97 protein-coding genes and 1 pseudogene (1 of these 98 running past the window's edge) are annotated in these 115,343 nt (G+C 72.0%); 41 read left to right on the plus strand and 57 right to left on the minus strand.

The annotated features are described in order from the left end of the window. The 3 genes from AQJ66_RS37935 to AQJ66_RS31980 all read right to left on the minus strand — a co-directional run. A partial coding sequence (locus AQJ66_RS37935; RefSeq protein ID WP_244163003.1) for an S-adenosylmethionine synthetase N-terminal domain-containing protein occupies positions 1-127 on the minus strand: 127 nt, incomplete at its 3' end. A gap of 89 nt (positions 128-216) precedes the next feature. Further along, positions 217-1,476: an MFS transporter gene (locus AQJ66_RS31975; protein WP_061928936.1), complete on the minus strand. Its 1,260-nt coding sequence runs from the start codon at positions 1,474-1,476 to the stop codon at positions 217-219. Continuing rightward, the gene (locus AQJ66_RS31980; protein WP_061928938.1) at positions 1,473-1,679 is read right to left on the minus strand and encodes a tautomerase family protein; all 207 of its coding nucleotides are present in this window, start codon (positions 1,677-1,679) and stop codon (positions 1,473-1,475) included. Before AQJ66_RS31980 ends, AQJ66_RS31975 begins: the two co-directional genes overlap by 4 nt. Before the next feature lie 307 nt (positions 1,680-1,986). Between AQJ66_RS31980 and AQJ66_RS31985 the strand changes: the two genes are divergently transcribed. The 13 genes from AQJ66_RS31985 (at position 1,987) to AQJ66_RS32045 (ending at position 16,113) form a co-directional block, all read left to right on the plus strand. Then, positions 1,987-2,847: a TauD/TfdA dioxygenase family protein gene (locus tag AQJ66_RS31985; protein WP_061929114.1), complete on the plus strand. Its 861-nt coding sequence runs from the start codon at positions 1,987-1,989 to the stop codon at positions 2,845-2,847. Between the two features lie 2 nt (positions 2,848-2,849). Further along, positions 2,850-3,641 carry an HpcH/HpaI aldolase family protein gene (locus tag AQJ66_RS31990; RefSeq protein ID WP_061928940.1) on the plus strand — a complete coding sequence of 264 codons (792 nt, stop codon included), beginning with the start codon at positions 2,850-2,852 and terminating at the stop codon, positions 3,639-3,641. A gap of 23 nt (positions 3,642-3,664) precedes the next feature. Next, positions 3,665-4,606 carry a PLP-dependent cysteine synthase family protein gene (locus tag AQJ66_RS31995; RefSeq protein ID WP_061928942.1) on the plus strand — a complete coding sequence of 314 codons (942 nt, stop codon included), beginning with the start codon at positions 3,665-3,667 and terminating at the stop codon, positions 4,604-4,606. Between the two features lie 30 nt (positions 4,607-4,636). Further along, on the plus strand, positions 4,637-6,484 hold the full coding sequence (asnB, locus tag AQJ66_RS32000; protein WP_061928944.1) for an asparagine synthase (glutamine-hydrolyzing): 1,848 nt from the start codon (positions 4,637-4,639) through the stop codon (positions 6,482-6,484). Further along, a complete protein-coding gene (locus AQJ66_RS32005; protein ID WP_061928946.1) occupies positions 6,481-7,542 on the plus strand; it encodes a PrpF domain-containing protein in 1,062 nt (353 codons plus the stop codon). Before asnB ends, AQJ66_RS32005 begins: the two co-directional genes overlap by 4 nt. Then, entirely contained in the window at positions 7,539-8,639 is a 1,101-nt protein-coding gene (locus AQJ66_RS32010; protein ID WP_061928948.1) for an acyl-CoA dehydrogenase family protein, read from the plus strand. The genes AQJ66_RS32005 and AQJ66_RS32010 overlap by 4 nt, the downstream gene beginning before the upstream one ends. Continuing rightward, positions 8,627-10,045 (plus strand): dihydroorotase, encoded by a 1,419-nt coding sequence (locus tag AQJ66_RS32015; protein WP_061928950.1) that lies wholly within the window; start codon positions 8,627-8,629, stop codon positions 10,043-10,045. Before AQJ66_RS32010 ends, AQJ66_RS32015 begins: the two co-directional genes overlap by 13 nt. Further along, entirely contained in the window at positions 10,042-11,868 is a 1,827-nt protein-coding gene (locus AQJ66_RS32020) for an NAD(P)H-dependent oxidoreductase (protein WP_079060544.1), read from the plus strand. Before AQJ66_RS32015 ends, AQJ66_RS32020 begins: the two co-directional genes overlap by 4 nt. A 66-nt stretch (positions 11,869-11,934) precedes the next feature. Next, the gene (locus AQJ66_RS32025; RefSeq protein WP_061928954.1) at positions 11,935-12,267 is read left to right on the plus strand and encodes an SH3 domain-containing protein; all 333 of its coding nucleotides are present in this window, start codon (positions 11,935-11,937) and stop codon (positions 12,265-12,267) included. Positions 12,268-12,386: 119 nt separating this feature from the next. Beyond that, on the plus strand, positions 12,387-12,572 hold the full coding sequence (locus tag AQJ66_RS32030; RefSeq protein WP_061928956.1) for a hypothetical protein: 186 nt from the start codon (positions 12,387-12,389) through the stop codon (positions 12,570-12,572). Positions 12,573-12,704: 132 nt separating this feature from the next. Then, entirely contained in the window at positions 12,705-13,682 is a 978-nt protein-coding gene (locus AQJ66_RS32035; protein WP_061928957.1) for a ribonucleotide-diphosphate reductase subunit beta, read from the plus strand. A 5-nt stretch (positions 13,683-13,687) separates the two neighbouring features. Beyond that, entirely contained in the window at positions 13,688-15,100 is a 1,413-nt protein-coding gene (locus AQJ66_RS32040) for an MFS transporter (RefSeq protein ID WP_061928959.1), read from the plus strand. After that, positions 15,097-16,113: a hypothetical protein gene (locus AQJ66_RS32045; RefSeq protein WP_061928961.1), complete on the plus strand. Its 1,017-nt coding sequence runs from the start codon at positions 15,097-15,099 to the stop codon at positions 16,111-16,113. Before AQJ66_RS32040 ends, AQJ66_RS32045 begins: the two co-directional genes overlap by 4 nt. 11 nt (positions 16,114-16,124) lie before the next feature. On the opposite strand, the gene AQJ66_RS32050 is transcribed toward AQJ66_RS32045, so the two are convergent. From AQJ66_RS32050 to AQJ66_RS32075, 6 genes are all read right to left on the minus strand, one after another. Then, on the minus strand, positions 16,125-16,907 hold the full coding sequence (locus AQJ66_RS32050) for a glycosyltransferase family 2 protein (RefSeq protein ID WP_061928963.1): 783 nt from the start codon (positions 16,905-16,907) through the stop codon (positions 16,125-16,127). A gap of 25 nt (positions 16,908-16,932) precedes the next feature. Beyond that, positions 16,933-18,069 (minus strand): beta-ketoacyl synthase N-terminal-like domain-containing protein, encoded by a 1,137-nt coding sequence (locus AQJ66_RS32055; protein ID WP_061928964.1) that lies wholly within the window; start codon positions 18,067-18,069, stop codon positions 16,933-16,935. 82 nt (positions 18,070-18,151) lie between these two features. Continuing rightward, positions 18,152-19,522, minus strand: a complete 1,371-nt coding sequence (locus AQJ66_RS32060) for a class I adenylate-forming enzyme family protein (protein WP_061928966.1) — start codon at positions 19,520-19,522, stop codon at positions 18,152-18,154. Beyond that, positions 19,519-21,222, minus strand: coding sequence for a thiamine pyrophosphate-binding protein (locus AQJ66_RS32065; protein ID WP_061928968.1), 1,704 nt, complete (start codon positions 21,220-21,222; stop codon positions 19,519-19,521). The genes AQJ66_RS32060 and AQJ66_RS32065 overlap by 4 nt, the downstream gene beginning before the upstream one ends. Then, the gene (locus tag AQJ66_RS32070; RefSeq protein ID WP_061928970.1) at positions 21,219-21,914 is read right to left on the minus strand and encodes a hypothetical protein; all 696 of its coding nucleotides are present in this window, start codon (positions 21,912-21,914) and stop codon (positions 21,219-21,221) included. The genes AQJ66_RS32065 and AQJ66_RS32070 overlap by 4 nt, the downstream gene beginning before the upstream one ends. Further along, positions 21,911-23,086, minus strand: coding sequence for an aldehyde dehydrogenase family protein (locus tag AQJ66_RS32075; protein ID WP_061928971.1), 1,176 nt, complete (start codon positions 23,084-23,086; stop codon positions 21,911-21,913). Before AQJ66_RS32075 ends, AQJ66_RS32070 begins: the two co-directional genes overlap by 4 nt. Before the next feature lie 418 nt (positions 23,087-23,504). Between AQJ66_RS32075 and AQJ66_RS32080 the strand changes: the two genes are divergently transcribed. From AQJ66_RS32080 to AQJ66_RS32115, 8 genes are all read left to right on the plus strand, one after another. Continuing rightward, positions 23,505-25,592: an HAD-IIIC family phosphatase gene (locus AQJ66_RS32080; protein ID WP_159052675.1), complete on the plus strand. Its 2,088-nt coding sequence runs from the start codon at positions 23,505-23,507 to the stop codon at positions 25,590-25,592. A gap of 29 nt (positions 25,593-25,621) precedes the next feature. Continuing rightward, complete coding sequence (locus AQJ66_RS32085; RefSeq protein ID WP_167359204.1) at positions 25,622-26,773, plus strand: UDP-glucuronic acid decarboxylase family protein; 1,152 nt, start codon at positions 25,622-25,624, stop codon at positions 26,771-26,773. Beyond that, positions 26,721-27,644, plus strand: a complete 924-nt coding sequence (locus AQJ66_RS32090; RefSeq protein ID WP_061928974.1) for a GNAT family N-acetyltransferase — start codon at positions 26,721-26,723, stop codon at positions 27,642-27,644. Before AQJ66_RS32085 ends, AQJ66_RS32090 begins: the two co-directional genes overlap by 53 nt. A 203-nt stretch (positions 27,645-27,847) precedes the next feature. Beyond that, a complete protein-coding gene (locus AQJ66_RS32095) occupies positions 27,848-29,098 on the plus strand; it encodes an ATP-grasp domain-containing protein (RefSeq protein WP_061928976.1) in 1,251 nt (416 codons plus the stop codon). Further along, positions 29,095-30,363, plus strand: a complete 1,269-nt coding sequence (locus AQJ66_RS32100; RefSeq protein WP_061928978.1) for an ATP-grasp domain-containing protein — start codon at positions 29,095-29,097, stop codon at positions 30,361-30,363. The genes AQJ66_RS32095 and AQJ66_RS32100 overlap by 4 nt, the downstream gene beginning before the upstream one ends. 32 nt (positions 30,364-30,395) lie before the next feature. Beyond that, the gene (gene epsC, locus AQJ66_RS32105) at positions 30,396-31,055 is read left to right on the plus strand and encodes a serine O-acetyltransferase EpsC (protein WP_061928979.1); all 660 of its coding nucleotides are present in this window, start codon (positions 30,396-30,398) and stop codon (positions 31,053-31,055) included. 42 nt (positions 31,056-31,097) lie between these two features. After that, the gene (locus AQJ66_RS32110; RefSeq protein WP_061928981.1) at positions 31,098-32,060 is read left to right on the plus strand and encodes a PLP-dependent cysteine synthase family protein; all 963 of its coding nucleotides are present in this window, start codon (positions 31,098-31,100) and stop codon (positions 32,058-32,060) included. Next, complete coding sequence (locus AQJ66_RS32115; RefSeq protein ID WP_061928983.1) at positions 32,057-33,289, plus strand: ATP-grasp domain-containing protein; 1,233 nt, start codon at positions 32,057-32,059, stop codon at positions 33,287-33,289. Before AQJ66_RS32110 ends, AQJ66_RS32115 begins: the two co-directional genes overlap by 4 nt. Before the next feature lie 27 nt (positions 33,290-33,316). Here AQJ66_RS32115 and AQJ66_RS32120 read toward each other — a convergent pair whose 3' ends face one another. Beyond that, the gene (locus AQJ66_RS32120; protein WP_061928985.1) at positions 33,317-34,795 is read right to left on the minus strand and encodes an MFS transporter; all 1,479 of its coding nucleotides are present in this window, start codon (positions 34,793-34,795) and stop codon (positions 33,317-33,319) included. Positions 34,796-34,982: 187 nt separating this feature from the next. On the opposite strand from AQJ66_RS32120, the gene AQJ66_RS32125 reads away from it, so the two are divergent. From AQJ66_RS32125 to cmdF, 4 genes are all read left to right on the plus strand, one after another. Next, positions 34,983-36,272 (plus strand): cytochrome P450, encoded by a 1,290-nt coding sequence (locus AQJ66_RS32125; RefSeq protein ID WP_079060547.1) that lies wholly within the window; start codon positions 34,983-34,985, stop codon positions 36,270-36,272. Next, on the plus strand, positions 36,269-37,300 hold the full coding sequence (locus AQJ66_RS32130) for an FkbO/Hyg5 family chorismatase (protein ID WP_061928987.1): 1,032 nt from the start codon (positions 36,269-36,271) through the stop codon (positions 37,298-37,300). The genes AQJ66_RS32125 and AQJ66_RS32130 overlap by 4 nt, the downstream gene beginning before the upstream one ends. Next, the gene (locus AQJ66_RS32135; RefSeq protein ID WP_061928989.1) at positions 37,297-38,781 is read left to right on the plus strand and encodes a class I adenylate-forming enzyme family protein; all 1,485 of its coding nucleotides are present in this window, start codon (positions 37,297-37,299) and stop codon (positions 38,779-38,781) included. The genes AQJ66_RS32130 and AQJ66_RS32135 overlap by 4 nt, the downstream gene beginning before the upstream one ends. 68 nt (positions 38,782-38,849) lie before the next feature. Continuing rightward, entirely contained in the window at positions 38,850-40,463 is a 1,614-nt protein-coding gene (cmdF, locus tag AQJ66_RS32140; RefSeq protein WP_061928991.1) for a tyrosine 2,3-aminomutase, read from the plus strand. Positions 40,464-40,543: 80 nt separating this feature from the next. On the opposite strand, the gene AQJ66_RS32145 is transcribed toward cmdF, so the two are convergent. Then, complete coding sequence (locus tag AQJ66_RS32145) at positions 40,544-42,124, minus strand: MFS transporter (RefSeq protein WP_061928993.1); 1,581 nt, start codon at positions 42,122-42,124, stop codon at positions 40,544-40,546. Between the two features lie 282 nt (positions 42,125-42,406). On the opposite strand from AQJ66_RS32145, the gene AQJ66_RS32150 reads away from it, so the two are divergent. Beyond that, positions 42,407-42,847 (plus strand): enediyne antibiotic chromoprotein, encoded by a 441-nt coding sequence (locus tag AQJ66_RS32150; protein ID WP_061928994.1) that lies wholly within the window; start codon positions 42,407-42,409, stop codon positions 42,845-42,847. 231 nt (positions 42,848-43,078) lie between these two features. Here the strand turns inward: AQJ66_RS32150 and AQJ66_RS32155 are convergent, their stop codons facing one another. Then, positions 43,079-44,464: an FAD-binding oxidoreductase gene (locus AQJ66_RS32155; protein WP_061928997.1), complete on the minus strand. Its 1,386-nt coding sequence runs from the start codon at positions 44,462-44,464 to the stop codon at positions 43,079-43,081. A gap of 50 nt (positions 44,465-44,514) precedes the next feature. Continuing rightward, complete coding sequence (locus tag AQJ66_RS32160; protein ID WP_061928999.1) at positions 44,515-46,053, minus strand: class I SAM-dependent methyltransferase; 1,539 nt, start codon at positions 46,051-46,053, stop codon at positions 44,515-44,517. A gap of 284 nt (positions 46,054-46,337) precedes the next feature. Here AQJ66_RS32160 and AQJ66_RS32165 point away from each other — a divergent pair, with 284 nt between their 5' ends. From AQJ66_RS32165 to AQJ66_RS40735, 3 genes are all read left to right on the plus strand, one after another. Next, on the plus strand, positions 46,338-47,507 hold the full coding sequence (locus tag AQJ66_RS32165) for an epoxide hydrolase family protein (protein WP_061929001.1): 1,170 nt from the start codon (positions 46,338-46,340) through the stop codon (positions 47,505-47,507). A 58-nt stretch (positions 47,508-47,565) separates the two neighbouring features. After that, complete coding sequence (locus tag AQJ66_RS32170; RefSeq protein WP_061929003.1) at positions 47,566-48,972, plus strand: extracellular solute-binding protein; 1,407 nt, start codon at positions 47,566-47,568, stop codon at positions 48,970-48,972. A 210-nt stretch (positions 48,973-49,182) separates the two neighbouring features. After that, positions 49,183-49,311, plus strand: coding sequence for a hypothetical protein (locus AQJ66_RS40735; protein ID WP_279617347.1), 129 nt, complete (start codon positions 49,183-49,185; stop codon positions 49,309-49,311). 220 nt (positions 49,312-49,531) lie between these two features. Here AQJ66_RS40735 and AQJ66_RS32175 read toward each other — a convergent pair whose 3' ends face one another. The 11 genes from AQJ66_RS32175 to AQJ66_RS32225 all read right to left on the minus strand — a co-directional run bounded on the left by AQJ66_RS32175 (position 49,532) and on the right by AQJ66_RS32225 (position 62,593). Continuing rightward, positions 49,532-49,765 carry a DUF6052 family protein gene (locus tag AQJ66_RS32175; RefSeq protein ID WP_061929005.1) on the minus strand — a complete coding sequence of 78 codons (234 nt, stop codon included), beginning with the start codon at positions 49,763-49,765 and terminating at the stop codon, positions 49,532-49,534. Then, a complete protein-coding gene (locus AQJ66_RS32180) occupies positions 49,737-51,044 on the minus strand; it encodes a phenylacetate--CoA ligase family protein (protein ID WP_061929007.1) in 1,308 nt (435 codons plus the stop codon). Before AQJ66_RS32180 ends, AQJ66_RS32175 begins: the two co-directional genes overlap by 29 nt. 95 nt (positions 51,045-51,139) lie before the next feature. After that, complete coding sequence (locus AQJ66_RS32185; protein WP_244162996.1) at positions 51,140-51,793, minus strand: anthranilate synthase component II; 654 nt, start codon at positions 51,791-51,793, stop codon at positions 51,140-51,142. Next, complete coding sequence (locus AQJ66_RS32190; protein ID WP_061929009.1) at positions 51,790-53,268, minus strand: anthranilate synthase component I family protein; 1,479 nt, start codon at positions 53,266-53,268, stop codon at positions 51,790-51,792. The genes AQJ66_RS32185 and AQJ66_RS32190 overlap by 4 nt, the downstream gene beginning before the upstream one ends. Positions 53,269-53,285: 17 nt before the next feature. Beyond that, entirely contained in the window at positions 53,286-54,728 is a 1,443-nt protein-coding gene (locus AQJ66_RS32195) for a phenylacetate--CoA ligase family protein (protein WP_061929011.1), read from the minus strand. Continuing rightward, positions 54,725-55,396, minus strand: a complete 672-nt coding sequence (locus tag AQJ66_RS32200) for a flavodoxin family protein (RefSeq protein ID WP_061929013.1) — start codon at positions 55,394-55,396, stop codon at positions 54,725-54,727. The genes AQJ66_RS32195 and AQJ66_RS32200 overlap by 4 nt, the downstream gene beginning before the upstream one ends. A gap of 240 nt (positions 55,397-55,636) precedes the next feature. Continuing rightward, positions 55,637-56,878, minus strand: a complete 1,242-nt coding sequence (locus AQJ66_RS32205; protein ID WP_061929015.1) for a cytochrome P450 — start codon at positions 56,876-56,878, stop codon at positions 55,637-55,639. Beyond that, entirely contained in the window at positions 56,875-57,879 is a 1,005-nt protein-coding gene (locus AQJ66_RS32210; protein ID WP_244163004.1) for a methyltransferase, read from the minus strand. Before AQJ66_RS32210 ends, AQJ66_RS32205 begins: the two co-directional genes overlap by 4 nt. Positions 57,880-58,013: 134 nt before the next feature. Further along, a complete protein-coding gene (locus AQJ66_RS32215) occupies positions 58,014-60,119 on the minus strand; it encodes an MMPL family transporter (protein WP_061929017.1) in 2,106 nt (701 codons plus the stop codon). A gap of 208 nt (positions 60,120-60,327) precedes the next feature. Continuing rightward, a complete protein-coding gene (locus AQJ66_RS32220) occupies positions 60,328-61,116 on the minus strand; it encodes an alpha/beta fold hydrolase (RefSeq protein WP_061929019.1) in 789 nt (262 codons plus the stop codon). 181 nt (positions 61,117-61,297) lie between these two features. Further along, positions 61,298-62,593, minus strand: a complete 1,296-nt coding sequence (locus tag AQJ66_RS32225; RefSeq protein ID WP_061929021.1) for an acyltransferase family protein — start codon at positions 62,591-62,593, stop codon at positions 61,298-61,300. Between the two features lie 236 nt (positions 62,594-62,829). On the opposite strand from AQJ66_RS32225, the gene AQJ66_RS32230 reads away from it, so the two are divergent. The 5 genes from AQJ66_RS32230 (at position 62,830) to AQJ66_RS32250 (ending at position 68,849) form a co-directional block, all read left to right on the plus strand. Then, a complete protein-coding gene (locus AQJ66_RS32230; RefSeq protein WP_244162997.1) occupies positions 62,830-64,611 on the plus strand; it encodes a non-ribosomal peptide synthetase in 1,782 nt (593 codons plus the stop codon). Next, positions 64,608-64,817, plus strand: a complete 210-nt coding sequence (locus AQJ66_RS32235) for an MbtH family NRPS accessory protein (protein WP_061929023.1) — start codon at positions 64,608-64,610, stop codon at positions 64,815-64,817. Before AQJ66_RS32230 ends, AQJ66_RS32235 begins: the two co-directional genes overlap by 4 nt. Before the next feature lie 58 nt (positions 64,818-64,875). After that, positions 64,876-66,246, plus strand: a complete 1,371-nt coding sequence (locus AQJ66_RS32240; RefSeq protein ID WP_061929025.1) for a condensation domain-containing protein — start codon at positions 64,876-64,878, stop codon at positions 66,244-66,246. 48 nt (positions 66,247-66,294) lie between these two features. After that, complete coding sequence (locus tag AQJ66_RS32245) at positions 66,295-67,527, plus strand: acyl-CoA dehydrogenase family protein (protein ID WP_061929027.1); 1,233 nt, start codon at positions 66,295-66,297, stop codon at positions 67,525-67,527. A gap of 71 nt (positions 67,528-67,598) precedes the next feature. Further along, a complete protein-coding gene (locus AQJ66_RS32250) occupies positions 67,599-68,849 on the plus strand; it encodes a cytochrome P450 family protein (RefSeq protein WP_061929029.1) in 1,251 nt (416 codons plus the stop codon). 161 nt (positions 68,850-69,010) lie between these two features. On the opposite strand, the gene AQJ66_RS32255 is transcribed toward AQJ66_RS32250, so the two are convergent. The 3 genes from AQJ66_RS32255 to AQJ66_RS32265 all read right to left on the minus strand — a co-directional run bounded on the left by AQJ66_RS32255 (position 69,011) and on the right by AQJ66_RS32265 (position 72,058). Next, positions 69,011-70,357 (minus strand): FAD-dependent oxidoreductase, encoded by a 1,347-nt coding sequence (locus AQJ66_RS32255; RefSeq protein ID WP_061929031.1) that lies wholly within the window; start codon positions 70,355-70,357, stop codon positions 69,011-69,013. 31 nt (positions 70,358-70,388) lie between these two features. Next, the gene (locus tag AQJ66_RS32260; RefSeq protein WP_061929033.1) at positions 70,389-70,814 is read right to left on the minus strand and encodes an SgcJ/EcaC family oxidoreductase; all 426 of its coding nucleotides are present in this window, start codon (positions 70,812-70,814) and stop codon (positions 70,389-70,391) included. Positions 70,815-70,876: 62 nt separating this feature from the next. Beyond that, a complete protein-coding gene (locus AQJ66_RS32265; protein WP_061929035.1) occupies positions 70,877-72,058 on the minus strand; it encodes an acyl-CoA dehydrogenase family protein in 1,182 nt (393 codons plus the stop codon). A 212-nt stretch (positions 72,059-72,270) separates the two neighbouring features. On the opposite strand from AQJ66_RS32265, the gene AQJ66_RS32270 reads away from it, so the two are divergent. After that, complete coding sequence (locus AQJ66_RS32270) at positions 72,271-73,851, plus strand: 4-hydroxyphenylacetate 3-hydroxylase family protein (RefSeq protein ID WP_061929037.1); 1,581 nt, start codon at positions 72,271-72,273, stop codon at positions 73,849-73,851. A gap of 6 nt (positions 73,852-73,857) precedes the next feature. Here AQJ66_RS32270 and AQJ66_RS32275 read toward each other — a convergent pair whose 3' ends face one another. The 8 genes from AQJ66_RS32275 to AQJ66_RS32310 form a co-directional block, all read right to left on the minus strand. Continuing rightward, the gene (locus tag AQJ66_RS32275) at positions 73,858-75,507 is read right to left on the minus strand and encodes a thiamine pyrophosphate-binding protein (RefSeq protein WP_061929039.1); all 1,650 of its coding nucleotides are present in this window, start codon (positions 75,505-75,507) and stop codon (positions 73,858-73,860) included. A 127-nt stretch (positions 75,508-75,634) separates the two neighbouring features. Continuing rightward, positions 75,635-76,633 carry a class I SAM-dependent methyltransferase gene (locus AQJ66_RS32280; RefSeq protein ID WP_061929041.1) on the minus strand — a complete coding sequence of 333 codons (999 nt, stop codon included), beginning with the start codon at positions 76,631-76,633 and terminating at the stop codon, positions 75,635-75,637. Positions 76,634-76,739: 106 nt separating this feature from the next. Continuing rightward, positions 76,740-77,030, minus strand: a complete 291-nt coding sequence (locus AQJ66_RS32285) for a DUF6059 family protein (RefSeq protein WP_061929043.1) — start codon at positions 77,028-77,030, stop codon at positions 76,740-76,742. 10 nt (positions 77,031-77,040) lie between these two features. Continuing rightward, a complete protein-coding gene (locus AQJ66_RS32290; RefSeq protein ID WP_061929045.1) occupies positions 77,041-77,937 on the minus strand; it encodes a prephenate dehydrogenase/arogenate dehydrogenase family protein in 897 nt (298 codons plus the stop codon). Between the two features lie 119 nt (positions 77,938-78,056). Continuing rightward, positions 78,057-78,866: a TIGR03084 family metal-binding protein gene (locus AQJ66_RS32295; protein WP_061929047.1), complete on the minus strand. Its 810-nt coding sequence runs from the start codon at positions 78,864-78,866 to the stop codon at positions 78,057-78,059. A 58-nt stretch (positions 78,867-78,924) separates the two neighbouring features. After that, positions 78,925-79,965, minus strand: a complete 1,041-nt coding sequence (locus AQJ66_RS32300) for a carboxymuconolactone decarboxylase family protein (protein ID WP_061929049.1) — start codon at positions 79,963-79,965, stop codon at positions 78,925-78,927. Between the two features lie 106 nt (positions 79,966-80,071). Continuing rightward, the gene (locus AQJ66_RS32305) at positions 80,072-81,739 is read right to left on the minus strand and encodes an FAD-dependent oxidoreductase (RefSeq protein WP_061929051.1); all 1,668 of its coding nucleotides are present in this window, start codon (positions 81,737-81,739) and stop codon (positions 80,072-80,074) included. Next, positions 81,736-82,314 (minus strand): DUF5987 family protein, encoded by a 579-nt coding sequence (locus tag AQJ66_RS32310; RefSeq protein WP_061929053.1) that lies wholly within the window; start codon positions 82,312-82,314, stop codon positions 81,736-81,738. Before AQJ66_RS32310 ends, AQJ66_RS32305 begins: the two co-directional genes overlap by 4 nt. Positions 82,315-82,632: 318 nt before the next feature. Between AQJ66_RS32310 and AQJ66_RS32315 the strand changes: the two genes are divergently transcribed. Further along, the gene (locus AQJ66_RS32315) at positions 82,633-83,682 is read left to right on the plus strand and encodes a ParB/RepB/Spo0J family partition protein (protein ID WP_061929124.1); all 1,050 of its coding nucleotides are present in this window, start codon (positions 82,633-82,635) and stop codon (positions 83,680-83,682) included. A gap of 20 nt (positions 83,683-83,702) precedes the next feature. Then, complete coding sequence (locus AQJ66_RS32320; RefSeq protein WP_061929122.1) at positions 83,703-84,479, plus strand: helix-turn-helix domain-containing protein; 777 nt, start codon at positions 83,703-83,705, stop codon at positions 84,477-84,479. A gap of 79 nt (positions 84,480-84,558) precedes the next feature. On the opposite strand, the gene AQJ66_RS32325 is transcribed toward AQJ66_RS32320, so the two are convergent. The 10 genes from AQJ66_RS32325 to AQJ66_RS32370 all read right to left on the minus strand — a co-directional run bounded on the left by AQJ66_RS32325 (position 84,559) and on the right by AQJ66_RS32370 (position 99,720). Next, positions 84,559-85,908 (minus strand): cytochrome P450, encoded by a 1,350-nt coding sequence (locus AQJ66_RS32325; protein WP_061929054.1) that lies wholly within the window; start codon positions 85,906-85,908, stop codon positions 84,559-84,561. Then, entirely contained in the window at positions 85,905-86,450 is a 546-nt protein-coding gene (locus AQJ66_RS32330) for a flavin reductase family protein (protein ID WP_061929056.1), read from the minus strand. The genes AQJ66_RS32325 and AQJ66_RS32330 overlap by 4 nt, the downstream gene beginning before the upstream one ends. After that, the gene (locus AQJ66_RS32335) at positions 86,447-86,905 is read right to left on the minus strand and encodes an acyl-CoA thioesterase (RefSeq protein ID WP_061929058.1); all 459 of its coding nucleotides are present in this window, start codon (positions 86,903-86,905) and stop codon (positions 86,447-86,449) included. The genes AQJ66_RS32330 and AQJ66_RS32335 overlap by 4 nt, the downstream gene beginning before the upstream one ends. 3 nt (positions 86,906-86,908) lie before the next feature. Further along, positions 86,909-92,788, minus strand: coding sequence for a type I polyketide synthase (locus AQJ66_RS32340; RefSeq protein WP_061929060.1), 5,880 nt, complete (start codon positions 92,786-92,788; stop codon positions 86,909-86,911). Next, complete coding sequence (locus tag AQJ66_RS32345) at positions 92,785-93,903, minus strand: enediyne biosynthesis protein (protein WP_061929062.1); 1,119 nt, start codon at positions 93,901-93,903, stop codon at positions 92,785-92,787. The genes AQJ66_RS32340 and AQJ66_RS32345 overlap by 4 nt, the downstream gene beginning before the upstream one ends. A gap of 2 nt (positions 93,904-93,905) precedes the next feature. Beyond that, positions 93,906-95,756 carry a CRTAC1 family protein gene (locus AQJ66_RS32350; protein ID WP_061929064.1) on the minus strand — a complete coding sequence of 617 codons (1,851 nt, stop codon included), beginning with the start codon at positions 95,754-95,756 and terminating at the stop codon, positions 93,906-93,908. Positions 95,757-95,812: 56 nt separating this feature from the next. Continuing rightward, positions 95,813-96,802 carry a DUF1702 family protein gene (locus AQJ66_RS32355; RefSeq protein WP_079060549.1) on the minus strand — a complete coding sequence of 330 codons (990 nt, stop codon included), beginning with the start codon at positions 96,800-96,802 and terminating at the stop codon, positions 95,813-95,815. Positions 96,803-96,914: 112 nt separating this feature from the next. Beyond that, a complete protein-coding gene (locus tag AQJ66_RS32360; protein WP_061929066.1) occupies positions 96,915-97,892 on the minus strand; it encodes a DUF1702 family protein in 978 nt (325 codons plus the stop codon). Positions 97,893-97,995: 103 nt separating this feature from the next. Continuing rightward, the gene (locus AQJ66_RS32365) at positions 97,996-98,439 is read right to left on the minus strand and encodes a winged helix-turn-helix transcriptional regulator (RefSeq protein WP_061929068.1); all 444 of its coding nucleotides are present in this window, start codon (positions 98,437-98,439) and stop codon (positions 97,996-97,998) included. Positions 98,440-98,514: 75 nt separating this feature from the next. Then, positions 98,515-99,720: an IS701 family transposase gene (locus tag AQJ66_RS32370; protein WP_061929069.1), complete on the minus strand. Its 1,206-nt coding sequence runs from the start codon at positions 99,718-99,720 to the stop codon at positions 98,515-98,517. 433 nt (positions 99,721-100,153) lie between these two features. Here AQJ66_RS32370 and AQJ66_RS32375 point away from each other — a divergent pair, with 433 nt between their 5' ends. Continuing rightward, positions 100,154-100,759: a TetR family transcriptional regulator gene (locus AQJ66_RS32375; RefSeq protein ID WP_425264322.1), complete on the plus strand. Its 606-nt coding sequence runs from the start codon at positions 100,154-100,156 to the stop codon at positions 100,757-100,759. A gap of 89 nt (positions 100,760-100,848) precedes the next feature. Here AQJ66_RS32375 and AQJ66_RS32380 read toward each other — a convergent pair whose 3' ends face one another. The 3 genes from AQJ66_RS32380 to AQJ66_RS32390 all read right to left on the minus strand — a co-directional run bounded on the left by AQJ66_RS32380 (position 100,849) and on the right by AQJ66_RS32390 (position 103,113). Then, positions 100,849-101,685 (minus strand): SDR family NAD(P)-dependent oxidoreductase, encoded by an 837-nt coding sequence (locus tag AQJ66_RS32380; RefSeq protein WP_079060550.1) that lies wholly within the window; start codon positions 101,683-101,685, stop codon positions 100,849-100,851. Between the two features lie 7 nt (positions 101,686-101,692). After that, positions 101,693-102,418: an HAD family hydrolase gene (locus AQJ66_RS32385; protein WP_061929071.1), complete on the minus strand. Its 726-nt coding sequence runs from the start codon at positions 102,416-102,418 to the stop codon at positions 101,693-101,695. A 77-nt stretch (positions 102,419-102,495) separates the two neighbouring features. Further along, positions 102,496-103,113, minus strand: a complete 618-nt coding sequence (locus AQJ66_RS32390; RefSeq protein ID WP_061929073.1) for a ScbR family autoregulator-binding transcription factor — start codon at positions 103,111-103,113, stop codon at positions 102,496-102,498. A 110-nt stretch (positions 103,114-103,223) separates the two neighbouring features. On the opposite strand from AQJ66_RS32390, the gene AQJ66_RS32395 reads away from it, so the two are divergent. Next, positions 103,224-104,177 carry a ScbA/BarX family gamma-butyrolactone biosynthesis protein gene (locus AQJ66_RS32395; RefSeq protein WP_244162999.1) on the plus strand — a complete coding sequence of 318 codons (954 nt, stop codon included), beginning with the start codon at positions 103,224-103,226 and terminating at the stop codon, positions 104,175-104,177. Positions 104,178-106,143: 1,966 nt separating this feature from the next. Here the strand turns inward: AQJ66_RS32395 and AQJ66_RS32405 are convergent. From AQJ66_RS32405 to AQJ66_RS32440, 9 genes and pseudogenes are all read right to left on the minus strand, one after another. Beyond that, positions 106,144-106,968, minus strand: a complete 825-nt coding sequence (locus AQJ66_RS32405; RefSeq protein ID WP_061929079.1) for a DUF6008 family protein — start codon at positions 106,966-106,968, stop codon at positions 106,144-106,146. A gap of 791 nt (positions 106,969-107,759) precedes the next feature. Beyond that, a complete protein-coding gene (locus tag AQJ66_RS32410) occupies positions 107,760-108,071 on the minus strand; it encodes a hypothetical protein (RefSeq protein WP_061929131.1) in 312 nt (103 codons plus the stop codon). Further along, positions 108,071-108,523, minus strand: a complete 453-nt coding sequence (locus tag AQJ66_RS32415) for a helix-turn-helix domain-containing protein (RefSeq protein WP_061929082.1) — start codon at positions 108,521-108,523, stop codon at positions 108,071-108,073. The genes AQJ66_RS32410 and AQJ66_RS32415 overlap by 1 nt, the downstream gene beginning before the upstream one ends. Positions 108,524-109,473: 950 nt before the next feature. Further along, a complete protein-coding gene (tpg, locus tag AQJ66_RS32420; protein WP_061929084.1) occupies positions 109,474-110,031 on the minus strand; it encodes a telomere-protecting terminal protein Tpg in 558 nt (185 codons plus the stop codon). 10 nt (positions 110,032-110,041) lie between these two features. Further along, complete coding sequence (tap, locus tag AQJ66_RS32425) at positions 110,042-112,285, minus strand: telomere-associated protein Tap (RefSeq protein ID WP_061929086.1); 2,244 nt, start codon at positions 112,283-112,285, stop codon at positions 110,042-110,044. A 115-nt stretch (positions 112,286-112,400) separates the two neighbouring features. Then, positions 112,401-112,570, minus strand: a pseudogene (locus AQJ66_RS41080) (GNAT family N-acetyltransferase); the annotation flags it as partial. Positions 112,571-112,678: 108 nt separating this feature from the next. Then, positions 112,679-113,053 (minus strand): PIN domain-containing protein, encoded by a 375-nt coding sequence (locus AQJ66_RS32430; protein ID WP_061929088.1) that lies wholly within the window; start codon positions 113,051-113,053, stop codon positions 112,679-112,681. Next, complete coding sequence (locus AQJ66_RS32435; protein ID WP_061929090.1) at positions 113,050-113,304, minus strand: hypothetical protein; 255 nt, start codon at positions 113,302-113,304, stop codon at positions 113,050-113,052. The genes AQJ66_RS32430 and AQJ66_RS32435 overlap by 4 nt, the downstream gene beginning before the upstream one ends. Before the next feature lie 173 nt (positions 113,305-113,477). Beyond that, positions 113,478-114,326, minus strand: coding sequence for a helix-turn-helix transcriptional regulator (locus AQJ66_RS32440; protein WP_061929091.1), 849 nt, complete (start codon positions 114,324-114,326; stop codon positions 113,478-113,480). Between the two features lie 137 nt (positions 114,327-114,463). Here AQJ66_RS32440 and AQJ66_RS40435 point away from each other — a divergent pair, with 137 nt between their 5' ends. Both AQJ66_RS40435 and AQJ66_RS32450 read left to right on the plus strand, forming a co-directional pair. Further along, entirely contained in the window at positions 114,464-115,294 is an 831-nt protein-coding gene (locus AQJ66_RS40435; RefSeq protein ID WP_244163000.1) for an NAD-dependent epimerase/dehydratase family protein, read from the plus strand. Between the two features lie 16 nt (positions 115,295-115,310). After that, positions 115,311-115,343, plus strand: the beginning of a protein-coding gene (locus AQJ66_RS32450; RefSeq protein WP_061929093.1) for a hypothetical protein. Its footprint extends 387 nt past the window's final position; 33 of the gene's 420 nt are visible here — the first part of the coding sequence; it begins with the start codon at positions 115,311-115,313; its stop codon lies off the right edge, out of view.

The raw sequence follows: 115,343 nt of genomic DNA on the forward strand, positions 1-115,343 counted from the left end.
CCACGGCGACCCGGGCGGACGGGTCCTGGGCGAGCAGCGCGTCGAGCACGGTGTCGCTGATCTGGTCGGCGATCTTGTCGGGATGGCCCTCGGTGACCGACTCCGAGGTGAACAGCCGTTTCGTCATGCCCGCATCAGACCGGTGAGCGGTACCGGCCGGCAACCGGACCTGCCCGAGTCACCGGCGGACCGCGGACGAGGAGACGCTTCGGCATGTCAGGCCGCGGCCGGGACCTTCTCATCGGACTCACGGGAGTCACGCACCGCGACGATCGACCGGTACAGCAGCATCGCGGCGCAGCCGGCCGTCCCGTACAGCAGGCTCATGCCGAGGGCGGGGACGAACGCGCCGAGGGTGACACACAGGGCGGCGACGAGGAGCCCGATCCGGGCGTTGAGCGCGTAGGCCGCCATGTACTTGGTGCGGGCCTCGGGGTCGATGAGGTCGGCCAGGAGCGCCTGGCGCACCGGGACGCTGGCGATCTCCCCGAACGTGAGAAGGACAGCCGCGGCGATGAGCACCCAGCCGGCGTCGCTGACGGCCCACACCATGTAGCCGGCGGTGAAGAGGGCGATGCCGCCGTAGAGCCGGATACGTTCGGGGACCCGTGCCAGCATCGTCTTGGCGAACAGGACGAGGGCGACGACCAAGGCGGCGTTGACGGCCCGCAGGATGCCGAGGACGGCGACGCCGTCGATGTCCAGACGCCGGCCGGCGATCGCGAGGAGGGTCTGGCGGGGGAACTCGCGGGAGAGACGTACGGCGATGTAGTAGCCGATCTGCATCTCGACGGCGGCGATCAGGGCGGCCGCGGCCAGCTGGCGCAGGAAGATCCGGTCGCGGGCCACGGCGAGGTAGCCGCGCAGCATGGCGGCCGGTCCCGCCGCCGCCCGGCCGGTCCGCGGGGCGGTCTCGCTGATCCACCGCCACATCACCGACGTGGTCAGCAGGCACAGCGCGGCGGCACCGGTCAGCAGTTGCAGGAAGTGGCCGTCGTAGAGGAAGCCGCCGAGCAGGGCGCCCACGGTGAACGCCAGGTTGATCGACCAGTAGTTGATCGTGTAGACGAGCTGGCGGTTGTCGGGGGTGGAGACGTCGACCATCATCGCGTCGGCCGCCGGAGTGGCCAGTTGCGAGCAGCACGTGTTGAGCAGGAACAGGCCGAACGTGGCGGAACCGGAGCTCCACCAGGGCGAGTTGGCGAGGGCGAGCAGGCCGAAGGTGAGGGTGGCGCCGAGTTCGCCGGCCACCATCACGGGGCGCCGGCCGTGGACGTCGGCGAGGTGGCCGCCCAGGAAGTTCGCCGCGATGCCCGCCCCCGCCACGCAGACGGTGAGGACGCCGGCGACGGCGGGGCCGTAGAGGTCCGCCAGGTGGATGACGAGCAGCGGCATCAGCATGACCGACAGCAGTCGCTGGACGAAGCCGACCGCCATCCGCAGCCGGATGTTCGGGTGCAGGGAGCCGAGGGTCATCGCCGGCCTCCCCGCGGCCGCAGTTCGTCGGCGAGGTGACCGCCCTTGCCCCAGTGGTCGGGGGCCACGTCCCGCACGATGACGGTGACGGCGTCGTCCGGGCAGCCGGACACGCGCGTGACGACGTCGGTGATGCCCGCCACCAACTCCCTTCGCGCTTGCCGGTTGTTGCCCTGCCACCAGTTGACGGTGATCACTGGCATGTCAGCAGTCCTTTGCTCCGGAGGACGATTGAAGGGCGCGGCGGCTAGAGAATCGCCGCGCCGGCCCGGCGCTGACAAGCCAAGGCCGCGGACGCAATGCGACTTGAACAAGTCGGCGTATCCCCTGGAATTCTCGGGCCTTCCGGAGTGCGAGTTGGTGAAGTCGTCGTTCGTTTTCGGCGTCGGTTGCCGCCGGATTGAGCCACGTGTTGTGATTCGAACACCGGGAGGGACATGGGGCGCCGCGTCCCTGCTCCCCCGGCCGGCACGGCCGCGCGAGTCCCTGACATATTCGGAGGGAATGCTGGTGTCCCTGTTCGACATACGCCGGATCGGCGGAAAGATCGGCGCGGAGGTCACAGGCGTCGACCTGTCCACCGAGCTGTCGGATTCCGTTTTCCGCCAGATCCACGAGGCATTCCTGCGGTACAAGGTCCTCTTCTTCCGGGACCAGGACATCTCCGACGAGCACCAGCTGGCCTTCGCCGGCCGTTTCGGGCCGCTCACCCAGCCGCACCCGATGATGCGCACCGTCGAGGGCACCCCGCAGGTGATTCCCGTCGACGGTGAGGACCAGCGGGCCGACCACTGGCACACCGACATCAGCTTCACCACCGCGCCGTCGCTGGGTACGACCCTGCGCAGCGTGGTGCTGCCCCCGTACGGCGGGGACACGCTGGTCGCGAACGCGGCCGCCGGGTACCGGGACTTGCCGGCCGAACTGCGCGCGGTGGCCGATCGGCTCTGGGCGGTGCACACGAACCACGCCGAGCAGCCGAGGCTGGGCACGGAGCGCGGTGAGAAGGTCCGCGCGGCGTTCCTGGCCCGCCGGTTCGAGACCGCACACCCGGTGGTGCGGGTGCACCCGGAGTCCGGTGAGCCGAGCCTGTTCCTCGGCGGTTTCGCCCAGTGGCTGCTCGGTGTGACACCCCGTGAGTCCCGGCCGATCCTCGACGTGCTTCAGGGATATGTGCGACGGCCGGAGAACACGGCGCGCTGGCGCTGGCGCCCCGGCGACGTACTGATCTTCGACAACCGCAGCACGCAGCACTTCGCGGTCAACGACTACGGGGGCCACCAGCGAGTGCTGCACCGGGTGTCCATCAACGGCGACGTGCCCTACGGCCTCGACGGCAAGCAGAGCTACGCACTGAAAGAAGGGGAATGACCATGACGTCCGTCTCCCACCCGGATCCGGGGTTCGCGGCACGGTTGCGCCGCCGGGAGCCCCTGGTGGGCTACTGGATCTCCCTCGACAGCCCGGTCGCGACGGAGCGGATCGCCGGGCTCGGCTACGACTACATCGGTGTTGACGGCCAGCACGGGGTGACGCACCAGCCCGGATGGCAGGCGGCGATGCTGGCCGTGGATGCCCGGGGCCGTTCCGCCGGGCTGATCCGGGTGCCGTCGGCGGACCCGGTGGCCATCGGTGTCGCGCTCGACAGCGGGGCGCGGGGCGTCATCGTCCCGATGGTCGAGAACGCCGAGCAGGCGCGCACCTCGGTGCGAGCCTGCCGGCACCATCCGGCGGGGACCCGCAGTCTGGGCGGTCCGGTCCGTGCGGAGCTGCGGCTGGGGTCCGTGCCGGCGGAGATCGACGACCGTGTCGCATGCATCGTGATGATCGAGACCGCGACCGCGCTGGACGATCTGGACGCCATCTGCGCCACGGAGGGTCTCGACGCGGTGTACGTGGGGCCCGCCGATCTGTCGGCCGCGCTCGGCGCACGCTGGTTCGGCGACCCGGCTGCCGCCGACACGCTGGAGGCCGCGCTGCGGCGGATCACGGAGACCGCCCGGCGGCACGGCATCGCGTGCGGCATCCATGTACCGGACGGTGAGAGCGCCGCGAAACGACTGGCCGAGGGTTTCACGTTCGCCACGGTCTCCAGCGACATCACCCATCTGCAGCAGGCAGCCACCGCGCACCTGCGCGCGGCGCGCGGCCTCGCCGACGCCTGACACCGCTGGACCCGGGGGGGACCGTGACGACGGACATACGAAACACGGCGGCCGGCCCGGCCCGGTCCGTGGAGGAACTGGTCGGGCGCACACCCCTGCTGGAGGTTCCACTGCCGGGGCTGCCCGGCTCGGCGCGGCTGCTGGCGAAGCTGGAGATGGCCAATCCGCTGGCCAGTGTGAAGGACCGGGCGGCACTGTTCATGATGCGGGCCGCCGAGGAGGCCGGGCTGCTGCCGGCGAGCGGGGGCACCGTCGTGGAGTGCTCGTCCGGCAGTACCGGCATCTCGCTGGCCGCGCTGTGCGCACGCCGCGGTCACCGGTGCGTCATCGTGATGCCGGACAACGCCTCCGAGGAGCGCCGCCTGATCCTGCGGCGGCTGGGCGCCGACGTGCATCTCGTGCCGCATCAGGACGGGCTGCCGGCCGCCTGGGCCTACGCCGAGGAGCTGCAGCGCGGCATGCCCGGCTCGTGGATGCCGCGCCAGGACCGCAACCCCGCCAACGTGCGGGCGCACTACGAGACCACGGGCCCGGAGATCTGGGAGGCCACCGGGGGCCGGATCGACGTGCTGGTGTGCGGGGTCGGCACCGGCGGAACGCTGACGGGCACCGCCCGCTATCTGAAGGAGCGCACGGCGCTGCACGTGGTCGCGGTGGAACCGGCCCGCAGCGCCGTGCTGTCGGGGGGCGAGGCCGGTCCGCACGGCATCCCCGGCATCGGCGCCGGTTACGTCTCCCCCATCACCGACCTGACCCTGGTCGACGAGGTGGTGGCCGTCCCCGACGCGGCGGCCTCGGCAACCGCCGAGGAGGTGACGCGTGCGACCGGCCTGCCGGTCGGCATCTCCTCGGGGGCCGCCGCCTGGGCGAGCCGTGCCGTGGCAGTCCAGCCGGGCTGGGCGCGCGCCACGGTGGTCACCGTGTTCCCCGACAGCGGGGAGCGCTATCTGTCGACGGCCCGCTGATCCGCCGTCCTCACGGAAAGACAGACACGCATGTGCCGGATCTTCGGTTACTTCAACGCGGCGGTGACACCGCACGCGATGCGGACCGTCGCTGCCCTGCAGCGGCACGGCGGTCCGGACGCGACGGGTGTCGCGCGGGGGGCCGGTTGGGGCCTGGGCAACAACCGGCTGGCCGTCGTGGGCCTGGACGGCGGACAGCAGCCCTACGGGCGGGGCGGGCCGGTGCAGGTGGTGTTCAACGGGGAGATCTACAACCACGAGGAGCTGCGCCGCCGCCTGGAGGCGCTCGGCCACGTGGTCCCCGACCGCTGCGACGGATCGGTGCTGCCCGCGCTGTACCTGGAGTACGGCGACGACTTCACCGAACACCTCGACGGGATGTACGCGCTGGCGCTGCTGGACACGCGCGGCGCGGTGCCGCGGCTGCTGCTGGCCACCGACCACATCGGGATGAAGCCGCTGTACTGCCGGTGGCACGCGGCGGACCGGTCGCTGCACTTCTCCTCGGAGCTGCCCGCGCTGCTGGGGTTCGGCGCGGCGGGCGGCCGGGTGCGGGAGTCGGCGCTCGACGCCTTCCTCGCGACCCGTACGCCGTTCGGCACGCGGACGATGTACGAGGACGTGGAGGTGCTGGAGCCCGGCACCACCTGGGTGTGCGAACTGGGCGGCCTTCCTCGGGTGCGACGGCGCGAGCCGCAGGTGCCCGTGGTGCAGGAGGGACCTGCCGGTGACGGGTTCACGGTGGCCCGGCAGGTGCGGCGCACCCTGCGTCACGAGGTGGGCCGGCTGCTCGAGGCGGACGTGCCCGTCGCCGTGATCACCTCCGGCGGCCTGGACTCCTCTCTGGTCACGGCGCTGGCGGCCGAGTACGGCCTGCAGCACACGTTCACACTCGCCTACCGGGGCAGTTGGCCCTGCGACGAACGGCACTTCGCCCGCGAGGTGAGCGACCGGGCCCGTACGGTCCACCACGAGGTGGAGATCGACCCGGCCGGTTTTCCCGCGCTGCTGGAGGAGACCGTCTGGCACCTGGGCCAGCCCAACGCCGACCCGATCGCGCTGAGCACGTACGCGCTGTTCCGGGCGATCCGGGAGGCCGGGTTCACCGTGGCGCTCACCGGTGACGGCGCCGACGAGGTGTTCGGCGGGTACGAGCGGATGCGGCGGGCGGCGGAGCGGGCGGCGGCGGGCGCCGCCTGGGCGCCCGGCTACCTCGACGCGTTGTCCGCGGTTCCGGCCGCACTGAGGGCCCGCCTGTACACCGACGCATACCGGGCCCATGTCGCCACCGACCCTGCGCTGCCCGCGGCGGCTTCGGAGGACCTGCTGCACGGCCCCGGCACCGTCCTGGACCGGATCACCCGGTTCGAGCTGGAGCAGCGGCTGCCCGCCTACCATCTGCGCCGGGTCGACCATCTCAGCATGGCCTCCGCGGTGGAGGCGCGGCTGCCGTTCTGCCAGCGGTCGGTCCTGTCCCTCGGCCGGCCGCTTCCCGACCACCGGCGTATCCAGGGCGGGCAGGTCAAGCGGACCCTGTACGCGGCGGCGGCCGGTCTGCTGCCCGATGGGGTGCTGTCCCGGCCGAAGCAGCCGTTCACGCTGCCGGTGACGGCGATGCTGCGGCCGGGCACCGCGCTGTGGGAGTACGCGCGGGACCTGCTCGCGCCGGGCCGGACGGCCGCGGCGGGGCGGCTGGACGGCCGGGCCGTCGACGCCCTGTTCGCCGCGCAGGCCGAACGCCCCGACGACACGGCCTCGCTCGCACTGTGGGCGCTGCTGGTGCACGAGGTGTGGGACGACCAGTTCCGGCGCTCCCCGCGCGGCTCCGGCGCGGCCGGAACGGTGCCGGGTACGGCACCGCTGGCGGTGGCGGCGTGATCGGGCATCTGGCCTACGCGGCGGACGCTCCTTGCCCCACCTTCGTCCTGGACGCGGGGCGGCTGCCGCGCGAGGACGAGCCTCTGCTGGCTCGTCTTGCGCAGGCCCGCGAGTATCTGGCGTCGGCGGGCGGCGCGCACGTGCTGAAGATCGCCCTCATCGAACCGTCCGCGCACCCGATGTTCGACCTGGACTACCGCTTCGTGCAGGCGCTGCCCAGCGGCCCGGACCGGTTCGACCTGCGCGGTTCGTGCGGGCACTCGGTGCTGGCCGCGGTGCTGGCCGCGTCCCGTTCGGGGATGCTGCCGCGGCTGGTGCCCGGCGCCCGGGTCCGGGTCCGGGTGCGCAACAACGGCGACAGCGTGGTGTGCGAGGCCGGACAGGTCGAGCGGGACAGTGCCGGGTTCACGGTCACCTTCGTCCAGCCGTCGCCGGTGCCCTTCGCGGATCTGCTGCCGGCCGGCCGGCCGCGCACCGTGCTGGCGACCGGCGGGGAGTGCGTGGAGGTGTCGCTCGTCGCCAGCGCCAACACCTATGCGTTCGTCGACGCCCGCACGCTCGGTGTGCCGGACCAGGCGGCTCTGTTCCACGCCGGTGGGGAGTTGCTGGAGCGGCTGGAGTCGATCCGGGGCGCGGCGGCCGACCTGCTCGGCTGGCCGCGTGGCGGAGCCTTCCCCAAGATCGCGGCGGTGCTGCCGGGCGTGGACGGCGGCATCGCGGCCCGGGCCGTGACGGTCCCTGGCTGGCATCCGTCGATCGCGCTGACCGGGGCCGTCTGTCTGGGGTCGGCGGTGCGGATCCCCGGCACGGTGCCGTGGCGGATCGCCCGCGAGCACGGTACGGCCGACGGCCTGGTGGACATCACGACCGCGGGCGGACGCACGGCGGTTTCGGCGGTCACCACAGCTGCCGGGGCGCCCGGCGACGAGGGCGCCCTGCTGTGGGCGACCGTCGCGCACAAACACGTCACCTTCCAGGGCTCGTTCGCCCTGCCACCCCTGGGTCATCTGCAGTTCGAGGAGGTCGCCCAATGCCTGGCGCTGTCCGGGGCGGCGTGAGACCGCCGCTGAGTGCCGAGCTGCGTGCCCGGCTGTCGAAGTCCGCCGCGCGCGGCGGTCCGGCCGGTGCGCCGGACCGCGAGACGCTGGAGGCGCTGCGTGCCGGCGGGCTACTGGGCACGGCCGTCGCGGTGCGGTTCGGTGGCACGGGCGGGGACGCCGCCGCCGTCAACGACGTCGTGGAGGAGATCGCCGCCGTCAACCCGTCGCTGGCCATCATCGCGTTCCAGCACTTCGCCGTGTCCGCCCGGATCGCCGAGTGGGGCACGCTGGAGCAGCAGCGGCGATGGCTGCCGCGGCTGGCCGACGGCACCTGGCTGGCCGCCTCGGCGTGGAGCGAGACGGGCGCCGGGGCCGCGAAGCGGAACCTGGCCAGCCGCGGTGAGCGGCTCGCGGACGGCCGCTGGCGTCTGGAGGGCGCGAAGACGTTCACGACCGGCGCCGGCGTCGCCGACCTGTACCTGGTCCTGACGCAGACCGGCCGGCCGTCCGCCGCCACGCAGGGGTACGGCTCGGACGGTCAGACGTTCTTCCTGGTCGAGGCCGGCACCCCCGGGCTGGTCCCGGATCTCGGCCTGGACCTGGCCGGGATGAGGGACTCGGCGACCGGGCTGCTCGCCCTGGACGGATGCGTCGTGCCGGATGCCGACAGGCTCGGTCCGGTCGGCGGGGCCGCGTCGGTCATCGCGGGTGTGCGCGAGTCGGGGGCGAGCCTGGGTGCGGTGTCCGTCGGTATCGCGCGGGCCGCGCTGGAGCTGGCGGTCCGCCATGCGGAAGGCCACGGGCTGCTGGAGCTGCCGACGGTGCGTCACCGGTTGGTGGATCTGGCGACCCGGTTGGAGGCGGCGCGCGCCGTGGTGGCCCGGGCCGGTGCCCGGACCTCGGTGGATCCCGGAGTGACCACGCTGCACAGCAAGCTGTACGCGTCCGCGGCCGCCGAGGACATCTGCCTCGACGTGGCCCGGATGCTGGGCTCGGCCGGATACCGGGAGGGTTCGGCGATCGGCAGGCTGCTCGCCGACGCGCGCGGTGTCGCCTTCATGGGGCCGACGAACGACCTGTGCCGTGACCTGGTGGCGGCGGCGTGGACCGGCTGACCCCCTTGCCCGACCTCGTGGTCAGCGGCCGCCGGCTGGTGACCCCGGACGGCGTGCGGCCGGGGCACGTACTGATCAACGACGGCCGGATCATCGCCGTCACCGGCCCGGGGAGGGTGCCCGCGGCGGCCGGGCACCTCGACGCCGGCGCCCACTACGTGCTGCCCGGGCTCATCGACTCCCATGTGCACTTCCGCACGCCCGGTCTGACGTACAAGGAGGACTGGGAGCACGGCAGCCGGGCGGCGGTCCGCGGTGGGGTGACCACGGTGATGGACATGCCGAACACGGTGCCGCCCACACTGGATCCGCAGGCTCTGTCCGACAAGGCCCGGATGGTACGGGGCCGTTCGCTGGTGGACATGCGCTTCCACATCGGGGTCGACCCGGCGCGCCCCTGGCTGCTGGCGGACCTCGATCCGTCGGTGGCGACCAGCGCGAAGGTGTTCATGGCGGGCCATCACACCGCCCCGACGGTGGTCCGCGACCCGGCGGTGCTGGAGCAGGCGTTCACCGCGGCGGCCGAGGCGGGAGTGCAGCTCGTCCTGCACGCCGAGGACGACGGGCTGTTCGCGCTGCTCGACGGGTGGTGGGGGGAGCCGGACGGCTACCGGGACTACGAGCGGCGCAGGCCGCGCACCGGGGGCATCGTCGCCGTCGCCAAGGTCGTCGAGCTGGTACGCCGGCACGGCACCCGGGCGCACATCCTGCACCTGTCGAGCGCCGAGGAGGCCGACCTGGTGTGCGCGGCGCAGGCCGCCGGGTATCCGGTCACCTTCGAGGTCACCGGCCACCATCTGTCGTTCACGGACGAGGACACCCGCCGGCTGGGCGCGCGCACGCGGCTGTCGCCGTCGATCCGCTCCCAGGCGGACCAGGACCGGCTGTGGCGGGCGCTGGCGCACGGTCAGCTCGCCACGCTGGGCAGTGACCACGCCCCGCACACCGTGGCGGAGAAGACCCGCTCGGCGGCGGCCTCACCGCCGGGGCTGCCCGGGGTGCAGGAGCTGGCCGTCGCCGTGTGGACGGGGATGCGCCGCAGGTGGCCCGAGGAGGACCCGGACGTCGCCGTGTCGCGGCTGGTCCGGCATCTGGCGCAGACGCCCGCCGAGTTGTTCCGGCTGCCCGGCAAGGGGCGGATCGCGCCGGGCGCCGACGCGGACCTGGTCTTCTTCGCGCCGGACACGCCCTGGATGTACTCGGCGCACGACGTGGAGAGCAAGTGCGGCTGGTCGGCGTACGAGGGATGGACGTTCACCGGGCGCGTCGAGCGCACCCTGCGGGCAGGCCGCACCGTCTGGGACGCCTCCTCGGGCACCTTCGGCACGTACGACGGCCGCCTGCTGGCGGCGGCCGGGGACGGACCGCGGCCGGCGGCGCTCGCCGCCAGGGAGGGGATGACATGAGCAGGAAACGGTCGGTGGTGGTGGCGGGTGGCGGTATCGGCGGGCTCGCGGCGGCCGCCGGTATGGCCGCGCGTGGCCTGGACGTGACCGTCCTGGAGCGGGGGGATCGGATCGGGACCGGCGGCTCCGGGCTGGTGCTCTACCCCAACGGGCTGCGGGCCGCCGACGCCCTGGGCACGCGGATCGGCGCCCGGGTCAGGGCAACCGGCCGTGTCACCCGGTCGGATGAGGTGCGGGTCCTGATGGACGCCCGGGGCACGGTGCTGGCCGAGGAGCCCGTCGGCGCCGTCGGTGCGTTCGCGGCTCCGCAGATGCCGGTGCTGCGTTCGGCGCTGCACCGGGCCCTGCTGGACGAGGCGCTCACCGCAGGCGCGGCCGTCGTCCTGGCGACCGGCGTCACCGACTACACCGAACGGGGCGGGCAGGTCGCCGTACAGCTGTCGGACGGCACCGTGACCGCCTGCGACGCGCTCGTCGGCGCCGACGGCATCCACTCGGCGGTGCGTGCACGCATGCTCGGCGACGGCCCGCCGCAGTACCGGGGGTACACCTCGGTGCGCGGCCGGACGACCGGCTCGGCGCTCGGGCAGCGTGGCCACGTCGTCAACGGCCGCGGCATCCAGCTGTTCGTCGCCCCGGTCAGTGACGACACCCTGTACTGGACAGCGAAGATCACCGCACCTGCCGGGGTGTGGCCCGCGCTGGGCCCGGCGGGGGCCCGGCTGGCCCTGCTGGAGGCCATGGAGGGCTGGTACGGCCCTGTCGTCGACCTGGTGCGCGCCGCGGACCCCGAGGACGTCGTCGTCACCGACATCCACGATCGCGACCCGACGCCGCGCTGGGTGGACGACCGGGCGGCGCTGCTGGGCGATGCCGCGCATCCGATGGTCCCGGCGCTCGGCCAGGGCGCGAACCTGGCACTGGAGGACGCCGCCGTGCTCGCCGAGGCGCTCGCCTCGCCGGCACCGGTACCCGAAGCACTCGCCGAGTACGCCCTTGAGCGCATGGAACGGGCCGCGGCCGTCGTCCTCGCCTCCCGCCGCCAGGGCGCCCTCGACCAGGGCGCGGACCGGGCGGGTGAGGAGCGGCGCAACGCGCACATCAGGTCCGCCGGCCGCAAGGACGCCGACCTCGCCGACGTCGTCGGCTGGCGGCCCCGGCCGCGTCTGCCGGAGTCGGGCACCACACCGGCCCCGACGACCACCGTCCGTCCGAAGAAAGGGGCCACCGCCATGGGGGCACCGCACATCGTCCTGATCAGCGGATCACTGCGCCCGGGTTCGACCTGCGACCGGGTGGCCGAGTGGTGTGCCCAGCGGTGCGCCGAACAGGGCGCGTCCGCCCGCGTCTTCAGCGGATCGGAGATCGACTTCCCGGCGTACCGGCCAGGGCTGGCCGACCGGCACGCGGCCGTCGCCGGGTTCCTCGGCGAACTGCGCGCCGCCGACGGCGTGATCCTGGTGTCGCCGACGTACCACGCGACCGTCTCGGGGCTGCTGAAGAACGCCCTGGACTACGTCAACGACATCGGCGGGCCGGTGCCGTACCTGCAGGGGAGGGCGATCGGCACGGTCGCCGTCGGCTCGGCCGCCCAGGGCGCGGTCTCGGCGCTGACCACACTGCGCACCATCGGGCACGCCCTGCGCGGCTGGCCCACGCCGGTGGGTGTGGCCGTGTCGCAGGCGCCGGAGCAGTCCGGCGCGGACGGCGGTGAAGCCGGGCCGGACGCGGCCCGGCTGGTGGAGATGGTGTCCCAGGTGGTGTGGCTGGGCGGCGTCCGGGCCGAGGACGCCCGCCCGCCCGTCCTCGGCGCCGTCGCCTGACCGGCCCGCCCGTCCCGTCGACCCCCGCGGCCGCGTGCGATGGGCACGCGGCGGAAGGAGACAACCATGTCCGTGTCGCCCACCGGCCATCACGTCCTGCAAGCCCCCCTCGGGCCCGTGTGGCGTGACGCCAACATCCGTTCCGGACCGTCCCTGGACAGCCCGGTGCTCCGGGTCGTGCCGCCCGACGCGGCCGTCGGCTACACCGCCGAGGTCTGGTCCGCGGGCGACGAGGTGGTCGAGGACCAGCACCCGGACGGTGTGATCACCAGCTCCGTCTGGTTCCGGCTGTCCGGCGGCGGCTGGTCCAGTGCCGTCAACTTCGAGCCCGTCACCGTGACCGGGCTGCTGGCGCATGCCGTCGGCATCACGCCGCGCCAACCTGGCGACGCCGCATAGCAGTTCAGAAGATGCGGTGTCCTCCGACTCGCTGAAAGCATCCAGGGAGCAGGGGCCGTACGGCCTTTGCCCCCCTTCTCCCGCGGGCTGCGCCCGCCCGAACCGAAAGGTGTGCGTCCATGGCCACCGCTCTGAGCACCGAGATCCAGCAGCGCATCGTCGAGGAGACCGGCAGCGCCGCCCCGAGCACCGACGACGCCACCGCGTTCGAGGCGTGGCTCGACGGCATCAAGGACTCCCACGAGGACCTCTACGCGGGTGTCGCCGCCGAGATCGAGGGCGCCGTGATGCAGAAGATGCCGTGACCTGCCGCATCCTGACGCAGTGATCCTGCCGGCCGGTGCCGTGGCCTCGCGTCGCGGGGCACCGGCCGGCCGATCGCGCAGGCCGCACGGCCCGCGCGGGCACCACGGAGACGAGAGGAAGGACGCCGGCGGGTGCGCTGGACGACGCTGCTGTTCGACGAGGCCGGTCTGGACGAGCTGTCCCGGCTCGACGCCGAGGCCCTGCTGGGCGGCGCGGGAGACACCCTGGAGCGGCGTTTCGACCCCCGTGACCTCTACCGCCGCTGGGAGCGCCAGCAGTGGCGCGCCTGCGACATCGACTTGGAGCGGGACCGCCGTCACTGGCACCGCCTGCTCGGTCCCGGCGCCCGCGACTCCCTCGCGTCCTTCGTCACCAGCTTCCTGGTCGGCGAGTACACGGGCCTGGACCTGATGAGTCCGATCCTCGCCGGCTGCCCGGACGAGGAGTACCTCCTGTTCCTGGGCACGCAGGCCGCCGACGAGGCCCGCCACACCGTGTTCGTCAGCCGCCTCGCCGAGGAACTGCTCGGCCTCACCGACTCCCTGCGCGACCAGCTGATCGCCTCCTGGTCGACGCTCGGCCCCGCGAACCGCGCCGTGCACACCCTGGAGAACACGGTCCTGCGCGAGTTGTACGACGCCCCGCGCGACTACGAGCGGTGGCTGCGGGCCGTCACCTTCTTCCATCTCGTCACCGAGGGCGTTCTCGCCCTGCACGGTCAGCGCGGTCTGGTGCGCGGCCTGCAGCGCATCCCCCTGCTGCCCGGTATGAGGGCCGGGTTCACGGCGATGACCCGGGACGAGTCCCGGCACGTCAGCTTCGGTCTGCACGCCCTGCGGCGCGGCGAGCGCGAAGGACACTCCGACGCGATCCGCGAGATGATCGAGACGGGGATGCCGCTGGCCGCCGTCGTCGGCATCTCCCCCGGCGGCACGCCGGAACACGCCGCAGCGGCCGCCTCCTCGGCGCGTGACCTGCTCGCGACGATCGCCGTGCGGCTGCGCCAGCTGGATCTTCCCCAGGACTTCGCCGAGCACGTGCTCGGCAGATGCCGGGCGGCCCAGGACGCCGCCCTGCGTGCTCCGGTGACTGCCACCGCGAACGGGTGAGGGACATGACAGACGACACGCGGACGTCCACCACGAAGGGCGGCGGCTTCGCCCGGGTCCTGCGCAACCCGGGCGCGCTGCGCCTGGTCGGCTCGCTGTTCGTGCTGGAGACCGGGTCGGCGATGACGACCGTGGGCCTGCCGCTGCTGGTCATGCAGCGCTACGGCCTGGGTCTGGAGGTCGGTTTCACGCTCGCCGCCCGATTCCTGCCCAACATCCTGCTCGGTGCGCTCGCCGGCCAGGTCGTCGACCGGCACGATCCGCGCCGGGTGGCGACGCTCGCCGCGCTCGGCAGCGGCCTGGCCGCCGCGCTGTTCCCGCTGACCACGGCGATGTGGCAGATCCAGCTGCTGGCCCTGGCCATCGGCATCGGCTACATGTTCGGCTTCCCCGCGACCATGGCGCTGCGCCCGCAGGTGATCCCCGAGGGCAGCGAGCTGGAGGGCAACGGGCTGATCGTGACGGCGGAGCGGGTGCCGAAACTCCTCGGGCCGGCCGTCGCCGGGCCGATCGCCGCCGTCGCGGGCATCACCTGGCTGTTCACCGCCGAGGCCGTGACCGCGCTGGTGGCGGCTGCTCTGCTCACCCGGCTGCCGCGGGCGGCCGACGGGGCCGCGGCGAGGGCTGCGGGCCGCACCGCCCAGACCGGGGAAGCGGCCGCGGCGGCGACCGTGCGGACCGCCGTCGTCCGCCGGCTCGGTGCCTGGGCCCGGGCGGTGGCGGGCGGTGCGCGCGACCTGGTGCGCATGGTGCGCGGTGACGGGCGGCTCTCCTCTCTGACGATCACGGCGTTCACGTACATGGTGGCGCTGGGCCTGGGCCGCACCTTCCTCGCCGCGTACTCGCTGCACGGTTTCACCCATGTCCCCGGGATGCTCGGCTATCTGCTGGCCGCGATGGGGCTGGGCGGCGCGCTCGGCGGGATGGCGGCAGCGGCCTTCCGTTCCTGGAACCAGGGCTGGGTCTACATCCTCGGCAACGTGCTCGAGGGCGTGTGCTGGGTGCTGCTGATCGCGACCGGCGACTGGTACACGTCGCTCGCCCTGCTGTTCCTCGCGGGAATCTTCGAGTCCGTCGCCTCCGTCGTCTACTTCGCCGAGGTGCAAAAGCGCCTGCCGGCAGGTCTCCAGGGCCGCTACTACGCCACCCTGGTGCCGCTGTCGGACGTCTTCCTCGTCGCGGGAACCGTCGCCGGCGGCGTGCTCGTCGACCGGGCGGGCGTCTCCTGCGGCGCCGTCCTCGTGGGTCTCGCGATGGCCCTGCCGGTCCTGATGCTCGTGACCCGGCTCGTGCCGCAGCGGCCTGTCCCGGCGGGGAAGCCGGGGGCGCCGAAGGCGGAGCAGGCCACCCCGACGGAGCCGCCGCAGCTCCGGGAGGCCGAACGGGCGGTCCCCGTGTCCGAGAGCACGGCGGCATGAGCGACGGTTCCTTCCCCTTTCTGAGCCCCTCGCTGGACTCCGTCGAGGACCTCGCGCACTCCCGGATCTCCTGCTGGGTGCACTGCCTGCGCGACAGCCTGTACGCCGTCGGCTTCCGCGACACCGTCCGGGCGCTGGCCCAGCCGCTCAACTTCGCCGTGGAACGCACCGCCGACGGTGAACTCCTCACCCTGTACGGCGGCCTGGACACCGACTACCACGCGCCCCGTTTCCAGCGCGGGGTCAGCGCCCGCTGGGAGACCTCCCCGGACGCGGAGGACCTCGCGTTCGACGTCCTCGAGCGGGAGCTGGCCCGCGGGCACGCCGTCCCGGTGTCCCCGGACCTGTCGGGCATGCGCCACTCGGAGTTCTACCGCGTGCCGTTCTCCGGCTATGCGCACACCTTCCTGGTGCACGCTCTGGACCGGGACACGGTCCGGGCCGCCGACCGCAACACCCGCCGCCGCAGCGGCTTCACGGACAACCGCGGCACCGTGCCGGCCGAGGAGCTGCGCCGGGGCCTGGCCGGGCGCCCGGTGCTGGTGTGGGACACCGGTACACCCGTTGCGGACTGGGCGGAGGAACGGCGGCGGCTGCTGGCCCGTTCCGTCGCGAACCTGACCGAGCCGGGCTCGCCGCACGAGGGCCTCGCCGGGCTGCGCACCCTGCCGGACGTCGTGGCCGGGCTCGAGGAACACCCCAGCCGTTCGTCCGTGCTGCGCATGCGGGTGTCAGGACCACTGCAGCGGCAGGTCGCCGGTGACCGCCATCTGCTCGCCGCGGTCCTGCTCCGGGACACCACGTCACGGGACGGCGGCGGCCGGGCGGTGGCCGCCGCGGAGGCGGCCGAGCTGCTGCGCGCCTCCTCCGACGCCTACGTCGACCTGGCCCGGCTGGTGTTCCTGCTCAGCCGCTCCTGGTCCGGTGAGGCCCTCGACCTGTGCCGAAGTCGTGTGGCACGCATCCACGACCTGGACGCCCGGGCCGTGGAGCGGCTGGCCGCCCTGGTCTGAGCGCGGCCCTTTCAGACGAGGGCGGCGGCGTTGGAGAAGCCACCCATGTAGTAGTCCACGGTGGGCCGTTCGCTGCACACCGCGACGACACCGGCCCGCAGCAGCCGCTCGCACAGCGCCATGTCCTCGGTCGTGCCCAGGATCCGCTGCCAGAGGGTGAAATCGGTGGGGAACGGTATCCGCAGCTGCGTCTCGCGGCGCAGCAGCAGCTCGTTGGTGTCGACCCGGTTCAGCATGCCCTCGTCCGTCATCCGCATCGTGTCGCGGACCACGGACGAGCCGGGGACGAAGATGCCGTGGCGGGCGAGCGACCGGTACGACGCAGACCGCTGAAGGGCGATCGGATGCCACGGGTCCTCGCCGTCGGGCACGAAGTCGGTGCCGTCCTCGGTGAGCAGGCGGCGCCAGCTGTGGGCCACCTCGGCGCCGGGGTTGCTTTCGAGCAGGTCCACCAGGGAGCGCAGATGGGCGGGGGCGTAGGCGTTGTCGTCGTCGAGATGGGCGACGTAGGGGGTGCGGGTGAGGCCGGCGCCGAGGTTGCGCAGATAGGACAGCCGGGCCGGCAGGTAGCCGCGGGGCATGTCCGGGTGCTCGCCGGGCACGACGTTGACGAACCGTGCGTGCGGGAACTCCTTCTGCAGGGCCCGGCGGTGGTCAGCGTCCGCGAGGTGCGGGCAGTCGTCGCCGACGACCACGTGGGCCGCGGTCAGTCCCTCCTGCGCGGCGACCGAGCGCAGCGCGCGCCTCAGGGGGCCGGGCCGCCCCTTGGTCGGGGTGACGACGGTGACGGTCATGCGTTCTCCTCGTGCGGTTCGTGGGTCAGCCGCCGGCGGTGGACAGCACCAGGGAGGCGTTGTTGCCGCCGAAGCCGAAGCTGTTGACCAGGGCGTGCTCGGCGGTGGTGGCGCGGCCCGGGCCGGCGAGGGCGAGGACGCCGTCGGGCAGTGGGGCGGCCCTGCGCAGTCCCGGGGTGCCGGGGAGGCGTGCCTCGCGCAGGAATCCGGCTGCCGCCACCAGGCCGGGGAAGGCGGAGGCGTGCAGGAGGTGCCCGATCGCGCCCTTGTGCGAACTCGTGGGCAGCGGAACGTGGTGCAGACTCCCGGCGAGTGCGGCGATGGCCTCGGCCTCGGCCGCGTCGCCCTGGACGGTGCCGGTGGCGTGGGCGTGGACATAGTCGACGCGGCGGGTGCCGGCGTCGTCGAGCGCGGCTCGCATGCAGTCGAGCACCGCGGCGGGCGCGGAGGCGACGGACTCGGCGGAGTCGACCACGCAGGCCGCCCCGGACAGCCATGCCTGGGGCCGGTGGTCGCGGACGCGGGCGGTCCGGGCCGTCTCCAGGACGAACGCGCCGCCGCCCTCTCCGACGGTGATGCCGTCGCGATCGGCGTCGAAGGGCCGCGCGCCGTGCGGGCTGAGTGTCCTGACGACGTCCATGCTGGCGTACTCGTACCGGTTGAGGGCGCTGGCGCCGGCGACCAGCGCGGTGCTGCCCAGCCCGGACAACAGCCAGTCGCGGGCGAAGGCGGCGGCGAAAGCGGCGGACGCGCATGCATGCGAGAGGTGGACGACGTGGGTGCGCCGGGCGTCGGCGCGGCAGGCCGCGAGCAGCGCCTCGAAGCGCGGGCCCGTGAAGTCGCCGCCCTCGTCCGGTGCGCCGCCGAACGCGGGTGCCTGGGAGACGACGACGAGCAGCGAGCCGTCGGGCAGGCCGGGCAGGCCGGCCGCGGCGAGGGCCTGGCGGACGGCGGCCGTCGCGAGAGCCTCCTTGCGCCGTCCGGCCAGGGCGGCGCAGTCGCCGGGCGGCACGGTGGCCACCACGCGGCTCCGGAAATCGCCGTCGGGGCAACCGTGTTCGCCGAAGGCCCGCTGCCCGCGCAGCAGGCCGTGCCAGAAGGCGTCCGGGGTGGCGCCGAGCGGGCTGACCAGACCGAGGCCCGCCAGGGCGACGGCGGTCATACGGGGGCCTCCCTGACGTCCGTGCGGGACCGAGCGGTGCCGGGTGTGGATGCGGGAGGTGCCGTCGGCCGGGCCGGTGCGCTCATGCCGCCACCGCGGTCGCGTCCGAGGCCCAGACCCGCAGCCGCACGCGGTCGTGCTTGCCGCTGCTGGTGCGGGGCAGTGCGGGCACCACGCGGACGGCGCGGGGGCGTGCGTGCGGGGGCAGCCGGCGCCGGCATGCCTCGGCGACCCGGCCGGCCACGGCCGCGTGGTCGTTGTCCGGGCTCTCCACGAACGCCCATACGGCGTCCCCGCGGTCGCCGTGCCGGATGCCGACGACGGCGGCGTCGACGACGCCGTCCGCGGCGCGCGCCGCGTCCTCCACGACGGTGGGGGCGACGGTCTCGCCGTGCACCACGAGGATCTCTTTGATCCGGCCGCCGACCGTGAGCCAGCCGTCGGCCGTGACGGTGCCGGTGTCGCCGGTGCGCAGCCAGCCGTCGGCGGTGAACGGACCGCGGTCGAGGGCGCCGGTGGCCGGATCGAGGTAGCCCCGCATCAGGCCGGGGCCGGCGATCTCGATCTCCCGGCGCGGTCCGGTGACCCGGGCTCGGACGCCGTCGAGCAGGCGTCCCACGGTGCCGGGCCTGAGGTCACCCGGCGCGTTGAGGGCGACGTTGGGTCCGGCCTCGCTCAGTCCGTAGCCGTCGTGCAGCGGGGCGCCGGTGGCCGCGAGGAAGTCGTCGTACAGGGTGGGGGTCAGCACGTCGCCGCCGCAGCCTCGGATCCGCAGCGCGGCCAGCAGCCGGGCCGAGCCGGCGTCCCGGGCGGCCTCGGCGGCGAGCATCCGGTACATGGTGGGCACGCCGTCCAGAGAGGTGATGCCCTCCACGGCGAGCCGGGTCAGGGTGGTACGCAGGTGGAAGCCCGACTCCGCGTACAGGTGGGCGCCGGAGGTGCGCCACACTCGCAGCACGCTGTGACCGTAGGCGTGCCGCAGCGGCAGCGGGAGCAGCAGCCGGTCGGCGGCGGTGATCCCCATCCGGGTGGCGGTGGCGCGGCCCTGATGGGCGAGGGCGGCGGCCGGGACGGCGACCGCCTTGGGGTCCCCGGAGCTGCCGGAGGTCCAGAAGACGGCGGCGGTGTCCTCGGGGAGGGCCAGGGGGCGGGGCCTCACCTCGACGACGGGCTCGCCGGTGGAGGTGGCGTGGACGGCGGCGGCCGCGGCGATCCGGCGGGAGGGGGCGGCGCCGTCGAGCAGCAGGGGTGCGCCGGCGGCCTCGGCGGCCAGCGCGGAGACGACGGCGGTGAGCGGGTGGTCGCAGGCGAGTGCGGCGGCCCGGCCCGGTCCGGCTCCGGCGGTGGTGAGGGCGCGCGCGGTACGGGTGACCAACCGGGCCAGGTGACGGGGCGGGACGTGCTCCCCGTCGACGGTCAGGCGCGGCAGCCCGGCGACGCCGCGGGGGGTCATGCGGTGCCTCCGGCGGGCGGGGCGGTGTCGAACACGCGGCGGACGCCCACGGGGACGTCGTCGTCACGGACCGGGACGGTGATGACCGTGGTCCGGCCCTCGGCGTGTGCCTTGGCCGCGCCCTCGAGGGCCGCGACGAGTTCGGCGGCCGTCGTGCAGTGCGCGGTGAGGCCGCCGAGGGCGCGCACGGCGGCGTCGGTGTGCGCGGGTGCGGTGAAGCGGGTGAGGGTGTCGGGTGCCCGCTCCTCGGCGCGGACGAAGCGGGGCCAGCCGTAGCCGCGGTTGTCGAGCACCAGGACGGTCAGGCCGAGGTTCAGTTCGGCGGCTGTCGGCAGCGCGGCCAGTCCCATCTCGAACGCGCCGTCGCCGCAGACGAGGACCGTGCGCCGGGCGGGGTCGGCGAGGGCGGCGCCGACCGCGGCGGGCAGGCCGAAGCCGACCATCGTCTGCTCGCCGGGGGTGATGACGCGGGCGCCGTCGCCGACGGACACCACGGGATAGTGGTAGCCCCACATGTCGTGCAGGCCGTTCTCCTGGACGAGGGTCGCCTCTCGGGTCACCGACTCCTGCAGCAGTCGCAGCGCCGCGGTGACGGTCAGCTCCGGGTCGTCGGCGGGGGTCCGGCGGGCGCGCATCGCGGCGCGGACGGCGGTGACCTCGGCCCGGCGGGCGGCGCCGTCCGCGGTCATCGCGGGCGCCTCGGCCACCACGGCGTCGGCGAGTTGGCCGGCGACCACGGCAGCGTCACCGAGCAGGGCCACCTCGGGCTCGACGGCGGTGTGGAAGACGGCCGGGTCGACGTCGACGTGCACCAGCGTCTTGTCCTCCAAGCCGTTCCAGCCCATACGGGCGGTCTCCTCCAGGCGGGAGCCGATGGCGAGGACCACGTCGGCGTCGGCGAGGAGGCCGTCCGCCGGGGGTGTGGTGTACAGGCCCACCAGGCCGCAGGCGAGCGGGTGTTCCTCGTCGACGAGGCCGCGCCCGGCGGCGGTGGTGAACAGCGGCGCGGCCAGCAGCTCCGCCAGCCGCCGTACGGCGGCGCCGGCGCCGGCGGGCTTGCAGCCGCCGCCCACGACGACGACGGGCAGGCGCGCCCCGGTGAGCAGCCGGGCGGCCCGGCGCACCTCCTCGGCGTCGGCGGCGAAGCGCAGCCGGCGTACCGGCGGGGCGGGCCGCCGTTCGGGGGCGGGGGCCCGCAGCACCTCGTCGGCGATCTCCACAAGCACCACGCCGGGGGCGCCGTTGACGGCGAGGTGAACGGCTCTGCGCAAGGCCCAGGTCAGCTGCCGCGGGTCCTCGACGAGGAAGTCCCACTTCGTCAGGGGGCGGGCCATGGCCGCCTGGTCGGTGTGCTGGAAGCCGCCGCGGCCGATGCCGAGAGCGGGCACGCGGGTGGTGACGACGACGATCGGGGCGCCCAGCGAGGAGGCCTCCAGCAGGCCGGTGAGGGCGTTGGCGAAGCTGGGGCCGGAGTTGACGGCGAGGACGGCGGGCCGCCCGGAGACGGCGCTGTGTCCTATGGCCGCGCAGGCACCGGCCCGCTGGTCTCGCACTCCCAGGACCCGCAGCCCGGATGTGGTGCGTGCCGCGTCCATCAGTCCGGGTTCGTCGGAGGGCAGTCCGACGACGACGTCGCATCCGGCGTCCGCGAGGGTGGCGGCGACGACGTGCCAGGGGTGGGTGTCGGGGGGCGCGCTCACTGCTGCTCCTCGGCGGGGTCGTGGGGACGGGGACTCAGATGGGCGCGCAGGACGGCGCTGCGGTCACGGGTGACGGGGTCGAGCCCGGCGGTGAGCAAGGCGGGTCGGACGGGATCGCCGGGCAGCGGCTGCGCCGGTGCGCGGCGGACCCGGGTGGCCACGGCCCAGAAGGCGCCCGTGTCGAGGCGGCGCAGGACCTCGCAGAGGTAGACGACGCGGGCGCGGTCGGCGGCGACGAGGCCGCGGGCGAGGCGGAGGGCGGCCGTGCCGTCGCCGGCGGGCTCGGCGACGACGTAGCCGGGTCCGCGCCAGCCGGTGAGTTCGGTGAACCGCCGCAGCAGGCCGGACGGTTCGAGGCCGACGGAGTCGGCCGGGCGCAGTCGGCGGGCGCGGTCGTCGCAGTGCGCGGTGAAGGTGCCTGCGGCGTGGGCCGTGTAGTCGCCGGCGGCGAGGATCACCGGCACCGTGCCGGGGGCGTCGTCGTCGTGCAGCGCGGCGAGCGCCTCGCCGACCGCGTCGACCGCCTCGGGGTCGGCGGCCAGGCGCCGGGTGCCGGTGGCGGGCGGCGCAGGCGGGTCGCCGGCGGCCCGGCCGCGGGCGACGGGCGGGTCCAGGACGACACGTTCCCGGGCGGCCGGGGGACGTACGGAGAGACGGTTCCGGATGGCCGGGGAGCCTGGGAGGGCTGTCACCGCGGGGCTCCGGTGCCGGCCTCGGCGGACAGCAGCAGGGGCCGCCCGGTGGCGGTGCCGTGGCGGTGCACGCTGCCGGCCAGGGGGCCGTAGCCGCCGAACGGGCGGTTGCCGTCCTCCACGTCGAAGGTGACGCGTTCCTCGCAGACCACGCTGGTCGCGATACGCGTCCGGCCGGCCAGGGCGGGCTCACCGAAGACGGAGACGTACATGCCGCGCGCGCTCTCCTCGGTGGAGTGCAGCCACCGGGTGATCTGCTCCGGGTCGTCGTACTCCATGGTGAGCACGACAGGGGAGAAGAACTCGGGCGGGTGGAAGGCGTCCTGCCAGGGCAGGTGGAGGAGAGTCGGCTCGACGACCTGGCGGGCCAGGTCGACCCGGCCGCCGTGGACGGTGAACTCGCGGTGGGCGGTGAGGAAGGCGGCCGCCTCCTGCACAGCGTCCGGGTAGACCAGTGGCGCCACCCGGGTGGCGGGGTCGCGCCGGTCGCCGACGCCGATCTCGGCGAGCGCCGCGGCGAGCCGGGGTACGACCTCGCGGGCGAGCGAGCGGTGGACGAAGACGATGTCGGTGCACAGGCAGTCCTGGCCCGAGTTGTACAACCGGGCGGCGAGGACGGTGCGGCAGACCGCGTCGGTGTCGGCCTCGGGCCCGATGACCAGCGGGTTGGGTCCGGAGCCGAAGGTGAGCAGCAGCGCGTCGCCGGACAGCTGGGAGGCGATGGTCCGCCCGTTGTCGGGCTGCCCGGTGAAGACGACGGCGTCGGAGCGGGCGCAGTCGGCGAGAAACCGCCGCTGGGAGACGGGTTCCATGAGAACGTGTCCGCCGCCCAGGCCGCTCACATGCGGGCCGAGGATCTCGTGCACGGCCATCGCGGCGGGCGCCACCCGGGCCGAGGGACGGATGCGGACCTCGTCTGTGTAGAGCGAGGGGATGACGCCGAACAGGACGTAGGAGTACAGCAGGTTGTTCGACGGCAGGAACGTCGCGAGCCGGCCGAGCCGCCGCGGTGCGTTGCGAAGTACCTCCCACGGGGCGCCGGCGAGCGCGCGCAGCGAACGGAAGTGTTCGTCGGTCGCGGCCTGGGCGGTGGCCACCTGGGTGAGGACGCGGTGCAATTCGTCCCGGTGCCGCAGCAGCGTGTCGACGAGTCCGGGAACGACCGTGTCCACCGCCGCCGGTCCCGCCGGATGCGCCGGTCCCGCCGGATGCGCCGGTCCCGCCGGATGCGCCGGCCGCGCGTCCGGCCCCGTGGCTGACGATGTCTCGCGCCCTGCCTCGATGACGCTGCTCTGCATGCGCGTACCCCCTCGCACTCGCCAGGATCTCCGGGCTCGGTCAGGAAGCCTCTCCCGGTCCGGCGCCGGCGCGCATCTCGGTTCGTGCTCTCTTTCCCCGGCCGCGAACCCACTGAGCATTCTCGGAGAAGGAGGGTGGCCGAGCGGCCACTAGCATCCACAACTGCACCGGTGAACAGCCTATGGAGTCGGATTCAGCCATCCGCGCATAAGCCCGGAAAAGAAACCGTGAAGGGAGGGAATAAACGCTGTGGACGCCCACGAATTCAAATTCAGCGTATTCCTTTCCACGGTGATCCTCGAATCGGGAATTCTGCTCGCCCACGGACCACTCCAGCAGCGGATCGTGCTGGACGCGGCCTGGGAGCGGCCGGTGCGCGCCCTGTCCGCAGCGCCGTTCGGGCGGGACGCGTTCACCGCGCTGGCACCGGACCGCGCCGCCGCCCCGGCCGTCTTCCGGGCCCTTCGGGAGCGGCAACTGATCGTGCCCGAGGGGTGCGACGAGGTGGCCGCGCTGCGGGACTCGTTCGGGCGCCGCCCCGAGGACTCCGGCCATGACGCGGCAGCGCCCGCCGCGTCATGGCCGGCCAGCCGCTACGGGCTGCCCCAGCGGCTGTCCACGGCCGCCGCGGCCGCGGGGGCCGGGAAGCCGGTGCGAGTGCTGCTGATCGGCGGCTGCGTCACGCAGTTCACCGAGGAGCCGCTGCACGCTCTGGGCCGCGAACTCGGTCTCGACGTGCGCACCGAACACGTGTGGCCGGGCCCCTCCGCGGACCTCGCGCGTTCGGTGCGCCGGTCCCGCCCCGACGTGACGGTCTATCAGCCCGGTGTCCAGCCCTTCCTGACCGGCCTGTTCGACGGCGCCCACACCTGCGACGACGAGGAGCGGGCGCACCGGCTGGCGCTGATGAAGAACGCGCTGACCCTGTCCGTCCGGGCCCTGGCGGAGGCGCTGGAGGGCTCCCTGGGCCTGGTGCACAACGTGGCGCCGCCGGCGTTGTCGCCGTTCGGCCGGTTCGACTTCGCCGAGGAGTACGGTCTGCGCCGGGTCGTGGCCGAGCTGAACCTGCACATCGACCGGTGCGTACGCGGCCACTCCCACCTGATGGTCGTCGACGAGGAACGGCTGGTCGCCCGGTACGGCGCCGCCGCGCTCTTCGACGACCTCGTCTTCCCGTTCGGCCACCACGGCGGCTCGGTCGATCCCGGCGACGAGCGCCCGCACCAGCTGCCCGCGCTCGGCCGCGCCCTGGCCGGCGAGTACCTGGCCTGCCTGCGCGCCCACCGCGGCATCGGCCGGATCAAGCTGGTCGTGACCGACCTGGACGGCACGCTGTGGCCGGGCATCGCCGCCGACGACGGCTTCGACTGGATCGACGGCGACGCCACCAGCCGCTGGACGCACCTCGGCCTGCACCAGGCGCTGTCGGTGCTCAAGAGCCGCGGCGTGCTCCTCGCCACCTGCAGCAAGGGGGACGCGCACGCCACCTTGGGCACGTGGGAGAAAGCGGCCGACCGGCTGCCGCTCGGCCCCGATGACTTCGTGCTGCACCGCATCAACTGGCTGGCCAAGTCGGAGAACATCGCCGACCTCTGCACCCGGCTCGGCTTCACACCCGACCAGGTCCTCTTTCTCGACGACAACCCCGTCGAGCGGGCCGAGACGGCCACCGCCCTGCCCGGGCTGCACGTCGCCGAGGGCCCCGTGCACGGCTTCCGCGAGCTGCTGCTGTCCAGTGCCGCCCTGGAGGGCGGCCGGCGCACCCGGGAGGCGGCGCGCCGTACCGACACCACCCGCGCGATGCTGCGCCGCGAAGAGCTGCGCGCCGGCCTGGACCGGAACGCGTTCCTGCGCTCCCTGGACGTCCGGGTGCGCGTGACGCGGGCCGGTGAGGAGCACCTGGCCCGGGCGGCGGAACTGTTCAACCGCACCAACCAGTTCACGACGACGGCCTGGCGCACCACCCCGGAAGAGCTGCGCCGCGTCCTCACGGAACCGGACACCCATCTGCATGTCGGTGACGTCTGCGACCGGTTCGGCGACTACGGCCTGACCGCAGCCTGCCTGGTGCGGAACGGGACGGTGACGGCGTTCGCGATGAGCTGCCGGGTCATCGGCCTGGACGCCGCGGTGCCGTTCCTGGTCGCCGCCCTGGAGGACGGCGCAGGCGGACGGCACGCCCTGTCGGCCGGGCTGACCGGACGGATCGTCGTCACGGACCGCAACACCCCGGCGCGGGAGCTGTTCGCGGACGCCGGGTTCGAGGCGCGCGGCGACGACGGCCTGTACCTGCTGACCGACCCCGGCCGGCTTCCCGAGCTGTCCGAACTGCCCGTGACCGTGCTGTCCGCCACCGCGGCCGGCGCGGGCGGGCCGTGAACAGGGCCGGCCGGGCACCGCGGCGGCAGATGCAGCAGACCGAGACAGTCAGCAGAAGGGGGCGGACCGTGCGAGCAGTGGTGACCGGAGGCGCGGGCTTCGTCGGATCGCACCTGTGCGAGCGGCTCCTGTCGCGCGGCGACGAGGTCGTCTGCGTGGACGACCTGTCCACCGGCCGTGCCGCGAACATCGCGCACCTGCTCGACGACCCCCGCTTCCGCTTCCTGCACCAGGACGTCACCGAGGGTCTGGAGGTGTCCGGCCCGATCGGCGCGGTGTACCACCTGGCCTCCCCCGCCTCGCCGCGCGACTACCTGCGCCTGCCCGTGGAAACGCTGCTGGTGGGTTCGTACGGCACCCGCAACGCGCTGGAGCTGGCCCGCCGGCACGGCGCGAGGTTCCTGCTGACGTCCACGTCCGAGGTGTACGGCGACCCCCAGGTCCACCCACAACCGGAGAGCTACTGGGGCAACGTCAACCCGGTCGGTCCGCGCTCCGTCTACGACGAGGCCAAGCGCTTCGGCGAGGCGCTGACCATGGCCTACCGGCGGACCCATGGCGTGCGCACCACCATCGTGCGGATCTTCAACACCTATGGCCCCCGGATGCGCGCCGACGACGGCCGTGCCGTGCCCGCCTTCGTCACCCAGGCGCTGGCCGGCCTGCCGCTGACGGTCACCGGCGACGGCAGCCAGACCCGCTCCCTCTGCTATGTGGACGACCTGGTGACGGGGCTCGTCGGGGCCTTGGAAGCGGGCGTCACCGGACCGGTCAACCTCGGCAACCCCGAGGAAGTGACCATGCGCCGACTGGCGCTGGCGATCCGCGACGTGTGCGGGTCGTCGAGCCGGCTCACCTTCGTTCCGCGACCGCAGGACGACCCGCGGCTGCGCCGGCCGGACATCTCGGCCGCCCGCGACGAGCTGGGCTGGGCGCCGCGGACTCCCCTCGCCGAGGGCCTGGCCCGCACCGTCGCCTGGTTCCGGAACGCTTCCGCGCCCGGCGAGATGACCGCGGCGGAGCTCGACGGCCCCCGGCCGACGCCGGCGCCTCCGCCCGGGCGCCCGCGACCCGAACGCTCCGGCCCGACCGCCGGACCCGAATCCCCCAGGAAGGGGGGCATGATCCATGACCCCGCAGGAACCGTTCGCCGTCAGGCGTCCGGCCGACGTGCCGCTTGAGCAACTCGTCGATCTGGTGCGCTCCTACGAGGAGCACATCACCGGAGTGGCCAGTTGCACCCGCGAGGACATCGTCCTGGAGACCGGCCACCCAGGCTACGAGGAGAACAGCTGGTGCCTGACCGGCCCCGGCGGCCAGGTGTTCGCCTGGGCGGCGCTCACGGCGCATGACGGCACCCTGGACGCCGCGCTCACCGTACGTCCCGGCCGGCATGCCGAGAGCGCGGCCCGCACCCTGCTGGCCCGGCTGCTGGACCGGGCCGACGAACTCGCCGCCCAGCAGGGCAGACCTCTCACCGTCACCGTCGGCGGTGTGCTCAGCGGTGACGAGGTGGTCCCGTCGGTCCTGCGCGAGGCGGGGTTCGCCTCCGGCGCCAGCGCCGGCCAGTACACGATCGACCTGACCGTCCCCCCGCTGCCGCCCGTGCTCCCCGAGGGCGGAAGCATCCGGGAGGCGGGCCCGCACGATCTCGGCGCCCTGCACACGGTGCACCTCAGCAGCCGCGGCAAGGGCCCCAAGACCGGGGATCCGGCCCTGTTCGACACCCGCCTGCGGCGGTTGCGGGACGCGGGTGGCGCGGCCCTGCTGATGGAGGTCACCGGCCGGCCGACCGGCTACATCCTGACGCAGGCCACCGACGCCAAGGAGGGACGCGTCCTGGAGCTGGCGGTGGCCCCCGCCTTTCGGGGACTGGGCATCGGGTACGCCCTGCTCGCCGCCGGGCTCGCCGAACTGCGGACCCGGGGTGTGGCCCGGGCGCGAGTCCTGCTGGACACGGGCGACCTGCACGACCAGGAGTCGCTCGGGCGGGTGCTCACCGTTCAGGCGGCGCGCACCGTCACCCGCTTCCACCGCAGCACCGACGACTGACCCGGCCGCACCGGGGCCCACGGGCCCGTTGCCGCACCGGACAAGGACGGTGCTCCCGACCGAGTCCCGTCCCGACATCTGCCGCAACGATATCGATCCCTCTCCCGCCCTCGAAGCACTCGACGGGCAGTCGGCGCTTCTTCGTGAAGTCCCGCCCGCGCCCGGCCCACCCGTTCACCCCGCTTCAGATCGGAGCCCCTGCCATGACCCGCACCGCCGCATCCCGGCGCCTGCTGATGGTGATGCCCTACAGCCAGTTCGTCCGCAAGGCCGCCGAGGCGGGCTTCGAGGTCTGGGCCATCTGGGATCCCTCGCTGCGCGAGCGGGAGTACCTCGACGAGGTCGCCGCGCACGCCCGGGAACTGCTGCTGACCGACTTCGGGGACGAGGCCGGTCTGCGCGCCCTGATCGCCGAGACGGTCCGCGCGCACGACATCGGCACCGTGCTGCACCTGGGCGCGGAGGAGTCGATGCCCCCGGCCGTCGCGGAGGCCGAGGCCCTCGGTGTCTCCCCCAACCCGGCCGCCGCCGTCACCGCCCTCAACGACAAGGCGGCGATGCGGGAGCTGCTCGCCGCGCACGGCCTGTCGCCGGTGCGCTCCCAGGTGGCGGCGACCGCCGAGGAGGTCGCCGCGGCCGTGGCCCGGCTGCCGCTGCCCGTCGTGGTCAAGCCGGCCCGCGCTTCCGGCAGCCGCGGTATCGCGCTGGTCCGCGACATCGACGACCTCGAGGAGTGGACCGGCCGCGTCACCGAGGGCGCCCTCGCCGGCCCCTACCTGATCGAGGAGTTCCTGGAGGGCCCTGAGTTCAGCGTGGAGACGCTGTCCGCGGACGGCGAGCACCACGTCATCGGCATCACCGCGAAGCAGACCACGGGCGCGCCGTTCTTCATCGAGACCGCACACGTCCACCCGGCCCCGCTCGGCCCCGAGGAGCGGGCCGCCCTGCACGCGGTCGTGATCGGGCTGCTCGACCTGGCCGGCTACCGCTTCGGGCCCGCGCACACCGAGATCGTCCTCACCGCGCACGGCCCGCGCGTCGTGGAGTCGCAGACCCGGCTGGGCGGCGACCGCATACCGCTGCTCATCGAGACCGCGTCCGACTACGACATCGAGGCCGCGATCTTCCGCACCTTGGCCGGGGAGCCCGTGGAGCCGCCCGCCCCGCGGCACACCGCCTCCGTCGGCTTCTTCTTCCTGCCCGCCGGCCGGCTTCGGTCCGTGGAGGGCGTGGACGCCATCCGCGCGCTGCCCTACGTGCAGGCGCTGCACTTCCCGTTCCAGCCGGGCGACGAACTGCCGCCCACCACCAATTCGTTCACCCGCCACGGCTACGTCGTCGTCGACGCCGAGTCGCCCGCCGAGGCCCGTGCCCGCATCGCCCGGGTCCGCGGTCTGCTGCGCGCCGACGTCCGCGAGGCCGCCCTGGCCGCCCCCGAGGGAGTCCTTCGATGAGCACCCGCAAGACCGTGTTGCTGATCGGCGGCGTCGACGCCCATGTGGACCGCTTCACCGCGCTCGGTGTCGAGGTCGTCCTGATCCAGCACCCCGACAAGGTCACCGAGCACCAGACGCGCGCCGCCGACGTCCTGCTCGTCGTCGACTACACCGACTGGGACACCGTCCGGCCGTTCGCCGAGGCGGCGCGCGCCGTGTACGGCGTCGACGCCGTGGTCTCGCTCACCGAGCCGGGGCTGAATCCGGCGAGCCGGCTCGGCGACCTGTTCGGGCTGACCGACGGCCGCCGCCACCAGGTGAGCCGCCGGATGCGCGACAAATGGCTGATGCGCCGCCACCTCGCCGAACAGGGGCTGCCCGTCCCGCACGCCGCTCAGGTGACCGACCGGGCCTCGCTGGACGCCTTCGGCACGCTGGCCGGCTATCCGTTCATCGTCAAACCCGTCTCCACCACCGCGGGTTTCGGCCTGATCCGGGCCGAGAGCCCGCAGGACCTGGACCGGGTGTGGGCGCGCGTGCGGGAGCTGGACGGCGGGCGCACGGACCGCGGCTCGACGATGTTCACCGTCGACGGCTTCCTGATGGAGTCCTACATCGACGGCCCGGAGTTCAGCGTCGAGGCGCTCAGCTTCGCCGGCCGGCACGTCGTCGTCGCCGTCACCGAGAAGCTCACCGCCGAGGATCACTTCGCCGAACTGGGGCACGCCGTGCCCGCCCGGCTCTGCGCTGCCGAACGGCAGCGGCTGACCGGCGCGGTCGAGGAGTTCCTGACCGCCATGGAGGTCACCGACGGCCCGAGCCACACCGAGATCCGGCTGTCCTCGCGCGGACCGGTGGTCATCGAGTCCCACAACCGGCTCGGCGGCGACCACATCGTGGAGCTGGTCGAGGCGGCGTACGGCATCGACATGATCGCCTATGGCGCGGCCTGGCCGCTCGGGCTCACCGAGCCGCTCGCCGAGCCGCCCGCGCCGAAGGCCGCGGCCGTCATGCGGGCCGTGGTCCGTGAGCCGGGCACCGTCTCGGCGGTGAGCGGCGTGGAGGAGGTCCGGGCCCGGCCCGGCGTGCTGATGGCACAGGTCTCCGTACGCCCGGGCGACACCGTGCGGCCGCTGCGCGACAACTGGGACCGGCTCGGCAGCGTCGTCGTCACCGCCGCCGACACCGATACCGCGGTGGAGCTGTGCGAGCGCCTCGTGGGCGAGGACATCCGGATCGACGTCGAACCCGAGGCGGCCCCCGCGCCGGCCCGGGCCGCCTGAGCCGGCCGCCCGGGCCGGAAGGAGTCGGCATCATGTCGGAGAAGCTTTCCCTGTGGCGCACCATGGGCGAGGACCTCGACGTCGTCGTCGCCCGCGACCCGTCCCTGTCCGGCCGGCTGGAGGCGCTCGGCCACACCGGGTTGTCCGCCGTGTGGGCGCACCGCGTGGCGCACCGGCTGTACCGGCGGCGTCTGCGCACGGCCGCGGGGGTCCTCGCCCGGGTCGCCCGCCGCCGCACCGGCGTCGAGATCCATCCCGGCGCGGTGCTGGGCCGCCGCGTCTTCATCGACCACGGCGCATCGGTGGTCATCGGGCAGACCGCCGTCGTCGGCGACGACGTGACGATCTATCAGCAGGTCACGCTGGGTGCGGTGGGGTGGTGGACGGACAACCACCGCCCGCCGGGCGCCCGGCGGCACCCGGTCGTCGGCGACGGGGTGATCCTCGGCGCGAACGCGACTGTGCTGGGGCCCGTGACCATCGGCGACCACTCCCTGATCGGTGCCATGGCCACCGTCACCGAGGACCTGCCGCCCGGGGCGCGCGTGTACGCGCCGCGCTGCGTCGTCCGCCCCGGCCCCGGGCTGCGGCCGGTACCGGACGCCGGCACGGCACCCGGCACCGTCCAGGGCGCGGTTCCCGCCGACGCGCCCGACGCCCTACGGATCCTCGCTTCCGCGGGTTCCTGGTGACCGCACCCACCCCCTTCTCCCTCCTCACCCAGGAGTTGGTCCATGACCACCGTCCTCTCCCCGGCGCCCGCCGCCCGGCGTGTCGCCGCCGGCCTCGAAGAACTCATCGGAAACACCCCCCTGGTCCGCCTCACCGTGCCCGGCGCCGCGCCCGGCACCGAGGTCCTCGCCAAGCTGGAATCCGCCAACCCGTTCTCCAGCAGCAAGGACCGCGCCGCCCTCGCCATGCTCCGCGGCGCCGAACTGCGCGGCGAGCTGGTCCCCGGCGGCACCGTGGTGGAGTCCACGTCCGGCAACACCGGCATCGCCCTGGCAGCGCTGTGCGCCCGGCGCGGCTACCGCTGTGTGGTGGTCCTGCCCGACAGCGCGACGCCGGAGCGGACCGGGCTGCTGACGGCGCTCGGCGCGCAGGTCGTGCAGACCCCGAGTGCCGAGGGGTTCGCCGGCGCCATCGCCGAGGCCGAGCAGATCCAGGCAGCCACCCCGGGCGCCTGGTACGTGCGCCAGCACGAGAACCCCGACAACGTCCGGGCGCACTACGAGAGCACGGGACCGGAGATCTGGGCGGACACCGCCGGCCGGGTCGACGTCCTGGTCGCGGGTGTCGGCACCGGCGGCACCCTCACCGGTGCCGGCCGCTTCCTGCGCGAGCGCAATCCACGCCTGGAGGTCGTCGCCGTGGAGCCGGAGGGCTCGCCCGTCCTCTCACGCGGCCATGCCGGCACCCACCGCATCCCCGGTCTGAACGGCGGCTTCGTCTCCCCCACCACGGACGTCGCGCTCATCGACCGGGTGATCACGTGCTCCGACGAGGCAGCCCTCACGGCCTCCCGGACGCTCGTGCGGGAGCAGGCCGTGTTCGCCGGGCTCTCCTCCGGTGCCGCTGTGCACGCGGCGACGCTGCTGGCCCGGGATCCCGCCTACGCCGGCCGGACGATAGTCGCCGTTCTCCCCGACACCGGCGAACGGTACGTCAGCATCTGGAACGAAGGGACTTCCCTGTGACCACGCTCGTGCTCCACCGCGGTTCGCTGCGTGCCAACCCCTACGAGCGGTGGCTGGCCGACCACGGCGAGAAGCTCGTCCTGCTGGGCTCGGCGCAGCAGCTGGCCCTGTTCGGCGAGGAACTGCCCACCGGGGCGCCGTATCTGCACGCGGAGGTGCTCGACGACTACGACACCGGCCCGCACGTGCTCGAGCGGGCCGCCGAGCTCGTCGAAGAGTTCGGTGTCACCGACGTCGTCGCCTGCCAGGAGTTCGACATCGAGCGGGCGGCGGCCTTGCGCGAGCGCTACGGCCTGCCCGGCCAGCGTCCCGACTCCGCGCGCGTGTACCGGGACAAGTGGGAGATGAAACAGGCCGCGGTGCGGGCCGGGATACCGGTCGCCGACCACACGCTGCTGGGGTCGGCCGCGGACCTCGAGGCCTTCGCCGACCGGCACGGGTTCCCCGTCGTGCTCAAGCCCCGCAAGGGTGTGCTGTCCATCGGTGTGGCCGTACTGCGCACCCGGGAAGAACTCCGGCGCCGGCTGCGGGAGGTGGAGCTGCTCGCCCCGGACGGTACCCCGCAGTGGCTGGCCGAGACGTTCGTCGAGGGCTCCATGTGCCACATCGACGGCACGGTCCTGGACGGCCGGATCACCACGCTGTGGCCGTCGCAGTACCAGTACGCGCTGGCCGACTTCCGGGACCGCAAGGGCCGCGTCGACATGGCCCTGGACGTCGCCGACCCACTGGCCCGCCGTCTCGTGGCGTTCGGTGAGCGCGTGCTGGAGGCGTTCGGCGGTCCGGAGCACTTCGCCTTCCACATCGAGGTGTTCCACACCACCGGCGGCGACCTCGTCCTGTGCGAGGCGGCCTCCCGGGCGGGCGGTGCCGGGGTGCGGGACGTGCAGCGGGTGCTGTTCGGCTTCGACCCGATGGAGTACCCCGTCCGCCGTCAGCTCGGCCTGCCCGTGTCGGCCGTCGAGCGCCGGGACCCCGACCGCCTCGCGGGGCAGCTGCTGTTCACCAAGCGTCCCGGGGTGCTGCGGGCGCTGCCGGACCCGGCGGCCTTGCCGCCGGGCGTGGTGAAGTACACCACGTACGCGGAGGTCGGCCAGAGCGTGCCGGATGCCACGCATTCGGGTGACTTCCTCGCCGCGTTCGTGGTCACCGGAGCCGACCGGGCCGAGACGGAGGCCCGGATCCGGGTGGCGGAGACCTGGTTCCTCGCGGGACTGGACATGGCCTGACCACGGGCTGCCGCGCAGCCGACGGAATCACTGCCCGCAGCGGCGCAGGACGGCGACCAGGCGGGCGGCCAGGGCCACGGCGAGGGCGGCGATCGCGACCTCGGTGACCATGGCCGGTGTGTAGCGCAGTGGCAGCGCGGCTGAGGACGGGTAGAGGACCATGCCGACGACGGCGATGCCGAGCGCCGCGGCGAGCTGCTGGGTGGTGGCCAGGACGCCGGCTCCGGCGCCCGCGTCGCGCGGTGGCACCCTGCTCATCACCGCCCCGGTCAGCAGCGGGACGATCATGCCGTTGCCGAGCCCGTACACGGCCATACCCGTCAGCAGTACGGTCATGAAGGCGTCCTCGCCGGCGAGCAGCGCGGCGCAGGGCGCCGCGGCAAGGCCCAGCGCGATCAGCGCGGCGGCGAGCACGAGCACCCGGTCTCCCAGCCGTGCCCGCAGCGGGACGGCGAGCCGCGAGCCCAGGGCGATGGCGACGGCGGCGGGGGTGAACGTCAGCCCCGCCGCAGCGGAGCCGAGCCCGGCCTGGTCCTGCAGGTACAGCGCGAGGACGACGGCGAAGGGCACGCTGGCCATGTAGAGCAGGAAGTTGAGCAGAACGCCGTGCACGAAGACAGGCACGGAGAACAGGCCCACCGGCAGCAGCGCGGGCCGGCCCCGGCGAAGCCGGGCGCGCTGGTTGCGTACGAAGGCGGCCGCCAGCAGGCAGCCCGCCGCGCAGAGGGCCAGGCCGGTAGGCAGGAACGGCCACTGCCGGACGGCGGCCAGCGGCAGCAGGACCAGCGCCACGGACACCGCGCTGAGAACCGCCCCGGTGACGTCGGCGCCCTGGCCCGCGAGCGGCGGCCGGTCGGTGTCCAGGGTGGCGGGCAGCAGCAGGAACACGATCGCACACAGCGGTATGGCGACGAGGAAGACCGGGCGCCAGCCCAGACCGAAGACGTCCCAGGCGGGCAGGGCACCGCCGAGGATCTGGCCGAGCACCATGCCGAGGCTCATCGACACCGCGAACCAGGACAGCGCTCTGGGTTGTTCGGCGGGCGGGAAGTGCGTCCGTATCAGGGCCAGTACCTGCGGCTGGAGCACCGCGGCAGCGGCACCCTGGGCGAGCCGGGCCGCGATGAGTGAGCCGGGGGAGACGGCGAGGGCACAGGCCAGCGTGGTGAGCGCGAACACGGCGATGCCGGCCCGGTACATGCGCCGCCGTCCGAACAGGTCGCCGAGCCGGCCACCGGTGATCAGTCCGAGTCCGTAGACCAGGCCGTATCCGCCGACCACCGCCTGGAATTCGAAGGGGGTGAGCCTGAACGACTGGTTGATGGACGGCGCCGCGAGATTGACGCAGAACTGGTCGAAGAGCGACAGGAAGGGCCCGACCAGCAGCAGGGCCAGCGCCTGCCGGCGGCGCGGGTGGGCCGGTGGCGGTGCCGGGCGGTGTCCGGTGCCGCCGCGCTCGTGCCCCCCGGGGCGGGCCGCGGGATGCCGATCGACGAGTTCCGCCATGTGTCCCTGTTCCCTTCACGCGTGTCCTGCGGACATCACAGGAGCACTGCGCGGCGCACGGCAAGCGGACCTGGCCAAGTCGCCGCCAGCCCGCGAAGCGGGAGCAGGCTTTCGCAACTCGCCGTCGACACGCTCCGGGCGGGTCGCACATGCTGCCGACGCAAAGCAGACGCAGAGAGGCTGTGCGATGGACAGCGGTCGTTCGGCGGTGCACCTGCCCTCCGGAAGCGAAGTCGGTCACGACGAGGCCCGAACCCTCGTGCTGCGGTTCCTCCGCGGCGACATCCAGGCCGATCCGTATCCCGCGCTGAACCGCCTGCGGGAGGCAGGACCGGTGTGGCTCGGTGACGGGGTCGTCGTCCTGTCCTCGTACGCGCACTGCGCGGCCGCGCTGCGCGCGGCGGACCCGGCGCCGGCCTCCGCCGGCGTCTGTCCCGTGCACCTCTCACGGCTGCACGGGGTACTGCGCCGCGCCTTGAGTACGCAGGCGGTGGCGGACCTCGCGCCGCTCGTGCGCACCCTCGTCGACGACCGCCTGGACTCGGTGGCGGCCAGAGGCCGTCTCGACGTCGTCAGCGACCTCGCCCATCCTGTGCCGCTGGCCGTCCTGTCCCGGCTGCTGGGCCTTCCGGACGGTGACGCACGGTGGCTGCACCGGCGGTTGACAGCGCTCGGCACCGCTCCCCTCCTGCCGCTCGCCGACACCGGGGGCCCGTCGGTGCCGGCCGCGCGCTGCGAGGCGGAGACCGAACTGGAGACGTATCTGGCCGCGGCGGTCCGCGGCCGGCGGCTCCGGGAGGACAGCGGCGACCTGCTGTCCCGGCTGGTCCGGGCGGATGGAGGGCGGCTCACCGACGCCGAGGCCGCGGCGGCGGGCCGGTTCCTGCTGGCCTCCGGATACGAGACGACCGCCGCGCTCGTCTCGGGCGGCGTCCTGGCGCTGCTGCGGGCCCCGCACGAGATCGACGCCCTGCGTCGCGACCCCGGCCACGCGGTGCGCCTGGTGGAAGAGACGCTCCGTGTCGACCCGCCGATGCAGATCGTCCGGCGCCGGGCCGGCGCCGATCTCAACCTGTGCGGAGTGCGCGTACCGCGCGGCACTGTGCTGCTGCTCCTGCTCGGGGCGGCGCACCGCGACCCGGAGCTCACCCCACATCCCGACGTCTTCACCCCGGACGGCGTCTCGCCGCACCTGGGATTCGGAGCGGACCCGCACCACTGCGTCGGGGCGCCGCTGGCCCGGCTGGTCGCGCAGACCGTCCTCGTCCGTTTCGCCCAGCGCGTCGCCGGACCGCGGTTCGCGGTCGGCAGCACCTCCTACCGCCCCTCCGCCGCGCTGCGCGGACTGCGGGCGCTGTGGGTGGACGCGGACGGCTTCGCCGACCGGGACCTGCCCTGGCAGCCGGCTGCCGCCGGCCCGCCGGCCCCTCCCTCAGCCGCCCATGCCGCGCGCACCGCGGCGGGAAGGACATCGTGACCGTCATACACCCGGAGACCGGGGCCCTCACCGCCGCCCTCGACTGTTTCTTCATCAGGCCCGGCGAGGACGAACGTGCCCGCACGGCCGGCCGGCACGTGCTCGGCCGGATCACCTACGGTCACGGCGGCCGGGCACCCCTGCTGCACGACGGCGCGCCGCTGGTGCGGATCGCCATGGCCGGTGCGGGCGCCGAGCGGGTGACCGAGGTGTGGACCACCGACCGTCCGGTGCGCTGCGGCCGCGACGGTGACCTGGTGTACGCCGAGGACGGCGAACACCTGCTGTGTGCGGTGCGCATCGAGGAGCGCGGGGTGTACCGCGACACGGTGCGGGCGGTGTACGAGGCCGCGTTCGCCCTGATGGCACGGCTCGGCTACCCGGATCTGCTGCGGATGTGGAACCTCGTCGGATCCATCACCGGGCCCAACGAGGAGGGCACGGAGAACTACCGGGACTTCTGCGTGGGCCGCGCCCAGGCGTTCGAGGCCTGGGCGGGACGGATGGCGGGCATGCCCGCGGCCACCGGCATCGGCTCCCTGCGCCCCGGCATCGATCTGTACTTTTTGGCCTGCCGCACCGGCCGGGCGCGGCACCTGGAGAACCCGCGCCAGACCCCGGCCCACCGGTATCCGGTTCAGTACGGCCCCAAGCCGCCGAGTTTCGCCCGGGCCACGCTTTTGGAGGCGGCCGGGTGCAGCGGGCCGGTGCTGTATGTGTCCGGAACCGCCAGCATCATCGGCGACGACTCGGTCTATCCGGGTGACATCGACGCCCAGTGCGCCGTCACCCTCGCCAACATCGAGGCGCTGATCGCGCCCGAGAACCTGGGCCGGCACGGGATGGCCGGCGGTTTCCGCCTGAGGGATCTCGACTGCGTCAAGGTCTACGTCCGCGACGCCGGGCACCTGCCCACTGTCCGAGCCCACTGTGCGAAGGCGCTGGGGGCCGACCGCGGCATCGCCTTCTTCAACGTCGACGTCTGCCGCCCCGAGCTGCTGGTGGAGATCGAGGGGATCTGCCGATGACCAACTTCGTGAAGCGGCTGGCGGACACCGCCCTGTCAAGGGGCTGGCTGGAACGACCCGCCTACCACGTCGAGGACAGCGTGTACCGGTTCGAGGACGTGTACACGGGGGCGGCGCGGGCCGCCGCCGCGTTCGCCGCGCGAGGCCTGGGACGCGGCGACCGCATCCTGATCGCCCTGCCGGACGGTATCGAGTTCGTCTGGGCGTTTCTCGGTGCGCTGCGCACAGGCGCCGTGGCCGTGCCGGTCAACTCCATGTTCCACCCGCAGGAGATGCGGCGCGCAGCGCTCATCGCCGAACCCGCCGCCGTGGTGGCGGACGCCGCGTTCGCCGACCGGTTCACGGCGCCCGTGGTGACCGCGGACAACCTGTACGGCGATGCCGTGGTGCCGCCGTACGCCGCTGTGTCGCCGGACACGCCGGCATTCGCGGCGTTCACCTCCGGTACGACCGGTGCGCCGAAGCTGTGCTTCCACACCCACGGCGATCCGGACGTCCTCGCCCGGGCGGCCGGCAGGGCCGTGGGCGTCGGCGCGGGGGACGTGAGCTACTCCATACCTCGCATGAACTTCGCCTACGGGCTCGGCAACTCGCTGTTCTTCCCGCTGCTGACCGGTGGCGCCACCGTGCTCACCCCCAGGCGGCTCGGACCCGGCGACGCGCTGGCCGTGCTGGAGAAGTACGGGGTGAGCGTCTTCTACAGCCAGCCGACCTTCTTCGCGCACATGCTGGGCCACCCCGACGCCCGGCGGGTGCTGGGCGGTCTGCGGACGGCGGTGGTGGCCGGGGAGGTGCTGCCCGAATCACTGGAGCGGCAGTTGCGCAGCGTTCTCGGGCCGCGACTGCTGAACGTGTACGGCACCACGGAGATCGGCCATGCCGTGCTCGCCAACGGACCTCGGGCGGTACGTGAGTTCACCCTGGGCACGGTCCTGGAGCCCTACCGGCTGCGGATCGTCGACGAGGCCGGCGAGCCTGTCCCGGCGGGCGTCGAAGGACGGCTGGAGGTGTCCGGGCCGACCATCGGGCTCCCCGTCCCGCGCGGCGGCGACACCCCTGCCCGGCTCGCGCCCGGCGCATGGTTCACCACCAGTGACGCCGCCGCCATGGACGCCAACGGGTTCGTCCGGGTGCACGGCCGGCTCGACGACGTGGAGATCGTCGCCGGGATCAACGTCCACCCGGCGGAGATCGAGGACCGGCTGATGGCGCACCCGGCCGTCGAGGAGGCGGCGGTGTGCACGGTGCGGCGCAGCACCGGCGCGACCGTGTTGCGGGCGTACGCCGTGCTGCGGCACACCGTGGACGACACGGCCGGCCAGGCGCTCCGCGAGGAACTCCTGGGCGCCTGCCGCTCGTCCCTGACCTGGTACAAGGTGCCCGAAGACATCACTTTCGTCGCCGGGCTGCCCCGTAATCCGACCGGAAAGCTGTTGCGCCGCACCCTGCGCGCGCTCGCCGCCGAGGACGCCGTGCGCTGATCCGGGGCGCCCTTCACCTCTCTTTCGGCTCCGTCCTGTCCATCCCCACCCATGCCTGGAGTGCAAGCGTGACCGCAGTCGAGACCACCGCCGCTCCCGTCTCCTTCGACGGCCGGACCCTGACCATCGACGCCGTACGGCGCGTCGCCGAGGAGGAGGCGCGGGCAGACGTCGCTGCCGAGGCAGTCGCCAGGACCCTGCGCAGCCGGGCGATGCTGGAGGAGCTGGCCGGGCAGAACGTCCCCATCTACGGCGTCACCACCGGGTACGGCGAGATGATCTACATGCAGGTCGACAAGTCGAAGGAAGTGGAGCTGCAGACCAACCTGGTGCGCAGTCACAGCGCAGGTGTCGGCCCGCTGTTCGCCGAGGACGAGGCGCGGGCCATCGTGGCGGCACGCCTGAACACCCTCGCCAAGGGACACTCCGCCGTGCGCCCGGAGGTACTCCGGCGCCTGGCGCTCTATCTGAACCGGGGCATCGTGCCGGCCATCCCGGAGATCGGTTCGCTGGGCGCCAGCGGGGACCTCGTCCCGCTGGCGCACCTGGCGAGCACGCTGATCGGCGAGGGACACGTGCTGCGGGACGGCCGGCGGGTGGAGACGGCGACGGTCCTGCGGGAACAGGGCATCGAGCCGCTGCAGCTGCGGTTCAAGGAGGGCCTCGCGCTGATCAACGGCACGTCGGCGATGACGGGACTGGGGTCGCTGGTCGTGCATCGTGCGCTGATCCAGACCCGGCAGGCCGAGCTGGTCTCCGCCCTGCTCAACGACGTTCTGCGTGGCTCGGCGAGCCCGTTCCTCGCCCAGGGCCACGACGTGGCGCGTCCGCACCGCGGGCAGATCGACTCCGCCGCCAACATGCGGGCCCTGCTGGCCGGCAGCCGACTGGTCGTCGAGCACGCGGAGCTTCGCCGGCAGGTGCAGGACGTCAAGGAGGACGGCAAGGACGTCCAGCGCACCGACACCTACCTGCAGAAGGCGTACACGCTGCGGGCCGTGCCGCAGATTCTGGGCGCGGTGCGGGACACCCTCTATCACGCGCAGGACAAGCTGGAGATCGAGCTGAACTCGGCGAACGACAACCCGTTGTTCTTCGAGGACGAGGAGATATTCCACGGCGCCAACTTCCACGGCCAGCCGATCGCGTTCGTCCTGGACTTCGTCACCATCGCCCTCACCCAGCTGGGGGTGCTCGCCGAGCGGCAGCTCAACCGGCTGCTGAACCGTCACCTCAGCTACGGTCTTCCCGAGTTCCTGGTTGCCGCCAACCCTGGTTTGAACTGCGGTTTCGCCGGTGCCCAGTACCCGGCGACGGCGCTGGTCGCGGAGAACCGGACGATCGGGCCGGCCTCCACGCAGTCGGTGCCGTCCAACGGCGACAACCAGGACGTCGTCAGCATGGGCCTGATCGCCGGACGCAACGCCCGCCGAGTGCTGGGCAACAACAACCGCATCCTCGCCGTGGAGTTCCTCGCCGCCGCCCAGGCGGTCGACGTCTCCCGTCGCTTCGAGGACTTGAGCCCGGCCTCCCAGGCGACGTACGACGCGGTGCGCTCCCTGGTGCCCGCCCTGGGCGTGGACCGGCACATGTCCGAGGACATCGAACTCGTCGCGGCCGCGCTGTCGCGAGGTGAGTTCCTCACCGCGCTCGCCAAGTACACCGGGACCGAACTTCGCTGACGTGGGCCGGAAACGACGAGCGCCGCCGGCCGGCCTCCTCGGCCGTCCGGCGGCGCTCGTCGTGTGTCGGATCCTGGAGATCAGGCGGCGAGGATCTGCTCCTGAGGGGCCTCGGTCCCGTCCTCGGCCGGGGCTTGTTCCTGGCCGATCGGCGGGACGTGCCGCATCAGCACCACGAAGAACACACCCGCGACCGCGATCAAGCCTGCGGCGACCGCGGCAACGGTGTGGATGCCGCCGGTGAAGGCAACACGAACCGGCTCCATCAGCGCGTCGCCCAGCCTCTCGGGCAGGCCCTGTGCGGAGGCCGCGGCGCCGGAGACGCTGTCGCGAGCGGCGTCAGCCGCAGCGGACGGGACGCCGGCCGGGATCGTGGAGTGCACCTGATCGCGGTAGATGGTGAGCCCCAGCGTGCCGAGGGTCGCGACGCCGAGTGCGGCGCCGAACTCGTTGCTGATCTGGGAGAGCGCACCGGCCGAACCCGCCTTCTCCGGCGGGACGGTGCCGACGACCATGTTGGTGCCGAGCGCGACCAGCGGGGCGCCGCAGAAGGAGAACACCGCGAAGCCGACGATGAGGGTGGCCGTGCCGGAGTCGGCGCTCAGCTGGGAGAAGGTGAGCAGGACGGCGACCACGCCGACCAGGCCGGCGCCGATGACGTAGGCCGGGCGCACCTTGCGGGCGATGATCGGGCAGACCATGAAGGAGACGGTCGCCGCCGCCATGCCCGGCAGCAGGCCGAGACCGGAGTCGAACGGGCTCATGCGCTGGGCGGCCTGGAAGTACTGCGTCATCAGCAGCATGACCGTGCCGCCGATCAGGCTGTAGGCGAGCAGGCCGAGCAGCGAGGCGTTGAAGCGTCCGTGCCGGAAGAGGGTCACGTCGAGCAGCGGGGCGGTCAGCGTGCGCTGGCGGCGGACGAAAAGCACGCCGAGGACGACACCGACGACGATGGAGACGACGGGCAGCGGGTGCCAGCCGTTGCGGGCGAGGTCCTTGATGCCGTAGATGACCGGGATGGTCGTGCCCAGGTTGAGGGCGACGCTCGGCAGGTCGATGCGGCCGGCCTCGGCGTTGGCGGACTCCGGCAGCACCTTCGGGCCGGTGATCAGCAGCAGGACCATCACCGGCACGCCCATGAGGAAGAGCGAGCCCCACCAGAAGTGCTCGAGCATGACGCCGCCGAGCATGGGGCCGATGATGGCGCCGAGGGTGAAGCAGCTGGCCCACAGGCCGATGGCGGTGGCCCGCTGCTTCTCGTCCTTGAACATCGTGGAGATCAGCGCGAGGGTGGACGGGCTGATGGCGGCACCGGCGACACCCAGCAGCACCCGGGCGGCGATCAGCATGCCGGGGCTGGTGGCGAACGCGGCGAGCAGGGACGCGGCACCGAAGGCCGCGCCGCCCATCAGCAGCAGTTTGCGGCGGCCGATGCGGTCACCGAGAGTGCCCATGGGCACCAGGAAGCCGGCAACCATGAAGCCGTAGATGTCCATGATCCACAGTTGCTGATTGCTGTTCGCGCCGAGGTCTGCGCTCAGATGCGGCAGCGCGAGCAGGAGTACGAAAACGTCGAGGGCGACGAGCAGGGTGGGCAGGGCGAGGATTCCCAGCCCGATCCACTCCTTCCGCCCGGCCTTGGGAGCACCGCCTGCAGTCATGTGCGTGTTCTTCCCGTCGTCGTGTGTGGTGGGGGCTTGGGCTTCGCCGCCCCACGGACAGGCGAGGCCCGCCCCCGAGCGTCCCGTGCGGGGCGGGCCGTGCGCATCTCGCAGAGTGCCCTTCTGCACGGGGATCCGAGTGGGTTTCATGAAGCAACCTCGAAGATGCCCGTGGTGATCAACGGCTCCTAATGTCATTGGCGGACACCGGGAAGCGGCCCCGAGAAAAGCCCGATCCCACCGTCCGTCTGTCCCCTCACAACTGACATGGAGTCAACGATCATGACCGTCAAGAACAAGCTCGGCCTCGTCACCCGCCTCGGCGCCGCCGCCGCCATCGCCGCCGGCCTGGCCGTCGCCGTCCAGCCCTCGGCCATGGCTGCCTCGCCGGTGGTCTCGGTTTCTCCGGTGAACGGTCTGGCGGACGGCCAGCAGGTGACCGTCGCCGCGTCCGGCCTGACCCCGAACACCGTGTTCCACGTCGGTCAGTGCGCGTTCGTGGAGCCGAGCGTGTACGGCTGTGACGCGACCACGTCGAAGGACGTCACCTCGGACGCGCAGGGCAAGCTGAACACGACGCTGGTCGTGCACAGCTCCTTCCAGGCGGTCGTGGGCGCCGACCGCCACGTCTGGGGCACGGTCGACGCCAAGACGACCCAGACCCAGGTCGGCCTGGGCAGCGACACGGGTGAGGGTGGCGGCCAGCTCATCTCCTTCAAGTAGTCCGGTACCCGCTCCCACGCACCCTTCCGAAGCCCCCGGCACGTCGGCCCCCGGCCGGCCTGCCGGGGGCTCGGGCGTGTCCGGGGTCCCGAGCGGGCGCACCCGAAGCCCCCGGCACGTCGGCCCCCGGCCGGCCTGCCGGGGGCTCGGGCGTGTCCGGGGTCCCGAGCGGGCGCAGCACGACGGCGCGGGCCCCTGTGGGGCCCGCGCCGTCGGTCGTGGAGCCGGGACTCAGCCGATCGCGGTTGCGCCGGGCGCGATGTCGCCGGCGAAGCGGCGGTGCGGGTCGACCCGTGCCCGGATCCGGTCCACGGCGGCCACGGCGGCGGCGTCGAGATGGCACTGCGGCCGGTCCGCCCCCTCGACCAGCGACGGCACCGTGCGGCCGGTGTTCCAGGGCTCCAGCGCGGACCGTACGGCGGCGCAGTGCTTGTCCAGGTCCGCCGGGGTGACCGGCCCGAACGGCGGGCCCGATCCCATGTAGGCGTAGGCCGCGTCCACCTGGTTCAACACACCGCCGCGAGGGTCGGCGTCGGCGAATGCTCCGCCGAGCTGGCGCAGCGTCGCCACGACGAGCGGTGAGCCGGAGCCTTCGCCGCACACGCCGAGGAACGCGTCCACCGCGTCGTCGCCGAGCTCCGTCAGGAGGAAGTGGTCGCCGATGAAGGGGACCGGGTCCGCCGGGTCCATGTGGGCGTCGAGCACCCCGGCGGCGGCGGTGAGCGTCCAGGTGTCCATGAGCGGCTCGGCGAGAGCGCGCAAGGGTGCGAGCAGGTCCTCGGCCTCGCGCCGGGCGTCGGCCTCGTCGTCCGCCGTGGCGGCGAACACCGCGCCGTCGACGCAGATCACCGGGCCGGCTGCCAGCGCGGGCGGGACGCCGGGGACCGGCGGCAGGTTCATCACACGCAGCGAGGTGGTCGCCCGGCGCGGCGCGCCCGCGGCCCAGTCACGCCAGGCGGTGAGCAGCGGGCGGGCGTGGGCCGCGGACCAGTAGGTGCCCCCGGTGACCACCTTGGCCACAGGGAACAGCTCGACCTCGACGGCGGTGACGACGCCGAAGCCGCCTCCCCCGCCACGCAGGGCCCACAGCAGTTCGGGGTCGCTCTCGGCGTCCGCGCGGACCGACTCTCCTTCGGCTGTGACGAGTTCGACCGCGCGCACGCTGTTGACCGCCAGCCCGGTGTGCCGACCGTAGAAGCTGACGCCCCCGCCGAGCAGATAACCGACCACGCCGACGGAGGCGGCCGAGCCGTGTGCGGCGGTCAGGCCGTGCGGCGTCGCCGCCGCGACGACCTCGCCCCAGGTCGTGCCGGCCGGAACCCGGGCGATCCGGCGCTCGGCATCCACGACGACGCCGCCGTCGAGGCGGGTGCGGATGAGCAGTCCCCCGTCGACGGGCGGCCGGGCGCCGGAGGCATGGCCGGTGGTGTGCACACGGACGGGCAGGTCGCGGGCAGCGGCCTCCCGTACGGCGGCGCGGACCTCGGCCGCGCTGCGGGCGGTGACGGCTTGCTCGGGCCGCGCCGGAGCAGCCAGGTTGAAGACGGCCGTGGCCTCGTCGTACGCGGCCGTACCGGATGCGGCGAAGACCGTCCGCAGGACGTCGTGCGGGTTCATGTCGGTGCCTCTTCCTTCCGTGCGTCTGTGCGCGCTGCCGGTCGCCGGGGTCAGTGTTCGCGCACCGCGGTGAGGAACACGAACGTTCCGGGACCGCTCTCCTCGCGCACGGTGAAGCCGGCGTCGGCCAGCCAGCGCTTGACCTCGTCGAGGTCGAACAGCTGCAGGCCGCCCTGGTGCTGCGGGAACCGGTGCGCGGACTGGAAGTAGCGGTAGACCGGGTCGTCGGAGCGGCGGAAGGTCATCAGGGTGAAGGTGCCGCCCGGCCGCAGTACCCGGCCGACCTCGGCGATCGCCGCGCCGGCGTCGGCGTAGAAGGCCTGCAGGGCGTTCCAGCAGACGACGGCGCCCAGGGAGGCGTCCTCGAAGGGGAGTTCGGCGGCGGATGCCAGGACGGACGGCACCTCGGGCAGCCGGCCGCGCAGCACGGTGAGCATGGGCAGCGCACTGTCGAGGGCGATGAGCCGCTCGGCGCCGACCGTCTCGGCGATGACGGCGGTCCACCGGCCGGCGCCGGCCCCGAGGTCGAGGACGGGCCCGTCGACGGGCCGCACGTGCTCGGCGATGTACCGGTCCTCGTCCTGCGGGGTGACGGTGCCGCCCCAGTTGGAGCCGGACACCCGCAGGAAGGCCGGGCGGGCGACGGCCTCGTAGAACAGGCCCATGCTGGGCACCCGGGACAGCTTCTCCAGGAAGTCGGCGGAGGCGTCGCCCTCCTGTTCCCGGGCGGGCGCGGTCAGGTCGAGGATGCCGCCGGCCACGGGGTAGCGGGCGGCGCAGCCGGCGCAGCGCAGGGCGCCGTCGTGGGAGGCGAGGGAGTCCCGGCAGGCGGGGCAGCGCAGGGCACCGAGGTGCTCGGCGAAGAGGGCCGCGTCGGCGACGGGGGCATGGACGTCGCGGCGCTCGGGCAGCGGGTCGGCCGGCAGGTTGCGCGGCTCGCCGTGGCACACCGCCCAGTACGCGCGGGCGCCGGTGCAGCCGAGGACCGTGCGGGTGTCGTTCTCCCAGTTGGCCACGATCTGCTGGGGCGTCAGTTCCTTGATCCAGCCCTGGTCGAAGGCGCGCTCGTCCGCGTTCAGGGTCCACGCCGAGGGCGACGGCCACACCCGGCCGAGGTCCGGGCGGTCCACGTCGAGCGTGCTCAGCGACCGGTCCAGGCGGGAGAGGTCCTCCGCCTCGAGGCCGAGCACCGAGACCGCGGCGAGGACCCGCTCACGGTCGTCGGGGAAGTGGGAGAGCAGGTAGAGCAGGGCGAGGGTGAGCGGTGTGCCGATGCCTTCGGTGCCCAGCAGGTCCAGGTAGAGGTCCAGGTGGGCGCGTACGGCGCGGGTGAGCGTGCCGTCCGGGTCCGGATAGTCCGTCTCGGCGAGCAGGCCCAGCAGAACGGCCAGGTGTCCCTTGCGGTCGGTACCGGCGTGCTCCAGGGCGGCGACGAGCGAGGGCACCGCGGGGAGGGCGTCCGCGCTCGCCGTGCCGTCATCCCACAGCGTGTCCACCAGCGCGCGGAAGGCCGCGGGCACGTCGTCCGGCGCGGCGCGTACGAACGACTCTGCGAGGCCGACGGCGGCGGGGGCGGGGGAAACGGTCATCAGGGTGTCCTTCCTGGGTCGGTGCTGCGGGGCGCCGGCGCCGCGCGCGATGCGCCACGCTGCCAGCGGCCGCTGGACCGCCGCATCTTCCTGGCTGCGCTCCTGCGCCCGGGCCCACGGACAGGCGTGCGGGTGCAGCAATCCGCAAGATGCGGCGCGATCCGGGGGCGGCGGACGATACGGCTGGGCGCTCCGGGTCCGGGAGCCGGTCCCTTCCCGCGCGAGCCCGCACGTTTCCCTCGACCGACGACCGCCTCGCGGTTCAGCCCTCTGACGGAGCGCTCATGTATCCCTTCCGCATCGACATCCCGCAAGCCCAGCTCGATGACCTGCACCGCCGTCTGGACGCCACGCGCTGGCCGGACGAGCTGCCCGGCGTCGGCTGGGACCGCGGGGTGCCGCTGAGCTACCTCAAGGAGCTCGTCGCGTACTGGCGCACCTCGTTCGACTGGCGTGCCGCGGAGGCCCAGCTGAACGCGTATCCGCAGTTCATCGAGGAGATCGACGGCGCCGATGTGCACTTCCTGCATGTGCGCTCCCCCGAGCCGGACGCCACGCCGCTGCTGCTCACGCACGGCTGGCCGGGCTCCGTCGCGGAGTTCCTGGACGTGATCGGGCCGCTGACCGACCCGCGCGCGCACGGCGGCGACCCGACGGACGCCTTCCACCTGGTGATCCCTTCGATCCCGGGCTACGGCTTCTCCTCGCTGACCGAGACCGGCTGGGACACTGCGCGGATCGCCCGTGCCTGGGCCGAGCTGATGGCGCGTCTGGGCTACGACCGCTACATCGCCCAGGGCGGCGACGCCGGTGCGGTGATCTCACTGGAGCTGGGCCGCATCGACCCCGAGCACGTCATCGGCGTGCACGTGAACATGCTGATGACCTTCCCCTCCGGTGACCCCGCCGAGCTGGCCGGTCTCGACGAGCGCGACCAGGCGCGGCTGGGGAAGCTGGCCCGCTTCGACGCGGAGCTGTCCGGCTACATGAAGCTGCAGCAGACCCGCCCGCAGACGCTGGCGTACGCGCTCACCGACTCTCCCGTGGGGCAACTGGCCTGGATCGTGGAGAAGTTCCTGGACTGGACGGGGGCGACGGAGCTGCCCGAGGAGGTGGTCGACCGCGACCGTCTGCTGACGAACGTGACGATCTACTGGCTGACGGCCACCGCGGGTTCGTCCGCCCAGTTCTACTACGAGGGCGCGGCCGGCGTGCGCGCCGCGGCGGCCGGTGCGGTACCTCCGCCGGTGACCGTGCCGGTGGGCGTCGCGGTCTTCCCGGACGACATCTTCGTTCCCATCCGCAGCCTCGCCGACCGGGACCTGCCCACCATCACGCACTGGACGGAGTTCGAGCAGGGCGGCCACTTCGCCGCGCTGGAGGAGCCCGCCGCCCTCGCCGGCGACATCCGGGCCTTTGCCCGCACCCTGCGCCCCGCGACCGTCGCGGCCTGACGGCGCGAACGCCCCCGACCGGTTCGAGTACGACAGACCAAGAGAGACGAGGCACCGCATGACAGCCAGGACCGTGATCGACGTCTGGGTGGCCGACCTGACGTTCCCCGGCTACATGGACCGGCTCCACCGGCTCGGGGCGGAGTTCGAGAAGGCGCACCCCGAGTACCGGATCAACATCGAGGGCCGTGACTTCCGGCTCCTGTCGCAGCAGATCGCCGAGGCGGCGGAGGAAGGACGTCCCCCGGCCGTCGCGGAGTACTACTTCGCCGTCACCCAGGCGGCCCGCGACTCGCGCGGCCGCGACGGCAAGCCGCTGTTCGCTTCGGTGCAGAAGGCGATCGCGGGCCGCAGCGAGATCCTCGGCGAGCCGGTGGTCGTCGACGACCTCATCCCGGCCGTGCGCGAGTACTACTCGGTCGACGGCGACCTCACCTCCATGCCCGCCGTCGTCACCGCCATGCTGATCTACGGCAACCAGACGGTCCTGGACAAGGCCGGCATCGGCTCGCTGCCCACGACGTGGGACGAGATCGAGGCGGCCTGCGAGGCGGTCGCGGCCCTGGAAGGCGGCCCGTCGCACGGTGTCACCTGGTCCAACCACGGGCTGTTCTTCCAGCAGGCGCTCGCGGTGCAGGGCGGCGAACTGGCCGACAACGCCAACGGCCGCGCGGGCCGGGCGACCCGTCTGGACCTGTCGTCGAAGGAGATGCTCACCTGGGCCGAGTGGTGGCGGGAGCTGCACAGCAGGGGCCACTACCTCTACACCGGGAAGATCCCGGACTGGGAGGGCAACATCAAGGCGTTCGCCGACCAGGATGTGGCGCTGCGCATCACCTCGTCCAACGACCTCAACTACATGGCGATGGCCGCCGAGAACGCGGGCTTCGAGATGAGCGTCGGCCGCTTCCCGGGCCGTGCGGGCGAGGCGTACGGCGGCAACATCATCGCGGGCACCTCGCTCTGGCTGGCGAACGGCCTCGACGAGGTCACCGAGGACGGCGCGCTGGCCTTCATGCAGTTCCTGAACAACCCGCGCAACGCCGCCGACCGGCACATCGCCTCCAGCTTCGTCCCGGTCACCCGCTCGTCCTACCGGCTGCTGGAGGACGAGGGCTGGTTCGACGCCCACCCCTCCCACCGTCTGGCCAGCGCGCAGCTCGGCTCCTACGCGCCGGGCCAGGGCGAGGGCGTGCCGCCGTGCCGCGGCGCCCTGTTCGGCGACTTCGCCGGCGCCCAGGACGTCATGACCCGGGCCATGGACGACGTGCTGCGGCGCGGCGCCGAAGTGGCCGAGCGGTTCGCCGAGGCCACGGCCGAGGCGCAGGCACTCCTCGACGCCTACGAGAGGGACCGCGTCGGCAACGGAGTGCGCGACCCGCAGAGCCTGCGGGTGGAGTACTTCCGCGACGCCGAGGCCTACACCGGCGCCCAGCTGGAGGATGCGGTGAAGGGCTCGAAGTAGCCCCGACGGACGAGAGGGGGGCGGGCCGGTACGGTCCGCCCCCCTTCGGCTTTCAGCGCCGCCGCGGGGTGCAGTGAGCTTCGAGGACCCCGTCGGGGAAGCTGCGGGTGGCCTTCAGGTCCACGGGAATCTGCTCGCCGCCCGCCAGGGTGCGGCCGGAGCCGGCGATGACGGGTGCGATCTGCGGTGAGGCTGGAGGAGACGACGTACTTGGGAGCCGCGTTCAGCCAGTCGTACGACACCGGAGCGGCAGCCGAGGCAGTGACCAGGCTCTTCGACAGGGCCGACACCGTGCTGCTGGGCCGCGGCACGTTCTTCCCGCACGTCACCGACGAGTAGGTGCCCACCGCGGCATGCTCCACTTCTCCGGGGCCTCCACGACCCCGTCGAGCGACATGAACAGGCCCGCGACGATCTTCCTCATGCTGTCTCTTCTCCCACGGCTCCCGGTGTTTCCCGGGAGCGCTCGTACACGGTCTGCCGGGTGACCCCGGCGTCTTCGTCTCCCGCGATGCCCGTCCTGCTCGTCGCCGGGCACACCGGCAGGAGCGTCCGCGGCTCAGGCCACCGCGAGGTCCGAGGCTGCCTGGTACCAGGCGGTCGAGGCCGGGCGGTAGTAGTCGTCCAGTTCCACCGCCTGACCGTCCAGGGCGACGCGCAGTTCGGCGAGGGCGCCGCGCAGGGCGGCCTGGACCGCCGGCACCCGGCAGGCGGCGCAGAGGTCCGTCAGGGTGCGGTAGCTCTCCAGGAGCCCGTCCCGCTGCTCAGGCGTGAGCGAGGTGTCGTTCGTCATGAAGTCGTGCCGCCTTCCACTTGGTTCGGGGCAGGCTGCCCGGCGGGGCGAGCTCCACCTGGGGCCGGATACCGATCTCGCGCTTGAACTCGCCGGCGATGCGTGCGCACAGGGCCGCCGCGGCCTCGCCGGCGATGCCGCCCGCCTCGGCCTGGACGTGGACGGTGTCGAGGCCGCGCACGGTGCGGATGGACGAGCGGAACTCGGTGACCTCGGGGAAGGAGCGCAGCACGTCCTCGATCATCACCGGGGTCACCGACACGCCCCGGATCTTGCGCATGTCGTCGACGCGGCGCAGGATGCCGCCGTCGAGGAAGTCCCAGGTCCGGCCGCAACCGCACTCGTTGTGGGGCCGCTTGACCACGATGTCCTCGGTCCAGTGGCGGAAGAGCTGCATGCTCTCGCGCCACAGGCCGGTGGTGACGCGGACGCCTTCCTCGCCGTAGCCCACCGGCTGCTTCGTCTCGGGGTGCAGCACCTCCTCGATGACGGTCGGCTCGATGATGTGGCAGGCGTTGCGCCGCGACGGGCACTCGAACATGAACACCGCGCCGAACTCGGTGGTGCCCGCGGCGTTGAAGACGCGGGCACCGAAGGCCTGCTCGATGGTGTGTGTGGTGAAGTCCGAGCGCGGTTCCGCGCCCGCCAGGATGATCTGCACGTTGGCGTCGCGGGCGAGGTCCACACCCATCTCGCCCGCGGTCTCGATCAGCCGCATGGCGTAGCTCGGGGTGAGGCCGAGCACCTCGATGCCGTAGTCGACGAGCAGCCGGATCACCGTCCGGGAGTCCAGGCCGCCGGCCGGGACGATGGTGCACCCGAGGCGTTCGAGGGCGTAGTGCATGCCCCAGAAGCCGGCGAACAGGCCGTATCCGAAGGACACCAGGCCCTTGTGGTGGCTGCGTACGCCGTTGTTGTAGAGGGCGGTACAGAACGTGTCGGTGATCCACTTCCAGTCGCGTTCGGTGTCGAACGTGCGCACCGGGGGGTTGCCGCTGGTGCCGCTGGTCTGGTGGTGGCGCACGCCGTGCACCGGGTCGAGCGAGGGCCAGGTGCCGTACGGGGGTGCCGCCTGCTGGGCGGCGAGCAGGTCCGCCTTGTACAGCAGGGGCATCCGCTCGGTGTAGTCGGCCATCGAGGTGATGCCGTCCGGGATCCGCTCTGCCCAGAAGGGGGAACTGTGCCGGGCGTGGTCCAGGGCGCGCCGCAGCCGGCGCCACTGCCACTGCTCGAGTTCCTCGCGGGGCATGGTCTCCGCTGTGCCGTTCCAGTACTCCACGTCGCCTCCGGGGTGCGTGACACTGACCCGTCGAGCCCATCATGTTCGCGGCGGACCCGGCATCTCGGTCCGTGCCCTCTTCCGGGGCGCCCGTTTCAGGCCGCCAGGATGTGGCCCTTCTCGGCGGCGAACTCGCGTACACCGCGCATGAAGTTGGAGATCATGCGCATGCCGTGCTCGGTGCGGAAGCTCTCCGGGTGGAACTGGACGGACTCGATGGGGAGGGTGCGGTGGCGCAACCCCATCACATAGCCGTCGTCGGCGGAGCGGGCGGTGACCTCCAGGTCCGCGGGCACGGTGGGCTCGGGCACGATCAGCGAGTGGTACCGGGTGGCGGAGAAGTGGTTCGGCAGTCCGGCGAACAACCCGCGTCCGTCGTGGTCGACACGGCTGGCCTTGCCGTGCATCAGCCGCTGTGCCGGCACCACACGGGCGCCGTAGGCGCGGCCGACGGCCTGGTGGCCGAGGCAGACGCCGAGCAGCGGCAGCCGGCCGGCGAAGGCGCGCACGATCTCGACGTGCCCGGAGTCGTCGGGATGGCCGGGGCCGGGCCCGAGCAGAATCGCGTCGGGCCGGTGCTGTTCGACGTCCGTCAGCCGCAGGACGTTGGAGCGCACCATCTCCGGTTGGGCGCCGGCGGACATCAGGTACTGGCGCAGGATGTCGACGAAGCTGTCGAAGGCGTCGACCACCAGGACGCGCGGCCGCGGCGCGGGGCGAGTGGCCGTGGCGGTGGGCGGAAGCGTCACAGCAGCTCCTTTCCGGTGACCGCCCAGTGGGCGGCACTCATCTTCGCGAGCGTCTCGCGCCACTCGCTCGTCGGGGCGGAGTCGGCGACGATGCCCGCCGAGGCGCGCGTGCGGTAGGCGCCGTCCTGGTGGAAGAGGGTGCGGATGCACAGTGCGAGGTTGGTGTATCCGCCGACGTCGATGACGCCGAGCGCGCCGGCGTAGAGGCCCCGGCGGCTGCGTTCGACGGACTCGATGATCTCCATGGCGCGGATCTTGGGGGTGCCGGTCATGGTGCCGGCGGGGAACAGGGCGGCGATCGCGTCGTAGACGTCCGTGTCGGCCCCGGCCTGTCCGGTCACGGTGGACACCAGGTGCAGGACGTGGGAGTACCGTTCGACGGCGAACTCGTCGGGGACGTGCAGGGAGTCGGCCTCGGCGATCCGTCCGATGTCGTTGCGGCACAGGTCCACCAGCATGGTGTGCTCGGCGATCTCCTTGGGGTCCGAGCGCAGTTGCCGGGCGCCCGCCTCGTCGTCGCCGCTGCGCGGCAGCGTCCCGGCGATGGGCCGCATGGTGACGGTGCCGTCCTCGATCCGGACGAACAGTTCCGGGCTCGCTCCGATGACGCACTGGCCGCCGACGCTCGCCAGGTACATGTAGGGGGAGGCATTGCGGCGGCGCAGCCGCTGGTAGACGTCGACGGGGTCCGCGCCGGAGCGCATGGTCAGCTCGTGGCCGATCTGCACCTGGTAGATGTCGCCGACCGCGATGTGTTTCAGGCAGCGTTCGACGTCGCGGCGGAACGTCTCGGGGTCGGTGTCGTCGCTGACGTCCGCCTCGGGGACGGTGTCCGCGACGCGTTCGGGATAAGCGCTCTCGGCGCCTTCGAGCAGCGCGGTGATCTCCCGCTCGTCCAGCGCGGGCCAGGCGTCGCAGTCGTGCAGCAGCAGTTCGGTGCGGCCTTCGGCGACGTCCCGGACCACCACCGCCTGGTGGAGGACGAGCTGGACGTCGGGCAGGTCGGGCCGCTGCTCGATGAGGTGGGGCAGGTCCTCGACGTAGCGCACGGTGTCGTAGCCGAAGTAGCCGAGGAAGCCGAACCGGAAGCCGGACGCCGATCCGGGGGCGTCGAACAGCGCCTGGACGGTGCGCAGCAGCGGCCACAGGCCGGTGAGGTCGCGCAGCCGCGGGGTGCCGCCGGCGTCCTCGGTGAGCAGCGGCCGGATGCGTTCCGTCAGCAGGTCGCGCAGCGCGGGGACGCCCTCGACGCGGACGGCTCCGTCGGTGACCGCCACGGACAGCAGTGCGCCGAAGCCCACGAACTGGAAGCGGCACTCGCGGACCGGGCCCGCCGCCGATTCGAGCAGATAGACGCTGTCGGCGCCGAAGCGCCCGGCGAGGGCGCGGTAGGCGGGCAGCATCGGCACCTCGGGGAGCCGGCGCGTCCGGGTGGTCACCCGGATCGCGGCCGGTGCCGTGCGGGGCTCGGTCATCGGGGGATCCTTAGAGTTCAGGTGGTGATCGCGTAGCGGTGCGCGACCCGCTGGGCGGTGACGGCCGCGCTGTCGGGAGTCGACCGCAGATCGAGCACCCGGGCCGCCTTCCAGCTCACGAAGGAACCGGTGTGGGTCACCGGGTCGAGTTCGGTCTCGATGACGACCCGTGCCCGGGCGCCGGTGAGTGCGCGCAGCCGCTCGGCCACGGCGTCGGCGGTGGCGTCCGGGTCGGCGACCCCGGGCAGCAGGTCCATGCGGACGGTGATCTCGTCGTCGCCGTCGCTCGTGTGGTCGATGACGACCTGGTAGCCGAGGCAGCCGCGCACCTGGTCGAGGACCGCCGCCTCCAGTTGCCCGGGGTGGAGCCGGGCCCGGCCGACCGCGATGCGGTCGGCGACCCGGCCGACGACCTCGACGACGGGTCCCGGCAGCGGCGCGCCGGCCGGCGCGGGGGTGAGGCGGACCAGGTCGCCGGTACGGTAGCGGATCAGAGGCTTGATCCCGTCGACGAGCATGGTGAGCACCAGTTCGCCCTCGCCGCTGTCGCCGAGTACGGCGCCGGTGTCCGGGTCGATCAGCTCGGTCAGGTAGTTGGGGGCCGACAGGTGGAGCCGGCCGTCGTCGGCGCCCGTGGCGATGCACAGCGCCTCCTGGGAGCCGTACAGCGCGGGGCGTACGACGGCCTGCGGCCAGACGGTGGAGACGTTGGCGGCGAACTGCGGGGTGCAGATCTCGCCGAGCACCAGGAACAGCTTCACCGGCGATCGGGCGAGGTCGTATCCGTAGTGCAGTGCGGCCTTGGCGAGGCTCAGGCACAGAGCGGGCGCGCAGACCACGACCTCGACGTTCAGCTCCTCGATCAGGCGCAGCGCCTTCTTGAAACCGACCCGGGGTGACTCGGGCCAGATCTTGACGTGGCAGGCGTCGAGGGATGCGGTGACGGCGCTGAACACGTCGCCGAACGCGTACAGTTCGGAGGGCCCCATCAGTCCGACGACGGGCATGCGGTCGCCGAAGTGCGAGCGCAGCAGCCGCCGCCAGGCCTCCTCGACCGCCGCGTTGGAGGTGGCGATGTCCCGCGGACCGCGCGGGCACGGCGTGGAGGCGCCGGTGGTTCCGTTGGTCTCGTAGTAGATGCTGGCTTCGCCGACCCGGCCCGACAGCACGTCGTACATCTCACGGCGCAGGTCGTCCTTGGTGGTGAAGGGCAGCGCCGACAGGTCGTCGGGGGTGACGGCGTCGATGTCCACACCCGCCAGGTGGCAGCGGTAGAACGGGGAGCGTTCGGTGACGTGGTGCAGGACGGTGGTCAGCTGGTCCTGGCGCCAGTCGGCGAGTGCGGCGTCGGTGAGGGTGCCGTCGTAGAAGCCCCGGCTGACGTTCCGGTAGACGGCCAGGAAATCGTCGAGGTCCCGGCCGCGCGCGGGGGCCCGCAGGACCTGCAGTGCGGTGGTCATGCCGGCACCTGCATCTCGTTCAGGGCGAGCCCCACCCGCTCGTTGACGTCGCCGCTGGTCAGCAGGTCGTCGCGGCCTGTCAGCCGGCGGTGCTCGTCGAGCAGCTGGATCATGTCGACCATCCGGTCGACCATGCGCTGGACGTTCTTCAGGCCCTCGTCGTCCTTGAGCGCGTCGCCCCGGTGCAACGCGTGCACCGTCGCGGGGAATCCGCTGCCCACCAGGATCATCCGGTTGAGCAGGGCGTTGACGGTGAGCTGCGCCCACACCTCGCCGGCGCTGTAGCGGCGGGCGACGGAGATGATGCCGGCGACCTTGTTGCTCAGCGGCCGGTCGAAGCGCAGATAGCCGACGCCGGCCCGCTCGATGAAGGTCTGCATCAGGCTGGCGGTGCCGAATCCGTGCACCGGTGCGGCGAAGATGATGCCGTCCGCGTCGATCATCTTCTGCACGACTCCGGGCACTCCGTCGGCCAGTGCGCAGGGGATCGTGCGATCGTTGCAGTCGCCGCACGGCCCGCACCGCTCCAACCAGACGGTGCGCAGGTCGACGCTCTCGAAGTCGACACCACGCTGCTCGGCGATCGAAGCCGCGTGCCGGAGGACGTCGGCGGTGTTGCCGTCCCGCTCCGAGCCGTTGATGGCGAGGATCTTCAGACGTGCTGTCACGAGTGTCTCCTTCGAAGGATCCGGCCGGCGCCGATGCTCGGCGAGCACTTTCCCTGCCGCTCTCGGCCTGTTGACTCCCTTAAATCGTCATGTCTCCGCACGGATCGAGGCATCTTCGTAAATGCTGGATGGACCGACGGCCCCGGACCTGGTAGGGGCTCGGGCCCGTTGGGGGCGTGCCGGGGCCCCGGCGTGTACGCGAGATCGGCACAAGGGGGGTGCGCGCCGGATGGGTGCCGCTCAGGCGGTCACGGCGACGGGGAAGGTCTCGAGGCCGCGGACGACCCAGCGGTCGCGGTAGACGGGCGGCTCGGCCGCGGTCAGACGGGGGAACCGGGCGAACAGCCGGGGCAGCGCGATCTGCGCCTCCAGGCGGGCGAGCGGGGCGCCGAGGCAGAAGTGGCCGCCGGCGCCGAAGCTCAGCGGCCGGTTGTCGCGCCGGTCAGGGTCGAACCGGTCCGGGTCGGCGAAGCGCCGCGCGTCGCGGTTGGCGGCGGCCAGGATCAGGGTCAGCCGGGTCCCGGCGGGCACGGTGGTGCCGGGCAGCTCGGTGTCGGCGGCGGCCCAGCGGCTGGTGACGTGCACAGGAGGCTCGAAGCGCAGGATCTCCTCGACGTAGCCGGTGACGAAGTCCGGCTCGGCGCACAGTCGTTCGGCCAGAGTGGGCTGTCGCAGGGCGAGCAGCGCACCGTGTCCGACGAGGAAGCTGGTCGTCTCGAACCCGGCCGTGAGCAGGACCATCAGGGTGCCCATCAGCTCGTCGTGCCCGAGCCGCCGCGGGTCGTCGTCGTGGGTGTGCACCAGGTGGGTGACGAGATCGTCGCGGGGCTCGCGGCGGCGCCGGCCGGCCAGGTCGGCGAAGTAGGCGGTCATCTCGTCCATCGCGCGGTCGGCGCGTTCCAGGGCGGCGGCGTCGCGGAAGCCGTCCGTGGAGACGGCGATGGTGGAGGCCATGTCACGGAACCACATCTGGTCCCGCTCGGGAAAACCGAGCATGGTGCTGATGACGGCGACGGGCAGCCGGGAGGCGAACTCGGCGATGAGGTCGACGGCCGCTCCGGTGGTGCCGAGGGCGGCCATGCGGTCGAGCAGCCGGTCGGTCATCTCCTCGATGACCGAGCGCAGCCGGCGGATCCTCGGCGGGGTGAAGGCGAAGCCGGCCACCGTGCGCAGCCGGGCGTGGTCGGGCGGGTTGCTGTACAGCATCGAGCTGGTGAAGGCACGCAGCGAGGAGTGGTCCCGCCACCCTGGCGCGGAGGCGTCGTACCGGGCGGCGTCCTGTACGTGGAGGCGGGTGTCGCGCAGTGCGTGGTCGCACTCCTCGTAGCCGACGACGACGAGCTTCTTGGGCCCGAGCCAGACAGCCGGGCCGTGGGACCGGACGGCCTCGTACAGGGGGTAGGGGTCCTGGCGGCCGCGGTGCGTCGCCAGGGCCGCCCAGGCTTCCTCGGCCGTCGTCGCGATGCCCGGACGCCGGCTCATCGGGCCGCGGCCAGCTCGATGATCACGGACGGTCCCGCGGGGTGGACCGCGACCACGTCGAGTCCGGCGGCGGCGCCGAGCGCGGAGAATTCGGCGACGCCCCGCTCCTTGGCGCCGTACACGCAGAGCATGCGCAGGTCCATGCCGGTGTGCGGGGTATGCCCGCCGGAGCCGACGGTCTCGATGACGAGGACCGAACCGTCCGGGCCGGCCGCCTCGGCGCAGCGCCGCAGGATGGCGGTGGCGGGTTCGTCGTCCCAGTCGTGGAGAACCAGCGAGAGCACATAGCCGCCCGCGCCCGGGGGCAGCGGGTCGAAGAAGCTTCCGGCGACGGCGTCGGCGCGGTCCCCCAGCCCGGCGGCGGCGAACCGCTCCTTGGCGGTGCGGGCGGTCTCGGGCAGGTCGACGACCGTGCCCCGCAGGCCGGGGTTGGCCCGCAGCAGCTCGGACAGCAGGGAGCCGTCGCCGCCGCCGACGTCGACGACATGGCCCAGCGACGCCCAGTCGAACCCGGCGACCACACCCGGTGCCCGTTCGGCCACGTCGGCCCCGAGGAGCTTGTTGAAGGAGGCGACGCGGTCGGGGTCGGCGGTCAGGTCCTCCCAGTACTCGCGTCCGTAGCGGACCGGGAAGGCGGCCTCGCCGGTGCGGACGCTGTGCAGCAGCTCGACGAACGACAGCTCGCCGCGGCCCGCGCCGTCGATGTCGAACCAGGCCCGGATGCCGGCCGGGTGGTCTTCGCGCAGCGGTTCGCCCAGGGACGTCAGGGTGTAGTGCCCGCTGTCGTCGCGGTTCAGGACGCCCCGGACGGCGAGATAGCGCAGCAGGCGGTCGAGCGCCTCGGTGTGTGCGCCCGCCGCCTCGGCGAGCTCGGCCGCGGTGCGGCGGCCCGCGGCGATGTGGTCGGCGATCCGCAGCGTGGCCCCCACGCGCACGGCCATCGGCGTGCCCAGGCTCGCCATCGCCCACAGTTTGGCGGCCGAGCCGTCCCCGTCACCCAACACGGCAGGTCCTCCCTTGGTCGGTGGCCCCTTGCGGAGCCCGTGGCTTCATCGTTGCGCACGGGCAGTCGCAGGCCATCTCCCTTGTTGCGCTGCTGACTCGGGGACGGAGACGGATGGTCGGCGCGCCCTCGTCAGACGTTCTCGAGCGTGTGCCGGCGCTCCGGTTCCGAGGCCTGCGCCACCGCGGCCGTACGGCTCTCGGACAACCGGCCCGGCGCCCAGAAGCGCGGGCCGAGGTCCAGGGCGAGCGCCGGGACCATGATCGTGCGGACGAGGAAGGTGTCGATCAGGACACCGATGCAGACGACGAAGCCCATCTGGGCCATCGCCACCAGGGGCAGCCCGGCGAACACCGCGAAGGTCGCGGCGAGCACCAGACCGGCCGAGCTGATGACTCCCCCGGTGCTGCTCAGGCCGGTCAGGATCCCCCTGGTATGGCCGTGCCGGGCAGTCTCCTGCTTCACCCGGTGCATCAGGAAGATGTTGTAGTCGATGCCGAGGGCGACGAGGAAGACGAAGCCCAGCAGCGGGACCGTCCAGTCGACGCCGGGGTAGCCCATGACGTGGTCGAACAGCAGGTTCGAGGCGCCGAGGGCGGCGAAGTACGACACGACGACCGTCGCCAGCAGGACGAGCGGCGCGACCAGCGCGCGCAGCAGCCACACCAGTACCAGCAGGACGACGAGCAGTACCAGGGGCACGACGACATCGAGGTCGCGTGAGGCGGCGTTCTCCTTGTCCAGGGTCTGGGCCGCGGTGCCGCCCACGAGTCCGTCGACCCGCTGCCGCAGGGCCTCGACGGTGTGCTGGGCGGCGGCGCTGTCGGGGGTGCCGGGCAGGACGGCGGCCAGCTGAGTGAGGGTGCCGTCCGGGGTGCGGCCGACGGTGCTGACCGCGACGACTCCCTTCGTGCCGCGGGCGGCACGGACGGCCTCGGACGCGTCCGGCGTCTTCACGATGATCGTCGCCGGGTCGGCCGAGCCGGACGGGAAGTGCTGCGAGAGCTTCTCCTGGGCGACGACCGACTCCGGCTTGTTCGCGAACCAGTCGGTCTGGCTGAGGCCCATGTTCAGGCCCAGGGCGCCGAGGGCGAGGGCGCCGGTGACGGCCAGCGACGTGATCCACGAGGCGCGGGGCCGGGCCGCGACGATCCGGCCGACGCGCTCCCACACCGGGCGGGTGGCGCGGGCGGGCGCACCCTCGCGCGGCACGAGCGGCCAGAAGACCCAGCGGCCGGCGATGACGAGCAGGGCCGGCAGGATCGTCACCATCGCGAGGAAGCCGCACAGGACGCCGATCACACCGACCAGGCCCATGGAGCGGGAGGAGTTGATGTCGGCGAAGGCGAGGCAGGCCAGTCCGATCGCGACGGTGCCGGCGGAGGCGAGGACGGCGGGCCCGCTGCGGCGCAGGGCGGCCTGCATAGCGGTGTGGCGGTCGGCGTTGCGGTGCAGTTCCTCGCGGTAGCGGGCGATGAGGAGCAGCGCGTAGTCGGTTCCCACGCCGAAGACCAGAACCATCAGCACGCCCGAGCTCTGCGGGTCGACCTGCAGGCCCGCTTCCTTGGCGAGGAGATAGGTGCCGGCCTGGGTCAGCACGGAGGCGAAGCCGACGGCGAGCGCGGGGAAGAGCCACAGAACGGGGCTGCGGTAGGTGAGCAGCAGCAGGACGACGACGATGAGGCCCGTGGCCATCATCAGCGTGCCGTCGAGGTTGTCGAAGACGGTGAAGGCGTCGGCGAGCGACCCGGCGGGGCCGCCGACCTTGGCGTCCAGCCCGGGCGGGGCGTGGGCGTCGGCGATGCGGCGCAGTTCGGCGATCTTGTCGGCGACGACCGACTGCTCCTTGCCGGGCAGCGGGACGACGACCATGAGGGCCTTGCCGTCCTCGGACGCGACGGCCGGCGGCACCTGCCGTCCCTCGGCTGCGATCTTCACGAACGCGGCGCGGTCGGCCTGGACCTTGGACCGGGCCTGCTCGCTCAGCGCGTCGTGGCCGCTGTAGACGACGACGGCGGAGGTCAGGTCGTCGGTGCGGAACTTCTCCAGCTCCGTGTTCACTCGGGCCGATTCGGCGCCGCGTGGCAAAAACGCGTTGGCGCTGGTGTCCTGGACCTCGCTGAGCTTGCCGGCGAGCGCGCCGAGCGCCATCACCGCGATCAGCCAGGTCACGAGGACGAGCCATTTTCCGCGACGGCCGCCGGGCACGCCGACGGCTCGCTCGAGCCATGCTCGCATGGAGATCTCTCCTTCAGGGGGGAAGGTTCCGCGGCCGGGCGCGACGCGGGCCGCACGGCGGGGACGTTTCATCGTCCCGGCCGTTCATCCGGGAGCGCATCTTCCGGATTGCTGTGTGTGCGCATGCCGCAGCGCCCGTGGAGCCGCGCTCCACGGGCGCTGCGCGGTGCCGCCCGGCCAGTCGAGCCGGGGTCGGGCTCCGGCGGCCTCAGTTGGTGAAGAAGTTCTTCAGCTCGGGCGCGAGGACGGCCGGTTCCACGGCGATGCCCTGACCGGGCAGCGCGTGCAGGCGGGCGTCCGGCAGGGCAGCGGTGACCGCCTTGGCAGAGGCCTGCAGCCATGCGTCCGCCTCGCCGCCGTGCACCACGAACACCGGGACGGCGACGGAGGCCAGGTCCTCGGTCGGCAGGGCGAAGTCGTCGCCGACGATGGTCGTGTCGTACGGCAGCGTGTGCGCCAGGGCCTCGAGGCCCGCCCAGAACGGGGCGAACTTCATGCCGGCGACGGCCTCGGCCGGCGCCCCCATGCCCTCGGTCATGAAGAACTCGACGGCCTCGGCACGCTGTCCGGAGGCGCTGAGCTCGGTGAGCTTGGCGGTGAAGCCGGCCGGGGGGCGCGGTCCTGTCTCGTCGACGACGTACGGCGGGTCGTAGACGGCGATCTGCGTGATGGGCAGACCTGCGGCGGCGGCCTTGAACGCCAGGGCGCCGCCGGCCGACAGGCCGAACACCCTGGCCGAGCCGCCGGCCTCGGCGATGAGCGCCGCGAGGTCCTCGATCTCCCGTTCCACGGCGTACTCGGCGGCGTCGCCGCTGTCCCCGCGGCCGCGGCGGTCGTAGTTGAAGACAGTGAAGTGGGGGGCCAGTTCCTCGGCCAGCTGCGTCATGGTCGGATGCGCCCGCTCGCTGAAGGAACCGCCGATGAGGATCAGCGGTTCGCCCTCGCCGGAGCGGTCGTAGGCGATCGTGGTGCCGTCGGCGGACTGAACTGTGTTCATTGTTCTCCTGAAGGACATGGGCGCCGGGCTGGGCGGGCGGGTGTCGGGTTGGTGTGCCCACCCAGGGTGCTGACGTCGGGGGATGCGGCGCATCTTCGGAATTGCTGCGTCCGCACCGGGGCGCGCCGAGCCCCGGAGACCGACGGGTCTCCGGGGCAGGTGGTTCGGGCTCGTACGCCGGTCAGCGCGGTCCGGCGACGGTGTAGGCGTCCCGCGTGGTGACGGCGGTCTGGGTGGTGCCGTTCCTGCGGGCGGCCCAGCGGCCGACGGCGTTCACGATCGGACGTTCGATGAGGTAGTGGCTCGCGGTGGCCGCCAGGATGCTGCCGACGAGCACCGCGGTCATCAGCTCGGGGAAGCCGATCGTGCCCCGCAGTTGGTTCATCAGTCCCGGCTGGGTGCCGAAGACGCTGCCCGTCTGGAACCAGAAGTACATGATCGCGAAGTGCCACAGGTAGATGCCGTAGGAGATACGGCCGAGGTAGCGCGAGACGGGGTTGGCGACGATCGCGTCGACGACCCGGGACTTGGCACCGGGGATCGAGAGCGGCATCACCATCAGGTAGGAGAAGACCAGCAGCAGGAAGTACTGGGTCAGGGCGAGGCCCACGCCCTCGTAGTCACCGTAGCCGGGGCGGCCGAAGGGCTGGGTGCAGTTGAAGGCGTAGACGGCCGCCGCGCCGATCCAGAACAGCAGCGGGTGGTTGGCAGCGACGCGGTACAGAGCGGGCTTGCGGTCGGGCCGCAGCTCTGCGAGGACGTGCAGGAGGGCCATCCCCATGCCGAGGGCGAAGGCTCCGCCCACACCCAGCGGCCACCAGTACTCGTTGGGGTAGATGCCCATCTGCGGTCGGTGGATGTACCACGTCCACACGGCCGATCCGGCCGTGATCAGCACGAGCGGGACGGACATGCGGCGCACCTTGCGCACCGGGTCGTCCGTGCCGCGGGCCAGCCAGTGCATCAGCAGGGCGAGCAGGGGCAGCGCGAGGTAGTACTGCATCTCGGCCGGGACGGTCCAGGCCGGGTCCATGCCGGCGATCCACGTGTAGTCGTACACCTGGAGCATCAGGATCGGTCGCAGCACGTACCACACGCTGTGGACGGCCTGGAAGTTGAGCAGGAACACGCAGACAAGGGAGAGCAGGATGTAGGCGGGCCACAGCCGCGCCGCGCGCTTGGCGAGGAAGGGCCCGATCTTGGGGCGCTCTCCGGCGCCGAGGCTCCAGCGGGCGAAGGGCCGGTAGAGCAGCATGCCGGACAGGACGAAGAACGGGCCGAGCGCCAGCGGCCGCATACCCGCCAGCAGGTCGGCCAGGGCCGGGTTGCCCGGCTTCGCCGTGTAGGCACCCATGACTCCGGCGGCGAAGGACGTGTGGACGGCCGCCACTCCGAGGGCACACAGCGCGCGGACACCGTCGAGGCCCCCGACGCGCTTGGTCTGATGGGCCGGTGCCGCGGCCCGCTTGGCATTCACTGCGACGAAGCTCCTCTGCGTCTCGATGGCTTGTTCAGCATGGGCATGGCGTGAATGCCGCGCCATCTCCTGCCGTGCTGTGTTGCCGGGGCCCTCCGCGCCCCTTCCGGTGGGTCGCCAACGGCCCTGTGACGCACGGCAATCCAGGAGATGCAGCGCGCGTCGAGCCTGTGTGACCGTTCCGGCTGACCCGTCAGGCCGCCTGCGTGCGGGCTGCCCTCGGCAGGGACGAGCGATTGGACAACACGATGGGTTCCACCTCGATTCACGAACGTTTCGCCGCGCAGGCGCGCCGGACGCCGGACGCGGTGGCGGTGTCGGCGGGTGACCTGAGGCTGACCTACCGTCAGCTGGACGAGCGGGCCAATCGGCTCGCCCACCGCCTGCTCCAGGCAGGTGTCGAACCCGGGGATCCGGTCGCGGTGCTGATGGAACGCTCCCCCGACGTGGTGGTGGCGATCCTCGCCGCTCTCAAGGCCGGCGCCTTCTACTTGCCGCTGCACAGCGCCTATCCGCTGCCGCGGATGCAGCAGATCATGGATCGGGCCGGCTCCCCCGTGCTGCTCACCGACCTGTCGAGCGAGGCGCGCGGGCTGCCCCGCACCCGCCGGGTGATCCTGCCCGCCGGCGACCGGGCCACAGCCGAGGCACCCAGCACCGACCCGGATGTCCCGGTCGGCCCGAACGCGCCGGCCTACGTGATCCACACGTCCGGCTCCACCGGTGAGCCGAAGGGCGTCGAGGTCCCCCACCGCGGCGTCCTCGGCCTGGCCGACGACTCCTGCTGGGACGGGGAGGCGCACCGGCGGATCCTGGCGCTCGCCCCGTACGCCTTCGGTGTCTCCACCTACGAGCTGTGGGTCCCGCTGCTGCGGGGCGGTCAGATCGTGCTGCCGCCGCCGGGCGACCTGGACGTGCGCACGGTGCGCCGGCTCATCAGCGCGCACGACATCACCGCACTGCACGTCACCGCCGGTCTGTTCCGCCTCTTCGCCGACGAGGCCCCGGACAGCTTCGCCTCCGTGCGCGAGGTCCTCACCGGAGGGGACGTCATCTCCCCGACGGCCGTCAAGCGCGTCCTGGACGCCTGCCCGGACCTCGTCGTGCGTGCCATGTACGGCGCCACCGAGGTGTCCTCGTTCGCCGCCTGCGCCACCCTCACCGCGCCCTACGAGCCGACGGCGGTGATCCCCGTCGGCCACCCGCTGGACACCGTCGACGCTCGGCTGCTGGACGAGCGGATGCGACCGGTCGCGGACGGCGCGATCGGCGAGCTGTACATCGCCGGCGACCGGCTCGCCCTCGGCTACCACGGGCGGCCGGACCTGACGGCGGAACGCTTCGTCGAGGACCCCCGGACGCCGGGGTTGCGGATGTACCGAACCGGCGACCTCATGCGCGGCGGCCCCTGGGGCCTTGAGTTCGCCGGCCGCGTCGGCGACCAGGTCAAGATCCGGGGCTTCCGCGTGGAACCCGCCGAGGTGGAGCACGTACTGGCGCGGCAGCCGGGCGTGGCGCACGCCGCCGTCGTCGCCCAGGAGCTGGAGGGCGGTGAGCGCCGGCTGGTCGCGTACCTCGTGCCCAAGACCCCGGGCCTGGACGAGGCGGGGCTGCGGACGGCCGTCGCCGCCGTGCTGCCCGACTACATGGTGCCCGCCGCGTTCGTGGAGCTGGCCGGGCTGCCGCTGACGGCCAACGGGAAGCTGGACCGCGCGGCACTGCCTGCGCCCGCCCCGCAGACGGCCGCGGGCTCCGCCCCGGCGGCCGGCGCGCGGCAGGACGCGCTGTGCGCGCTGTTCTCCCGGGTGCTCGGCGTCCCCGGCGTGGGCGTGGACGACGATTTCTTCGCCCTCGGCGGCGAGTCGCTGCAGGCCGTACGCCTGGCCTCGCGCATCGAGGCCGAACTGGGCTACGAGATCTCCGTCGGTGACGTGCTGAACCATCCGACGGTCGCCGAGCTGGATCGCCATATGGAGGAAATCGCCCAGGCGGACGGACTCGCGGAGGCGGCGCGGTGACCGGCCGGCCCGCCCCCGGAGGCGGCGCCGGGCGCGACTGCGTCGTCCTCGTCAACACTCTGGGGCGGCACTCGCTGTGGCCCGCCGACCTCGACACCCCCGCCGGCTGGCCGGTCGCCTACGGCCCGGCTTCCCGCGCGCGATGCCTGGACTTCATCGCCCGGGCCCCGATCCGCCATCCCGCCGCCGCGGCGACCGCCGCCTGAACCCGGCGGCCGCGCCTGCGGGCGCACCGCCCCACCACCCGGAGAGGACTCGATCACTGTGAGCATCACCGCCGCACCGCCGGAGGCGGAGACCACCGCCGAGCGCATCCCGCTGTCGTACAACCAGGAGTTCCTGCGCGCGTTCGACAAGGGCGGGACGGACGGTGCGTTCGGTCACCGCCACACCCTGGTGTGCGGGTGGCGGGTCACCGGCGCGATCGACCTCGTCGCCCTCCAGAAGGCGCTGGACGACGTCGTGGCCCGCCACGAGATCCTGCGGACCGCGGTGCGCGGCGACGAGCAGGGCGGCCACCAGGTGATCGAACCGCCGTCACCGGTGCTGCTGGAGGTGCGGGAGCTGGGCGAGGGCGCGTCGCGTGAGGCGCGTGCCGAGGAGTTCCTGAACGAACTGGACGCCCGCCCGTTCGACGTGCGTGAACTGCCGCACCTGCGGGCCGCGGTGGGCCGCTTCGACGCCTCCGACGCGGTCCTGGTGCTGGCCACTCACCACACATCCACCGACGCCTGGTCGCTGCAGGTGATCATGCGCGACCTCGCATCCGCCTACGCGGCCCGCGTGGCGGGCGGCGGGCAGGCCCGGCAGGACGTGGCCGCTCAGTACCGGGAGTTCGCCCGCTGGCAGCAGGAGACCGCCGCGAGCGCCCGGGTGGACCGTGCGCGCGGCTACTGGCGCGAGCGGCTGGCGGGAGCGCGGATCACCGGCATCACCTCGGACCGGCCGCGTGACGAGAACCTGGCGAGCGCCTACGGCGTGCACCGGTTCGTGTTCGACGCGCAGCTGTCCTCTGCCGTCCTGAGGACCGCCCGGGACAAGCGCTGCACCCCGTTCATGGTGATGGCCGCCGCCTACAGCGTGCTGCTGCGCGAGCGCACCGGCACCACCGACGTGGTCTTCCCGACCTTCTCCTCGGGCCGCTACGAGGAGCGGTTCATGGACGCGGTCGGTCCGTTCTTCAACTTCGTGCCCGTCCGGATCGACACCACCGGCTGCGCCACCGTGGGCGAGGTGCTGGGCCGGGCCCGCGAGGCCTGCGTGGGCGCCTACCAGCACGAGATTCCCTTCGCCAGGATCGCCGAGGACAGCCCCGAGCTGCTCGCGCCGTTCGCCGACGGATCCCTCGCCGTCGTCGCGTTCGAGGTGCTGCAGACCGCGTTCCCGATGGAGGGATCGGACGCCGGCGGCCCGGAGTTCGCCGAGATCCGGCACCGGACCCGTTCGCAGCAGGTCAGCTCGGCCATCCCGGACGGCGGCCTGTGGGCGATGGACGTGCTCCCGAACGGGCAGCTCGCCGGAAGCCTGAAGTTCGACCACCACCGCTTCGACGAGTCCACCGCGGCCGACCTGGTGGCCCGCTTCCGCGAGCTGCTGAGCACGCTGGCCGACGCGCCCCACACCCCGCTGGACTGACCCGCGGGAGCCGAGCCTCCCTTCCGACGCCAAGAGGACCGATCGACGATGACTACCCTGGCCCCCTTCGCCCCTGTGGCTCCCCCGGAGCCCGGCCTGACCCCCGAGGAGATCGTCGCCCGGGCCGAGGCCCTGGCCGCGACCCTGGTCGAGCGGCAGGCCGAGACCGAGCGGCGCGGCTTCTACGCCGAGGACACGCACGAGGCCTTCGCTCGCGCCGGCTTCTACCGGATCCTCGTACCGCGCCGTTACGGCGGCTACGAGTTCGGCCCGGAGACTTTCGTGAAGGTCTCCATGGCGCTGGCCCGCGGCTGCCCGTCGACCGGCTGGATGTACCTCTTCGGCGCGGCGCACGCGCTGGTGGTGGGCACCCTGTTCGACGAGGCCACCCAGGCGGAGCTGTTCGCCGGCGGCGACTTCATCTGCCCCGCGACGGTCGCCCCGGCGGGCTCCGCCCGGCCCGACGGCGAGGGCGGCTGGCTGCTCGACGGCACCTGGAGCTACTGCTCCGGCGCCCCCTACGCCACCCACTTCATCGGCCACACCCTGGTGGCCCGGGGCGAGGGCGAGCCGCCCGCGCCGATGCTGTTCATCGTCCCGCGCGAGCAGTTCGAGCGCCTGGACGACTGGGGTGCCCAGCTCGGCCTCAAGGGCAGCGGCTCGCACAGCATCCGGATCGAGGGCGGCCGGGTGCCCGGCAACCACACGCTCGGCGGGCACCTGAGCCAGATGGCGGTCACCGAGGACCTCCCGGGTCGCCGTCTGCACGGTCCCGAGTACGGCGGCGGTCCGCTCAGCTTCATGCTGCTGGAGCTCGGTGTGCTCGCGGTGGGCATGGCCAAGGGCGCGCTGGACGCGTACGAGGAGCTGATGCGCTCCCGGACGACGGCGTTCTTCCCCATCGTGCCGCGCACCGAGGATCCCGACTTCCAGTTCCGCTACGGCGAGGCGACCGGCATGATCGCCGCGGCCGAGGCGGCGGTGCTGCACGCCACACAGCAGTGGCAGGACCTGTGCCGGAAGGATGCGGCGGCCTTCACCCGTGAGGAGGAGCTGCGGCTGGCCACCATCAGCCGGGAGGCCGTGCGGCTTGCCTGGCGGGCGGTCGAGGGTCAGCTGTTCCCGACCGCGGGGTCCAGCTCGGTGCGGGCCGGGGAGCGTATCGAGCGGGTCTGGCGCGACCTGTCCACACTGCACAGCCACGCCGGGAACGGCGTCTTCCTCTCCTCGCTCGCCAACCGCGAGCTGGCCCAGGCGCACTTCGGCACCGGCGTCCGGTGAGTGCCGCCGCGCTGCGCCCCTGGACACCGCATTCGCATACGAGTCCACGTCCGACAGATCGGGATGAACCCATGGAACAAGGCTGCCCCTTCGCCCTCGACACCACCGGCCGCGACATCCACGGCGAGGCCGCGGCCCTGCGGGCCCAGGGCCCGGCGACCCGGGTGGAACTGCCGGGTGGTGTGTTCGCCTGGTCGCTGAACGGCCACGCGGTGATCAAGCAGGTGCTCGCCGACCCGCGCGTGACCAAGAGCGCCCGGACCCACTGGCCGGCCTTCGTCAACGGTGAGGTGCCGCCGGACTGGGAGCTGATCAGCTGGGTCGCGATGGACAACATGGTGACGGCCTACGGCAAGAACCACGTGCGGCTGCGCAAGCTGGTCGGCGCGGCGTTCACTCCGCGCCGCGCCGAGGCGTTCCGGCCGCGTGTGGAGGAGCTGACCGACCAGCTGCTGGACGCGCTGGAGCAGGTGAAGCCGGGCGAGACGGTGGACCTGCGCGAGCGGTTCGCCTACCCGCTGCCGGCCCGGCTCGTGGCCGATCTGATCGGGATGCCGGAGGAGGCCCGCGCCAAGACCGCCAAGGTCATCGACGCGATGGTGGACACCACCATCACCCCCGAGCAGGCCCAGGCCGTGCTGGCGGGCTGGCGCGGCGCGATGGCCGAGCTGATAGCCGACAAGCGGCGCGAGCCGGGTGAGGACATCACCAGCGACCTGGTCGCCGCCCGCGACGAGGACGGTTCGCGGCTGTCCGAGGACGAGCTGACCGACACGATCTTCGCGATCCTCGGAGCCGGCTCGGAGACCACGATCAACTTCTTCGACAACGCCATCACCGCGCTGCTGAGCGACCGCTCCCAGCTGGAGCTGGTCCGTTCCGGACGCGCCACCTGGGACGACGTGATCGACGAGACGCTGCGGGTGGAGTCGCCGCTGGCGCATCTGCCGCTGCGGTACGCGGCGGAGGACATCGAGCTGGACGGGGTGACCATCCCGAAGGGCGACCCGATCCTCGTGAACTACGCGGCGGTGGGCCGCGACCCCGCGCTGCACGCCGAGGCACCGGAGACTTTCGACCTCACGCGGACCGACAAGTCCCACCTGTCGTTCGGATTCGGCCCGCACTACTGCATGGGCGCGGGCATCGCCCGTCTGGTGGCCACGACCGGCCTGTCCCGGCTGTTCGAGCGCTTCCCCGACCTGGAGCTGGCCGTCGAACGTGACGCGCTGCAGCCGCTGCCCACGTTCATCATGAACGGCCACCGCAGCCTGCCCGTGCGGCTGACCGCGAGGGTGCCCGCGGGCGCGGGCGTCCGCTGAGCCGCGCGCGCCGAAGGGCCGTCCGGGACGTCTCGTCGCGGGCGGCCTTTCGCGCTGCGGTGCCGCCGGCCGGCGGCGCCCGGCGGCACGCGTGAGCCCGCCCCGCGGTGGACGCGGGGCGGGCTCGTGGTGCACGCCGGGGAACCGTACGGCGGCCGGGGCTAGGCGGCGAGGGGCAGCGCGGCCTTGGCCGCGCCTTCCTCGACCCGGCGCAGCATGTCCGGGCTCATCAGCGCGTCCGGGGTGGCGACCAGGCCCGCGACGCGCATGAAGGTGGCCGTGACCTCGCCGTCGACGACGGCGGCGGCGTGCAGCGCGGCCATGAAGGCGCCGGACGCCTCCCACTCGGGAGTGCGCTCGCCCTCGACCTCGGGGTAGCCGAGGTCGGCGCCGGCGGAGAACTGCCAGGGCACCTCGATGACCTGTGCGATGTCCGCGAGGAACGCCGTCGGGTCCACCTCGCCCCGGCTCAGGTGCTCGCGCAGCACCAGCGCCTCCAGCGCGGCGACCGTCATGCCCTGCCCGTACACCGGGTTGAAGCTGCACGCGGCGTCGCCCAGGACCAGGAAGCGGCCGGGGAAGCGGGACAGCCGCTCGTAGCGGCGGCGCTGGCTGGCCGGGTAGCGGAAGACCGCGCCGTCGTCGACCGGCTCGGCGTCGTGGATGACGTCGTAGATGTCGGACACCGGCAGGGTGCGAGTCCACTCGAGGAAGCCCGGGAGGTCGGCGGGGGCGCTGTCGCCGAGGACGCCGGTGAGGGAGACCACGACGAGGCCGTCCTCGATCCGGGAAAGGAACGCACCGCGCCGGTGGCTCGGCGAGGAGACGGGGTTGATCGACAGGTCGCCGTCGAGCACCGCCTCGTCGCGCAGCCGGAACTTGCGCGTGGTGTAACTGAGGTCGATGCGGATGCGCTCCTCGTCGGGGCGCTCGTAGCCGAACTCCTCCAGCCACAGCGGGGTGCGCGAGCCGCGCCCGGTGGCGTCGACGACGAGGTCCGCGTCGATCGTCCGCTCCTGCGACCCCGCTTCCTGGGACTGCACGCGGACGCCGGTGACGGTGTCGCGGTATTCGTCGGTGACCAGCCCGACGATGTCGTACTGCTCCAGCAGGACCACGCCGGGCAGCGCCGAGACCCGCTCGCGCACCCGGCTCTCGAGTACCGGGCGCGTGGCCGAGACGCAGATCAGCCCGGTCGTACCGGGGCTGAGGCGGCGGCCGTTGAAGAACCAGCGCAGTTCGCCCAGATCTCCGGTCGGGATGCCGGCCTCGACGGCGTCGCGGGTGAAGCCGGGGAACAGCTCGTCGAGGATCTGCTGGCCGCGGGCGAGCAGCCCGTGGACGTGGCGTCCCTGTCCCACGCCCTTGCGGGCCGTGGTCGTTCCACTGATCGTGTCGCGCTCCACGACGAGCACCTCGTCGTAGGAGTCGGCGAGCACGCGCGCGGCCAGGAGCCCCGCCATGCTGCCGCCGAGCACCACCGCGCGCTCGCCCACCCTGTCGGTCATGGACCTCACCTTTCTAGCGATGCGGGTGCCGTCAGGCGGCGTGGCGCGGGCTGTTCTGGTACGCGGCGAGGAACCACTGGCCCTCGCGCTTGATGACGACCCAGGAGGCGTGGACGGCGCGCTCGGCGCTCGGCTCGGTCTCGCCGGGGGCGAGGATGCCGCCCTGGGTGATCAGGATGCCGGACTCGGCGTTGGCGAAGCGCAGGTCGACGGGGGTGCCGGTGACACGGGTGCCCTTGAAGGCGCCCTGGAACGCCTGGGTCAGGAAGGCGCGGATGGCGTCCCGGCCCTTCTGGAAGTGGCCCGGGATGATCATCGTTCCGTCGGGGGTGAAGACGTCGGCGAAGGCGTCGGCGTCGTGCGCGGCCCACGCCTCGACGACGCGCTGGGGCAGTGCGGCGATCGCGGCCTTGTCCTCGTCGGTCACGGCGGCGGTCTCGATGGTCTGCGCGGTCATGTGCTTCTCCTGGGTGTGGGGTCGGACGTGTCCGAGCGGGGTGTCGAGTGGCTGGAAGGGACTCAGATGTAGAGCGTGTTGGGCTCGAGACCGCACAGGACGCGGCCGTACAGCTCGTTGTTGGTGTCCGGATTCATCAGCGCGTGCAGGCTGACCGCCTGGATGTCGCGGCTGATGCGCTGCATCGGGACGTCGCGGTAGATGGAGGAGCCTCCGGAGGCCGCGGCGAGGATGCCGACGGCCTCCTTGGCGAGGCGGACCACCGCGCCCATGTCGGCACGGGCGCGGGCCCGCTCCTGCAGCGTGAACTCCTCGCCGGCCAGTCCCTTGGCGTCGACGAGGTCGGCCAGCCGGTAGGCGTGGAACTCGGCCTGGTCGATCTTCAGGGTGGCCTCGGCGACCTGGTGGTGGGTCAGCGGTGCCTGGGCCTGGGACTCGTAGGCGGTGTAGGTGAGGGTGCGGCCGGGGAGCCGCTCGAAGAAGACGTCGCGCGCGGCGCGGGCGAGGCCGAGGGCGGTGCCGACCGAGGAGGCGGCGGCGACGGGCAGCAGCGGGACGCGGTAGACGGGGCTCGCGGCGTTCAGCTCGGAGGCGTACTGGCCCTGCAGGATCGCCGGGAGCGGGATCACCCGCTCCTGCGGGACGAAGACGTCCTGGGCGACGGTGCTGACGCTGCCGGTGCCGCGCAGCCCGGAGGTGTCCCAGTCGTCGACGATCTGCAGGTCCGACATGGGCACGAGGGCCATCACCGGCAGATGCTGTCCGTCGGGCGTGGGCTGGACGGCGATGATCTCCTGCCAGTGGGCGTGGCGGGCGCCGCTGACGAAGCCCCACTTGCCGTTGACGACGATGCCGCCCTCGGCCGGCGCGGCCAGCGCGGAGGGGCTGAGCGTGCCGCAGATGCGCACGTCGGGGCTGGCGAACACCTCGTCCTGGACGCTGTCGGGGAACAGGCAGGCCATGAAGGTGGGGATCCAGTAGACCGACGTCGTCCAGGCGGCCGCCCCGTCGGCGCGGCCGAGTTCGGCGGCGACCTCGACCAGGGTGCGGGTGTCCGCCTCGTAGCCGCCGTACCGCTTGGGCACGCGCAGCTTGAAGAGTCCCGCCCCGGCGATCGCCTCGATCGTCTCGTCCTGCAGCCGCCGGTCGTCCTCCGCCTGCGCTGCGTTCTTCTTCAGAAGCGGTGCGAGGTCGCCGGCGCGCTGCACCAGGTGCGCTCGCGTGGGGATGTCGGCGGTGAGCATCGTGGGTCCTCCCGGAAGGTACACAGGTGTCGGTCGCCGGAAGCGGGACCGTGTCGCGCACCCGACGCTCACATCGCGGCCGCCCTCAAGGCACCTCCTTCGTTGCGGAGTTGAGCCGCTCACCGCGACTTCGGCACGTCGGCGCGGGATCCGGCCCGCTGCCGCACGCAGCAAGAAGCGCCCCCAGGCCGGCGGCTGCCACGATGAGGCTCATGACGGATCAGCAGCACGCCGGGGAAGGCCGCGAGAAGGCGACGACCACCCGTCCCCTGACGGGCGACGAGTACGTCGAGAGCCTGCGCGACGACCGCGAGGTGTACCTGTACGGGGAGCGTGTCAAGGACGTCACCGCGCATCCGGCCTTCCGCAACCCGGTGCGCATGACGGCCCGCCTCTACGACGCGCTGCACGACCCGGCCCACCGTGAGGTGCTCACCACCGGGACCGACACCGGCAGCGGCGGCTTCACCCACCGGTTCTTCACCACGCCCCGCAGCGCCGAGGACCTGGTGGCCGACCAGAAGGCCATCGCCGCCTGGTCCCGGATGAGCTACGGCTGGATGGGGCGCAGCCCCGACTACAAGGCCGCCTTCCTCGGCACACTCGGCGCCAACGCCGACTTCTACGCCCCCTTCTCGGACAACGCGCGCCGCTGGTACCGCGAGTCGCAGGAGAAGGTCCTGTACTGGAACCACGCGATCGTGCATCCGCCGGTCGACCGCAGCCGCCCCGCGGACGAGGTCTCCGACGTCTTCGTGCACGTGGAGAAGGAGACCGACGCGGGTCTGGTCGTCAGCGGCGCCAAGGTGGTCGCCACCGGTTCGGCACTCACCCACCACAACTTCATCGCGCACTACGGGCTGCCGGTACGCAAGAAGGAGTTCGCACTGGTGGCCACGGTGCCCACGGGCGCTGCGGGCGTGAAGCTGATCTGCCGCCCGTCCTACACGGCGATGTCCGCCGTCATGGGCAGCCCCTTCGACTACCCGCTGTCGTCGCGGCTGGACGAGAACGACACGATCCTCGTCCTGGACAAGGTCCTCATCCCGTGGGAGGACGTGTTCATCTACGGCGACACGGCCAAGATCCAGATGTTCTCCGGGCAGTCGGGCTTCCTGGAGCGGTTCACCTTCCACGGCTGCATACGCCTCGCCGTGAAGCTGGAGTTCCTGGCCGGCGCGCTGGCCAAGGCGCTGGAGATCACCGGGACGCAGGACTTCAGGGGGGTGCAGACCCGGCTCGGCGAGGTGCTCGCCTGGCGGAACCTGTTCTGGGGGCTGTCGGACGCGGCCGCACGCAACCCGGTGAAGTGGCGCAACGGGGCGGTGCTGCCGAACCCGCAGTACGGCATGGCCTACCGGTGGTTCATGCAGATCGGCTATCCCCGGATCAAGGAGATCGTCCAGCAGGACGTCGCCAGCGGTCTGATCTACCTGAACTCCAGCGCCGAGGACTTCAAGAACCCGCAGATCCGTCCCTACCTCGACAAGTACGTGCGCGGCTCGGGCGGTGTCGAGGCCGTCGAGCGCGTCAAGGTGCTGAAGCTGCTGTGGGACGCGGTGGGCACCGAGTTCGGCGGCCGGCACGAACTGTACGAGCGCAACTACTCGGGCAACCACGAGAACGTGCGCACCGAGTTGCTGTTCGCGCAGACGGCGAGCGGACAGATCGACGACTACAAGGCGTTCGTCGACCAGTGCCTGTCCGAGTACGACCTGGACGGCTGGACGGTGCCGGACCTCGACTCGTTCCCCGGGCTGCGCGAGGCCCGCGGGGGACTGCTCGGCGGCTGAGCGCGCTCAGATCCGTTCCAGCAGGTCGGCCAGGAACGGCGCGATCACGCCGGGCACCACCTTGCAGTCCAGGACGAGCGTGCCCGGGCAGCCGGCCGTGCGCCACCGCCGTACGGCGTCGAGGTCGTCCGGGCGGCGCACGGTGACCGCCCTGGCGCCCAGGCCGCGGGCCACCGCGGCGAAGTCGGTGTCGGCGAAGGACAGCGTCGCCGGGTCGGCGCCCTGCGGAGCGTACATGTGCTCCTCGAAGCCGTAGGCCGCGTCGTCGTAGACGACGACGAGCACCGGCCGGCCCGAGCGCACCAGCGTGTCCAGCTCGGACAGACCCATCAGCGCGCCGCCGTCGCCCACCGCCACCACGGTCATCCGGTCGGGGCGGCCCACCGCCGCGCCGACCGCGCCGGCCAGGCCGAGGCCGATGCTCTGGAAGGCGGCGCCGGTGAAGACGAACCCCGCCGGGTCGGGCACCGGCCAGTACATCCCGGGCCAGGCGATGAAGTGCCCGCCGTCCAGGACGAGCGTGCGTTCCTCGGGCAGCAGTGCGGCCAGGGAGCGGGTCAGGGTGCGCGGGTCGATCCGGTCGGCGGTGGACGCGTCCTCGTGGGTGAGGTCCGCCCATCCGGCGCGCGCCCGGGCGACCCGCGCGGCACACCGCCCGCGCCAGTCCGGCACGGGCAGCGTCCGCTTCTCCACCGCGTCGAGCAGCGTCACGGCGACGGCGTGAGCGTCACCGCACACCACGAGGTCGGCCCGCTGCGCCCGCTTGTGCCCGTCGATGTCGACCTGGACGACGGTGGCCGCCGGGTCGAGGATCCGGCCGCCGTGCAGGGTGAAGGTGTCCAGGCTCGCGCCGAAGGCGACGACGACGTCCGCTTCGCCCATCAGCGCGGCCGCGGCCGGTGCCGCGAAGCCGCCGCAGACCCCGAGCGACCAGGCGCTGTCGCGGAACAGCCCGCCGGCCATGACCGTGGTCGCGAACAGGGCGCCGAGGCGGTCGCCGAGTTCGCGCAGGATCTTGCCGGCGCCGGACTGCCAGGCGCCGAGCCCGGCCACGAGCAGCGGGCGGCGCGCACCGGCCAAGGCGTCGAGGAGCGGCTCCAGGTCCTGTTCGGCCGCAGCGCCCGACGCGCCGGCCGCGGCCGGTACGGCGGTGCTCGGCGTGTCGGGCAGCGTTCGGTTGAGCAGGTCGCCCGGCAGGAACACGGCGACGGGACGGCGCTCCTCCCGGGCGGCGCGTACGGCCGCGGCGGTGTCGGCGCGGGCGGTACGCGGTTCGGTGAGCCGGACGACGCGGACACCGAGCGCGGCCATGAGCGCGCTCTGGTCGATGTCGTGCGGCCTGGGGCCGCCCACCGGGGCGTCGCCGCACAGCAGGACTGCTCCGCTGCGGTTCTTGGCCGCGTCCGCCAGCGCGGTGACGGTGTTGGTGATGCCGGGGCCGTGGGTGGTGGTACAGATCGCGACGTCACCGGTCGCCCGGAAGTAGGCGTCGGCCATCGCCATGGCACCGCCCTCGTGCCGGGCCGCCGTGTACCGCACGCCCGCCGCGGTGAGCGCGGCCGTGGCCAGGATGTTCCCGCCGCCCACCACCCCGAACGCGTGCCGGATGCCACTGTCGGCGAGGGTCTGCCCCACGGCCTGCGCGAGTGTGGTCATGCGTGACTCCATGTTCATGGGTTGTGTCAAACAACTTACTGATCAGGCGGGACGTGCCCGTGCGGGTTGCGGGGCCCCGGGCGGGGCGCGGTACGCCGTCCGCCCGGGGGCCGGTGTGCCGTTCGGATCAGGCGAGTTCGAAGATGACCTCGCCGACGGTGATGTCGATGCGGTTGGTGCGCACCAGCTCCCAGCCGCCCTCCTCGAAGACCGACTCCCAGTCGTCGACGGTCGGCAGGAAGGTGCCCATCAGGTCGTGGCCGAGCTCGAAGCCGAGGGTGAAGACGGGCAGTTCGGTGTCGGGCAGCGCGGTGCGGGTGGCGTCGCCGATCAGCAGGCGCCGGGCCGCGGGAAACACCTCGCGCAGCCGGCGCAGGGTCGCCACGCAGTTCTCCCGCGGCCAGAAGTCGTGGCCCATCATGAAGCAGGTGAGCAGTTCGATGTCGGCGTACTCGGGACGGGGCTCGAGTCGCAGCACGTCGCCCTGCACGAACTCGGCGCGGTCGGCGAACCCTGCCTCGGCCGCCTCTTTGCGCGCCACGTCGAGGGACGGCTGGGCGATGTCGACGCCGACGCCCGTCGCGCCGGGATGGCGGTCGAGGATCTGCATCAGTCGTGCGCCGGAGCCGCAGCCGAGGTCGGCGACGCGGGAGAAGGGGAAGTCCACCCGGTCCATCGCGGCCCAGAAGGTGGGCGCGTAGGTGATCTGGTCGATCTCCCGGCAGGCGTAGGCGATGGCGGCGGCGTCCCGGTGGTAGTAGTCGCCGGTGCGGTTCTCGGTGCGCAGCACGGCCGGCATCTGCCGGAACAGTTCGGCGCTGCCCCGGGTGAGCCAGTGGAAGAACGACTTGTTGCGGTACATGTCGTCGAAGCCGTCGAGGGTGTGGACCACGGCGCCATCGCGCCGTACGAGCCCGACCGAGGCGAGGGCGCGGAACAGGCCGGAGGTCGACAGCGGGTCGAGGCCGGCCCGTGCGGCGAAGTCGGCGGTGTCCAGCGTCCGCGCGCGGTGCAGTTCGTCCAGGGCGCCGACCTCCCAGGCGGCGGCGATCGCCCATGCGGCCACGGCGGAGTTGTAGATGGAGGCAATGCCGCGCGCGTTGCCCTGTGCGATGTCAACAGTCACTGCTCAGCACCTCGTCCTTGGGAATCCGGGGATCTGCCACCCTTCGTTCCATGCTTCGGGCGAGGGGCGGGTGGGGCATCTTTGACATTGCTGTCCGGCGGCGGTGTCAGGCGGGCCGTGACGGCCCGGTCGGCGAACTCGGTCGTGAGTCCGCCAGTTCCCGCTCCAGGGCGTGCTCCAGCGGGGTCAGAGGCAGGCCGGTGAGCCGCTCGGGGTGGCCGGGCGCGGGCTCGTCCCGTGGATCGGGGCCGTATACGGGCGGCACCGGGCCGATCCAGACCCAGCCGAAGTCGGACAGGGACCAGTAGGCGGAGCGCAGCAGCTGCCGGGCCAGCCGCAGGGCGGCGGGCCGACGGCCGCCGGTGGTGTCCGGGCAGGGCGTGGAGGAAGTGGTCACGGGCCGACCGTCACATCCGTTCCCCGGCCGGCGCATCTCGCAGGGTGCGCCGCTCGGCGACCCGCTGCAGCGCGGCCTGCCCGCGCCGGCCCTCCTCGAGGGTGGGCGCGAGTTCCAGGGGTGCGCAGGCGTCGCCCTCGCGCAGAATGGCGGCGGCCCGGGTGAGCTGTGCGGAGACCCGGTCGAGGACGTCGGCCACCGGGCCCGCGTTGTGGGCGAGGACGTCGCCCCACAGCCACGGGTCGCCGCCCGCGCTGCGCACCGCGTCGCGCAGCCCGTTCCCGGCGAGTTTGAGGAACGCCTCGGAGCTGTCGGCGAACCGGGTGGCGAGGGCGGCGGCGATCAGGTGCGGACCGTGGGACAGTTCGGCGGCGATCCGGTCGTGCACGTGGGCGGCGAGGTCGATCCGGTACGCCCCGCACGCCTCGATCAGCGCGTCCACCGTCTCCAGCGCCCAGTCGGGCGTGGTCTCGAACGGGCACACCACCCAGGGCCGGCCGGTGAAGCGGCCGGCCGCCGCGGTGTCGTCCCTGGCGGGTGCGTCGGAGCCGGCCAGCGGATGTCCGGGCACGTACCCCTTGAGGTCGCAGCCGCGCAGCTCGGCCTCGGCGCAGACGATGTCCTTGGTGCCTGCCGTGTCGGTGTAGACGTGCCCGAGCCCCCTGCTCTGCGCGCTGTGCAGGACGTCGACGACGGCCGAGGGGGCGGTGGCGACGACGACGAGGTCGGCGGGGGGCAGTCCGGGCGTCCATGCGGTCCCGGCGCCGAGGGACACGGCCTCGTCCAGGGCCCGCGGGTCGTCGTCGATCAGGGTGACCCGGACGCCGGTGAAGCCGAGGGCGAGGGCGACGGAGGTGCCGGTGGTGCCGCAGCCGATGACAACGGCGGTGCGCAGGGTGGTGGTCATGGGGGCTCCTTGCGGCGGGGCGCCTTCGCGCCGTGGCCGGTGGGCTGCGGGTGGTGCGGGTAGGGCGGGTACGTGGGGGGCGGCGGCCGGGGTGGGGCGACCGCCGTGGAGCGAACCGCTCAGTGGTCGCAGCCGGGGTGGGTGAACTGGCCCGGCTTGCGGCCCTCTCCGGCGGGGCCGCGGTAGGCCTGTGCGATGTCGAGCCAGCGGTCGGCCTCCGCGCCGGTGGCGACGAGGGCCAGGTCGTCGCGGTGGCGGCGGCGGGTGACCAGGAGGCAGAAGTCCTCGGCGGGGCCGGTGACCTTGTTCTCGGCGTCCTCGGGGCCGTACGCCCACACTTCGCCGTTCGGGGCCGTCACCTCGATGCGGAAGGGCTCGGCCGGCGGGGTCAGGCCGCGCGAGAGGTAGCCGAAGTCCCGTGTGAGGAAGGCGAAGAAGACCAGGTGGCGCAGCCGTCCGGTGGGTTCGCGGCGGACGCCGAGGGCGTCGGCGATGTCCTGGCCGTGGCCGAAGATCTCCATGATCCCGGCGGAGGCGAGGACGGTCGGCGGCAGCGGGTTGACCAGCCACGGCACGACCTGGTTCTCGGGGACGGCGGCGAGGGCGTCGACGGACCGGCGGCCGAGGGCGCGGAAGCGGCCCAGCAGTTCGGCGGGCGGGAAGGCGTTGAACTGGCGCAGGGCGGCGTCGACGGCGGCGTCGAAGTCCCCCGCGGCGCCGGCGGCGAGCCGGGCGAAGGCCTCGGGGTCGCAGGCCGCGGTGCCGGCCAGGTGGAAGATGAAGGTCAGGTGGGCGATCTGGTCGGCGACGGTCCAGCCGGTGGCGGGGGTCGGCGTGTGCCAGGCCTGCTCGTCGAGGCCCTCGACGAGACGGGCGGTCTCCTCGATGTCGGTGGCCAGGTCCTTCACGACGTCGTTGAGCGTGCTCATGATCGTTTCTCCTTGGGTGGGTGAAGCGGTGGCGGGGGATGAGAGCGGGTGCCGCCGGTCAGCGGGCGGCGGACGATGCGGGGCGGACGGCTTCGCCGAGGCGGGCGCCGGTCCGGACGGCGGCGGTGAGCGCCGCCCAGGAGGCGAGTTCCACCAGTTCCCGGTCGCCGGGGTGGGCCGCGCGGAACGCGTCGATGTCCGTGTCGGTGATCTGGTGGGGGTTGAGGGCGATGAGGAGGGCGAGCCGGGCGGCGGGCAGCTGCCCGACCGGCAGGCCGTTGGTGGCCTCGCCGAGCCAGGCGCGGCTCGGGCCGGGCACGGTGCCGTCGTGCACGGCGAGTTCGGCGTGCAGCAGGTCGCGTACGGCTTCGGGGATCCAGCGCTCCGCCGCGGCGTCGACGGACGCCACGGCCCGGGAGAGGGCGCCGGCGACGGCCGGATTGGTCTTGGCCCAGTCGAGTCCGGCCGGCAGTGGAGCAGCGGGAAGCAGTCCGAGGGAGGCGCCGGGCGTCACGGTCCGGCCCCGGTCGGGGCGCAGGGCGCGGGCGACCATGCGCATCGCCGGTCCGCGGCCTGCGGCCGGGGCGGAGGCGGGGACGGGCGAGTCGGGCAGGAAGAGCCGGACCATCCGGTTGAGGTAGTGGAAGGTGACGGCGGTGCCCAGGATCTCCGGGGCCTCCTGTGCGTCGAAGGGTGCCGGTGTCTGTCCGGCGGCCGGGACGGTGCCCGCGCTGCGTGCCCACTGGGCGAGCGGTCCGTGGCGGTCGGCGGCGCCCAGGGTGGCGAGGGTGGCCTCGTGGACCTCGACGCAGTAGGGGCAGTCGTTGGCCTGGGAGACGGCGGTGGCGACGGCTTCCTTGGCGGCCCGGCCGACGCGGCCCTCGGCGAGGAGGGTCTCGCGCAGCAGCAGCCAGGCCGCGGCGAGTGCCTCGGGGGCCGGCGAGTGCAGCGCGAGGGGTGGGGCGACGATGCCGAACTCCTGTCGGGCCTGGGCGTAGACCTCGGCCACCGGGCCGCGGGCCGCGTCCTGCGGGACGGCCGTGATGTGCCGGATCTGCTGCAAGGAGCCCTTCAGCAGGATTCTTACGAGCGGTCGCACCGCCGCCTCCTGGTTCCCGGTTCGGATCGGGTTGCGTGAAGCAACTGACTGGACGAATGAAAGGTTTTGTGCAACTCACTGGGCCGTGAAGGGCCGCTCGAGGGGGTCACACCGTGGTGAGACGCTTCTGCTTCAGCAGGGGCAATACACCCGCGCGTCCGCTCTTGTGGCCGGTGGGCGCGGGGGCGCCGTAGGTGACATCCACTCCCCTGGCCCGGGCGGCGGCCACGATGTGCGGCACGGCGCGCTCGGCGAGTGCGGCGATGGTCATGGCCGGGTTGACGGTCAGTGCGCCGGGGACGGCGGAGCCGTCGGTGACGAAGATGCCGGAGTGGCCGCGCAGTTCGTTGGTGTCGTCGAGGGCCGAGGTGCCCGGGTCGTCGCCCATGCGGCAGGAGGCCAGCGGGTGGACGGTGTAGGCGCCGACGAGGTCGTTGGTCCAGGGCATCACCTTGGCAAGGCCGTCCTTCTCCAGAATCTCCTTCACGTCGGCGTCGGCCTGGTTCCAGCCGTGCCAGGTGTTCTCGGTCGGCTTGTACGACAGGTTGCCGCGGCCGAGCATCTGCTGGGAGATCCGGTGGGAGTTTCCGGTGGCGGGCGGTGGCCCGAAGACTCCTTCGTTGTCGTCCTCGGTCATGCAGAAGATCGTCAGCCAGGACTTCCAGTTCTTCAGGATCTCCTTCTTCTCCTTGCCGAACCAGGTCGGGCCGGAGGCGTCGGGGACCTGCGCGAGGATGGTGCCGAGGCCGGGCGGGAAGTAGAGCTGCTCCAGGGAGTAGCGGGAGTACTCCGGCAGGGATCCGTCGAGCTTGTCCCAGCTGGCCACGGTCGGGCCCTTGCCGATCGCGTTGGCGCCGTAGGGCAGTTCGCCGTCGCCGCGGGACAGGCCGAGGATCTGTGCGACCTTGTCCTCGTCGAGGACGGCCGTGTTGAGGCGCTCGCCGTTGCCGGAGAAGTAGCGGCCGACCGCGTGCGGCATCGTGCCGAGGTGGGCCTCGCTGCGCTGCAGGATGACCGGAGTGGCGCCGGCGCCCGCCGCCAGTACGACGATCTTGGCCTCGATGACACCGGAGCCGGCCTGCAGGCGGTAGTCCTCGTCGTCGACGATGTTGTAGTGGACGCGGTAGCCACCGTCGGCGGTTCGCTCCAGGTGCTGCACCTCGTGCAGGGGGCGGATCTGTGCGCCGTGGGCGAGGGCGGCGGGCAGGTAGTTGACGGTGAGGGACTGCTTCGCCTCGAATCGGCAGCCGGCCATCATGAAGTTGCAGTTGACGCACTTGGAGTTGTCGACGGCCGCGGCGAGCGGGTTGGCGGTGCGTCCGGCGTGGTCGCAGGCCGCCGCCCACAGGCCGCCCGAGTAGGAGGCCTCGCTCCAGTCGGGCTTGCTGACCGACAGGGACTCCTCGATGCGGTCGTACCAGGGGTCCAGGGTGTCGCGACTGACGGCCTGCGGCCACATCCTTCGGCCGATGCTGCCGTGCCGGTCGAATACGAACCGGGGGGCTCGCGGCATGGCTGCGAAGTAGACGACGCTGCCGCCGCCGACGCAGTTGCCGCCGAGCACGCTCATGCCGTCGCCGACGACGAAGTCGAAGATGCGGGTGTAGGAGGAGCCCAACTTGTAGTCGTGCTCGAACTCGTCGTTCTTCAGCCAGGGCCCGCGTTCCAGGACGGTGACCTTGGCGCCACCGGCGGCGAGGTGGTAGGCGGCGATCGCTCCGCCGAAGCCGCTGCCGACGACCAGGACGTCGGTTCTTTCGATCGCGTCGCTCATGCGGGGCTCCCGGTGGGGGTGGTGTCGGGGTGGGTTTCGGCCAGCTGCCGGCCGTAGCCGGAGCTCTTGAAGCGCCAGAGTCCGTCGGCGTCCGGCTGGGTGATGCCCATGGCCGTCAGACCCGGGTGGCCGTCCGCGAGGGCGTCGGCGGTGTGCAGGTGGGCCGCGGAGTCGTAGGCCATGTTGCAGAAGAGGGAGAGCAGGACCCAGAAGTCCTTCTCCGGATGGCCGGGGGTGGTCAGTTCCTGGATGAGGCGGACCCGGTCGTCGTAGTCGAGGGAGACGAAGGGCGGCACGGTCGCGTCCAGGGCGATGCCGGCCTTCTCGGCGTAGACCCGGGTGTGGCCGTTGACCCGGTCGGCCAGGTCTTCCAGGCCGTCGTGGATTCCGGTGGCGTCCCAGCGGAGCAGGTCGATGGCTCCGCAGTCGACCGCGCCTCCGCCGGTGCTGACTCCGGCGATCGCCCGGTCACCGGGCCACCGCTTCTCGCCCGGGACGATGGTGTCCGCGTAGGCCTCGAGGGTGAGGGTGGTGTCGGGCCCGATGTCGACCCTGCGCTCGGGGATTCTTCTCACTGCAGGCAACTGGGCCTCCGGTCAGGTCATTCGGGGTTCCTGATGGCGTGAGAAGAAAGCTAGAAGTGCTGGGTCTTTTCAAACAACCAACCAGAAGGGTGTTCGCCCGAACACCGGTCCGCGCACCCGACCCGCCAAAGTCGCACCATCCCCGCCGACGGCCCCGCAGAAAAAACAGGTCGTTCACTATGCTCTTTCCGGATGCGTTGTTTTCCGTGGCGTCCGGGCCGCTCTCACACGGTTCGAGGGAGTCCGGGCACGCCTCGATCTCGCCGAGGGGGAAGGGGAGAGGTGAACAGCAACGACAGATCTCTGACGCTGCCCGCCAACTTCACTCACCGGGTGCGGATAGAGGCGCTTCTGCCGGCCGATTCACCCCGTCTGAACGGTGTCGACGACAATCACGTGCGCCGCCTCGCCGACATCTACGCCACGCTGCCCCCCATTCTTGTGCACCGCGCGACCATGCGCGTGGTCGACGGAATGCACCGGGTCGCCGCGGCAGCCGCCAAGGGGCTCACCTCCGTGGAGGTGCAGTACTTCGACGGCGCGGACGAGGAAGCGTTTCTGCGCTCGGTGACGGCCAACATCGCGCACGGCTTGCCGCTGTCCGTGTCGGACCGCAAGGCGGCTGCCGAGCGCATACTGCGCTCCCATCCCGACCTGTCCGACCGGGCCGTCGCCGCCTACACCGGACTCGACGCCAAGACGGTCGCGACGCTCCGTCCCTGTTCGACCGCGGATTCTCCTCGGTCGAACATCCGGATCGGCGCCGACGGCCGCAGCCATCCGCTCGACCGCACGGCCGAACGGATCCGGGCCGCCGAACTCATGACCCGCAGACCCGATCTGCCGCTGCGGGCGATCGTCAAGGAGACCGGCCTGTCCCTGGGCACGGCCCACGACGTGCGCCAGCGACTGCTGCGCGGCGAGGCCCCGGTGCCCACGGGCCGCAGGACGCCCGCCCGACGCGAGCAGCCGGCCGCCGTGGACCGCTCCGCTTCCCCGGCTGCCCCGCGTGCACCGGGCACCGGCAACCCGGCCGGCGCAAACGTCTCCGCCGGCTCGAGCCGCACCCGCAGTTCGCTGGAGATCCTTCGCCGGCTCGCCGGCGACCCCTCCCTGCGGCACTCCGAGTCCGGGCGCCAGTTCCTGCGCTGGCTGCACACCCACTTCATGGTCGACGAGGCCTGGCGCCAGCAGGCCGAAGCGGTCCCTCCGCACTGCACCGGCACCGTCGCGGAGCTGGCCCTCCAGTGCGCGGGCGCCTGGAAGCGGTTCGCCGAAGACCTCGACCGGCGGCGGCTGACCCACACGACGCCCGCTCCACCACGGCAAGCGGCCCCCGAATCACGCCAGGGAGCATGATGCACAGACAGGGAGACACGGTGACCACCACCGCCATCGAAGCCGCTGTCCTTCGAGTCATCGACGAAATGCACGCGAATCTCGGCCAGGAACTCACCATCGACGACATGGCCCGCACAGCCATGTTCAGCAAATTCCATTTCACCCGGGTTTTCCGGGATGTGACCGGCACGTCTCCCGGCCGTTTTCTCTCCGCCCTGCGGCTGCAAGAGGCGAAACGCCTGCTCCTCCAGACGAATTTCAGCGTCGCCGATATCAGCAGCCAGGTGGGGTACAGCAGCGTCGGCACCTTCAGTTCACGTTTCAAGTCCTGCGTCGGCGTCTCGCCGAGCATGTTCCGGGAACTGGACGGATTCACCGCGGAAATCAGTCCCGGCCAACAGAACGAAGCGGCGGCCGAGCAGTCCCGGGGCACATTGCGCGGCCGTGTGCACCTGCCCGAGGACCGCGCGTCAGGCCACTGCTTCGTAGGCCTGTTCCCCACGCCGGTCCCGCAGGGGCGGCCTGTGCGCTGCGCCGTCCTGGACGGTCCCGGCTCGTTCGAGTTGCGCGACGTCCCGGCCGGCACCTGGCACGTGCTGGTTCACTCCGTGCCGTACGGCTACGAGCACATGCCGTCCGGAACCGGCGACCGTGACGTCGTCTCCGTGGGCAGCTACGGACCGCTGACCGCGCACGAGGACACCCTGCTGATGCCGGCCGAGATCGTCCTGCGCCCGCTGGACGCCCTGGACCCGCCCGTGCTCATGGCACTGCTCGACCTGCGCACCGACGCCCTGGACCGCATCGCCGGCTGACCGGATGGGCATGCGCGAGGGGGCGGGCACGGAGATCCGTGCCCGCCCCCTCGCGCATGCCCGGACGCGGTGCCCCGCCTCAGTCCACCGCCCGTATCGTCATCGGCAGTCCGCCCCGCATCCGCAGCGACATCATCGGCTCCGCAACTGCCCGGTGCCCGGGCACCACGGCCAGGTCGAGATCCCGGCTGACGAGCGCGGTGACGAACACCGCCTCCATCATCCCCAGGTTGCTGCCCACGCAGAACCGCGGCCCCGCACCGAAGGGGATGTAGGCGTAGCGGTGCCGGTGGGCGACGCGTGCGGAGTCGAAGCGGCCCGGGTCGAACCGCTCAGGGTCGTCCCACAGGTCCGGATGGCGGTGCAGGGTGTAGGGACACACCAGGACGTCGGCCTTCGCCGGCACGTCGAACCCGCCGACCCGGTCGGGTCCCTGGGCGATGCGCGGCAGGATCCACACCGGCGGATACAGCCGCATGGCCTCCTGCACGACCTGCGTGGTGTACGTCAGCTTGTGCAGATCCTCCGCGTCGGGCAGCCGGCCGCCGGCGAGCACGCCCCGGGCTTCCTCGCGCACCAGGTCCCGTACGTGCGGGTGACGGGCGAGGAGCAGCAGCGTCCAGCCGAGCGTGCTGGCGGTGGTCTCGTGGCCGGCCAGCAGCAGCGTGACCAGTTCCTCCTGCAGCAGTCGGCGGCCGAGAGCGGCGTTCTCGCGCTCGCGGGCGGCGAGGATCATCCGGGCGAACGCGTCGTCGGCGCCGTCCCCTTCCGTGAGGCGGGCACTGCGGTCGGCGACCAGTTCGTCGACGATCCGGGTGAGTTCCCGACGGGCCCGGCGAAACCGGCGCTGCGTGGAGAACGGCACCCATGTGGGCACCAGGCCCTGGGTGACCATGTCGAACATGGCCTGATCCTGAACGGCCTCGAAGGCGTGTGCGATGCCGCCGTGCGCGTCGAGCGGGGTGTCCATGAGGGTGCGGCCGAGCACGCCGAGGGTGAGCCCGGTGACCTCGTGCAGCACGTCGACCGGCGTGTCGCCGGCGCGCCGGCGCAGCAGCTCCACCAGCCGGGCCGACTCCTCGGCCACGGCCCCGGCCTGCGCGGCGATCCTCCCCGGCTTGAACGCGGGCTGCACATTGCGGCGCTGGGCGCGCCACAGCTCGCCCTCGCTGGTGAGCAGGCCGTCGCCGAGGACCTTGCGGGACTCCACCAGGCCGATGCCTTTGTGGTAGTTGCCCGCGTTGTCGGCCAGCACGTGTTTGGCGTAGTCCGGCCGGTTGAAGATGTAGAGCTTCTTCGGCCCCATGGAGACGCGGACGGCATCGGAGAGGTCGGCCGCGTCCCGCATCATGCCGAGCCGGTCCATCGCGAGCTTGCGCAGCAGGCCGGGCAGCCGCCACACGGGCGGCCCGGGCGGGTGGACGCTCATGGGCGCGCCCCTTCCGCGGGTTCGGCCAGCCGCCGGAAGCGGCCGTGGTGGAAGATCAGCGGCTCGCAACCCGGCAGGGCGTCCAGGGTGAGCACCCGTCCGAGGTGGATGGTGTGGTCGCCGCCGTCGTACGCCCGCCACCGGGCGCACTCGAAGTGCGCGGCCGCGCCTGCGATCAGCGGGGCGCCACCGGCCTGGCCGGGCAGCCAGTCCACGGCGTCGAACTGGGCGGCGCCCACCGGACGGGAGCGGTCGGCGAAGTGCCGGGCGACGTCCTCCTGGCCGGCGCCGAGGACCGACACCGCGAAGGTGTCGGTCCCGGCGAGGACCCGGTTCATGACGGCGTCGTTGCCGACGCACAGCAGCACCAGCGGCGGATCCAGTGACACCGAGGTGAAGGAGTTGGCGGTCATGCCGCGCGGGCTGGACCCGCCGACGGTCACGACCGTCACCCCGGTGGCGAAGGATCCGAGGGCCCGCCGCAGCCTCGCGGGATCGCCGGTGACGGCGTCCCGCGGCGGCGCGGCGGCCAGGGTACTCATGCCGCCCGCCCCGTCAGCGCCCGGCCTTGGGCGGTGTACGGCTCGAGGGCGTGGGCCAGTGCCTCGGGGATGAGCGAGGGCACGGTGTGGGTGTTGGGGCCGCGCATGCACGCGATCCGCTGGCGCCCGCGGGCGATCAGCACCTCCGAGCCGCCGGTCACCTTGACATAGTCGAAGGTGAACTCCAGCTGCGTCTGGCCGAGTTCGGCCAGACGCATCCGGATGGACAGCTCGTCGAAGGCGGTGATCTCGGCGAAGAACTCGCAGTCCACCTTCAGCGTGAACAGCTTCAGGTCGTGCTGCACGTCGGCCAGGACAGCCGGTGCCTTCTGCTGCAGGAACAGCTCCCGGCACCGGCCCTGCCAGCGCAGGTAGTTCACGTAGTACACGTTGCCGACGAGGTTGGTCTCCTCGAAGCCGACCGTGTGCCGGTACTCGAAGTAGTCGTCCGCCATGATCTAGGCCCTCCCTTCGGTGAGGTGCGTCTCGTGCGTGAGGAACGCGAAGACGGCCGGCTCCAGGGCGTCGCGCAGTGCGGTGACGAAGGTCGCGATCCGCAGGTCGCCGGCGGCGAAGACCACCCAGGCGTCCTTGCGGCGCGGCAGCACCGTCAGCGGCGCGCCGGCCATGATGCCCGCCTTGCGCAGGCACTCCACCGCACCCCACACGCGGGTGGCGGCGGTGTCCGGCGCCTCGCCCGTCTCCCGGGCGACCAGTTCGGCGACGGCGGCGTGGTCCCCGAGGAGTCCGCGCCACTCGTCGGGCGAGCGCATGCTGACCGCCTCGATGTCGCAGGCGACCTCGGTGTCGGAGACGGCGCTGAGGGTGACCCCGAGACCGTGTGCCGCCGACATCGACATGTGCCGGGCCGGCTCCAGCTCCGGTCGCCCGTCCGGGCGGTGCCGGACCGCGACCGGGCTGCCCAGGGCCCGTGCCGCCGCGTCGGCGGTGAAGCCGCGGCGCTGGGCGACGGAGCCGGCCGGGGTGTCCCCGTGCGGCTCGACGGCGACGGCGACCCGGCTGCCGACGACGTCCTCCAGCGAGCGCTCCAGGTACGGGCCGAGCAGCGGGGCGACCCACGGACCGGAGCCGTCGGTCTTGCGCACGGCGTGCAGGGTCAGGCCGTCCCAGCGTTCGACGACGGTGCCCTGCTCGTCACGGACGGCGATGTCGTACACGTAGGTGTCGCCGTCGCGGCTGCGTTCGACGGCGGTGTACCGCAGCCGGTCGGGTACGTGGTCGCCGGAGCCGAGCGTGTGGATCCGCTCCACGCCGGACGGCAGCAGGGTGGCGTCAGGGACGCACACCTGGTTGCCGTGCATCAGGGCGTCGCGCATACCCGGGTCGGCGAGCAGCAGTTCACCGGGCAGGAAGCCGGCGAACCAGCCCTCCGGCCGCTGCTGCACGGCGACCTCGGCGTCCACGTGCCGGGCGGCGGCCCGGTGGAAGCGGCGCAGCCGCTGGAAGCGTGCGCCCTGGAACAGGACACTGCCGTACAGGTCGGCGGCCGGGTCCAGCGGGACGACAGGGGTGTCCTCGGGCACCTGCAGCGGTGGGCCGTCCGGCGCCGCGGTGCCGGTGAACAGCAGACGGGCGCGGAAGTGCTCGGCGACGAAGCCGGTGTCCTCGGCGTGGATGGCCACGTCGACGGCGTCGGTGCCGGTGACGGTCGCCGCGATACGGATCCGGGTGCTGCCGCTCGGCGGTACGACGATGGGCCGCAGGAACTTCGCGCCCTCGATGACCGGGGCGCCGGTGCGGCCGGTCACCGCGGTGGCGACCTGGGTCATGGCCTCCATGCCGATGACGGCGGGCAGCAGCAGGTTGCCGTCCAGCAGGTGGTCGGACAGGTAAGGGTCGGTGCCGGCGTTCAGCTCCACCTCGGTGACCAGCTCGACGCCGTGGTAGCGCACGAGCGGGTTGCCGGTGAAGCGCAGCAGCGGCAGGGCGGGCAGGTCACGGCGGACGGTGTCGATGCCCTCGGTGCGGCCGCTGATGACCGTGACGACCGGCGCGTCCGGGTCCTCGATCAGGCGCAGAAGGATTTCCACACCCTGGTCCGGGGAGACGGGGGTGATGCCCTCGCGGGAGAGGGACTCCACGACGGAGAGCTTCTCGCCCATGCCGACGCCCGACCACACCGACCATTCCATGCAGCGGGCACGCAGACCCGGGTGGGCGCGGGCGACCTCCTCTGTGAGGTCGGCCAGCCACTCGTTGGCGGTCGCGTAGTGCGCCTCTCCGCGCAGACCGGCCCGGCCGATGATGCTGCCGAAGGTGACCAGGAGCTTGAGGCGGGCAGCGCCCACCGCGTCGAGGACGGTGCGCAGGCCGTCGACCTTCGGGGCGAAGGTCCGCTCGAAGTCCTGCGCGGTGAGCCGCGTCAGCGCGTTCGGCTCGTTGCGGCCGGCGCCGTGCAGCAGAGCGGTGATCGTTCCCAGCTCGGCCGTCAGTTCGGCGACGGCCGCGATGACCTGCTCGGAGTCGGTGACGTCGGCGCGGGCGTAGTGCACCCGTACCCCGTCGGCGCGCATCCGCTCGAGGTTGTCGGCCAGTTCACGGTCCTGTGCCGGGTCGGAGCGGCCGAGGACGGCCAGCTTGGCACCGGTCCGCCGGGCCACGGCCAGCGCGCACTCGGCGGAGATGCCCTTGCCGCCGCCCGTCACCAGCAGCACGTCGGAGGAGCCCAGCGGGGACTCGGTGCGCTGCGGCGCCACGGGCAGGGCCCGCAGGGTCGGCACGCGGCGCACACCGGCGTCGTCGTAGTGGACCTCGACGAACCGGCTGGTCGCCGCGACCTCGGCCACGACCCGTTCCACCACGTCCGGCACCGTCGGGGTGTGGACGACGGTGGTGCGCAGGTGCGGGGCCTCCAGGTACAGGGTCTTGGCCAGCCCGGCGGCGCCTCGTCCGTCCTGGACGAGGACGAAGCGCCGTGCGCGGTCGCCGGCGAGCGCGCTGTGCGCGGCGGCCAGCACCCGCTCCACCTCCCGGCGCCCGCAGCCCTTGGCCAGTACAGCGAGGACACCGCCGCCGACGCCGGCGCCCACGAGTTGCCCGCGCAGGCGTTCGGCGTACGGGTGGCCGTCGGTGGCGAACAGTTCCCAGTCGCCGTCGGCGCCGCCGGAGGCGGCATGCGGCCGGGCGACCTCGTCGAGGTCCACGGCGAAGGGACGGGCCCAGGGAGCCGCGCCCGCCACGACGGGCGCCTCGGTCTCCACGGCCCCGCCGGTGCTGACCAGGGTGTCCAGCGCCTCGGCCAGTTCGGCCAGGGTGGCGGTGGCGAAGTTGGTCGGCACCTGCGCGGTGGCGATCCCCAGGCGGGACGCCGCCTGGTTGACGATCTGGCCGACGGTGATCGAGCTCATGTGGAGGTCGTCGAGGAGTCGACTGTCGACGTCGACCAGTTCGGCGGGCAGTTCGGCCCGCTCCGCTACGAGCGTGCGTAGCACCTCGAGCGCGTCGGCGCCGCGCTCGCCCTCGCCCGTCTCCTGGGCTGCGGGGATCTGCACGGGTGCCGTCATGCCGGTGGGCGTCGGTGCCGTGTGCTCGGTCCGCGGTGCCTGCGCCGCCGTGGCGGTGGAGGCCGGACGACGCGTGGCCGTCGGCACCTGCTCGCGCGGCGCCTGCTCGCAGGGGCTTGCGAGGAAGGAGAACTCCTGCCCGATCTCGAGGGGCCGTATGAGCCGGTCCTCGAAGAGCCTCTCCAGGGCGACGGGTGCTCCGGCGACGAACGCGGCTCCGGCGACGGCCAGGACGCTGCGCAGTGACTCGTCGTCGGTGTTGAGGGCGACGGCGGGGACGCCGGTGGCCGCCTGGGCGAGGCCGGTGAGCACCCGTCCGGGGCCGACCTCGACGAACAGGTCGACGTCCCGGGCGGCCTCGCGCACCGCCTGGGTGAAGCGGACGGGGCCGGTGATCTGCTCGGTGAGCAGCGCGGCCAGGTCCGTGTCCCGGGTCAGCTCCTCGCCGGTGACGGTGGAGACGATCCGCGCGGAGGGGACGCCGAGGCGGGCGGTGGCCAGCCAGGTGCCGAAGGTCGCGGCGGAGCCGGCGACGAGCGGCGAGTGGAAGGCGTGCGAAACCCTGAGGGGGGTGCAGGTGACGTCGGCGCGCTCGGCGCGGCGCCGGACCTCCTCGATGTCCGCGGGGGAGCCGGCGATGACGGTCTGCTCCGGGCCGTTGTACCCGGAGATGACGGCGTCGAGCCCGGCGAGGAGTTCCTCGGCCCGCTCGGGTGCGGTCCCCAGCGAGGCCATCGTGCCCGGGTCGCCGTGCTGGGACATGGCCCGGCCGCGTACCCGCGCCGCTTCGAGCAGGGTCTCCTCGTCGAGGGCCTGGGCCCAGTGCAGGGCGGACAGTTCACCGAGGCTGTGTCCAACGGCGACGGACGCCTCCAGGCGCAGGCTGTCGAGGACGCGCAGTCCCGCGGCGGAACCGGTGGCGATACGCGGCTGTGCCACGTCGGTGGCGACCATGTCGCCGGTCGTGGGCAGCCCGGCCCGGGCGAAGACCTCGGCGGCCTCGGGGAAGCGGCGGCTCAGCGCCCCTCCGTCGGCGCCGTGACCGGAGCCCTGGCCCGGGAAGAGGAAGCCGATCCGGGCGCGTCCGTCGGCCCGGCCGAGGAAGCCTCGGCCGTCAGCGGCGGTGTACGACGTCTCCCCCGTCTCCAGGAAGCCGGCGAGGTGGGTCAGGCGGCGTTCGGCGTCCTCGGGGGAGGAGGCGACGACGGCCGCGCGGTACGGCAGGGCGCGCAGTTCCCGCTGGAGCGTGGCGGCGAGGTCGGCGACCTGGCCGTAGGAGACCCGGGCGGCGAAAGCGGCGACTTCGGTGAGCCGGGCGCGCAGCGCCTTCGGGGACTCCCCGTCCAGGAGGAGGAGTTCGCAGTCCTGCGAGGCGTGCGCGAGGGTGGCGGAGCGCCGGCTGGGGGCCGTGCGTCGCCGGCCGGCGGGCTCGTCGAGGACGATGTGGGTGTTGATGCCGCCGAAGCCCATGGCGGTGACGCCGGCCCGGCGGGGTGCGTCCGCGGGCCAGGCTTCCGCCTTGCGCAGCGCCGTGAGGTTGGCCTGGTCGTCGGCGAGCAGCTCGTGCGGGTCGACGGTGCCGATGGCCGGTGGGAGTGTCTGGTGGTCGACGGCCATGGCCGCCTTGATCAGACCGGCGACGCCGGCGGCGGCCTTGGTGTGGCCGATCATGCCCTTGATGGACGTGATGGCGGCGGGTGGCGCGTCGGGGTCGGCCTGGCGGCGGGCACCCATGAGGGCGGCCAGTTCGGTGGCGTCGCCGACGGCGGTGCCGGTGCCGTGTCCCTCGAAGAGCCGGACGGTCTCGATGCCGAACCCGGCCCGGTCGTACGCCCTCTTGAGGGCGAGCTGGTATCCGCTGACCTCGGGGCGGGTGATGCCGCCCTGGCCGTCGGAGGAGACGCCCCAGCCGGCGATGGTCGCGTAGACGCGGTGGCCGGCGGCGAGGGCGTCCTCCTCGCGCATCAGGACGATCATGCCGCAGCCCTCGCCCGGCCAGAAGCCGTTGGAGCCGCGGTCGTACAGGCGCATCTCGCCCTTGGCGAGCGCGCCGGTCTTCGCGAAGCCGATGATCTCGAACGGGTCGATCGACAGGTCGACGCCGCCGGCGACGGCGACGTCGATGTCGCCGTTGATCAGTGCGGTGCCCGCGGTGGTGACCGAGAGCAGTGAGGAGGAGCAGGCGCCGTCGACGGTGTACCCGCCGCCGTTGAGGTCGAAGTGGTTGCAGATCCGGCCGGCGATGGTGTTGGCGAGTCCGCCGGCGAGGGTGTCCTCGTCGATGGCCGGGAACGGCTCCTTGTAGGCGGTCTCGACGTCACCGAGGAAGTGGGCGATGCGGTCGTCGTCCCAGTCCTGTTCGCCCTTGAGGGCAGCGGCCAGGATTCGCCGTACGTACGGCCAGCGCAGCCGCATCACGTTGGCGCGGGAGAACTCGCCGGTGAGGGTGTTGCCGACGACGACGCCGGTGCGTTCGCGGGGCAGGCCGTCCCCGGCGGGGAACCCGGCGTCGGCGAGTGCTCGCCCTGCGGTGTCCAGGGCGAGCCAGTGCGTCAGGTCGGTGGACCGGAAGGTGCTGCCGGCGATGCGGTGGGCGATCCGGTCGAACTCGTAGCCTTCGATGACCGCGGCGTTGCGGGCGTAGAAGGTGTCGGGTGTGGTCGGGTCCGCGTCCCAGTAGTCGTCGAGGTTCATGCGGACGTCGGGCAGGCGGCGGAACGCGCGCCGTCCGGCGACGGCGTTGTCCCACAGCTGCTTGGGGTCGGTTGCGTCGGGATAGCGGCAGGCCATGCCGACGATGGCGATTCTGGTCATGCGACCACCGGTGTCTTCACAGTCTCGGCCTCGGCGTCGGCCGGGGCGGGGCAGGAGCAGGCGCCCTCCGGGCAGGCGCACGCGGTGGCCTCGGCGTCGGCCGGGGCGGGGCACGCGCAGGCGCCGTCGGGGCAGGAGCAGGTAGCGGTGTCGGCGGCCGTCCGGGCCGCGGCGTCGGCCTGGGCGACGGACCGGGTGACGGCGGCGAGCGCGAGGGCCTCCTCGGCGCGCTTGCGGGCCACGATGTCGGCGGTCCACAGGAAGGTGCCGCGGATCGCGCAGGCCAGGGCGGTGGCGAAGAACAGGCCGTAGGCGATGTGCAGCGCGGTCACCACGCCGTACAGCGCGGCCACACCGCCGCCGAAGGCGATCTGTCCCCACTTGGAGGACGGCGTCGTACCCGGGTCCGTGATCATGTAGTTGGTGAAGAGAACGAACGCCACGCCGGTCATCATCGCGATGCCCGCGGGGATGGAGGTGTCGAACAGCAGGCCGCGGACGATCGCCTGGAGGGCGAAGCCGCCGACCCAGGCGAGGATCAGCCACATGCGCTCGGTGAGCTTGGCGTTCAGCATGGTGCCGAGCGAGAGGATGATGGCCGGCACCAGCCAGTCGAAGCCGCCGTCGATGTACTCGGTGAACTGGTAGGGCGGCGCGATCGACGCCCAGGGGAAGAGGACCAGGATGACGGCGATACCGAAGTTCGACGGGTTCATGAAGTGCCGCATGCGGCCCTTGACGGGGGCGCGCAGTACCCACTTGGTGCCTACGGCGACGATGACGCCGAACATCATGACCCATACGACGTCGTTGACGTAGGACAGCATGTTCACCGCGAGACCGGTGATGTGTGCGGGGTACAGGAACTCCATGACGCCGCGCGCGCCGTTGCCGCGGAAGCGCGGGGTGCGGCCCTCGGCGCGGGCGCCGATCATCTCGAGGACGATCTCGAGCGAGTAGGCGGTGGCCAGGGCGATCAGCGGCCACGTCCAGGGCTGTTCGAAACCCAGCACGGTGTAGCCGAAGACGTTCAGCACGGAGATGGAGATCGCGAATCGGCGCAGCGCCGTGACGACCTTCGGGTTGTGGCGTGGTGTGTTGGTCTGCGGGGACATGGTCACTTCTCCTTGGCCCGGTCGCCGAGCTCGAGGCTGTGCCAGCCCGGCTTCAGCGTCAGTTCCTGCTCGTGGACGTCACCGTTGCGGTCGCGCCAGGTGATCTGGGTGGGCAGCGGGCCCTTGATGTCCCTGCCGAGACCGATGTGGATGTCGGTGCTGCGCTTGCCGGAGTGGCCGCCGCCGCCGTCGATGCGGTCGATGCGCTTGGTGCCGTCGGGCAGCTGGACGCAGACCTCGGCGCCGACGACGGGCGCCCCGTCGGGGTGGGTGAGCTTCAGGCCGAGGTAGGAACCGGTGTGGGGGCTGATGTTGTGGTAGAAGATCGGGTCGCCCCACTGGCGGGCCACGGCGAGGTCCAGGCGGCCGTCGCCGTCGACGTCGGCGGTGGACAGGCCGCGCGTGGGAACCGGCTCGCCGATGCCCAGCGCCTCGGACAGGTTGACGTACTTGCCGGTCGCCGGGTCCTTGGCGAAGAAGCGCATGCGCTGGTTGCCGGCGAGGTCGTCACCGTGGCGGACGTTGGGCCACCACTGCGGGTTGGGCGTGAGGGCGTCGTTGGCGGTGGCGAGTTCCTGCAGCTGCGGCCAGCGGTTGGTCTTGCCCTTGACGAAACCGTTGGCCTGGGTGATCTCCAGGTCGCCGTTGTTGTCGAAGTCGCCCATCTTGACGTCCCAGCCCCAGCCGGACCAGGCCAGGCCGAGTCCGGAGGACTTGTCCTTGAACGGCGCCTCGCCCTTCTTGAAGCTGTTGCGCAGGTCGGCCTTGCTCTTGGCCTGGTCGAAGAAGGCGAAGTTCGACTCCTGGATGCCGAACGACGTGGTGATGTTGCTGACGAACATGTCGTACATGCCGTCGTGGTTCAGGTCGCCGAAGTCGACGCCCATGCCCTTGAAGGAGCTGCGGCCCAGTTCCTTGGACTTGGGCACGCTGCCACTGTGCACGGCCTTGACCTGGGCGAACTTGATCCTGCCCGGCTTGGACTCGTTGTAGAGCAGCGCGGAGGTGCCGAAGTCGTGGGCGAGGAACATCTCCGGCAGGTGGTCGCCGTCCAGGTCGGCGGCGGAGGCGCCGAGCGTCCAGCCGTGGTTGAGGCCCTGGGGGATGGCGTCGTCGACCTTCTCGTAGCCGTTCTTCGTCCAGCGGAAGAAGTGGCCGCCACCGCCGTTGGTGGCGTGCGACAGCGAGGCGTTCATGGTGACGTCGCCGTCCTTGGTCGGATCCAGGACGGGGCTGTCGGGGAAGTAGTTGCCGATGAAGATGTCGTCGTGGCCGTCACCGTCGAAGTCGGCCACGGCGGCGGCGTTGGAGTTCCACAGCGGGCCGGTGTACGTCGCGCCGCTCTTGCCGGGCAGCAGCTCGGTCGGCCGGAAGGAGTGGGCCGTGAGCGGCTTCCCCTTCTGCCCCTGGTTCTGGAAGATGACCGGCGTGCGGCCCCAGTAGTAGACGAGGAGGTCCATGCGGCCGTCCTCGTTGTAGTCGCCGGGCACGCAGCCCATCGGCGCCATGGTCTTACTGGTGCCGAGCGGCGCCGGGTTCAGCGCGAAGGGCGCGTAGGCGTGCTTGCGCGTGGGTGCCGGGGTGACGAAGGCCTGGTCGATCCGCGGGTCGACGACGCAGAGGTCGTTGGGCAGGCCGTCCCCGTCGAGGTCGTTCATGGCGATGCCGGCACCGACCGAGGAGATCCATGCCTCGATGTGCTTGTACGCCTTGTTGACCTGCCGAACCTCCTGCTCCTTGAATCCGGCGGGCTCGGCTATGGACATCGGCTCGAAGGCGTAATTCTTCGCGAGGCTTTGGACCTCGGCGGCCGACGACTCAGGCAGCCTGACTGCGTAAAAGGTGCCCACCATCAGGGCCAGGGCGATGATTCCCGGCGAATTTCTGCGAATCCAGTTCTTTGCGACCGTCACTGGTCAGTACCTTTCGAAACGAGCGAGGCGGATGCGAGGCGCGCGGCGATGTCGTGCCGCCAGGTCTCATAGGCCGGGAAGGGGCCTGCGGCGCCGGGCGCCTGGGGCCGGGTGTCCCGGCACACCTGCGCGGCGTGTTCGGTGGTCGTGCCGCACACCACGCGGGCCGCGAGGTGGGTGTGGTCGATGACGGTGCCTGCTTTGACGCGTGCCTCGGTCGCGAAGGCGGATCCCTGGGCGAGTGCCCAGCGGTGCTCACCGGCGTCCTCGACGAAGTGGGTGAGTTCCTCCTCACTGACGCCGCCCGCGTAGGCGCAGGCGAGGCCGGCGCCCGCGTACAGGTCGCCGTGACGGTGCTCGGGATAGGCGCGGATGAGGCTGGTGACGACATCGGGGTCGGTGCCGCCGACGAACCACAGCGCGCGACCGATGCCCTGGTCGATGGCGTTGAGCGTGTAGTGGTTGTGACCGCCGGACCAGCGGAAGGGGTGCTGGGTCTGCGGGTTGCGCACGTAGGCGTCGGTCTTGAAGTACGCCTGATGGAAGCCGTATCCGTCGAGCGCGAGCCAGCGCAGCAGCGGGTCGGTGGCGCGGATGTCGGGCCACAGCGGCTTGGGCAGGCGTGCCATCGCCCAGCCGATGCCGACGTAGATCATGTAGTCGTGGTGCCTGCCCCGGCCGGCCAGCAGCCCCCGGAGCCGGCCGCCGTGCCCGGGGAGCGAGTCGTACACCGCGGCTCCCATGCCGGCGCCCTCGTAGGCGAAGCCGCGCATGTCCTGGGGGACGGTCTCCAGTAGTTCCTCGGCCTCGGCGGGCGAGCCGGCCTCCACCGCGTAGGCATATCCTTGGAGGAACACCTCGCCGATGTACTCGAGACGTTTCTTTGCTTCCGCGTTTTTCACGTGGAAGCCGCGCACCTCCATGGTCGTCTCGGAAACCGGAGGTGTGAGCAATCGGCGCCGGAGCGCGCCAAATACACTGGCCACAGCAGTAAACCGCCCCTCTCGAATCCCTGAATCCCTCAGCGGATCGAATGTAGTCAGGGGCCTCGGAGGGGCGTCTACTTCAGGCGTGCTCAAACAATGGCTTCACATGTGCTCAAACAACGGCGGCACTCAATTGCAGGCGCACATTGCGCCGCCAGACCTCATAGGCGGGTACGCCCGCGCCCTCGGGTGCGGCGGCCGCGCAGTCGTCGGCGAGGCGTGCGACGGCTTCGACGGTGCGTCCCGTGAACGCGTGCACCGCGGTGCTGCTGTGCTCGGGGACGAACCCGGCGTGGTGGCGGGCCTTGGCGGCGAACACCGCACCCTGCGCCAGGTGATCGGCGAGATCCCCCGCCTCCGCGCGCAGCGCGTCGAGGTCGGTGATCGTGCTGCCGCCGGCGAAGGTGGCGGCAAGACCGACGCCACTCCACAGGTCCGCCCACCGGTCGCCGGCGAACGCCCGCACGGACGCGGATACGTTGCCGACGTGGCCGCCGTGGATGAACCACAGCGCGCGGCCGACGCCCTGGTCGAAGGCGCGCTGCCAGTACGAGGGGGCGCCGTCCCAGGTGTAGGGGGTGTCCGTGCGCTGTCCGTCCACCCAGGTGCCGGTGTCGAAGTAGGCGCGGTCGAATCCGTAGCCGTCGACGCACAGCCAGGTCATCGCCGGATAGAGGTCGGGCTCGTGCAGATCCGGGACGAGCTTCTTCCACAAGGGCCTGGGCAGTTTGGCCATGGCGAAGCCGATGCCGATGTAGTTGAGGAAGATGTGCGGCCTGCCTCCGCCTCGCAGCAAGTCGCGGGTGCGGTGACCGCCGCGGCTCATCGCGTCGCGGATCGCGCAGGCCATGGTGGCGCCCTCGTAGGCGAAGCCCCGGTTCAGCGGATCGACGAGCGCGAGCCGACGCTCGGTGGTCGCGAGGTCCCGGTCCTCGATGGCCCATTCGAAGCCCGTCACCACCGCTTGTGGCACGGCCTCCAGCTGACGCGTGCGCTCGGTGGGTTCCACGCTGAAGCCCCGTCGTGCGAAGCCCACTTCCTCCAGAGACGGAGCCATGATCAGTCTGCGCAATGCTCCCAGTGCGGGCACGGACGCCTCCTCCTACGGCCGCTCCCTTACCGGCGGCGGGGGCTGTCATCGTGTTCGACCCGGCCGCGAGGCGGCATCTTCGTCTGTGCGCTCCCGGGCGTGGTCACCGGATGGGGCGGACGTCCACCTCCTCGTCGTGCACGATGCGCCCGCAGTGTGTGCAGCGGAGCTCGACCTCGACGGTTCCCTCGCAGCCGATGTGGTCGGCTCGGCGCGGCGGACCCAGTTCCTGCGGCAGGTTGCGGTCTCCCCACTGCATGAGGGCGACGACCGCGCGGGTCAGGTCCCGGCCCGCCGGGGTGAGCCGGTACTCGTGACGCACCGGCTTGTCCTGGTAGGGCACCCGCTCCATGAGGCCCTGCTCGACCAGCCGGTTCAGCCGCGAGGACAGCACGTTACGGGCGATGTCCAGGTGGGAGAGGAACTGGTCGAAGCGCGAGGTGCCGAGCAGTGCCGAGCGGATGATCAGCAGGGTCCAGCGCTCCCCGATCACCTCCAGGGAACGGGCGAGGTTGCAGTCCTGTCCCTCGTACGTGTGTCTCAGCATGGGCTCACTCTAGGAGGATGCGAGTTGCGTGACGGTACCCGACTTGGCGAAGACGTCACCGGTTTGTCGGGCCGCTCAGGCGGCCATGAGCCGCCGCTCCCCGTCGCCCGTGGGACGCCTGTCGAAGCGGTCGTAGGCGTATGCGGCGGACACCAGGGTCATGTGGTGGTGCCAGCCGGGATAGGAGCGACCCTCGAAGTCGAGCAGACCGAAGTCGTCCGCCATCGTGCGCACGGACTCGTCCGCCCGGGCGAGCGTCCGGGTCAGGGCGAGCACCGACTCCATGCGCGTGTGGGTGAGGCTGGTCAGCCACAGCTGGACGGGCCGTCGTCCTCCCTCGGGGCGGACGGCGAAGAGGCGGTAGGTGCGGTCGGTGCGCTCAGCGCTCTGCCCGTGCCTGGGCAGACGTACGAAGCCGGACATGACCGTGGTGTGCCGGCCCTGCCCGTCCCAGGGGGCCACGGTCTCCATCCGGGTCAGGGTGCCCGCGTCGAACTCGAACAAGTTGCGTGCGGCGAGTACCAGGCCCGGGCCGTCCTCCCGGTGGGGAGGCTGCAGCCGCAGCCGCCGGCCCACGGCGACCTGGAGCCGGTCCGGGATGGCGACCAAGAAGTCACGTCCCCGCTGGGCGAGCCCGTTGATCAGGGAGGTGGTGTTGGTCCCGCCGACGGACTCCAGGTCGGCGACGACCGGCAGCGCCACGGTTCGGCTGGTGCCGGCGAGCGTGTCGAGGAGGTCGAGGGCGTGCTGCTCGACGGAGCGGGGACCCACCTCTGCGGGGATCCGGGTCCTGACGCGGCGCTCTTGATCCTTCACCCAGGAACCGGGGAGCAGGAGGCGCCAGTCGACGGGTACGGCTCGGTCGTAGGACGACAGGAACATGCCGATGCCCACCTGGCAGGTGACGGAGCGGCCGGTGGAGGCAAGGAAGCGGCGGTGTACACCGCAGGAGTGTTCGCCGCGCTTGCGCAGCACGGCCGGGCCGATCACGCAGGCGCGAGGAGTCATGCGCTGCTCGGCCCACCGGGTGAGTTCCGCGCGAACGGGCATCCAGTCCCAGGGGCTTGCGTTGACGAACTGGTGCAGCGACTGCGAGGCGGCCGGTGAGGACGAGATCGCCGCGGCGAGCCGACGGACCGACTTCTTGCCCGGAGTGGTGAGCAGGCTCTGCACGTATGCGTGTGCCCAGCGCCGCTGGTCCGCTCGCGGCAGACACTCGAAGAGCCTCTCGTTGAAGGCCGCTACCGGGGCGTGATCGATCGTCAGAGCGTGTGCGCCCATGGCTGGTTCCCTCCCTGATCTCGGTCTGCGGCTGCCGACCAGGCTAAAATAATAGCGAACACCCTCTTTTTTTCGCGACTCAGGAGAGTTGCCACATGTACTTCGCCAAGTCGGTCCCCGCCGCGCACGGTGACGGGTACCGCTCCAGCAACGCTTCCGCAGGGGTCACCCTCCTGTGGATCGACCCGTCAACCACTCCCGTCACGGCTGTGAGCTGCGGAAATCCAGGACGTCTTGGCCAACTCCGTGTTGTGCGGCGCAAGAAGAAAGCGTCAACCTTGAGGCGGAGGCTGACTGCCAGCTCTCCACGGGATGCCCGGACGGTGGACCGTCGGGCCGTACCCGGGGCCGCCCCATCTCCGGCCGCTCAGAGCCCTCTACGGGAGACAGTGTGGTGAAACAAGAGAGGGCCCTGCGCACACGTCAGGCCCTGATGAAGGCGGCGGCCGAGGAGTTCGACCGCCACGGATACGACGCCACATCCCTGTCACGGATCAGCGCGGTGGCCGGCGTCTCGATCGGCGCCGTGACCTTCCACTTCTCCTCGAAGGCAGATCTGGCGGACGCGGTGCAGCAGGAAGGACGCGCGGTGACTCTGGGCGGCCTCGAGCGCCTGACCGCCGGTCCGTTGTCCCCGCTGCGCCTGGTGATCGACCTGACGCTGGAGCTGGCCAGGCTCATGGAGCAGGAGTCCTCGGTACGGGCCGCCATACGCTTGGCCCGCGAGCGCCCTGACACCGACGCCTGGTCGGATGCCTGGCTGCCGATGGTCCGCGCGCTGCTCGACCAGGCGTATGAACGCGGCCAACTCCGCACGGATGCCCTGCCTGCCGACGTCACTCTGCTCGTCGAACATCTGACCAACGGGGCGGAGGCCTATCTGCGCGGGCGGATGGGCTCCGGTCCGGCATTCGAAAGCACCGTCGCCCAGCTCAGACGCATCTGGCACCTGGCGCTCGTCGGCGTTTCGTCCGACGATGGGGTCATCCTCCCTCAGCCGCGCACAAGGGCCCCGTCGCAGGCGGGGGCTGCCGACTGAGAGCTCGTCAGGAGACGCGATGCCGGCATGCCGAAGGGGGCGGTGGACGAACCGACATGTTCGCCTACCGCCCCCTCGGCATTGCCGTGTCAGACGGCGGTCAGGCCGCCGTCCACTGCCATCGCCGTCCCGGTGACGAACGAAGAATGCGGGCCGGCGAGCCAGAGCGCGGCGTGCGCTACCTCGTCCGGATGCGCCATGCGCTTTTGGATCTGCCGCTCGACGAACGCGGTCTCCAACTCGGGGTGCTGCTTGACCGCACCCTCGATCAGTTCGGTCCGCGTGGTTCCGACCACCAGGGAGTTGACGCGGATTCCGCGTTCGCCGTATTCGGCTGCTGCGGCCTTCGTCAGCCCGATCACCGCGTGCTTGGCGGCGACGTACGGCGCTCCAGCCCCGGTCGCCACCACGCCCGCCGTACTGGCGGTGTTCACCACGGCACCGGTTCCCGCGCGGAGCATGGCCGGAAGCTGGTGGCGCAGGCAGTTCCACAGGCCGCCCACGTTGACGGCCATCACCTTGTCGAACTCGGCGTCCTCGGTCTCGTGGAGCGGGGTGCCCGCGGTGCCCCAACCGGCATTGTTGAAGGCCACGTCCAGACGACCGAAGGTCTCCTCGGCCCTGGCCACCACCTGGCGGACGTCCTCGGCGCACGCCACGTCGCCCGGTGCGGCCAGCGCTCGGCCTCCGCCGGCTTCGATGTCGTCGGCGAGTTGCTTGAGCCGGTCTTCGCGCCGGGCCATCAGTACGACGGCCGCTCCCTCTGCGGCGAACAGCCGGGCGGCGGCGGCGCCGATGCCACTGGATGCTCCGGTGATCATGGCGACTCTGCCGCTCAGCAGACCGCCGGATCGGTGCCCGCTGTCGTTCACTGTCCCTATCCCCCCTGTTGAACAGGCAGCTCTCACCTTGGCTGGTCGCACCATCTCGGTCTCAGGACCGTGAGTTGTGGGCCGCCTGCGCGTTGGCCCAGACCGTACCGCAAGCGGCTTCGGTATCAACAGCACTGAGCAGCGACTCATCGATGGCATGCAGGGAGTCGACCACATGGCGGACGCCCGCTTCCCTCATCAGCTGACGCTGGAAGCCGTGCTCGAAGCCGCTGGGACAGCCGATGAACGGCACGCCGAGCTCCTTGGCGTTCTCGGCCACGCGGGCCACATCGTCGACGAAGAGCACCCGGTCAGGAGCGAGTCCGAAGATGTCCTGGGTGATCTCGCGGACCCCGGGACGGAAATCGTTGGTGCACACGTAGCCCGGCCCGTCGAACAGATGCGCCCACGGCCCCAGGAAACGGTCGAAGTGCTCTTTGCCCAGTCCGCCGTAACACACCGTGCGCAGCCCCAGGTCCCGGATGCGGTGCACCAGTGCCACGGCGCCGTCGGACAGCCGGACCGGGTGCTCGCGCAGGTAGACGTCACGCTCGCGGAAGTAGGCCTCGAGCACCTGCGAGGCCGTCATCGGCACGGGCACGGACCGCGCCAGGTACGCGCTCGCCACCTGCTGGGGCTGGGAGAAGACGTGCCGCTCCAGCTCGGCCGTGTACCGCCCGCCGCGGCTGACGACGAAGTGATGGATGACCGGGCTGAACGAGTCGTTCAGCAACACGCCGTCGATGTTCAGCGCGACTAGGCGCAGCTGACGATGTCCTGAGGCCACGCGAGATCTCCTGGGTCGGTGGAGGGCGGGAACAGCCGTGGGGCTGTGCGCGGAGGATGTCCGGGCGCGGTTGCCGGTCAGGCGAAGCGTCGTACGTCCAGGTTGATCGACGCGGCGATCCGTGCGGGCGCGACGCCCGGCAGGAGGATCCGCCACATGGCCACGACCCGGTCGGGCAGGTCCTGCCGGCCGCTCACGGCCTTGGCGAACATCTGCATACCGGTGCACGCGCTGACGAGGAGCTCGGCGAACTGGCGTACGTTCACCGATTCGTTCACTTGGCCCTCGTCCTGAGCCTGCGTCAGGCTAGTCTCAAGTATGCGTGCCCAGTCCACGTACGGCGAGGCGTCGTGCATCCCGGTGCCGTCCTGCTCATTGGTGAGCCGGACGCCCGCGCGCAGCAGGACGTCTCGCTGGATCTGCCATGCCCAGACGAACGTCATGTCGACGATGCGCTGCAGTCCGTCCGAGTCCAGTCGCGGGACGATCGTGTCGGGCTGCGCGTTCATCACGGCACGCGCCAGCTCCTCCTTGGACTTGAAGTGGAAGTACATCGCCCCTTGGGAGACACCGGCTCGCCGCATGATCCTGTTGACGCTGGCGCCGTTGTATCCGTACTGGTCGAAGACTTCGGCAGCGCCCCGGACGATGGCTTCCCGCGTCTTGACTGCTCGGTCTTGCTGCAGCTTCACCATTTGGGGCGAGCTTCCTCTCGACAAAAAAAACGAACAACCCCTATTTTATAGCCCGCCCCACCCATCCGGTAGGGGCCCAGGGGGAACATCGCACGCCCATGGGGAGAGGCATGCTTACAACCGCAGAGTCACAGAACCCGGCTAGACCCACACTCACCACGACCGTCGCCAGGGAGTACGTGCACCGGGCGGCTCTGTCGGAAGTCCTACTGACCGGATGGGCCAAGGTGGGGCAGGACGCCTTCACCGCCACCGCCCAGTGGCCGCGCTGCCACAGCTTCTACGTGCCGGAGTACGGCCTGCACGACCCGCTGCTGCTGTGCGAGACCATCCGGCAGACCAGCACCCTGATCGCCCACGTCGGCTACCACGTGCCGCTCGGCCACCATCTCACCTGGTCCCGGCTGCAGTTCGCCGTCAACCCCGAGGCCCTGCGTATCGAGGCCACCCCCGCGGACGTCTACCTGCGCGTGACCTGCTCGGACATCCGCTACCGCCGTTCGGTGCCGGTCTCGATGTCCATGCACATGGAAGCAGCCCGGGACGGTGTCCTGGTCGCCAAGGCCAGCGTCGGCTTCGGCAGCCACTCCCCCGCCGTCTACCAGCGCCTGCGCGCAGGTCGGGAGGTCGGCGAGATCTTCGCGAGCGCACCGCAGCCGCCGGAGCCGGTCTCGCGCAGCACGGTCGGCCGGCTCCGCAAACAGGACATCGTCCTCGCGCCTACGGACGAGCGGCTGCGGTGGCAACTCCGAGTCGACACAAGCCACCCCGTGCTCTTCGACCACGCACTCGACCATGTTCCGGGCATGCTGCTGCTGGAGTCGGTGCGCCAGGCGGCGCACGCCGTCGACCCCGCACGAGCGGGAGCGGTGCTGCCGACGTCGATGGACGTCTCGTTCAACCGCTACGTCGAGTTCGACGCACCCTGCTGGATCGAGGCCGAGCCGATGCCGGCGACCGCCACATCGTCCGGCACGCGCGACAAGATCCGGGTCAACGCCACACAGAAAGGTTTCTCCGTGTTCCACGCCAGCGCAGAGTTCGCGGATGCCGCCTGGCTGTGAGAAACCGGCGTTACGATCCGGCGTGAGAGTCACCACGCCACGGGGGGCCGTGCCGACCGAACGCCGCGGGTGATACGAACCGGGGGAGGAACCATGTAGAGCGCAGAGTGCGACTGTGCCCGGGAGGGCAACGGTCGGCGACCGATCCCCAGTGAGCCATCACTGGGGTCAACGGTCTTCTCACACCGCCCGTCGAGCTGCCAACTCGACGGGCGAAGGCTCGTTTCCGGGTGCCACCCCAGGAACGTGCGATGCCAGGTTCTGCCGGAACCGTCAAGCCGCCGCAGAGCGGCTTCGTCATGCCTCCCTACAGAGACCTCTCTATGATGAACCAGAGTGCCGCGATTCTCCAGCCCTCGGACTGTGCTTTTGGGGCTGAAGGTCGCTTTGATAGTGATTTTTCGCCGACTGAATCCAGTCAATCTCCGGCTGGAATCGAGCGTTGCGTCGCCGTCGTGCGCCGTGGTCGGGTGAAGGTGCCGATGCGGATCGTCGAATCCCCGCACTACACCGACGCCGCACTCAGCGTCTACGTCAAGGTCAAGGCTCTCGGCCTGCGCCCTGAAGGCTGCACCGCAGGGGTCGCCACCCTCGCCTCCTACCTGGGTATGTCCGCATCGACCGTTCAGCGTGGTCTGGCGCAGCTGCGGGCTGAAGCCCCCGACGGCATCATCGAACTTCCCGACAGCCGGCGCCGCTCCCTGCCGGGCGGAAGGGGAACCACCGCATGCCGTCGGGTCCGTCCGCTGCAGTCCGCCGAGCGGTTCATCTGGCTGCCCGTGGCCGCAAGCGAACACCTGCGTCCTCGCCTGCTCCGCGCTTTGGCGGTCATCGCCTTCGCCGTCGCGCAGAAGATCCCCCTGACCGAGAGCGCGCTCGCCGGCTTCCTGCACCACCATTCCGGTCCACGGGCCGGAGAGGCGATCAGCACCGACGCGGCGGGCCGCATCGTCGACGAACTGGCCGCGTCGGGTTGGATCAGCGTGCGGCGGCGGGCCGGGCTCCAGGGACGCCACGTGTTCGTGGTCCACGACGAGCCGGTCGTCGTCTCTTCCTACTTCGATGACCGATCAGGTCTCGACGCTGATGCGCGTTCGCTCGCGTATAAGGAAGACCTGAAGATTGACCGACCCGAGAACGACGCTGCGCCTTTGCCATCCGCCGTAGGCGAGGTACCGGTGGACAAGCACGTCGAGACGTCCGCCCGAACGCCGGGCGCCATCAGGGCAGCGGATGGTCGCGCGCTGCGCGCGGAGGACCGAACCCCACCTGTCCCGCCCTCCCCCACCCGCAAGGAGCCCTATGACGGGCCGCAACTGACCTTCAGTGGCAGGCTTCACGCCGTCCTGGAGCCGGTTCGCTTCCTGCTCAAGAACGTGAACACCTACGTGCAGCGCAGAATCGGTCGGGAGATCGCCCGACAACTCGACGACGGCGTCACTGTTCCCCGCCTGCAGGCCAGGCTCACCCAACGCCTCGCGCAGACCTTCCTCGACGACATCCGGGACGCGGGGCGGTGGCTGCTGGGTGTCGCGCTCCCCCGCTGGGGCTGCGCCAATCCGGACTGCGAAACAGGCGTGCTCTGGTCGACCGGCACGCGCTGCCCCGCCTGCCGCGAAGTGGCGTCGGTCCGCCGGCACCGCACACCACTCCCCCGTACGGAGCTGGGCGGGGAAGCCGGAGCACGAAACGTCTCGTGTTCCGTGGTCGTTCCACCGCCCCCTGAGGCCCGCATCGTGTCCTGCTGCCCTGGCTGCGAGCGTCCTCACCGCCCAGGGAACTCCGGCCTGTGTGATGGATGCCGGACCGCCAACGAACCTGTTACCGCGGGCGACGGCGCACGGTGCCGGGGTAACGACGGCATGTGCGGCCGCCCGGCACCGCACGGCCTGTGCTGGCGGTGCCGCATCGCCTCGGAGGGACAGTCGGTTGCCGCACCGCCAGGTACCGAGCGCAGGCAGGACCTTCAGGGGCGGCCGGCCAGGGTCGTCTCACGCACCGGGCTCTCCTCGGAAGCGTCGAGTTCCGAAGTAGCCGGAGCCACGGCCTCTGCCGTCTCAGACGCGGCGGGTACGGCAGCCTCGTATGCCGCCTTGACCGCTCGCCGCTCCTTCCACAGGTGGTAGACCGCGATGGCGAGAATGGCTGTGCCGATCAGGTTGGCGACGAAGTGCCACCACACCCGGTACGTCACCAGTGCCGGACCCGGTTCAATCAGGCCGAACCAGGTGGACAGGCCGATGGCGCGGGTGGCGCCGAGCGCGACGGAGAGGGTCAGAACGACGTGCTCCAGGCCGTGGATGGTCTGCATCCACACGCCCATCCTGGCCCACTTGCGCGACTTGAGGTTGCGCGCGGCGCGCTGCGTGATCTGGGCGATGCCGACAAGCCCGGCGAGGAAGATGAAGTTGCCTACGAGGTGCAGGATCTCCATGCCGAGCGTGGGCTTGGTGGGATCCACCTGGCCCATGCCGCGTGCCAGACCGGTTCCCCAAGGAGTCATCCAGGCCGGGGAGTACGGATGGGCCACCCAGTAACCGACCTGCGCGACGTGCTCCTGGAAGTGACCGACCTGGCCGATCACACCGAGCCCGATGACGGCGACGGCAGTCTTGTACATCCAGGGCCGGACCTGCCGTCGGTTCCCGAAGGCGAGCACGACCACGGCCGCCCACATCGCGACGGCCCATCCCGTGAGCAAGAGGGCTCCCAGCGTGTCCCAGGATGAGACACCGCTCCCCCCCATACCCGACATGCTTCCCATCCCGTGCGCTCCGTGCGCGTGATCCATGGGTGCCCCCTCATGGGAATCGACTCCGGACAGCGACCTGAAGGGCGCTCGGCGTCACGCTAGGGATCGTCGGTACCCGGCGGCCACTTCAAATGTGCGGACTTGCGGTACCCCGGGTGCGCCCTCCTCCTGGCCTCCTTGCGGCGCCTCGCCCAGGTTCACCGCTTGCACGAAAGCCAGCAAAGCTGGCAGGTGCTGTCCCGCGTCCGACGACCGATCCGGAATTGGGCATCGCGGCTGATTCCGTAGTACGTGCGGGGCGACCGCGCCTATGACCTCACGCCGGCGGCGACCTGAAGACACGACCGCGCGGCTGCCCCGTAGGCGATGGGACAGCAGACAGGCGAAGGCCGGGATACCACCGGGATCTCCGGTCTCGGCCGGGTACGGCGGTCATTGCCGCAGTACGTGAGGCGGTAGCCGGGCTGGCAAGGCTCGCGGCCCGCGATGGGTCGGTGCAGTGCGCGGTGAGCGCGGCCTCCACGATCCGCTCGTCCGAGCCTATCTGGCGGCGACTGTCGCGCTGGACGAGTGCGGGGTGGCGGCGGGCTTCCGCTGGCGGCGCCGGAGCGGCCGGTCGTCCGTCACGGCGGCGGATACCGGCGGCGAGTCCCCCTCTTTGCCCACATCGACGACGACCTGCGCGGGGATCGCTTGGGCCGTGGCTGGACGCGCTCAAGGATGGACCCATTGCCGAACTGAGCCCATCGGGGTTGCTCAGATGCTAAGGAAGACGTCCTGGAGACCGCACCTCATTGACGTGACGTACATGAGGTGCGGTCCGGAGGACGTCATGTGGCGCGGCGAAGTGGGATGACGACGTTTTCGCCCATGCGCTTGGGGTCGAGCCGGTAGTACCTGATGTGACCGAGCCTCTCGGTTTCCTCGAGCCAGCCGGCTTCGATGACCTGCTTGCGGGTGCGGGAGAAGACTGGAGGGGCCATGCCCACGAGCTTGGCCAGGTTGGCGGCGGTCTCCAGGACGGCGCCGGACCGGTCGGTGGGGTGGAGGGCGTACAGCATGACGACGAGTCGCTGATTGGCGGTCATGCCAGCTGTCTTCTCAAGCAGCTCGAGGTTCTTCTGCTTGGCGTCGTTGTCAATCACTGGGCCTCCCACCGCGCAGGGGCGCTCTCGTCGAATCCGGGGATATCCGGCGGGTTACACGTCTTCACCGCTTCACGCTGCTCGAGCCCCGTCCCGTGGAAAGCGATGTAGGGGCTGATCCGGTAGAAGTTGTAGTTGCCGACCCGTCCACGAACGATCAGGATGCGGTGTTTGACCAGCTTCCTGTTGATCTTGCCTACCGCGTCAGCGGACATTCCCACACGCTTGGCGATGTCCGCGCCGGTGGCTCGCAGCGGTTCCATGCCCTCCGGGGACACCCCGATCCACCAGAGAACCAGGAACTTCTGACTCGGTGTGAAGGCCTTGGATTCGGTGATCGCCTCGACACGCGCCTTGTCGACCTGCGTGTGCCTGCCCGAGAAGGCGTACGGCGCATAGGGGACCGGCTCGCCCGTATCGGCGTCGACCAGCCTGCGTACTGCTCCCAACGAGCCCTCCGAGCGAGGAGATAACTACTGGTTCATGAGTGGCGGCTGTGAAGCCGACCAGATGAACTTAACGTACATGAGCAGGAAGTCAATCAACTCCGCCTGTCAGCCGTGTCGGTTGCTGCGTCGCTCGGGTCGTGGGTCATCGGCACGCAGTGCCCGTTCGGCAGAGTCATGTACTCCACGTCAATTTGGTGCGGTTGCAGGAACCGGGTGCCAGATCCTGTGGCCGTGGTGGCAGTTCCCTTGACCGTGGTCCCGGTTCCTGGAGTCGTGGTGCCTGGTCTCTGGAACCGGGTCCCGGGTTGAGGGATCTGGGCACTCAGATCCCTGAGTCGTGCTCCACGATCTCCCGAACTGCCTGCCAGTCCTGGCGATCGTGGTGTACGCATACGTTTCTGCAGGTCAGGACCGCTTTTGGGGTGGCGCTCTCTTACCTTGGTAAGCAGCACGCCGTTCACCACACCTCACCCCGCTAGTGGCATGGTCCTGTCCTGCGCCTGCGACGAGGTTGGTGGGCCGACTGTTTGCTTGCACTGCTTCGCACGACGGCCGACAACCGCTGCCCACGCACGCGAGCCCTCCACGGGCTCGCAGCCGGCCCAGGTCCCTCACTGCCTCGGTAGCTGGGATCAAGGCCGCCGGGAAGCTCAACCCGCCGCTTTCCGGCGCGCACGGTCTTCGCCACGACGAAACGGGTTCGCGCCGGGAAGCGGCGGGGCAGCGGGGTCCAGGGGCCGGCGAAGGCCCCTGGTACCACGCTGCCGCACCACGTCCGGGGACGTCACTAAGCCCGCAGGCTCCAACGGCGGGTGCGTAGGCAACTGCTGAGGAAGCAGTGAGGCGCACCCGCGGACCTACCGGACCCGGCAGGAGAGGTCTGCGGTGGCCCGCATCGGAGACATGCACATTCTGAAGTCATCCGAGTGGCGGAACCTGTGAACCGGAGGCTAAAGGTCGAACTCGATGTACTCGATGTCGGTGAAGCGCACCTCTTCCAACATCCCGGCGCGGCGGCCGCTGTCTTGGAAGTACACGTCCTTGAGCGCTTCAGCGGCGATCTCCTGGAGCCGCTGGTCGTTGGCGCCCTGTTCTTGGGCTTGGAAGAGGCGGGCAGCGTACTGGGGTGGCAGTGCGACGGTGAGGTGACGCAGGCGGGCGTCGTCGGTGGAGCCGATCGGGGCGGTGTAGCCGATCCTGGCGCGGGTGTCGATGACGATGCCGTCCGTGGTCGCCGCCCGCTGCTTGGCCTGGGCGCGGATCTGCGGTTGCCACCGCTTCGTCACCTCAGCCTTCAGGCGGGCGGCGAGGTCGGGGCGAGGCTTTTTGATCTGGTCTTTGACGTACCGCTCGACGGTGCGCTGGGAGATCCGCAGCATCTGGGCGACGGGCCTGGTGCCCTTGAGCTGTTTGACCAGGTAGCGCATCTGCGCGCCGGCCGACTTGGGGATGGGTCGGGTGAACGCCCCCTGGACCGCCTTGTCCAGGCCGGCCCCGAACATGCTCATCGAGGTCTACCTACTCCCCGTTGTCCTTGTTGGTGACCTGACCGTCCTTGATGTACCGGGCGAGGTTGAGTTCTGGCGCCTGGAACTGCTCTCGGACTCCTTCGCCCCACAGCACCGTCTGGGTGCCCTCGTGCTTGACCATCCCTGGCGAGACGCCGAGCCGCCAGCCACCCGGCAGCGGCTTGCCGTTGCGGTAGGGCAGGAAGTCCAGCGGGGACGGGCCGTCGGCGGCGTACACCGCGCAGTCCGAGAGGATCGCGGTGGGGTACTGCCCGGTGAACGCCGCGTGCTTGACGAGCTTGCGGTGCATGTTGATCCGGGTACGGGAGATCACGGCGGCGCGGATGTCCGGGCGCCAGGTCGGCCGGGACAGGGCTCGCCAGGGCTGCCCCGGCTTCCATCCCTCGCCGCGCGGCCGCTCGCGCAGCTTGCCGATGCCGCCCTTCACCGTGGCCTTGATCGCGGAGACCAAGATCGCCATTTCCGGGTCACGGTCCCGGTACCCGTCCATCGCCGTGAGGAATTCTTCCGGGGATGCGTCGGCGGGTACGCCGAGGTCGGCCATGGTGGTGATGTAGGCGTCGCGCAGGCGGTTGTACCAGGCGTCAAGGTAACGGCCGTTGTCGTGCCGCACGTATGCCTCGATCGGGCGGACGTCGTAGCCGAGCTCGACGGCGTAGGCGACGGTGGGCGTGGCGTACCAGGCCGGCCCACCGGGACGCTCGCCCGTCGGGGTGAACGGGCTGGGCAACAGGTCCCCATTCAGATCCGCCCACTCTTTGCCGAGCTTGATTCGGGACAGGTCGACATGGGACAGGTCAACGAGCCAGGAGCCGGGCAGCTTCGGGTCGAACAGGGGCTGCTGGACGTGTGTCGGTGCGCCGAGACCCACGGTCAGGCCGTTGGCGCCGGCGGCGAAGGCCATATTGACGTCGATGCCGACCAGGTACCGCTTAGTGCATTCGTCGTCGGTGAGCGGCCGCGCCCAGTCATACGCCTCTTCGAACAGCTTCTCGGCAGGGGTGCGCTGGTGGAAGCGCGGCAGGTCCTTGAGGAGAGGGTGCCCGTCGGGAGCTTCGCACGGGGCGCAGTCGACCGGGTGCTCACCCAGCGAGCCCGGGTTCTTGGTGTCTGCCTTCCGGAAGCCGCCGGTGGCTTCGTCGCGTACAGCGTGGGTTGGGGGGTGCAGCGCAGTCATCAGCTCGAGGCCGGTGACCGCGGTGGAGCCGCGCGGCGTCATCACCCGGGACGCGTAGGTGCCCAGGAGCCGGGCGAGTTCCGCCGGCGGTAGCTGCCCCGCAATGCCCCAGTGCCGGGGGTCGAGCGCGCGCCAGGACGGGATGCACAGCTGCACGCACTGGCGCTCAGATCCCTGCGCCGGGCGGTAGATCCGCGCCCAGGGCCCGAACCCGCGCTTCGTCAGCTTCCAGTCGGCGCGCGCCAGCTGCCTGAGGACCTTGTGATCCTCCTGGAGGCGACCAGTGCGCCGCTCTTCGTCGGTGAGGGCGACCGGCAGGCCGTAGTGTTCCAGCGCGGCCTCGGTGAGCACGAGCAGCGGGTCGGCGTCCTTGCCCGGGCCGGACAGCTTCGGCTGCCCCAGCTTGCCCTCCTTCAGAGTCCACTCCACCAGGGCCGAAAGAGAACTTGTGGGCACGTCGAGGACCAGGCCGCCCACGCAGTACGCCAGGACCTGCCCGTCGTCGGCGTCGACGACCGCAAGCGGACCGTTCTCGAAGTGTGGGTCGGTGCCGGCCACCGGGGCATGAACCGCAGCGGCCTTCTTGGTGCCAAAGGATGTCGACGAGCGCCTGGCAGCGTGTGGCACCGGATGCGGCGCTGTAGCCCCGGTGGCAGCCGTGGGTGCAGCGGGACGGGATCGGGTGTGTCCGGGAACATGCGCAGCTGCGGACTCGGGCGTTGGGGGTGGCTCTTCGGTCCGCTTTCCCGTCGGTTCGGGCTGATGGGGGCGCGTGTCGCCCTGTGCCGTGTCCTGCTCGGACGCAGTCACGGTGGGGGTGGGGTAGAGCTCCGCGAGTTGCTTGAGTAGCCGGGCGTACGCGTTGCGTTCCGGCGGCCGCGGCTCCGTCTTGCCGGACTCCCAGCCGCTGACCGTGGCGCGGCGCACCTTGAGGGCTGCGGCGACTTCTTCGACCGTGAGGCCGTGTGCTTTCCGCAGCCGCCTGCGTTCCTCCGGCGGCGGCAGCGGGGAGCGGGACGCGATCAGCGCGTCGACCGCGTCGAACAACTCGGACATGGAGTACCTCCACCCCGGATCCTACCACCGAACGCACGAACGGCGCATTTTCCGCGTACATCTTGCGTACGAATGTCGTCTGCTCGATCAATATTGGCAACAAGGCTCGGGGTGATCACCTGATGCAGCGGCGACATCGGATCTCGCCTTCGTGCCGCTCGTCGGTCGGAACGAGCCCGGCGGCAGTGGCGACGGCAGCGGATGCCCGATGCTCAGGGTGGATGTGGGCGATGACGGTGTGCACCGCTGTCAGCTAAGCCAGTCGACGAGGCCTCGGGCTGCTTCCCTGCAGGGCTCGTGGAATGTCCGGCGTGCCGCCGATGAAGGTGTGCAGGGCTGGCGCGCGTGTATGCGGATCACCACTTCGGGACGGGCTGCTACCACCGGAAGAGGTCAGCTGGGATTCAGTGGCGTGATGCCGGTTGCGGCGTACACCTCAGGCTCAAGCGACAACACTGTCAGGGGCGCGCCTTCCCTGGCTGCCTGCCAGGCGATCGCCGCCGCGTGAGCCACCGGCCAGTCCACGTCCTTCCAGGCCATCGCATCGACCGCGTGCGCCGCGGTGAAGGGCACCTGCTCCGCGAACCGCAGCGACGCGGCATGCTTGCCGGCGCCGACAACGTGCCGCTCGGCGGCCCGCACGGACAGCGAAGGAATGATCACCTGGCCGCTGCCGCGCGAGGCCTCGATGTAGAGGCCGGTGAGGAAGGGATCCGCACGGTACAGGGCGGCCAGAGCGGTGTGGTCCAGGACGGCCGTCAGGGTCATGCGGCGGCGCCGCCCTGATGGGCGCGGATCTTCGCCCAGGCGTCCTGACCGGCCTGCTGGACCTGCTCGGTGTACTCGATGCCGAGCTCGCGAGCGGCCTCGGCAGCCCGCTGCTCTCGCTCGGCTGCCGTGAGCTCGCGGGTGGCGAGCTCCTCGAGCAGCTCGGTGATGGTGGTGCCACGCTCCTCAGCGAGGAGCCGCAATCGGTTACGCACTTCCTCGCTGGTCTTGATGCTGGTTGGCTTGCCCATGCCCCTGATTCTACCGCCGGTAGAATCAGGGGCAGCAATGAGTCTGCAGGGATTCACTACTCCCCCGCCCGTCGGCGACGCTTGCCGACCAGCCTGATCTCGGTGCAGCCGGTGACGATGGATGGTGGGCGATGCGCGGTGGGCATGGAACGAACTCGAAGGCGCGCACGCGGTCAGGAGCCCGTCCGCGTCAGGTCCTGCAAGCCCACCACCCGCAACAACTGCAAGCGCTCGTACGACTCCGTGCCCGGGCGGGCCGTGTGGATGACGAGCAGCTGGTTGTGGCCCGAGTTGACGAGGACCTCGCAGTCGAGTTCGAGGATCCCGATCGCAGGATGCCGGAAGCGCTTCATGGAGGCGCGGCGTACGGCGACCTCGTGGTCGTCCCAAAGACGGGCGAACTCCTCACTCGCGGCGCGTAGTTCGGCGACGAGGGCGGCGGGTTCGGGGTCCGTGGGGCGGGCCGAGGCCACCGCTCGCAGGCCGGCCACCTGCTCGCGGGCGCGCTCCGGGCGGTCCTCGAGCGGGAACAGTTCCTGGGCCGAGGGGTCCAGGAAGTAGCGGCGGATCATGTTGCGTCCTCGGGGCGGGCGGGCGAGGACGTCTCCGCTCAGCGCCCGCGACAGCGCGTTCTGGGCCAGGACCTCGCCGAGGTCGGTCGCCACCATTGCCGGGGTGTCGTGAAGCCGGTCCAGCACCAGGAGTAGCCCCGGGCGCACGTGCGTGCTGGTCGCCTCCCGGCGCGGCGCCTCTTCACCGGTGAGGTGGAAGAGGTGGTCGCGTTCGTCCTCTGTCAGGCGCAGGGCGCGGGCCAGCGCGGTGAGCATCTGGCGGGACGGGCGCGGTCCCCGGGCTTGTTCCAGCCGCGTGTAGTAGTCCACGGACATGCCGGCCAGCTGGGCCACCTCCTCGCGGCGCAGCCCCGGCGTACGGCGGCGGGCTCCGGTCGTGAGGCCCACGTCGGAGGGGTCCAGGCGGGCGCGAGCGCGGCGCAGGAAGTCGGCGAGTTCGGCTCGGTTCACCTGTCGAGGGTGCGGGAGGCAGGCCGGCTCATCCAGGGACTGGTGATCCCCTGATCACGGGGTCTCTCCCCCTTCTCCCCGCGTCGGCCGAGGTTGGTCGTCGACGACAGGCGACACAAGTACGTGAGGAGCACATCGTGTTGACTTTGGTGACCGGTACGACGGGACAGGTCGGACGCCGCTTCGTGCCGAGGCTGCTGGGCCAGCGGCAGCCGGGCGAGCAGGTGCGGGTCCTGGTGCGGGACGCGGCCCGCGGCGAGCGCTTCGCGGAGCTGGGCGCCCAGGTCGCCGTAGGAGACATGCGCGACGAGGAGACACTGGGCAAGGCGCTCGCCGGCGTGGACGCCGTCGTGAACGTCGCCGCCTCCTTCCGCGGGGTGCCGGACGAGGAGGCGTGGGCCGTTAACCGGGACGCCGCGGTGGCCCTGGGCCGCGCCGCGCAGGCCGTGGGTGTGGAGCGGTTCGTGCAGGTCAGCACGAACAACGTGTACGGCCTCGGACGCGGCCGCCCGCTGACCGAGGAGGACGAGAGCCGGCCGGGCGGCGCGATGTGGGGCGCCTACCCCGAGTCCAAGGCCGAGGCCGAGCGTGAACTGCTCGCGCTCAAGGGCTTGGACGTACGCATCGGACGGCTCCCCTTCCTTTTTAGGCGCTGCGCGGACGGCGTCCTGACGTCTTCTTCGTGGCCGTCTTCCTGGCTGGCTGCTTCTTGGCGGCCGCCTTCTTCTGGGACTCGGGCAGTTCGTGCACCTCGGCCTCTTCCGCTGGCTCCCCTCGGGATGACTTGGCGACGTCCCATTCCGCCCCGCCGGGTATCCGGGCCGTCCGCGCAGGAGGTGACAACCCGGCGCGGAGGCAGACGCGCAGGCGAGGGCCCGCTCAGGGGCAGGAACGATTTCTTACACATGACAAAGCCCGCACCGGGGGTCGGCCCTACACTCGACACCCGACCCATAGTCCCCAGGTGAGTGACAAGAGGTACTCATGGATCCGATGGCGCCGGAACTGCTGACGGCC

This window comes from Streptomyces bungoensis, from assembly GCF_001514215.1.
GTDB lineage: Bacteria > Actinomycetota > Actinomycetes > Streptomycetales > Streptomycetaceae > Streptomyces > Streptomyces bungoensis.

Bases quoted from the DNA above. Each gene is read 5' to 3' on its own strand.
- AQJ66_RS32095 (WP_061928976.1), top strand. From the start codon at position 27,848: ATGACCCGCACCGCCGCATCCCGGCGCCTGCTGATGGTGATGCCCTAC.
- AQJ66_RS32255 (WP_061929031.1), bottom strand. From the start codon at position 70,357: ATGACCGACAGGGTGGGCGAGCGCGCGGTGGTGCTCGGCGGCAGCATG.
- AQJ66_RS32165 (WP_061929001.1), top strand. From the start codon at position 46,338: ATGTATCCCTTCCGCATCGACATCCCGCAAGCCCAGCTCGATGACCTG.
- AQJ66_RS32155 (WP_061928997.1), bottom strand. From the start codon at position 44,464: ATGAACCCGCACGACGTCCTGCGGACGGTCTTCGCCGCATCCGGTACG.
- AQJ66_RS32395 (WP_244162999.1), top strand. From the start codon at position 103,224: ATGCTTACAACCGCAGAGTCACAGAACCCGGCTAGACCCACACTCACC.
- AQJ66_RS32275 (WP_061929039.1), bottom strand. From the start codon at position 75,507: ATGACCACACTCGCGCAGGCCGTGGGGCAGACCCTCGCCGACAGTGGC.
- tap (WP_061929086.1), bottom strand. From the start codon at position 112,285: ATGTCCGAGTTGTTCGACGCGGTCGACGCGCTGATCGCGTCCCGCTCC.
- AQJ66_RS32405 (WP_061929079.1), bottom strand. From the start codon at position 106,968: ATGGATCACGCGCACGGAGCGCACGGGATGGGAAGCATGTCGGGTATG.
- AQJ66_RS32350 (WP_061929064.1), bottom strand. From the start codon at position 95,756: ATGGTGGGCACCTTTTACGCAGTCAGGCTGCCTGAGTCGTCGGCCGCC.
- AQJ66_RS32330 (WP_061929056.1), bottom strand. From the start codon at position 86,450: ATGAGTACCCTGGCCGCCGCGCCGCCGCGGGACGCCGTCACCGGCGAT.
- AQJ66_RS32160 (WP_061928999.1), bottom strand. From the start codon at position 46,053: ATGACCGTTTCCCCCGCCCCCGCCGCCGTCGGCCTCGCAGAGTCGTTC.
- AQJ66_RS32025 (WP_061928954.1), top strand. From the start codon at position 11,935: ATGTCCGTGTCGCCCACCGGCCATCACGTCCTGCAAGCCCCCCTCGGG.
- AQJ66_RS32030 (WP_061928956.1), top strand. From the start codon at position 12,387: ATGGCCACCGCTCTGAGCACCGAGATCCAGCAGCGCATCGTCGAGGAG.
- epsC (WP_061928979.1), top strand. From the start codon at position 30,396: ATGTCGGAGAAGCTTTCCCTGTGGCGCACCATGGGCGAGGACCTCGAC.
- AQJ66_RS32370 (WP_061929069.1), bottom strand. From the start codon at position 99,720: ATGGGCGCACACGCTCTGACGATCGATCACGCCCCGGTAGCGGCCTTC.
- AQJ66_RS32390 (WP_061929073.1), bottom strand. From the start codon at position 103,113: ATGGTGAAGCTGCAGCAAGACCGAGCAGTCAAGACGCGGGAAGCCATC.
- AQJ66_RS32340 (WP_061929060.1), bottom strand. From the start codon at position 92,788: ATGACCAGAATCGCCATCGTCGGCATGGCCTGCCGCTATCCCGACGCA.
- AQJ66_RS32020 (WP_079060544.1), top strand. From the start codon at position 10,042: ATGAGCAGGAAACGGTCGGTGGTGGTGGCGGGTGGCGGTATCGGCGGG.
- AQJ66_RS32375 (WP_425264322.1), top strand. From the start codon at position 100,154: ATGAAGGCGGCGGCCGAGGAGTTCGACCGCCACGGATACGACGCCACA.
- AQJ66_RS32430 (WP_061929088.1), bottom strand. From the start codon at position 113,053: ATGACCCTGACGGCCGTCCTGGACCACACCGCTCTGGCCGCCCTGTAC.
- tpg (WP_061929084.1), bottom strand. From the start codon at position 110,031: ATGAGCATGTTCGGGGCCGGCCTGGACAAGGCGGTCCAGGGGGCGTTC.
- AQJ66_RS32220 (WP_061929019.1), bottom strand. From the start codon at position 61,116: ATGAACACAGTTCAGTCCGCCGACGGCACCACGATCGCCTACGACCGC.
- AQJ66_RS32345 (WP_061929062.1), bottom strand. From the start codon at position 93,903: ATGTCCCCGCAGACCAACACACCACGCCACAACCCGAAGGTCGTCACG.
- AQJ66_RS32050 (WP_061928963.1), bottom strand. From the start codon at position 16,907: ATGACCGTCACCGTCGTCACCCCGACCAAGGGGCGGCCCGGCCCCCTG.
- AQJ66_RS32245 (WP_061929027.1), top strand. From the start codon at position 66,295: ATGACTACCCTGGCCCCCTTCGCCCCTGTGGCTCCCCCGGAGCCCGGC.
- AQJ66_RS32270 (WP_061929037.1), top strand. From the start codon at position 72,271: ATGACGGATCAGCAGCACGCCGGGGAAGGCCGCGAGAAGGCGACGACC.
- AQJ66_RS32325 (WP_061929054.1), bottom strand. From the start codon at position 85,908: ATGAGCGTCCACCCGCCCGGGCCGCCCGTGTGGCGGCTGCCCGGCCTG.
- AQJ66_RS32205 (WP_061929015.1), bottom strand. From the start codon at position 56,878: ATGAGCCGGCGTCCGGGCATCGCGACGACGGCCGAGGAAGCCTGGGCG.
- AQJ66_RS32040 (WP_061928959.1), top strand. From the start codon at position 13,688: ATGACAGACGACACGCGGACGTCCACCACGAAGGGCGGCGGCTTCGCC.
- AQJ66_RS32195 (WP_061929011.1), bottom strand. From the start codon at position 54,728: ATGACCACCGCACTGCAGGTCCTGCGGGCCCCCGCGCGCGGCCGGGAC.
- AQJ66_RS32125 (WP_079060547.1), top strand. From the start codon at position 34,983: ATGGACAGCGGTCGTTCGGCGGTGCACCTGCCCTCCGGAAGCGAAGTC.
- AQJ66_RS31990 (WP_061928940.1), top strand. From the start codon at position 2,850: ATGACGTCCGTCTCCCACCCGGATCCGGGGTTCGCGGCACGGTTGCGC.
- AQJ66_RS32110 (WP_061928981.1), top strand. From the start codon at position 31,098: ATGACCACCGTCCTCTCCCCGGCGCCCGCCGCCCGGCGTGTCGCCGCC.
- AQJ66_RS32250 (WP_061929029.1), top strand. From the start codon at position 67,599: ATGGAACAAGGCTGCCCCTTCGCCCTCGACACCACCGGCCGCGACATC.
- AQJ66_RS32335 (WP_061929058.1), bottom strand. From the start codon at position 86,905: ATGGCGGACGACTACTTCGAGTACCGGCACACGGTCGGCTTCGAGGAG.
- AQJ66_RS32085 (WP_167359204.1), top strand. From the start codon at position 25,622: ATGCAGCAGACCGAGACAGTCAGCAGAAGGGGGCGGACCGTGCGAGCA.
- AQJ66_RS32100 (WP_061928978.1), top strand. From the start codon at position 29,095: ATGAGCACCCGCAAGACCGTGTTGCTGATCGGCGGCGTCGACGCCCAT.
- AQJ66_RS32120 (WP_061928985.1), bottom strand. From the start codon at position 34,795: ATGGCGGAACTCGTCGATCGGCATCCCGCGGCCCGCCCCGGGGGGCAC.
- AQJ66_RS32435 (WP_061929090.1), bottom strand. From the start codon at position 113,304: ATGGGCAAGCCAACCAGCATCAAGACCAGCGAGGAAGTGCGTAACCGA.
- AQJ66_RS32055 (WP_061928964.1), bottom strand. From the start codon at position 18,069: ATGACCGCCGTCGCCCTGGCGGGCCTCGGTCTGGTCAGCCCGCTCGGC.
- AQJ66_RS32045 (WP_061928961.1), top strand. From the start codon at position 15,097: ATGAGCGACGGTTCCTTCCCCTTTCTGAGCCCCTCGCTGGACTCCGTC.
- AQJ66_RS32265 (WP_061929035.1), bottom strand. From the start codon at position 72,058: ATGCTCACCGCCGACATCCCCACGCGAGCGCACCTGGTGCAGCGCGCC.
- AQJ66_RS31975 (WP_061928936.1), bottom strand. From the start codon at position 1,476: ATGACCCTCGGCTCCCTGCACCCGAACATCCGGCTGCGGATGGCGGTC.
- AQJ66_RS32060 (WP_061928966.1), bottom strand. From the start codon at position 19,522: ATGACCCCCCGCGGCGTCGCCGGGCTGCCGCGCCTGACCGTCGACGGG.
- AQJ66_RS32170 (WP_061929003.1), top strand. From the start codon at position 47,566: ATGACAGCCAGGACCGTGATCGACGTCTGGGTGGCCGACCTGACGTTC.
- AQJ66_RS32145 (WP_061928993.1), bottom strand. From the start codon at position 42,124: ATGACTGCAGGCGGTGCTCCCAAGGCCGGGCGGAAGGAGTGGATCGGG.
- AQJ66_RS32305 (WP_061929051.1), bottom strand. From the start codon at position 81,739: ATGAGCGACGCGATCGAAAGAACCGACGTCCTGGTCGTCGGCAGCGGC.
- AQJ66_RS32365 (WP_061929068.1), bottom strand. From the start codon at position 98,439: ATGCTGAGACACACGTACGAGGGACAGGACTGCAACCTCGCCCGTTCC.
- AQJ66_RS32175 (WP_061929005.1), bottom strand. From the start codon at position 49,765: ATGACGAACGACACCTCGCTCACGCCTGAGCAGCGGGACGGGCTCCTG.
- asnB (WP_061928944.1), top strand. From the start codon at position 4,637: ATGTGCCGGATCTTCGGTTACTTCAACGCGGCGGTGACACCGCACGCG.
- AQJ66_RS32190 (WP_061929009.1), bottom strand. From the start codon at position 53,268: ATGACCGAGCCCCGCACGGCACCGGCCGCGATCCGGGTGACCACCCGG.
- AQJ66_RS32260 (WP_061929033.1), bottom strand. From the start codon at position 70,814: ATGACCGCGCAGACCATCGAGACCGCCGCCGTGACCGACGAGGACAAG.
- AQJ66_RS32135 (WP_061928989.1), top strand. From the start codon at position 37,297: ATGACCAACTTCGTGAAGCGGCTGGCGGACACCGCCCTGTCAAGGGGC.
- AQJ66_RS32150 (WP_061928994.1), top strand. From the start codon at position 42,407: ATGACCGTCAAGAACAAGCTCGGCCTCGTCACCCGCCTCGGCGCCGCC.
- AQJ66_RS31980 (WP_061928938.1), bottom strand. From the start codon at position 1,679: ATGCCAGTGATCACCGTCAACTGGTGGCAGGGCAACAACCGGCAAGCG.
- AQJ66_RS32215 (WP_061929017.1), bottom strand. From the start codon at position 60,119: ATGCGAGCATGGCTCGAGCGAGCCGTCGGCGTGCCCGGCGGCCGTCGC.
- AQJ66_RS32290 (WP_061929045.1), bottom strand. From the start codon at position 77,937: ATGACCACCACCCTGCGCACCGCCGTTGTCATCGGCTGCGGCACCACC.
- AQJ66_RS32380 (WP_079060550.1), bottom strand. From the start codon at position 101,685: ATGGTGCGACCAGCCAAGGTGAGAGCTGCCTGTTCAACAGGGGGGATA.
- AQJ66_RS32295 (WP_061929047.1), bottom strand. From the start codon at position 78,866: ATGAGCACGCTCAACGACGTCGTGAAGGACCTGGCCACCGACATCGAG.
- AQJ66_RS32090 (WP_061928974.1), top strand. From the start codon at position 26,721: ATGACCCCGCAGGAACCGTTCGCCGTCAGGCGTCCGGCCGACGTGCCG.